This is a genomic window from Candidatus Avedoeria danica, from assembly GCA_016703025.1.
Classification (GTDB): domain Bacteria; phylum Chloroflexota; class Anaerolineae; order Epilineales; family Epilineaceae; genus Avedoeria; species Avedoeria danica.
Genome location: JADJCV010000005.1, coordinates 1 through 115,343 on the forward strand (window position 1 = coordinate 1; position 115,343 = coordinate 115,343).

Annotated in this window: 87 protein-coding genes, 1 tRNA gene and 7 pseudogenes (1 of these 95 running past the window's edge); 59 read left to right on the plus strand and 36 right to left on the minus strand. The window is 69.9% G+C overall.

Features of this window, described 5'->3' with window-relative positions; all coding sequences use genetic code 11:
* Positions 1-587 precede the first annotated feature (587 nt).
* From IPG72_14455 to IPG72_14480, 6 genes are all read left to right on the plus strand, one after another.
* A complete protein-coding gene (locus tag IPG72_14455; GenBank protein ID MBK6770182.1) occupies positions 588-1,055 on the plus strand; it encodes a hypothetical protein in 468 nt (155 codons plus the stop codon).
* Positions 1,056-1,220: 165 nt separating this feature from the next.
* On the plus strand, positions 1,221-1,412 hold the full coding sequence (locus IPG72_14460; protein ID MBK6770183.1) for a hypothetical protein: 192 nt from the start codon (positions 1,221-1,223) through the stop codon (positions 1,410-1,412).
* A gap of 1,083 nt (positions 1,413-2,495) precedes the next feature.
* A complete protein-coding gene (locus tag IPG72_14465; protein ID MBK6770184.1) occupies positions 2,496-2,738 on the plus strand; it encodes an AAA family ATPase in 243 nt (80 codons plus the stop codon).
* Positions 2,648-2,863, plus strand: a complete 216-nt coding sequence (locus IPG72_14470; GenBank protein ID MBK6770185.1) for an AAA family ATPase — start codon at positions 2,648-2,650, stop codon at positions 2,861-2,863. The genes IPG72_14465 and IPG72_14470 overlap by 91 nt, the downstream gene beginning before the upstream one ends.
* A gap of 406 nt (positions 2,864-3,269) precedes the next feature.
* The gene (locus tag IPG72_14475; GenBank protein ID MBK6770186.1) at positions 3,270-3,503 is read left to right on the plus strand and encodes a hypothetical protein; all 234 of its coding nucleotides are present in this window, start codon (positions 3,270-3,272) and stop codon (positions 3,501-3,503) included.
* Positions 3,500-3,871, plus strand: a complete 372-nt coding sequence (locus tag IPG72_14480; GenBank protein MBK6770187.1) for a hypothetical protein — start codon at positions 3,500-3,502, stop codon at positions 3,869-3,871. Before IPG72_14475 ends, IPG72_14480 begins: the two co-directional genes overlap by 4 nt.
* Before the next feature lie 296 nt (positions 3,872-4,167).
* On the opposite strand, the pseudogene IPG72_14485 reads toward IPG72_14480, so the two are convergent.
* The 3 genes and pseudogenes from IPG72_14485 to IPG72_14495 form a co-directional block, all read right to left on the minus strand.
* Positions 4,168-4,846, minus strand: a pseudogene (locus IPG72_14485) (non-canonical purine NTP pyrophosphatase).
* A 224-nt stretch (positions 4,847-5,070) separates the two neighbouring features.
* The gene (locus IPG72_14490; GenBank protein MBK6770188.1) at positions 5,071-5,256 is read right to left on the minus strand and encodes a hypothetical protein; all 186 of its coding nucleotides are present in this window, start codon (positions 5,254-5,256) and stop codon (positions 5,071-5,073) included.
* The gene (locus IPG72_14495) at positions 5,235-5,513 is read right to left on the minus strand and encodes an adenylyltransferase/cytidyltransferase family protein (GenBank protein MBK6770189.1); all 279 of its coding nucleotides are present in this window, start codon (positions 5,511-5,513) and stop codon (positions 5,235-5,237) included. Before IPG72_14495 ends, IPG72_14490 begins: the two co-directional genes overlap by 22 nt.
* A 193-nt stretch (positions 5,514-5,706) precedes the next feature.
* On the opposite strand from IPG72_14495, the gene IPG72_14500 reads away from it, so the two are divergent.
* Positions 5,707-6,639, plus strand: a complete 933-nt coding sequence (locus IPG72_14500; protein MBK6770190.1) for an SUMF1/EgtB/PvdO family nonheme iron enzyme — start codon at positions 5,707-5,709, stop codon at positions 6,637-6,639.
* Between the two features lie 199 nt (positions 6,640-6,838).
* Entirely contained in the window at positions 6,839-7,630 is a 792-nt protein-coding gene (locus IPG72_14505; protein MBK6770191.1) for a tetratricopeptide repeat protein, read from the plus strand.
* A 239-nt stretch (positions 7,631-7,869) separates the two neighbouring features.
* Here the strand turns inward: IPG72_14505 and IPG72_14510 are convergent, their stop codons facing one another.
* From IPG72_14510 to IPG72_14520, 3 genes and pseudogenes are all read right to left on the minus strand, one after another.
* The gene (locus tag IPG72_14510) at positions 7,870-8,811 is read right to left on the minus strand and encodes an insulinase family protein (GenBank protein ID MBK6770192.1); all 942 of its coding nucleotides are present in this window, start codon (positions 8,809-8,811) and stop codon (positions 7,870-7,872) included.
* Between the two features lie 28 nt (positions 8,812-8,839).
* Positions 8,840-9,472: pseudogene (locus IPG72_14515) on the minus strand (hypothetical protein).
* Positions 9,473-9,665: 193 nt separating this feature from the next.
* Positions 9,666-10,577, minus strand: coding sequence for an insulinase family protein (locus tag IPG72_14520; GenBank protein MBK6770193.1), 912 nt, complete (start codon positions 10,575-10,577; stop codon positions 9,666-9,668).
* Positions 10,578-11,154: 577 nt separating this feature from the next.
* Here IPG72_14520 and IPG72_14525 point away from each other — a divergent pair.
* The 3 genes from IPG72_14525 to IPG72_14535 all read left to right on the plus strand — a co-directional run bounded on the left by IPG72_14525 (position 11,155) and on the right by IPG72_14535 (position 14,820).
* Positions 11,155-11,370 (plus strand): hypothetical protein, encoded by a 216-nt coding sequence (locus IPG72_14525; GenBank protein MBK6770194.1) that lies wholly within the window; start codon positions 11,155-11,157, stop codon positions 11,368-11,370.
* Between the two features lie 130 nt (positions 11,371-11,500).
* Complete coding sequence (locus IPG72_14530; protein MBK6770195.1) at positions 11,501-12,589, plus strand: hypothetical protein; 1,089 nt, start codon at positions 11,501-11,503, stop codon at positions 12,587-12,589.
* Positions 12,590-12,870: 281 nt separating this feature from the next.
* On the plus strand, positions 12,871-14,820 hold the full coding sequence (locus IPG72_14535; GenBank protein ID MBK6770196.1) for a zinc ribbon domain-containing protein: 1,950 nt from the start codon (positions 12,871-12,873) through the stop codon (positions 14,818-14,820).
* 175 nt (positions 14,821-14,995) lie between these two features.
* Here IPG72_14535 and IPG72_14540 read toward each other — a convergent pair whose 3' ends face one another.
* On the minus strand, positions 14,996-15,661 hold the full coding sequence (locus tag IPG72_14540; GenBank protein ID MBK6770197.1) for a hypothetical protein: 666 nt from the start codon (positions 15,659-15,661) through the stop codon (positions 14,996-14,998).
* A 169-nt stretch (positions 15,662-15,830) separates the two neighbouring features.
* Here IPG72_14540 and IPG72_14545 point away from each other — a divergent pair, with 169 nt between their 5' ends.
* The 3 genes from IPG72_14545 to IPG72_14555 are packed head-to-tail and all read left to right on the plus strand — an operon-like array spanning position 15,831 to position 18,137.
* Positions 15,831-16,307, plus strand: a complete 477-nt coding sequence (locus IPG72_14545; protein MBK6770198.1) for a DUF559 domain-containing protein — start codon at positions 15,831-15,833, stop codon at positions 16,305-16,307.
* Positions 16,304-17,539 (plus strand): glycoside hydrolase family 44 protein, encoded by a 1,236-nt coding sequence (locus IPG72_14550; GenBank protein ID MBK6770199.1) that lies wholly within the window; start codon positions 16,304-16,306, stop codon positions 17,537-17,539. Before IPG72_14545 ends, IPG72_14550 begins: the two co-directional genes overlap by 4 nt.
* 49 nt (positions 17,540-17,588) lie before the next feature.
* On the plus strand, positions 17,589-18,137 hold the full coding sequence (locus IPG72_14555; protein MBK6770200.1) for a hypothetical protein: 549 nt from the start codon (positions 17,589-17,591) through the stop codon (positions 18,135-18,137).
* A gap of 103 nt (positions 18,138-18,240) precedes the next feature.
* On the opposite strand, the gene IPG72_14560 is transcribed toward IPG72_14555, so the two are convergent.
* Together IPG72_14560 and IPG72_14565 are read right to left on the minus strand one after the other, a co-directional pair.
* The gene (locus IPG72_14560) at positions 18,241-20,280 is read right to left on the minus strand and encodes a hypothetical protein (protein MBK6770201.1); all 2,040 of its coding nucleotides are present in this window, start codon (positions 20,278-20,280) and stop codon (positions 18,241-18,243) included.
* Positions 20,281-20,283: 3 nt separating this feature from the next.
* Positions 20,284-21,531: an FAD-dependent monooxygenase gene (locus IPG72_14565; protein ID MBK6770202.1), complete on the minus strand. Its 1,248-nt coding sequence runs from the start codon at positions 21,529-21,531 to the stop codon at positions 20,284-20,286.
* A 251-nt stretch (positions 21,532-21,782) separates the two neighbouring features.
* Between IPG72_14565 and IPG72_14570 the strand changes: the two genes are divergently transcribed.
* Genes IPG72_14570 through IPG72_14585 form a run of 4 tightly spaced genes read left to right on the plus strand, consistent with a single transcriptional unit; the run spans position 21,783 to position 27,305 of the window.
* Complete coding sequence (locus tag IPG72_14570; GenBank protein MBK6770203.1) at positions 21,783-22,952, plus strand: hypothetical protein; 1,170 nt, start codon at positions 21,783-21,785, stop codon at positions 22,950-22,952.
* Complete coding sequence (locus IPG72_14575) at positions 22,949-24,046, plus strand: VWA domain-containing protein (GenBank protein ID MBK6770204.1); 1,098 nt, start codon at positions 22,949-22,951, stop codon at positions 24,044-24,046. The genes IPG72_14570 and IPG72_14575 overlap by 4 nt, the downstream gene beginning before the upstream one ends.
* On the plus strand, positions 24,043-26,637 hold the full coding sequence (locus tag IPG72_14580; protein ID MBK6770205.1) for a VWA domain-containing protein: 2,595 nt from the start codon (positions 24,043-24,045) through the stop codon (positions 26,635-26,637). Before IPG72_14575 ends, IPG72_14580 begins: the two co-directional genes overlap by 4 nt.
* Complete coding sequence (locus IPG72_14585; GenBank protein ID MBK6770206.1) at positions 26,634-27,305, plus strand: hypothetical protein; 672 nt, start codon at positions 26,634-26,636, stop codon at positions 27,303-27,305. The genes IPG72_14580 and IPG72_14585 overlap by 4 nt, the downstream gene beginning before the upstream one ends.
* Positions 27,306-27,368: 63 nt before the next feature.
* Here IPG72_14585 and IPG72_14590 read toward each other — a convergent pair whose 3' ends face one another.
* Together IPG72_14590 and IPG72_14595 are read right to left on the minus strand one after the other, a co-directional pair.
* Entirely contained in the window at positions 27,369-28,910 is a 1,542-nt protein-coding gene (locus IPG72_14590) for a hypothetical protein (GenBank protein ID MBK6770207.1), read from the minus strand.
* Positions 28,907-29,545, minus strand: a complete 639-nt coding sequence (locus tag IPG72_14595; GenBank protein MBK6770208.1) for a sigma-70 family RNA polymerase sigma factor — start codon at positions 29,543-29,545, stop codon at positions 28,907-28,909. The genes IPG72_14590 and IPG72_14595 overlap by 4 nt, the downstream gene beginning before the upstream one ends.
* Positions 29,546-29,814: 269 nt before the next feature.
* Here IPG72_14595 and IPG72_14600 point away from each other — a divergent pair, with 269 nt between their 5' ends.
* The 5 genes from IPG72_14600 to IPG72_14620 all read left to right on the plus strand — a co-directional run bounded on the left by IPG72_14600 (position 29,815) and on the right by IPG72_14620 (position 36,666).
* Positions 29,815-30,369: a hypothetical protein gene (locus IPG72_14600; GenBank protein MBK6770209.1), complete on the plus strand. Its 555-nt coding sequence runs from the start codon at positions 29,815-29,817 to the stop codon at positions 30,367-30,369.
* A gap of 5 nt (positions 30,370-30,374) precedes the next feature.
* The gene (locus IPG72_14605) at positions 30,375-32,108 is read left to right on the plus strand and encodes a hypothetical protein (protein ID MBK6770210.1); all 1,734 of its coding nucleotides are present in this window, start codon (positions 30,375-30,377) and stop codon (positions 32,106-32,108) included.
* Positions 32,109-32,293: 185 nt separating this feature from the next.
* Positions 32,294-34,525: an ABC transporter permease gene (locus IPG72_14610; GenBank protein MBK6770211.1), complete on the plus strand. Its 2,232-nt coding sequence runs from the start codon at positions 32,294-32,296 to the stop codon at positions 34,523-34,525.
* Positions 34,526-34,582: 57 nt separating this feature from the next.
* Positions 34,583-35,842 (plus strand): efflux RND transporter periplasmic adaptor subunit, encoded by a 1,260-nt coding sequence (locus IPG72_14615; GenBank protein MBK6770212.1) that lies wholly within the window; start codon positions 34,583-34,585, stop codon positions 35,840-35,842.
* A gap of 2 nt (positions 35,843-35,844) precedes the next feature.
* Positions 35,845-36,666 carry an ABC transporter ATP-binding protein gene (locus tag IPG72_14620; protein MBK6770213.1) on the plus strand — a complete coding sequence of 274 codons (822 nt, stop codon included), beginning with the start codon at positions 35,845-35,847 and terminating at the stop codon, positions 36,664-36,666.
* 30 nt (positions 36,667-36,696) lie between these two features.
* Here IPG72_14620 and IPG72_14625 read toward each other — a convergent pair whose 3' ends face one another.
* Complete coding sequence (locus IPG72_14625; GenBank protein MBK6770214.1) at positions 36,697-36,954, minus strand: GlsB/YeaQ/YmgE family stress response membrane protein; 258 nt, start codon at positions 36,952-36,954, stop codon at positions 36,697-36,699.
* 213 nt (positions 36,955-37,167) lie between these two features.
* Here IPG72_14625 and IPG72_14630 point away from each other — a divergent pair, with 213 nt between their 5' ends.
* Positions 37,168-38,487: an Nramp family divalent metal transporter gene (locus tag IPG72_14630; GenBank protein ID MBK6770215.1), complete on the plus strand. Its 1,320-nt coding sequence runs from the start codon at positions 37,168-37,170 to the stop codon at positions 38,485-38,487.
* Positions 38,488-38,616: 129 nt separating this feature from the next.
* Positions 38,617-39,189 carry a Uma2 family endonuclease gene (locus tag IPG72_14635; protein MBK6770216.1) on the plus strand — a complete coding sequence of 191 codons (573 nt, stop codon included), beginning with the start codon at positions 38,617-38,619 and terminating at the stop codon, positions 39,187-39,189.
* A gap of 86 nt (positions 39,190-39,275) precedes the next feature.
* Here IPG72_14635 and IPG72_14640 read toward each other — a convergent pair whose 3' ends face one another.
* The 6 genes from IPG72_14640 to IPG72_14665 form a co-directional block, all read right to left on the minus strand.
* Entirely contained in the window at positions 39,276-41,180 is a 1,905-nt protein-coding gene (locus tag IPG72_14640; protein MBK6770217.1) for a hypothetical protein, read from the minus strand.
* Positions 41,181-41,474: 294 nt separating this feature from the next.
* Positions 41,475-41,783, minus strand: a complete 309-nt coding sequence (locus tag IPG72_14645) for a hypothetical protein (GenBank protein ID MBK6770218.1) — start codon at positions 41,781-41,783, stop codon at positions 41,475-41,477.
* 73 nt (positions 41,784-41,856) lie between these two features.
* Positions 41,857-42,687, minus strand: a complete 831-nt coding sequence (locus IPG72_14650) for an endonuclease/exonuclease/phosphatase family protein (protein MBK6770219.1) — start codon at positions 42,685-42,687, stop codon at positions 41,857-41,859.
* A gap of 40 nt (positions 42,688-42,727) precedes the next feature.
* The gene (locus IPG72_14655) at positions 42,728-43,732 is read right to left on the minus strand and encodes a hypothetical protein (protein MBK6770220.1); all 1,005 of its coding nucleotides are present in this window, start codon (positions 43,730-43,732) and stop codon (positions 42,728-42,730) included.
* Entirely contained in the window at positions 43,719-44,975 is a 1,257-nt protein-coding gene (gene lhgO / locus IPG72_14660) for an L-2-hydroxyglutarate oxidase (GenBank protein ID MBK6770221.1), read from the minus strand. Before lhgO ends, IPG72_14655 begins: the two co-directional genes overlap by 14 nt.
* Positions 44,976-45,013: 38 nt before the next feature.
* A complete protein-coding gene (locus IPG72_14665) occupies positions 45,014-45,754 on the minus strand; it encodes a Uma2 family endonuclease (GenBank protein ID MBK6770222.1) in 741 nt (246 codons plus the stop codon).
* A 204-nt stretch (positions 45,755-45,958) separates the two neighbouring features.
* Between IPG72_14665 and IPG72_14670 the strand changes: the two genes are divergently transcribed.
* The 6 genes from IPG72_14670 (at position 45,959) to IPG72_14695 (ending at position 56,402) form a co-directional block, all read left to right on the plus strand.
* Positions 45,959-49,510, plus strand: coding sequence for a DNA polymerase III subunit alpha (locus IPG72_14670; GenBank protein ID MBK6770223.1), 3,552 nt, complete (start codon positions 45,959-45,961; stop codon positions 49,508-49,510).
* A gap of 434 nt (positions 49,511-49,944) precedes the next feature.
* Positions 49,945-51,666, plus strand: a complete 1,722-nt coding sequence (locus IPG72_14675) for a glycosyltransferase family 39 protein (GenBank protein MBK6770224.1) — start codon at positions 49,945-49,947, stop codon at positions 51,664-51,666.
* Positions 51,663-52,931 (plus strand): homoserine dehydrogenase, encoded by a 1,269-nt coding sequence (locus tag IPG72_14680; GenBank protein MBK6770225.1) that lies wholly within the window; start codon positions 51,663-51,665, stop codon positions 52,929-52,931. The genes IPG72_14675 and IPG72_14680 overlap by 4 nt, the downstream gene beginning before the upstream one ends.
* Positions 52,932-52,985: 54 nt before the next feature.
* Entirely contained in the window at positions 52,986-53,339 is a 354-nt protein-coding gene (locus IPG72_14685) for an MmcQ/YjbR family DNA-binding protein (GenBank protein MBK6770226.1), read from the plus strand.
* 45 nt (positions 53,340-53,384) lie between these two features.
* Positions 53,385-53,975 carry a hypothetical protein gene (locus tag IPG72_14690; GenBank protein ID MBK6770227.1) on the plus strand — a complete coding sequence of 197 codons (591 nt, stop codon included), beginning with the start codon at positions 53,385-53,387 and terminating at the stop codon, positions 53,973-53,975.
* 18 nt (positions 53,976-53,993) lie between these two features.
* On the plus strand, positions 53,994-56,402 hold the full coding sequence (locus IPG72_14695; GenBank protein MBK6770228.1) for a hypothetical protein: 2,409 nt from the start codon (positions 53,994-53,996) through the stop codon (positions 56,400-56,402).
* A gap of 30 nt (positions 56,403-56,432) precedes the next feature.
* On the opposite strand, the gene IPG72_14700 is transcribed toward IPG72_14695, so the two are convergent.
* Complete coding sequence (locus tag IPG72_14700; protein MBK6770229.1) at positions 56,433-56,987, minus strand: Uma2 family endonuclease; 555 nt, start codon at positions 56,985-56,987, stop codon at positions 56,433-56,435.
* 262 nt (positions 56,988-57,249) lie between these two features.
* Here IPG72_14700 and IPG72_14705 point away from each other — a divergent pair, with 262 nt between their 5' ends.
* The 8 genes and pseudogenes from IPG72_14705 (at position 57,250) to IPG72_14740 (ending at position 65,145) form a co-directional block, all read left to right on the plus strand.
* Positions 57,250-58,059: a triose-phosphate isomerase gene (locus IPG72_14705; GenBank protein MBK6770230.1), complete on the plus strand. Its 810-nt coding sequence runs from the start codon at positions 57,250-57,252 to the stop codon at positions 58,057-58,059.
* 77 nt (positions 58,060-58,136) lie between these two features.
* Positions 58,137-59,918, plus strand: coding sequence for a ribonuclease J (locus tag IPG72_14710; protein ID MBK6770231.1), 1,782 nt, complete (start codon positions 58,137-58,139; stop codon positions 59,916-59,918).
* A 181-nt stretch (positions 59,919-60,099) separates the two neighbouring features.
* Positions 60,100-60,540, plus strand: coding sequence for a CsbD family protein (locus IPG72_14715; GenBank protein ID MBK6770232.1), 441 nt, complete (start codon positions 60,100-60,102; stop codon positions 60,538-60,540).
* Between the two features lie 124 nt (positions 60,541-60,664).
* A complete protein-coding gene (locus IPG72_14720; protein ID MBK6770233.1) occupies positions 60,665-61,240 on the plus strand; it encodes a response regulator transcription factor in 576 nt (191 codons plus the stop codon).
* Between the two features lie 24 nt (positions 61,241-61,264).
* Positions 61,265-62,377, plus strand: coding sequence for a HAMP domain-containing protein (locus IPG72_14725; GenBank protein MBK6770234.1), 1,113 nt, complete (start codon positions 61,265-61,267; stop codon positions 62,375-62,377).
* A gap of 69 nt (positions 62,378-62,446) precedes the next feature.
* Positions 62,447-63,295, plus strand: a complete 849-nt coding sequence (locus IPG72_14730; protein ID MBK6770235.1) for a sensor histidine kinase — start codon at positions 62,447-62,449, stop codon at positions 63,293-63,295.
* A pseudogene (locus IPG72_14735) lies at positions 63,273-63,903 on the plus strand (response regulator transcription factor). The gene IPG72_14730 and the pseudogene IPG72_14735 overlap by 23 nt, the downstream one beginning before the upstream one ends.
* 225 nt (positions 63,904-64,128) lie before the next feature.
* On the plus strand, positions 64,129-65,145 hold the full coding sequence (locus tag IPG72_14740; GenBank protein MBK6770236.1) for a polysaccharide deacetylase family protein: 1,017 nt from the start codon (positions 64,129-64,131) through the stop codon (positions 65,143-65,145).
* 134 nt (positions 65,146-65,279) lie between these two features.
* On the opposite strand, the gene IPG72_14745 is transcribed toward IPG72_14740, so the two are convergent.
* From IPG72_14745 to IPG72_14775, 7 genes are all read right to left on the minus strand, one after another.
* The gene (locus tag IPG72_14745) at positions 65,280-66,209 is read right to left on the minus strand and encodes a hypothetical protein (protein MBK6770237.1); all 930 of its coding nucleotides are present in this window, start codon (positions 66,207-66,209) and stop codon (positions 65,280-65,282) included.
* A 21-nt stretch (positions 66,210-66,230) separates the two neighbouring features.
* Entirely contained in the window at positions 66,231-71,816 is a 5,586-nt protein-coding gene (locus tag IPG72_14750) for a VCBS repeat-containing protein (GenBank protein ID MBK6770238.1), read from the minus strand.
* 127 nt (positions 71,817-71,943) lie between these two features.
* On the minus strand, positions 71,944-72,588 hold the full coding sequence (locus tag IPG72_14755) for a hypothetical protein (GenBank protein ID MBK6770239.1): 645 nt from the start codon (positions 72,586-72,588) through the stop codon (positions 71,944-71,946).
* An 18-nt stretch (positions 72,589-72,606) separates the two neighbouring features.
* The gene (locus IPG72_14760; protein ID MBK6770240.1) at positions 72,607-73,602 is read right to left on the minus strand and encodes an alpha/beta hydrolase; all 996 of its coding nucleotides are present in this window, start codon (positions 73,600-73,602) and stop codon (positions 72,607-72,609) included.
* Positions 73,603-73,610: 8 nt separating this feature from the next.
* Positions 73,611-77,015 carry a VWA domain-containing protein gene (locus tag IPG72_14765; protein ID MBK6770241.1) on the minus strand — a complete coding sequence of 1,135 codons (3,405 nt, stop codon included), beginning with the start codon at positions 77,013-77,015 and terminating at the stop codon, positions 73,611-73,613.
* 95 nt (positions 77,016-77,110) lie between these two features.
* Positions 77,111-77,815, minus strand: coding sequence for a response regulator transcription factor (locus tag IPG72_14770; GenBank protein MBK6770242.1), 705 nt, complete (start codon positions 77,813-77,815; stop codon positions 77,111-77,113).
* On the minus strand, positions 77,812-79,482 hold the full coding sequence (locus IPG72_14775; GenBank protein MBK6770243.1) for a PAS domain S-box protein: 1,671 nt from the start codon (positions 79,480-79,482) through the stop codon (positions 77,812-77,814). The genes IPG72_14770 and IPG72_14775 overlap by 4 nt, the downstream gene beginning before the upstream one ends.
* Positions 79,483-79,759: 277 nt before the next feature.
* Between IPG72_14775 and IPG72_14780 the strand changes: the two genes are divergently transcribed.
* Complete coding sequence (locus tag IPG72_14780; GenBank protein ID MBK6770244.1) at positions 79,760-81,520, plus strand: hypothetical protein; 1,761 nt, start codon at positions 79,760-79,762, stop codon at positions 81,518-81,520.
* 349 nt (positions 81,521-81,869) lie between these two features.
* On the opposite strand, the gene IPG72_14785 is transcribed toward IPG72_14780, so the two are convergent.
* The 4 genes from IPG72_14785 to IPG72_14800 all read right to left on the minus strand — a co-directional run bounded on the left by IPG72_14785 (position 81,870) and on the right by IPG72_14800 (position 91,436).
* Positions 81,870-82,901 carry a hypothetical protein gene (locus IPG72_14785; protein MBK6770245.1) on the minus strand — a complete coding sequence of 344 codons (1,032 nt, stop codon included), beginning with the start codon at positions 82,899-82,901 and terminating at the stop codon, positions 81,870-81,872.
* Between the two features lie 136 nt (positions 82,902-83,037).
* Entirely contained in the window at positions 83,038-86,556 is a 3,519-nt protein-coding gene (locus IPG72_14790) for a DUF11 domain-containing protein (GenBank protein ID MBK6770246.1), read from the minus strand.
* A 56-nt stretch (positions 86,557-86,612) separates the two neighbouring features.
* Positions 86,613-87,299, minus strand: a complete 687-nt coding sequence (locus IPG72_14795) for a hypothetical protein (GenBank protein MBK6770247.1) — start codon at positions 87,297-87,299, stop codon at positions 86,613-86,615.
* A 99-nt stretch (positions 87,300-87,398) separates the two neighbouring features.
* Positions 87,399-91,436 carry a right-handed parallel beta-helix repeat-containing protein gene (locus tag IPG72_14800; GenBank protein ID MBK6770248.1) on the minus strand — a complete coding sequence of 1,346 codons (4,038 nt, stop codon included), beginning with the start codon at positions 91,434-91,436 and terminating at the stop codon, positions 87,399-87,401.
* Positions 91,437-91,867: 431 nt separating this feature from the next.
* Here IPG72_14800 and IPG72_14805 point away from each other — a divergent pair.
* A tRNA-Leu gene (locus IPG72_14805) sits at positions 91,868-91,949 on the plus strand.
* A 72-nt stretch (positions 91,950-92,021) separates the two neighbouring features.
* Here the strand turns inward: IPG72_14805 and IPG72_14810 are convergent.
* Positions 92,022-93,152 (minus strand): site-specific integrase, encoded by a 1,131-nt coding sequence (locus IPG72_14810; GenBank protein ID MBK6770249.1) that lies wholly within the window; start codon positions 93,150-93,152, stop codon positions 92,022-92,024.
* A gap of 131 nt (positions 93,153-93,283) precedes the next feature.
* Between IPG72_14810 and IPG72_14815 the strand changes: the two genes are divergently transcribed.
* The 4 genes from IPG72_14815 (at position 93,284) to IPG72_14830 (ending at position 95,355) form a co-directional block, all read left to right on the plus strand.
* Entirely contained in the window at positions 93,284-93,592 is a 309-nt protein-coding gene (locus IPG72_14815) for a hypothetical protein (GenBank protein ID MBK6770250.1), read from the plus strand.
* The gene (locus IPG72_14820) at positions 93,589-93,984 is read left to right on the plus strand and encodes a PIN domain-containing protein (protein MBK6770251.1); all 396 of its coding nucleotides are present in this window, start codon (positions 93,589-93,591) and stop codon (positions 93,982-93,984) included. The genes IPG72_14815 and IPG72_14820 overlap by 4 nt, the downstream gene beginning before the upstream one ends.
* 94 nt (positions 93,985-94,078) lie before the next feature.
* A complete protein-coding gene (locus IPG72_14825) occupies positions 94,079-94,405 on the plus strand; it encodes a type I restriction endonuclease subunit M (GenBank protein MBK6770252.1) in 327 nt (108 codons plus the stop codon).
* 527 nt (positions 94,406-94,932) lie between these two features.
* Positions 94,933-95,355 carry a JAB domain-containing protein gene (locus tag IPG72_14830; GenBank protein MBK6770253.1) on the plus strand — a complete coding sequence of 141 codons (423 nt, stop codon included), beginning with the start codon at positions 94,933-94,935 and terminating at the stop codon, positions 95,353-95,355.
* A gap of 57 nt (positions 95,356-95,412) precedes the next feature.
* Here IPG72_14830 and IPG72_14835 read toward each other — a convergent pair whose 3' ends face one another.
* Positions 95,413-96,753 (minus strand): hypothetical protein, encoded by a 1,341-nt coding sequence (locus tag IPG72_14835; GenBank protein ID MBK6770254.1) that lies wholly within the window; start codon positions 96,751-96,753, stop codon positions 95,413-95,415.
* Between the two features lie 2,017 nt (positions 96,754-98,770).
* On the opposite strand from IPG72_14835, the gene IPG72_14840 reads away from it, so the two are divergent.
* A complete protein-coding gene (locus tag IPG72_14840) occupies positions 98,771-100,183 on the plus strand; it encodes an IS66 family transposase (protein ID MBK6770255.1) in 1,413 nt (470 codons plus the stop codon).
* A 4-nt stretch (positions 100,184-100,187) separates the two neighbouring features.
* Here IPG72_14840 and IPG72_14845 read toward each other — a convergent pair whose 3' ends face one another.
* The gene (locus IPG72_14845) at positions 100,188-100,733 is read right to left on the minus strand and encodes a hypothetical protein (GenBank protein ID MBK6770256.1); all 546 of its coding nucleotides are present in this window, start codon (positions 100,731-100,733) and stop codon (positions 100,188-100,190) included.
* A 1,574-nt stretch (positions 100,734-102,307) separates the two neighbouring features.
* Between IPG72_14845 and IPG72_14850 the strand changes: the two are divergent.
* Together IPG72_14850 and IPG72_14855 are read left to right on the plus strand one after the other, a co-directional pair.
* Positions 102,308-104,025: pseudogene (locus tag IPG72_14850) on the plus strand (A/G-specific adenine glycosylase).
* Between the two features lie 35 nt (positions 104,026-104,060).
* On the plus strand, positions 104,061-104,270 hold the full coding sequence (locus IPG72_14855) for a hypothetical protein (protein ID MBK6770257.1): 210 nt from the start codon (positions 104,061-104,063) through the stop codon (positions 104,268-104,270).
* 190 nt (positions 104,271-104,460) lie between these two features.
* On the opposite strand, the gene IPG72_14860 is transcribed toward IPG72_14855, so the two are convergent.
* Together IPG72_14860 and IPG72_14865 are read right to left on the minus strand one after the other, a co-directional pair.
* Entirely contained in the window at positions 104,461-105,174 is a 714-nt protein-coding gene (locus tag IPG72_14860; protein MBK6770258.1) for a biotin--[acetyl-CoA-carboxylase] ligase, read from the minus strand.
* Positions 105,175-105,702: 528 nt separating this feature from the next.
* Positions 105,703-106,395 carry a VWA domain-containing protein gene (locus IPG72_14865; protein MBK6770259.1) on the minus strand — a complete coding sequence of 231 codons (693 nt, stop codon included), beginning with the start codon at positions 106,393-106,395 and terminating at the stop codon, positions 105,703-105,705.
* Between the two features lie 405 nt (positions 106,396-106,800).
* Here IPG72_14865 and IPG72_14870 point away from each other — a divergent pair.
* From IPG72_14870 to IPG72_14920, 11 genes and pseudogenes are all read left to right on the plus strand, one after another.
* Positions 106,801-107,010, plus strand: a pseudogene (locus IPG72_14870) (ATP-binding cassette domain-containing protein).
* Positions 106,985-107,417: pseudogene (locus tag IPG72_14875) on the plus strand (ATP-binding cassette domain-containing protein). The pseudogenes IPG72_14870 and IPG72_14875 overlap by 26 nt, the downstream one beginning before the upstream one ends.
* 2 nt (positions 107,418-107,419) lie before the next feature.
* Positions 107,420-107,953 carry a hypothetical protein gene (locus IPG72_14880; protein MBK6770260.1) on the plus strand — a complete coding sequence of 178 codons (534 nt, stop codon included), beginning with the start codon at positions 107,420-107,422 and terminating at the stop codon, positions 107,951-107,953.
* Positions 107,869-109,308 carry an FtsX-like permease family protein gene (locus IPG72_14885; protein MBK6770261.1) on the plus strand — a complete coding sequence of 480 codons (1,440 nt, stop codon included), beginning with the start codon at positions 107,869-107,871 and terminating at the stop codon, positions 109,306-109,308. The genes IPG72_14880 and IPG72_14885 overlap by 85 nt, the downstream gene beginning before the upstream one ends.
* The gene (locus IPG72_14890) at positions 109,305-109,547 is read left to right on the plus strand and encodes a hypothetical protein (GenBank protein ID MBK6770262.1); all 243 of its coding nucleotides are present in this window, start codon (positions 109,305-109,307) and stop codon (positions 109,545-109,547) included. The genes IPG72_14885 and IPG72_14890 overlap by 4 nt, the downstream gene beginning before the upstream one ends.
* Positions 109,548-109,630: 83 nt before the next feature.
* Positions 109,631-109,948, plus strand: coding sequence for a hypothetical protein (locus IPG72_14895; GenBank protein ID MBK6770263.1), 318 nt, complete (start codon positions 109,631-109,633; stop codon positions 109,946-109,948).
* On the plus strand, positions 109,945-110,514 hold the full coding sequence (locus IPG72_14900; GenBank protein ID MBK6770264.1) for a hypothetical protein: 570 nt from the start codon (positions 109,945-109,947) through the stop codon (positions 110,512-110,514). Before IPG72_14895 ends, IPG72_14900 begins: the two co-directional genes overlap by 4 nt.
* A pseudogene (locus IPG72_14905) lies at positions 110,469-110,747 on the plus strand (hypothetical protein). The gene IPG72_14900 and the pseudogene IPG72_14905 overlap by 46 nt, the downstream one beginning before the upstream one ends.
* Positions 110,748-110,877: 130 nt before the next feature.
* On the plus strand, positions 110,878-111,663 hold the full coding sequence (locus IPG72_14910) for a hypothetical protein (protein ID MBK6770265.1): 786 nt from the start codon (positions 110,878-110,880) through the stop codon (positions 111,661-111,663).
* 159 nt (positions 111,664-111,822) lie between these two features.
* Positions 111,823-111,948 carry a hypothetical protein gene (locus IPG72_14915; GenBank protein ID MBK6770266.1) on the plus strand — a complete coding sequence of 42 codons (126 nt, stop codon included), beginning with the start codon at positions 111,823-111,825 and terminating at the stop codon, positions 111,946-111,948.
* Positions 111,939-114,908, plus strand: coding sequence for a VWA domain-containing protein (locus tag IPG72_14920; GenBank protein MBK6770267.1), 2,970 nt, complete (start codon positions 111,939-111,941; stop codon positions 114,906-114,908). Before IPG72_14915 ends, IPG72_14920 begins: the two co-directional genes overlap by 10 nt.
* A 30-nt stretch (positions 114,909-114,938) precedes the next feature.
* On the opposite strand, the gene IPG72_14925 is transcribed toward IPG72_14920, so the two are convergent.
* Positions 114,939-115,343: the 3' portion of a hypothetical protein gene (locus IPG72_14925; GenBank protein MBK6770268.1), read on the minus strand. 57 nt of this gene lie beyond the right edge of the window; the window shows 405 of its 462 coding nt (coding positions 58-462); the start codon falls outside the window, past its right edge — the gene reads right to left on this strand; its stop codon occupies positions 114,939-114,941.

The window sequence follows — 115,343 nt, forward strand, 5'->3', positions numbered from 1 at the left end:
CAGGCCGAGCGCGCCGCCACCGAGGCGATGAAGGCCCGGCGCGTACCACCAGCACATTCGAACGAACCGGCAGCGCCGGCAGTTACTCTACGCTTTTCGGCCCGATCCTCGCGGTCATCTTATCCGGCTGGCGTAGGCTACGCCTACTACACGTTTGAGTACGCGCGGCCCCGCGCGCCTGGCCCGTGGCCCGCGTGCCAGGCCAGGCGATCACCGCCTCCGGTGTTCAGCCAGCGGCTGCGGTACTTTCCGGCGGCAGGTGTTGAACAACGTCCGGCGGCTCGTCGGCGCCAGTCCAGACGGACGACAAGTCGTTTATCACGCAGTACGCGAACGGCCAGCGTTCGGGGTCGTGCAGTCGACGCTCGACGGCGCTGATCGACGAAGTGCTCATCCAGAAGGAAGCCGGGGCGCGCGGCGTGACCGTCGCGGACCAGGAGGTCCCGACAGGATCTGCCGCCAGCTGCAGACAAGCCACCAAGATCACGAGCCCGAGCGACGCCACGGCCACCGCCGCGGCCGCCGAATGGAGGCGTGACCGCCACCGATGCGGTGACGACGACCGACGCGATCACGACGACCGACCCGTGAGCGAGACCGTCGCGGGCGCGCCGGCGACACCGACGGTTACGGCGAAGCCCGCGTGCGAGCTGTCCGAAGTCGAGGTTCAATCGTGCGTTCGACGAAAATCTACAAGTGCGTCTGACGAGGCCGGGATGACGCGCGCCGCATGCGACAATCTGGTGCAGGATGAACCTCACCCGAAGCGCTCAGCAAAGACGATCGGCTCCGAGATCGACGATCTCGGAGCAGGTCGGGAGATCGAGTACCTGGTGTTCAACGGTTTCGGCAGCTGCCACCCGAGCACGCCGCGGCGCTCGCGGCCGCCAAATGGGGCACCTCATCAACGCCCTGCTGACCCAGTACGGCCGCGCGCCGTGGACGATGAGACCGCCAGCAGCCCGACCTCCGCGCTGACCGAGACGGTATCGGCGGACGGAGCGACCGCGACGTTCCAGGCCAGACCAGCCTCCGCCGGGAGCCACCGACGGTGACGACCGCCACCAGCGCCACGGCGTCGACGGGTGCGACGGGCGCGCTGAGCGACACCGCTGCAGCGGCACCGCCCACCCCAGCGCCCTTGCCGACGACCGCGCCGGACCCGTATGCGGTTGGCAGCGAAGAGCCCGACGGCAGAGACGTAGTACACGAAGGAGTCGATGAAGACCGAGCTCGGCTTCATCGACGCCGATATCGACAAGATCTTCGCGCTTGCCGCCGGCAAAGGCGGCGGATGCGCTCATCAGGGCAGCCAAGGCAACTATCGACCATCGTCTGAAGGACGCCGAGCGGGAACTCCCGGAGACCGAACCTCCAAGACGAAGCGCGACGGCGCGCTCAGGAATGGCTGAAGAAGACCGGACCGAGAAGTCGGCGGAGATCAGCAAGTTCCGTTGGACGTCCACACGCCGCCGGAGCCGCAGTAGGTACATCCGACGGCTTCACGGAGATCATGGGCACCGCCGACACACAGCCGCCGCTCGACGTCGCCTCGATGTTGGCCCCGCAGCAGCCGGCCAGCGCCGGCTCCGTAGCACACCAAAGCTCCGTAGCGCCAGCTCCGTAGCACGCCAGCTCCGTGGCACGCCGTTCAGACGGCGTTCCGACTGGAGCCAGCATACCCATTCGACAGGCTGGCCGACCGTCAGCCAGGCCTGTGGGACTTTCCAGTCGAGGACATCGACCCGACGCATGCCACCGCTTTGAGGGCAACGTCTGGCCCCGACTATCGCCAGCGGCTGGAGGGAACGGCGGCCGCACTGTCGGCCAGTCGGAATCGGAACGGGTCGGGGACTTCGACCATGTCCCAGACGTTCAAGAACGTGTTCTTCTATATCGCCATCGTGCTGTTCCTGTTCGTCACGTGTTATCAAAGCTGGCGCGCAGCGGCAACACGCCCAAGCCGATCGATCTGACGGCCTGGCCGACACGATCGCCGAGGGCCACGTCAACCGGATCCAGGTCGAGCAGGACCAGCAGCGGATGCTCGTGTTCCTGGACAAGGCCGAGACGCCGGCCTGGATGGTGCGCAAGGAACGCTTGATCGCCGCCCGGCGCTGCTGCTCGACATCGGCGTCGCCCCAATATCTCGACAACGACGGCAGCGACGACGCCAGATCGAGGTGTTGCCGACGCGGGTGTTTGATCGGCTGCTCGGCGTGTTCATCCAGCTCGCGCCGCCCCTGTTGTTCGGCGCACTGCTCTTCTTCCTGTTCCGACAGGCTGGGGGGCGGGACGAACCAGGCGCTGCAGTTCGGCCCGCAGTCGCGCCCGCCTGCTCACGGGCGACACGCCGATGGTCACGTTCGATGACGTGGCGGGCGATGGTTGAGGGCGGCAAGAGGTCTCGAGATCGTCGAGTTCCTGCAGGAGCCCGAGAAGTTCATCACGCCGGGGCGCGGATCCCGCGGGCGTGCTGATGGTGGGCCCGCCGGCTGCGGAACAAGACGCTACTCGCCCGGCGCGATCGCCGGCGAGGCGGGCGTGCCGTTCTTCTCGATCTCGGCTCCGAGTTCGTGGAGATGTTTGTCGGCGTGGGCGCTTCACGCGTGCGCGACCTGTTCGAGCAGGCCAAGAAGCACAGCCCGTGCATCATCTTCATCGACGAGATCGACGCCGTCGGTCGGTCCGCGGCGCCGGGCTTGGCGGCAGCCATGACGAGCGCGAGCAGACGCTGAAACCAGATCCTCGTCGGGAAATGGACGGCTTCGGCACGGACACGAACATCATCGTCATCACGGCCACAAACCGGCCGGACATCCTCGACCCGGCGCTCCCCGGGCCGCTTCGATCGCTCAGGTGATCATCGACCGCCCGGACTGAAGGGCCGCCGGCCATCCTGGCCGTCCACACGCGCGGCAAGCCGATGGCGGCGGATATCGACCTCGACGCCGTCGCGCGCCGACGCCGGGCTTCGCCGGCGCCGACCTCGAGAATCTGATCAACGAGGGCGCGATCCTGGCGCGCCGCAACAGCCGCGCGATCTACATGCCCGACGTCCAGGAAGCGATCGAGAAGATCATCGCCGCCCGAGGCGCCGCCCACGGATCATCTCGGACAAGGAACGGAAGATATCGCCTACCACGAGGCGGGCCACGCGCTCCGTGATGGACAACCTGAAGCACTTGCGACCCGGTCCACAAGATCACGATCGTCCCCCGCGGCATGGCCTTGGGCTATACGATGAACCTCCGACCCACGACCGGACGATGTTCCAGCGTTCGAAGTTCGAGGACGACATCGCCGGTCTTTTCCCGGCGGCCGCGTCGCCGAGGAGTCGGTTCGACGAGGTCGCGACGGGCGCCTCGAACGACCTCGAGCGTGTGACGCGCATCGCCCGCGACATGGTGACGCGCTACGGCATGAGCGAGACGCTCGGTCCGCTGACGTACGGTGAGCGCGAGGAGATGGTTTCCTCGGCCGCGAGATCGGCGAGCACGTGAACTACAGCCAGGACGTCGCCGAGATGATCGACGCCGAGGTCCGCCGGATCGTCACGACGGCCCACAAGCGCGCGACGGACATCAAGACGCACATCGACAAGCTCCACGCCGTCAGCAAGCGGCTGATGGAGAAGGAGACGATCGACGCGGCGGAGTTCCAGGGCCGGTGGCGTAGCGCCAACGGATCGGTGCGGGTCCATTCATCCGTCTCAACCGCTTCCCCATCCCCACCACCTCGTCCACCGCGTACCCACCGCCCGATAGAACGCCATCGCCTCGTCGTTGCCCGTACGAACCTGCAGGTTGATCTTCCGGGCAGCCGACCGCGCGCATCCGCTCCTCGACCGCCGCCAGCATCGCCCGGCTGAATCCGCGGCCGCGGCAATCGGGGCCGACGCCGACGTAGTAGAGCCAGGCGCGGTGGCGCGTCGTAGCCGGTCATGACGGTGGCGACGACGCGGCCGCCATGGGCGCCGACGAGGAACCATTCGGCCCGCACGGCCGCCTTGCGGGCGATGTCTCGACGCGGGGTCGTTCCATGGGCGCGCCAGGTCGCGAGCGCTGCCAGAGCGTGACGACGGCGTCCTCGTCGTGGCGGGAGCGAAGGGGCGGATGACGAGGTTGGCGCGCCGTAGTCCGGACCCTGTCGCCGTCCATCGTCCTTCTACCGGGCGCCTGAGACGTCGTCGTCATTGCCCCTTCGGCCAAGCGGGGCGATCGTTCCCACGATCGCCGGCATCAGCTGCGATACCGCCCGCCCGCGGTGGCTCAGCGCATTCTTCTGAGCCGGTTCGAGCTCGGCCATCGTACGCGTTCCGGCCAGCCCGCCGTCCTCGACGAGGAAGACCGGGTCGTAGCCAAACCCGCCGTCGCCGCGCGGGGCGAAGGCGATGCGTCCCTCGACGGCGCCGGCGGCGGTCGCGATCGCGCCGACCGTAGAGCCGCGGTCCGGCGTCGCCCACGCCGCCACCGACCGGAAGCGCGCCGTTCGCCGCTCCGTCGGCACGCCGTCGAGGCGCGCCAAGAGCGCCGCCACCCGGTCGCCGTCGCTGCCCGGCACCCAGCGCGCCGAGCGCACGCCCGGCTCGCCGCCGAGCGCGTCGACCTCGAGGCCCGAGTCGTCGGCCAGCGCGGGCAGTCCGGTGGCCGCAGCGAACGCGCGCGCCTTGAGGACTCGCGTTCGCCTCGAACGTCGCGCCGTTCTCGACGACATCGAGGGCAAGTCCGACATCCGGGGGCGTCACGACGAGGACGTCCAGTTCGCCCAACAGGGCGCGCAGCTCCACGGACCTTGCCGGATTCGTCGTGGCGATGAGAGCCGAACCGTCATCGCCCGTCGTCAGGGGCGGCCGGGCCGCCGGCTTGACGCTCGCCGACGCCGGGGCGCTGGCCTCACGATAGATGCCGCGCGCCGCGATGTGCGACGCCACCGCTTCCGGCACGCGCCATCGGATGGACCGGCCTGCGGCCACGCGCTGCCGGATGTCGGTGGCCGACAGATCGACGAGCGGCGCGTCGACAAGCGTCCACCGGCCGAGGAGTGACGGCATGGACGCGGTGAGGGCGGTCAACCGCACGTCGCGCTCCTCGGAAGAGGCGGCGTAGCCAGGCGGTCGACGACCGCGAGCTGGGCCAGCGCGGCGATGCCGGACGGAGCGTGCCAGTTCGGAAGGTCGAGGAAGCTGTCGAGGCCGACGACGAAGTGGAGCTCGGCGTCCGGATGGGCTGCGCTCAGCGCGCGCAACGTGTCCACCGTGAAGCTCGGCGGCGGACGGTCGAGGTCGACGTGGTCGACGGCAAGCGATCATCGCCTGCCGTGGCCGCGTCGAGCATCGCCACCCGGTCCGCGTCGGATGCGGACGGATCGTCGGGCTTGCGCGGCGAGCGCTGCGCCGGGACGAACAGCAGCCGATCGAGGTCGAGGGCCTCGACGACGGCATCGGCCGCGATCAGATGGCCGATGTGAATCGGGTCGAACGTTCCACCGAACACGCCTAGGCGGATCTTCATGGGTCGTTTGTCACCCTCCTGTCGCGGTCACAGTTTAGCGCCGGGCGGCGCCGTACGTACATGCCGAACTTGTGAACCGAGGTCCGCCGCACGTCGTTCTCTCTGCGCTCGCGCCTGCGTCGCGCGACACGCGCCGCGATCGTCCGCCCATGGAGCGCCCCGCCATGCCCACTTCTCGCCCCGCCCCGCGTTCGTGGCCGGTGCCCTCCTCGCCGTCCCGCTCATGCTGCTCACCACCGCCTGCCGTCCCGATGTCGATCCGATCGACGATCGGATCGACCATGGCGGTGCTGCCGACGATGACGCCGCTCGGCGCGACGACGCGCACGGCATCGCCCAGGTCCACGTCCCGCCCGGCACGTTTCGGATGGGCACGTCGGCCGAGCAGGCCGGGGCGCTTTCGCCGCCCGGCTGGGCGGCCAAGGAGCTGGAATCCGAGCAGCCGCAGCACGACGTGCGGCTCAGCCGCGGGTTCTGGATCGATACGTTCGAGGTGACGAACGCGGCGTTCCAGGCCTTCGTCGATGCCGGCGGCTACGCGGACGACGCGCTCTGGTCGGCCGACGGTCTGAAGTGGCTGGACACGGTCCATCGCGACGAGCTGCCCGTCGACTGCGTGCCCGATGCGCTGCCGGACCACCCGCGCGTCTGCGTCACATGGCACGAGGCCGAGGCCTACGCCCGCTGGCGCGGCGGCCGGCTGCCGACCGAGGCCGAGTGGGAGCTCGCCGCCCGGGGACCGGAGTCGCGCGTATATCCGTGGGGTGACGCCTGGGATCCGGCGAAGGCGAACGTCGTCGACAGCGACGGCCTGACGGCCGTCGGCTCCTCCTCCCGGCGGGCGCAAGCTGGGTCAGCGCGCACGACATGGCGGGCAACGCCATGGAGTGGGTGGCGGACTGGCTGGATGGCGAATACTATGCGCAGATCATCGCCGCGGCGCAGGGCGGGGAGGTCGTCGATCCGACCGGGCCGGCGACAGGGGCGATCAAGATCGAGAAGGGCGGCTGGTGGGGCAGCGACCCGTTCGTCGCGCGCTGCGTACCGGCACTTCGAGGACGGGCGATCGTACCAGGACCACCACATCGGCTTCCGGGTCGTGACGGACGACGAGCCAGCGGAGTAAGCGGTGACCGAGGAGATCGAGCCGGATCCGCCCGACTTCGACGCGCTGTGGGATCACGCCGACCCGGCTGCGACGGAAGCGCGATTCCGGGCGCTGCTGCCGGAGTTCGAGCGGGTCGCCGCGTCTGGCAGGTGTCCGGCGCGCCGTCCGGCACGCGGTCCGACCCGTCCTCGAATCTCCGTCCGGCGCCCCGTCGCGGGTGCGGCGCTCGGCCCATCTGCAACTGCTCACCCAGCTGGCGCGCACGAAGAGCCTCCAGCGCGCGTTCGACGAGGCCCATCGCATCCTCGACACCGTCGAGCCGCAACTGGACGACGCGGACGACGTGACCCGCGTGCGCTACCTGCTCGAGCGCGGCCGCGCGCTGAACTCGTCCGGCCGTCCCGGCGATGCCCGCCCGCTGTTCGTCGACGCGTTCGACCGCGCGCGCGCCTGCGGCGCCGACGGCTTCGCGGTCGATGCGGCCCACATGGTGGCGATCGTCGAGCCGCCCGACGGCGCGCTGGCGTGGAACGAGCGCGCGCTCGCCCTGGCCGAGACGTCGCCGGACCCGGCGGCGCGGCGGTGGCGCGCCTCGCTCTACAACAACCTCGGCTGGACGTACCACGCCATGGGCAACGACGCGCGCGCCCTCGATGTGTTCGAGCGCGCCGTGCCCCTCCGCGAAGCCGCCGGCAACGCGGCGACGATCCGCATCGCGCGGTGGTCCGTCGCCCGCATCCTGCGCGCCCTCGGCCGCATCGACGAGGCGCTGGCTGCCCAGCGAGCGCTGCTCGCCGACCACGAGGCGGCCGGCAGCGAGGACGGCTTCGTCCACGAGGAGCTGGCGGAGTGCCTGACCGCACGCCAGCAAGCCGACGAAGCCCGGCCGCACTTCGCCCGCGCCCACGAACTTCTATCGGCGGACACGTGGTTCGTCGCCAACGAGGGGGATCGGTTGGCGCGGTTGGTGGAGATGGCGCGCGCCGCGGGAACGTCGTCGGGCGGATAACGGACGGGCGTACCACGCCCATGATGCCGGCACCCCAACGCCGCATCCATCCCCCGCGTAGGGGCGATGCGAACGCGTCGCCCGTGACGACCGGTACGCGAAACACGTGGGTCATTCGGGATGCGGGGTGCATTGGGCGGGGATCGGGCGACGCATGCGTCGCCCCTACGCGGGGGTGGGACGGTGTGCCGTGGTCATCGCATCATGGGCGGGGATCGTTCCGCCCGTTCGGGAGGTTCTTACGCTTCGTCCGGATCGTCCTCGTCCTCATCCCCCATCTCCGCCAACAGCGCCGCGCCCCTCTGGCCGATCGCCTCGCTCTCCCAGCCGAGGCCGGACGTGGTCAGGGCGTCGCGGCTGGTGACGACGGCGGCGGCGGCGCGGTCGGGGTCGAGCCACGTGGCGGCGACGCGACGGATGTCATCGGTCGTCGTGGCCAGGATCCGGCTGCGGTAGGCGTTGATCACCGCGGGGCCGTAGCCGATGAGGTCGGCGACGAATCGGCGGCGCCCCTCGCCGGCCGGGCTCTGCGGGCGGTCGATGTCGGCGATGGCGCGCAGGACGGCCTCGCGGAGGTGGCGTTCGTCGTCCGCGATCGAGGCCAGCCAGCGGAAGCCGTCGCGCATGTCGGCGAACGTATCAGCCAGCCGCGGATCACGGTAGCTCGTCGTCGTGAAGGCGCTGAGGCTGGCGGAGTAGGCGGCCCGGGAGCCGTACGCGCCGCCCTTTTCGCGGATCCGCTGGTGGAGGTACGCGTTGCCGAGGTAACGCGCCGCCACCGAGAGCGGCGCCGCGTCGGGGTGGCTGATCGCGGGGGCGGGCAGGGCGAGCGCACAGTAGTTCACCTGGGTGGCGGTCGTGAAGGCGCGTGGCGCGGCAGGCTCGGCGCCGGGCAGCGGGGTCCGCGTGACATCGGGGCCGAGGAAGGCGGGGCGGTCGAAGTTCGACCATGTCGCCCGCGTCCGGTCCTGAACCGCCGCCTGGTCCGCCGCGTCGCCGATGATCGCGAGGCGCACCGGTCGGGCGGCGAGGCGGGCCATCAGCAGGCTCAGCTCGGCGCCGAGGGACTGGATCGCCCCCTTGTCCTTGCCGCCGCGCTCGGCCACGTCCTCGAGCCAGCGCAGCCGGCCGAGGCCGCTGAAACGGTGGTCGAGGCCGGCGCGGCCGCCGAAGCCGCGCATCGCCGCCTGCTCGGCCAGCGTGTTGCCCGTAGTTGATCCGCTGGAGCATGCCGACGACAGCCTGCTCGATGATCTCCAGCAACCGATCCGTCTCGTCGAATCGCTGCGCCCGCAGCGTCTCGGCGATCAGGCCGGCAAAGTCGGCGTACTTGCGGGCGAGGCCGTAGATCTCGAAGAAGGCGAAGCCGTTGACGACGGTCGGGTCGGCGGCGCTGTTGCGCAAATCCACCCAGGCCGAGAGGTCGCCGCAGACGGCGTGGATCAGTGCCGCCTGGCGGGTGTAATCCCGGTTGCCGACGCCCAGCTTGCCGATGGCGCCGATGAGGAGCGGCAGGAGTTCGAGATCGCGCGGGGAAAGCGGGCCAAGCGGAATCGCGGCCACCTGGTGCAGGATGCCGTTCGTGCCGGCCGTGAAGACCTCGATGCCGTCGCCGTTCGTCGTTCCCTCCGCCCAGCGCAGATCGGCCGGGATGTCGGACAGAAGGAGTTCCGGCAGGACCGAGACGTCGTCGACCTCGGCTTGGCGCTCGGCCAGCGCGGCGTCCGCGGCGCGGATCGCGTCCTGGGCGGCCGCATCCAGCTCGGCGACGCGGGCGTTGATCCGCGTCCGCTCCTCGGCGTCTTGGCGGCGGTTCCACTCGGCGTCCGGCTGGGTGACCATCAAGGCGCGGTGCGGGTTGTCCAGGAAGCGGGCACCCAGGCTGCGCGACAGCCAGCCCGGGCGAGGGCTCGGGCGCGCAGCGCCTCGAGCGCACGGTCCTGGTCCAGGTAGAGGAATGGGTCGAGGCCGAGCTGCCAAGCGTCCGTGGCGGACAGCGCGAGCTCGAGGCAGAACGGGAAGCGGTCCCCGCTGATCAGCCGGCGCTCGAGCTCCAGTTGATGGAGCGCGGCTTCGAGATCCGCCGTCGGGACGCCGTCAGCCACCAGGCGTTCGATCGTGTCCACGACGGCTTCTCGAACCGCGGGCCGTCGGCCGGGTCGAGGCCCTTGATGCCGACGCCGAACGTCCCATTCGCGCCGTAGGCCGAAGCACCGCTCGGCGCCATCGCCCGCCCGATGCCGCTCGACTCGACGGCGAGCCGGAGCGGCGCGCCGGCGTGGCCGAGAAGGAGCTGATCGATCAGCTCGAGCTCGAGGCTTTCGGTGAGGTCGCGCATGTCGCCCGTGACCCAGTTGACGGTGGCGATCGTGACGTCGCGGGCGTCCTGGCCGTCCTGGATGGGCACCGGGAACATGGCCGACGCCGGCTGGCCGTGCGGGCCCTCGGGCGCGGGCAGGACGATGGGCGCGCCGGGGCGGGCGGCCAGGTACGGAGCGAACTTGGCGTGCAGCTCGGCGACGTCGAGGTCACCGTACGTGGCGAAGCACGCGTTGGCGGCGTTGTAGTGCTCAGCGTGGAAGCGGACGAGGTCGTCGTAGTCCAGGGCGGGGATGTCGGCCGGCTCGCCGCCGGAGTTGTGGCGGTAGGGTGTGCTCGGCACGAGGATCTGGCCGGCGTGGCGGTAGAGCTGGGCATCGGCGTTGCCCATCGCACCCTTCATCTCGTTGTAGACGACGCCCTTGTACGCCCAGCCGTCGGGCGAATCGGGCTTCGCCTCCGGCCCATCCGCCGGCTCGAGCCGGAAGCCCTCCTGCGCGAAGTCCAACGGGTTGAGGGTGGGCTTGAAGACGGCATCGAGGTAGATGCTGAGCAGGTTGTCGAAGTCCTTCTTCACCTGCGAGCTGAACGGGTAGTACGTGCCGTCCGGGCCGGTCATGGCGTTCATGAACGTCTGAAGGCTGCGGCGAATCATCAAGAAGAAGGGATCCCGCACCGGGAACCGCTCGCTGCCGCACAGAACGAGGTGCTCGAGGATGTGCGGCAGGCCGGTCGAAGTCGCTCGGGATCGTCCGGAAGCTGACGCAGAACCCGCAGTGCGGGTCGGCGGCGCTCAGGTGGTAGTGGATGGCGCCGGTGGGGTGGTTCCAGGTCTGGAGGACGAGGTTGAGGTGGGGGACGGCTTTCGGCGACTGCAGGGTGAACCCGCTGGCGTCGGTGGCGCCGACCGCGATGGGAGGGGGCGGGACGGCGGGAGCGGGGACGGCGGGGGCCGGGGCGGTCGGCGTTGCGGCGGTCGGCGAGGGGGTCACGGGCGGGCTCCGTATGGGTGGGACGGGCCGGTGGGGCCGGCCCGGGCGTCGCGAGGAAGCGACCGCGGGGGCGGTCGCGGTCTTTGGTGGGCGGGGCGGTGGCGGGGAATCGTAGTGGAGGATGGGGTTGGGTTCAACAACGCTGGGGTGGGGGTGGGGTGTGACGGGGGGGGTCAGGAGGCGCTTCAGGATGTCGCGGTCTCGTCGGGGTCGTTGAAATCATCGTCGCTGAGTTTTGGCAGCGCGCTGAACGTCGCGGCCGACGAGCTGCGGTCCAGCCGCCGTCGCGAGATCGCCCGCCCGGTCGTCGTCCTCCTGTCCGACGGCAGCGCGGACGGGCGCGCGGCGGCGCTGGAGGCGCGGATGGGGCGGTTGACGCGGGGGTGGGAGGGGCTTAGACTGCCAGGGTTCCGGCGGGGGGGCGCTTGAAGTTCCTATTCCCCTTCCTTCAATTCAGTGTCAATGCAGACCGCAGGCCCGCGCGGCCGGTGTCCTTCCTGCCCCAGAGGGGTAATCCATAAACAACCTAACTGAATCATGCCCGCATTGCGGTGCAACGATGAGCGCCGATCGGCAGTTCTGCGAGCAATGCGGTACACGGCTCGCTTCGGTAGGGCGCGGCACGACGACGAAGAGCGATCCCGCGCAGCCCGCTGAACGGGTGGCCGGCAAGACGGAAGAGCCGGAAGACGCGCTGATTTGGCAGTACGACATGCCGCTGATCAACAACCGCTTCGTGATGTGGGACGCGTTCCTGGTGCTGGCGTTCGCCTTGGTCGCGGTGCAGGCCCTGCTGTTCGCAATGGGGTGGATCGTCAACGGCAAACCGATGATTCTACCGACGACAATGTGGGCGGCCATGGCCGGAGTCATCGTGGTGCTATTCCTGCTCACCGCGCTGGTGGTCTTTCAGAACCGCTTTCGATTTGCGTACCAGATTACCTCCGAAGGCGTGACGGTTGAGACCGGCCAGCGTGAGCGGAAGGTCAACCTGCTCGCCAAGGTGGTCGGCATCTTCATGGCGCTCTCCGGTCGTCCAGGTCTCCTTGGCGCTGCGTTGTTATCCGAATCTCGACAGGTAGAGGGCATCTCCTGGCAAGATGTGCGCAAGGTCACGGTTCATCCCAGGGCGCTGATGATCGCCTTGAACAACTCCTGGCGCGTCGCCTTTCGGATCTTCTGCACATCGCAGAACTACGAGACCGTCGTGGAGCGTGTTCAGGCGTACGCAGCTCAGGGAGAACGCTGGCGGATCGCCCATGAGCGGAAGCGCGCGCGCGACTGGAACCGCCTTATCGTGTGGGCTGGCCAGTCGGTCGTCGCGACCATCGCCGCGATGGCATGGCGGGAGGATCTGGTTCCATTTGCCCTGCTTGCCGGTGTCTTGGTCCTGGCGTCGGGTATGGTCGAAGGCCTGCGCCGTCGCGGGCTCGCCCTGCTGGCCACCGGCGCCGCCGGGCTCCTTCTGGGCGTCGTCGTCGTTCAGGCCCTGAGCGTGACCATCATCGTCATCGCGCGCGCTTACGGCTACGAAGACAATACCCCGCTCTTGGTCGTCACGCTGTGCGGGACAGTCTGGCTCCTCGGCATGGCCCTGGTGCGGCTCGTCGTCGCGCGGCCTGCGGCCCCCTCCAAGGGCAGTCGCTGACTGTGGGTCGGCCGTCCCTCCACCGCTGGGTGCCGGCGCTGGGCGTTTGCTTGGCTCTGCTTCTTGGCGCGCCACCGGCTTACGCCGAGGACAGCTGGCCGCGCCTGCCGAGCGACGATGAGATCGTTGCGGCGCGCAATCGCTTGGTAGAGGACCAAACCTACGAATCCCCCGCTTGCGACACCCCCTGTGCCGGCCTCGAAGGGATGGAACGGTTGGTCTGCCGCGGTCGCCAGTGCATGGATGCCTGCCTACTGGGACCCGAAAGGCGCAAGTCGGCGATGACCGAGACGGAGATCATCAAAGCCCATGATCCGAGCCAGCCACAAGTCGCGCGTTCCGCCTGGGTGTTCTTGTTGTCGACGACGACGGCAACGCTGGATGACTGCAACGGCCATCTGACCGAGGTCGTCGGGTACGCGATTTACATGCTCATGTTCGGCGACACCGGCCGCTGGCTCTTCAGCAGCGACCGACTCAACTACGGTAGCCGTCAGCAGGACGACGGTTCGCGGGCGCAGCGCGATGCCGACTTCGCATCGTATTTCGCTCCGGGGCGGCTTGTCCACGGCTTCCCCGGGCAGCCCTCCTCGCCGACGATGACGGCCGACGATTCGTACCGGATGCGCGTGACGGCGCCCGACTCGCGCCGTCCCTTACGCTTCAGCGCGCAACTCGAGCAGCTCGTCAAACCGGACTTCGGCGCCGATCCCGGCGCCGTGTCACAGTATCGCCCGGCCCCCAACACGCGGGTCGAGGTGGCCGCCTTGCGACTAAGCGGCAACGAACAGCGCCTCGCTTCCTACTTTCAGACCGAGCAGTGTCTGAATTGCCAGACCAGCGACGCGCAAGGCCGTAGCGTCCAGACTTTGGCCGATCCTAGCCAACCGATCGTGCTGTCATCCGACATCGATGGGCACGTAGCGATCGAGTTCTTCCTGGATTTCGGGGCGTTGACCCAGGCGGGAGCCCTGCGTCCTGGCGGCAGGATCAGCGTGCCCGTGCTGTTCGCCGCGCGCGCCTCGGTCGGTAGCCTGCCCGAACGTACGGTGGCCCAGGAGCAGGTCAGCGCGAATCTCGATGCTATCGGCGTGGTCGAGGCGATCACCTATGAACCGCCGACGCAAGTCCATCGGCTGACCCTTCGTCCGTTGCCCCGCCCGGCGGAAGCGCCGCTGTCCAGCTACGTCGACGATCCGGGAGCAACCGACGGTCCGCGCACGTTGGTCAAGGAAGAGCGCGTCATACTGCAGCGCCTCGGTTCTGCCGGAATTGGGGCGAGCGGTGCGACCCCCGGCCGCAGCCTCGTCACCGACGATTTCCTGCAGGTCACCGACCGGATCACCGTGAATGCGTGCGGGCTGGTCGCCGACAGGAGCCAGGATGGTCTGCCGGCGGGCGAGCCCGGGCGCATCTGGGTGAAAGTGCGCTTCTTCGACGGCTTGCGAGGCAAATTCGGCGTCAACGGGTCAGTCTGTCGGGCGGCCCTGACGATCGGCAGTTCGGGCGACGCATCCGGTTTTGGCTCTTCCGCCCGCAGATTTGTCTACTGGGCCGCTGAAAATCGGGTCGAGGCCGTGGTGAGCTGGGCGTATGCGCCCTACAAGGTCATCGCAGGTGCCCGCGAAGCGATGGGCTGGATCAGCTGGGGCCTCGGATACGAAGCTGTGTACGTGGTGCTGCAATCTGCCGTGGCGGTGGAATTCGATGCCGATGGCCGCATGCAGCTGACCACTCGCGAGGGGGACCCGGCGGTGGTCACTTCGCAGACCGATCCGGAGGGCGTCAGCGTCCCGGTCCGAATGACGGCATCTATCGGCGAGGACCTCCGACCCGAGCTGATGGAAACCGATGCCGACCGCGCAGCGCAGGCAGATGCGTGGCTGGCGAGCCTCGACGCGCCCCCCGCTGCTGATTCCGTCGACGTCGAGGGCGCGCCGATCGAACCTAGCCAGCCGCTTGAATCGGACCAGCCTTACGAGCTGGCAGGTTCCGACGCGTCGGGCTTGGACGGCGCTTGGCCCGAGTGGACCTCGAGCATCGCCATCGGCCTGGGGGTGCTCTTTATGCTGCTCTGGATGTTGCGCGGGCGCCAACGCAAGCGGACGAAGCAGCCCATCAAACAACCCACCGTGCGCACTTGTCCCGCCTGCGGGAGCGTGCTCGGCCCCAAAGCCCGGTTCTGTGGCGCGTGCGGCGTGCCGCTGCCTGGACGGCCCAAATCGCATTGACGTCAGTGGGGCGGCCACTGAACTGTCGCGGCGGGGAGGGGAGACGGGCGGCCTAAGGCCCTCACCCCCCGACCCCCTCCCGAACCCCCCCGCGCCACAGGCGCGGTGGGGACCCCGTCGACCAGTCTGGGGGAGGGGGAGGATGCTTGGCGGGGGGGGAGGCGCTGGAGGCGACTTAGGACGTCGCGTTCACCTCAGGGTCGTCGAGATCATCGTTGTCGAGGGCGAGGGCGAGCGCGGGCTTGGGTTGCCAGCTCTGAACGATGAACGTCTCGATGCGGTGCGGCCAGCGGATGCAGGCGGCGCCGACGATGACCTTCGACAGCGCAGGGAAGAAGGTGGTCCAGCCCATGGTGAAGGCGCGCGATGCCAGGTCTTGGGATTCGAGGACGATGCCGGTCGCGGCGAGCAGTTCCGCCAGGCCGGGGATGAGCAGGTAGAGGCCGAACAGGAGGACGACGACGCCGACCGTGAGTTGACCATCGCCGGCCAGTGGCGCGACACCGACCGTGCGGTCCTTGGGCCAGAGCTTGCGGGCGACGGCGTCGGTGCGGAAGAGGAAGAGCCAGATGAGGGGGCCGTAGATGATCCAAGGGAGGCCGGCGCCCATGGCCAGGATCGCGATCTCCCGTCCTTGGAACCCTGTGCCCGTCGCTCCTGTCGATTGCATTGTCTTCACTGCATCCCAGATCGATACAGTGACCGGCAACAACTGCCAGACTCCGGCAAGTAGCCAGGCAATGAACGTAAGTCCCATGAACTTCAAGAACAGGTCACGCACGACGGGTGTTCGCATTTCGGTTGGCTCCATGGATTGGGGTGAAAGCGACGGGTGGATCATATCGCACTGTTAGCAGGTGGGGCGTGTCCGTGCGAGGTCACGCGACCGGCGGCCTAAGGCCCTCTCCCCCCGACCCCCTCCCCCAAGTCTGGGGAGGGGGAGGATGCTTGGCGAGGGTGTCGGCATGGAATACGCTTGGGGGCGTTCGAGAGTTCCTTTGGAGGACTTGATGACTGGTCCGTCGAGGAGTCGGATTCGGGGGACGCTGCCCGTTGTGGAGGCGAGCGCGCGCACGATGCGTCGCCAGCCAACGCCCGCCGAGCGCGTGCTTTGGCAGACGCTCCGAACATCGCCGTTCGGCGGTTACGGATGGCGCCGCCAGCACCCGGTCGGTCGCTTCGTTCTGGACTTCTGCTGTCCTCAACTGCGATTGGTCGTCGCGCTCGACGGCGACGTCCACATGCAACAAGCGGGCTATGACGAGGACCGAACAGCCCACTTGGCCATCCACGGCTATCACGTAATCCGCTTCGCCAACCGCGACGTCTTCGATCACCCCGAGGTCGTCATCGCAACCATCGCCTCCGCCTGCAACAAGCGTGCACCTCTCCCCCCCGCCAAGCATCCTCCCACTCCCCCAGACGGTTCTACGGGGTCCCCGCCGCACCAAAGGTGCGGTGGGGTTCGGGAGGGGGTCGGGGGGTGAGGGCCTTAGGCCGCCGGTCGCCCACCCAACCGGCAAGTCCCGTCCCTCGTGCGATTGCCGCAATCGTCCTCTGCGTTCTAGCTGTTCCCACCCACCCGAGCGACGCCGCACCCCTCGCCCCCCCCTCCTTCACCATCGACCCCACCGCCGACCGCCACCCCATCCCCCCCGACATCTACGGCCTGAACTTCGCCGACCCCGCCCTCGCCCGCGAGCTCGGCCTGACCGTCCGCCGCTGGGGCGGCAACGCCACCACGCGCTACAACTGGGAGGCCGACACCGGCAACCGCGGCAGCGACTGGTTCTTCGAGACGCTGCCGGAGGACAACGACGACCGCGCGCGCCTGCCGGACGGCTCGGCCGCCGACCGCTTCGTCGCGGAGGGCCGTGCCGCCGGCATGGACACCGTGCTCACCGTGCCGCTCATCGGCTGGACGGCCAAGGCGGGCGGTCGCTTCTGCTCGTTCAGTGTCGCCAAGCACGGCCCGCAGGAGCGCATCGACCCGTGGTGGCCGGACTGCGGCAACGGGCGCCGCCGGGACGGTACGGCGATCACCGGCAACGATCCGTCGGACGCGAACACGGTTGTCAACCCGGCGTTCGTCCGGCGCTGGGTGACCCACCTCGTCGACACGTTCGGCCCAGCGTCGCAGGGCGGCGTGCGGTACTACAACCTCGACAACGAGCCGATGCTCTGGCACGAGACGCACCGCGACGTCTTCCCGCGCGGCCTGGACTACGACGGCCTGCGCGACCGCTCGCTGGCCTACGCGGCGGCCGTCAAGGACGCCGACCCGTCAGCCAAGACGCTCGGGCCGGCGGAGTGGGGCTGGACGGGCTACTTCTGGTCCGCGCGGGATACCGAAGGCGGCGGCGACTGGTGGAACCGTGCACCCGACCGGCGGGCGCACGGCGACGTGCCGCTCGCCGCGTGGTACCTGGCGCAGCTGCGCGACGCCGAGCGATCGACGGGCCGCCGCCTGCTCGACTACTTCGACCTCCACTTCTACCCGCAAGCCGACGGCGTCGCGCTCGCGCCCGCGGGCGATGCCGCGACGCAGGCGCGGCGCCTCCGGTCGACCCGCACGCTCTGGGACCCGGCGTACCACGACGAGAGCTGGATCGACGAGCCCGTCCGGCTGATCCCGCGGATGCGCGACTGGGTCGCGGCGAACTACCCGGCACGAAGCTGGCGATCGGCGAGTACAACTGGGGGCGCTCGATCACCTTAACGGCGCGCTGGCCCAGGCCGACGTCCTCGGCATCTTCGGCCGCGAGGGCGTGGACCTGGCGACGCTGTGGGATCCGATGAAGGCCGACGAGCCGGGTGCGTTTGCGTTTCGGGCGTACCGGAACTACGACGGGGCTGGGGCGCGGTTCGGCGAAACCGGCTTGCACGTGGCCCCGCTGTCCACTGCGAACGCCGACAGCGTGTCGCTGTATGCCGCCCTGCGCGCCATCGACGACGTGATCACGTTCGTCGCTGTCAACAAGACGTCCGTCGAAGAAGTCATCACGGTCGCGGTCAAGGGTACGGCACGCCGCGGCGGACGACGCTTCGTGTACGACGGCAACGACTTGGCCCGCATCCACCGCTACGACGATGTCTATCCTGGGGGGTACCCCGAGCAGAGCGTCCAGGTGACGCTCCCTCCGATGTCCATCACGACCGTCGAGCTGTGGCCCGGCATTCCCGAGTGGACGGAGACGCCCAGGCCGACGGCAGGTGCAACATCGTCCGCGACGCCGACGCCGTCCTCGCCTGGGCCGACCGCGACGCGTCGTGATGCGACGCAGTCGCACGTCTACCTGCCGTACGGGCGGCGATGATGGCCGCACGTGCCCCGAGTCGCGCGCGGATCGCTTCGCCGACGCTGCTGTTGACCGCGACAGCTGTCGCCCCAGCTACCATCACCGCGGGACGGACGCGCTCTCAGCATCCCCGGGGATCGCACAAGTAGGACCGGCACGCGACCAACCCGACCGTGTACAGCCCCACCGCCACGCCAACCGGCGCCAGGTGCCCGAGGTCGAGGTAGCCGATAGAGACGTGGATGCCGAGCGCGGCGGCGAAGCCCGGCAGCCCGCCGATCAGGATCGTCCACCACACCCACCGCGCACCGCGGCGAAAGCCCCACAGCACCAGTCCCGCCAGCGCCAGCCCGTCGGCGACGAGCGCGCCGCCGAGGCCGGCGCGGTCATGGGCGATGAGCGGGAGGAGGCGCGGGGTGGTTGCCAGGTGCGCGGCGGTGGTGTCCATGAACACCAGATCGGTGGCGACGAAGACGCGCGAGCCCCCCAGGAACGCGATCGTCAGCCCGGCCCCGACGAGGCCGAGGGCCAACATCACGAGCGACAGCTGGCCGGTGACGGCGCGCCGCCACGCCCGGTCGTTGTGCAGATCCGGCAGCGGCACGTCGGCGGGTGACCGCGCCGGCCAGCGCCGGCCGAGGACGTAGAGCACGGCGATCACGCCAGACAGGACGGCATGCAGCGGGTCGAGGTAGCCGTGGCTCAGGAACAGGAAGAAGCTCGCCAGGCCGGCCACGGTGGACGCGCCGAGCGCACGCTCCGCCCAGTGGACGCCGCGGCGGATGCCGAACCACGCCAGCGACGTGTACAGCTGCCCGAGCGAGACCATCGTGCCGGGCAGGGAAACACGGTCGTGGGTCATGAACGCCAGCAGGCGCGGGTTGACCCCCGCCAGTGCTGTCCGGTCGAGTCCGACCCAGCGCAGGTCGTACGGGAGAACCACGGCCGTCACCGCCACCCCGCCGACGGTGATCCCGGCCACGGTCATCACGAGGCCGATGAGCACGTGGGCGATCCACCAGGGCGGGCCGTTGGATCTGCCTTTGGCCACATGGTTGGCCACGTCGTTGGCCGCGGACACTATCGCCGCATCCGATCCGACGAGCAGTGACTCGTTGATCCGCTTGGGCAACCCAGGCCCAGTGAACACCAGCCCGGCATGCAGCCCGACGAGGTCGGCGCCGGCCGCCAGCAGCGCCCGCGCATCCGCCGGCTCGATCGCCCCGTCGCCCGCGACGATCGTCGGCCTGGTGCCGAAGCGCGCGCGCAGTTGCCGCACGGTGCGCAGCGTCGCCGCCAGCGCCGGCGCGCCGATCGTGCGTTCCGGGCTGAACGGCCCGTCGACGTCAGCCGCTCGACGCCCACGTTGTGCCTCGACTTCGATGTCGACGTCCACCGCCCCATCATCCCCCGCCGTCACGCCGCCGGCGACGACGACACCGACCGCACCGGCGTCCAGCCCAAGTCCGACCAGCCGTTCGGCGACGTCCGGGCTCAAGTCCGGCGGGATCGCGATCAGCACAACGGCGTCGCGACCCGCTTCGGCGACGCATCGCGCGACCGCATCGGCCCACGCGTGGATCGTGCCCAGGCGAAAGAACGCCTCAGGCGGTTCGAGGACGAGCGCGTCGGCCAGCGGCGCGAATCGCGCGGCCAAGGCGAGTAGTTCGTCGCAGCCCGCGCGCGCCTCGAGACCCCTCGCGGCGCGCAGTCGCACCGCCAGCCGCACACCAGGCGGCGGGCGGCGGTGTGCTTGTCCAAGGTGCCAGGCAACGATGTCTGCTCCCGCCGCCGGGAGGCCGTCCGGGAAGCAGAGGACGCCGCGCCGCGGGTCGCGCAAGGGTTCCGACCGTGTCTGGGCGATGAGGGCGACCGGCCCGACCTCGATCCAGCCGATGCCGAAGCGGCCGAGTGCGGCGGGCGCGACGGCGTTCAGGTCAAGCCCGGCGCTCACGCCGACCGGGCTGGCGACCGCGCCCCCGAAGGCGATACGTCCGATCCCCTCCGGCGCGCGCAGATGACCGAGGATGTCGATGGCAGCGCGGCCACCGGGCAGCGCGGCCAGGGCGGCGATCGCATCGAGCGTGACGGTGCGCGCCTTCTCGGGCGGCAGGCGAAACAAGAGCGGGCGCAGGAGCGGCTGGTACGACCAATCGGGCATCGCTCACCTCCGAGACGGGTCCGACGGGAAAGGCAGTCCCCACATCGACCGCTGAAATCGGCGCCGCAGCAGCTCGGGCGCGGCGGCGACGGCCGCATCGCGCAGTCGACAGAGAACTGGATTCTCGATCTGGACCAGGCGGTCCATCCGAATCGAGCGCGCCGCGACGACCGCCGCTCGCCGCCGTCGCCGCCGCCCGTACGCCGCCAGCGCCGCGACGACATCGTGCCCGCCAGCCGCGATGACCTCGCCCAGCGCGACGGCATCCTCGAGCGCCTGGCACGCGCCCTGGCCGAGGCTCGGCGTCATGGCGTGCGCCGCGTCGCCCAGGAGCGCGATGCGGCCGACGGACCACGCCGGCGGCGGCGTGCAGTAGACGACGCGGTCCACGCGCACGTCGTCCGGCTGCGTCGCCGCCAGGAGCGTGCCGACCGGTGCGGGCCAGCCCGCAAGGCGCGCCGCGACGTGGGCCAGTCGATCGATCGGGAGCAGCTCGAGCGGCGCGTCGAAGCCCGCGAACCAGTAGGCCGTGTCGGGCGCCACGGCCAGCGCACCGAAACGGGCGCCGCGGCCCCAGATCACGCCGCCCTCCAGCTCGGACGCCCGATCGAGCGACACGATGGCCCGGAACGCGGTGAAGCCGGCGTCGCGCTGCCCGCCGGTTCCGAACAACGAACGACGTACCGATGAGCCGACGCCATCGGCAGCGATGACGAAGTCGGCGGTGAGCACTGTGCCATCGGCCAGCTGGACGGTGGCACGCTCGACCGCGTCGCCCGGTGTGTCGCCCCGAGCGTCGCCCGGCGTGTCGCCCTGGGTCACGCCCACGACGTGGGCGCCGCAGCGGAGGGCACCCGGCGGGAGCCCTTCGGCGAGCGCGGTCAGGAGCGCGGCGCGGCGTATGGAAAGGCTGACGTACGGCTGGCCGTTCGCGTCAGGCACGCGGATGCGTACGAGCGTGCGGCCGCGGGTGTCGCGAACGCGGTTGGACGTCTGGCGGACACCCGCCGCGCGCGCCGAGTCGCCGACGCCGAGGGCGTCTAGGGCGTGCAGGGCATTCGGCCATAGCCAGAGGCCGGCGCCGCCGGAGCGCAACGCCTCGGCCCGCTCGAGCACGGTGACGGATGCCCCGGCCCGGCTGAGGGCGATGCCCGCAGCAATGCCGCCGACGCCGCCTCCGATGACGAGAGCGGTCAGGGGGCGGGACGCTGCGAGCGGGTTGAGGCCAGCGGGGTCGGCGGTGGCGTGCATCCACTACATTGTAATGCAAGGTAGCGGTGCATCGATCGAGGGTTGGCTTGCGGCGTCCCGTCGCCGGTGCGGCTGCACGCATCCTGCAACACCACCCAACTGGCCGCCACCCGACTGGCCACATGGCCGGCGTGCCCTATCGCGCCCCCTCCTAAACTGATCGTTGCCGCGATCAGATCGCCGCACGGCCGGAACGAGCACGTGCCCGTTCCGGCCGTGCCGTGACGCGGTCCGCAACGAGGGAGGCAGTCATGACCCATTCCGTCCGCTTCGCATCCGCCCTGCTCACCGCGCTCGCCGCCACGGCCCTGGCCGTCGGCGCATGGACGGGCGATGCTTCGCGCATCTCGGCCCGACCCGCCGATGCGTTCGCACCGTCCGCACCAGCCGCACCGCTCGTGCGCGAGACCGGCCACGGCATGGGCGAGCGGCAAGTGGCCGCCGTCCATGTGTCCGGCAACACGGCGCCGACCGGAAGCACGGTCCGTCGCCCCGCCGGCGGCGACGTCGCTTCACCTGACGCCGCAGCACCCGACGCCCTTCTCGCGCCCGCCCAGAGCACGGCCCTGATCACCGAGGACTTCGAGAACACGTCCTGGCCCACCGGCACGCTGTGGCGGACGTTCGACAACAACGGCGCCGAGCATGGCGAGTACTACTGGAAGAACCGCTGCACCGGCCACCACACCGCCCGCTCGGCATGGGCGATCGGCGAAGGGGCCAGCGGGCGTTCGCTCGCTTGCGGGGCCACGTACCCCGAGAACCTCGACAGCTACATGATCTACGGTCCGTTCAGCCTCGCCGCCTACAGCAAGGCCACGCTCGAGTTCGCGTTCTGGCTGGACAGCGAGTGCCAGGGGACGAACTGCGCCACCAAGGCGGACCGGATGTGGGCCATGGCCTCGACGGACGGCACGAACTTCTACGGCGAATGGTGGGCCGGGGACTGGGCGCATGACCCCGACGCGCACCCGGGCGGCTGGAACGAGGACAGCATCAGCCTGGACGACTACGCCGGCGAGGCCCAGGTCTGGATCGCCTTCAACTTCGACAGCGACGGCACCACCGGTTTCGCCGGCGGCGCGTTCGTGGACGACGTCGTCGTGCGCGTCGAGGGCGGCTGCAGCCCGACGGCGTCGATCGTCCGCATCACCCCGACCGCACGTGCTATACTCCGGGCAGCACGATCGGCGCGTTCGTCGAGGTCGCGAACAGCGGCGGATCGCGCGAGATCGAGGCCGAGGCGACGCTCTGGAGCGGCGATGTCATCTGGGCGTCCTCCACGCAGCGCTTCACGGCGCCTGGACAGCGCGTCCTGTCGCTGGCCATTCCAGCCGACCTCTTCCCCGGCGACTACGACGTCGTCGTCCGCGTCTACGACCCCGCGGCGCCCGGCTGCACGCACGACACCAAGCGCGTGACGGTCCGCATCGACCCGACGTGCGGCACCGTCACCGCGCCCGTGCCGACGACGCCGACGCCCACGCGTCAACCGACCCCGACGCCGACGATCCAGGCGACGCTCTGCCCGGGCCAGTCCGTGTCCGAGGTGAAGAACATCAGCATCCCCGCCGCGCCCGCACGGGCCGACGTCCTGTTCGCGTTCGACACGACGAGCAGCATGGGACCGGTTCTGTCGTCCGCCAAGGCGAATGCGCTGGCGATCATGAACAGCCTGGCGACGCTGATCCCCGACATCCAGTTCGGCGTCGTCGACCTGCGCGATTACCCCGTGGCGCCCTACGGCGAGACCACCGACTGGCCCTATCGGCTCCGACAGGGGATCACGAGCAACCGCACCGGCGTCGTGAGCGCGATCAACGCCACCGCCGCCGACGGCGGCAAGGACTTCCCCGAAGCCTATTCGCGGGCGCTCTACGAGACCGGCACGGACGGTGCGATCGGCTGGCGCGCCGACACGCGCCACTTCGTGGTGATGTTCGGCGACGACGTCCCGCACGACGACAACCTTAACGCCGACATCGTCGGCCCGCTCGTGAACCCGGGTGGGACGTGGTGCGGCGACACCACGGCCGGCTGCGTCCGCGACCCCGGGCGGGACGGCCAGCCCGGCACGGCCGACGACCTGGACTTCCAGGCCGTCCTCGACCAGATGCGCGGGCACCGGACGACGCTGCTGTACGTCGTCAGCGGCGGCGGCAGCACGTCGCAGGCCAACCTCGTCCAGTACTGGAAGCAGTGGGCCCGCCGCACGAACACGGGCGGCGACGCCCTGCCGCTGGCCGACGCGTCCGCCCTGCCGGCGGCGATCCAGAACCTGATCACCGCCGCCAGCCGCCGGATCTCCCGCCTCGAGCTGCGCACCGTGCCGGCCGGCTACGAAAGCTGGCTGACCGTCACGCCGCCGGCCTACACCGACCTCGACGTCCCGCCGGGCGGCATGTCCGTGCGCTTCGACGTCGTCATCCGCGTGCCGGACGGCACCGCCCCGGCACGTACAGCTTCGCCGTCAAGGCGATCGGCGACGGCGCGGTGTACGGCGGCCAGGGCGTGACGATCCGCGTCCCGACGAACTGCAACCCAACGCCCACCGTCACCGTCACCCCGACGACGACCCGCCACCCGACCGCCACGCCGACGCCGACGACGACCCCGGTCGTCTGCCCGCCGACGCGGCCGGAGGTGACGCTCACCTGCCTGCGCCCGAACGTGATCCGCAACCCGGACTTCGAGAAGGGCCACCGCAGCTGGGGTGAGTACTCGACGCTGGGCCGCACGATCATCGACACGGACAGCGCGCTGGACGGCTTCTGGTCGGCGACGTTCTACGGCCCGCCCGGCGCGAACAGCGACGAGTGGCTCTACCAGTTCGTCGACGTCCCGCCCGACGTCACCGGCATGAGCTTCTGGGTGCAGGACGTCGGGCGCTTCGCGGCGGCCGTCAACCCGCCGCCGATCTCCGGCGGCAACTTCTTCCGTGCCTCGATCTACGACCTGACGATGGGCACCGAGCTCGTTCGTCTCTGGGAGTTCGACCCGCTGCTGCCGCTCGAGTGCGCCATCGACCCGCCTGGCTTCAACCTGGCCCCATCCCATCTCGATCTGCTGCGCGGCCGGACCGTGGCGCTCGTCTTCCGCTTCCACAAGGTCACGCCCGGCTGGCACGTCGGTGCCAAACTCGACCGCGTGAACCTGACGATCTGCCACCCCGGCCCGCCCTGCCGAGTGACGGGCGACAAGACGGCCTCCCCCGGCGAGGTGCCGCCCGGCGGCGAGGCGACCGTCACGCTCAGCCTGAGCGGCCACGACGGCACGTGCCTGCCCGAGCGCAAACCGGCCGACGTCGCGCTCGTCCTGGACGTCTCGGGCAGCATGGACGGCCAGCCGATCGTCGACGCCAAGACGGCCGCCAAAGGCTTCGTCGACCGCCTCGAGCCCGGTATCGATCAGAGCGCGCTCGTGACGTTCGCGGACTCGGGCAGCGTGAAGGCGGTCCTCGGCGCCTACGCCGGCGGCATCCGCGCCGCCATCGACGGCGTGGGCGCGGCGGGCAGCACGAACATGGCGGAAGGCCTGGCCCTCGCCCGCGCCGAGCTGGACGGCCCGCGGCACCGCGCCGCCAACGCCAAGGCGATCATCCTCCTGTCCGACGGCCACCCGAACGTCGGCGGCGACCCGCGCGCCGAGGCGGCGGCGGCCAAGGCGGCCGGCGCGCGCGTCTTCACGATCGGCCTCGGCAACGACGTCGACCCGGCCCTGCTGCGCGATGTGGCGACGTCGCCGAGCGACTACTTCTTCGCGCCGACCAGCGACCAGTTGGCGGCGATCTACCAGCAGATCTCCGGCCTCCTCGGCAGCTCGCCGGCCACCGACGTCACGATCACGGACACGCTGTCGCCGAACGTCACGCTCGTCCCGAACTCGTTCACCGGCGCGCCGCTGCCGACGGTCAGCCCGGACGGCAGGACGCTCACGTGGCGCATCCCGCGCCTCGGCCTCGAGACGATGATCTGGACGTACCGCGTCAAGCTGACGACAACCCCCGGCCTGTGGCCGACGAACGTCTCGGCGACGGCCACCTACACGGACTCGCGCGGCCAGCCGGGCTCGGTCGTCTTCCCGATCCCGCAGGTGCGCGTCCGCCCGGCCGACGTCGGCCAGCCCGAGCTGGTGTGCCGGGACCACGAGGCCGACACCGGCGCGATCCCGTCCAACCCGGGCGGCGAGCCGGTCTGGGACAGCCCGGACATCTGGGTCCGCAACAACGCCGACGGCGTCGCGACGCATCAGAACCCGCGGCTCGGTCAGTCGAACTCGATCTACGTCCGCGTCCGCAACATCGGCACCGCGCCGCTGGAGAACGTCGTCGTCCACGTCTACGACGCCGTCGGCGCCACGAGCCTGCGCTGGCCGGACGACTGGGCGCCCGAGATCGGCCGCGCCACGATCGCCCGCATCCTGCCCGGCGCGTCGGCCGTCGTCGCCGTCCCGTGGGTGCCGACGATGGCGGGCCACACGTGCTTCCTGGCGCGGATCGAGGCCGTCACCGACCCGATCCGGTTCGATGGCTGGGTGCCGTTCGACAACAACATCTGCCAGAAGAACGTGCAGGTCATGGATCCGCCGCCCAGCGGCAGCACGACGTCCGAGGGCACCACGAGCGTCGGCAACCGCAACCGCGGCCACGGCTACGGCGCGGTCCGGGTGCGGTCAGGTGACGTGCCGGCGGGCGCCAGCGGCAAGATCGTCTTCGATTCGCAGGAGCTCTTCGATCGCTGGATGTTGGCCGGCGGCGAGGCCAAGGGCGGCACGATCGACCGCGCGACGAAGTCGGTGCGCATCGGCGCGGGCGGCGGCGGCGGCCTGGCAGCCGACACGCCGATCGACGTGACGCTCGAGCGGCTGCCGTTCGAGGGCGACGAGCTGTCGGGGCTGAAGTTCGAGTTCAGCGGCCTGGGCGGCAACCCGCCCCCGACGCTGTACCTCGAGCAGATCCAGGAAGGCGCGTCCGTCGGCGGCGTGACAATTCGACCGCCGGCGCCGAATGTGCTTTATCTTCCGGTGTCCGTGCGGACGGCCGTCATCGCCGGACCGGCGGCGCAGCAGCGCTCGCCCCAACCCGACGCACCAAGGAGCAACCGATGAGCCCGGCCAAGCAGAACCTCGGCCTGCAGATCATCTTCTCGATCTTCCTCGGGCTGATGGTCATGGCGTTCATCGGCGTCGGCGTCTACACGTTCTATCCGCCGCCCGACCCGGTGGGCCAGGAGGAGCTCCAGGAGCTCTACCGGCAGCAGGAGGACGTCCAGCGGTTCAAGGACCCAACCGCCCTGACCGACGCCGAGCGCGACCGGCTGACGGAAGTCCAGGCGAAGATCCGAACCGTCGAGGATCGGCTGGCGGCCCAACGCGAGGTCTGGGGCCGCAACACGAGCATCATCCTGATCGCGTTCGCCACGCTGACGATGGCGATCTCGCTGATCCGGTCCGAACAGCTGCCCGTGATCAGCAACGGCCTGCTGCTAGGCGGCGTCTTCACGATGATCTACGGCGTCGGCTGGATCGTGGCCACGGGCACGTCGTACGCGCGGTTCTTCGTGATGACGGCGGCGCTGGCCATCACGCTCGTGCTCGCCTACGTCCGGTTCGTCTGGCGGAGACAGCTGAAGGCGGGGCAGGTGGCCGCGGGTGGTGCGGCCACAGGGAGCGGGGCGATCGGTGGCGACGGCGGCGCGATCGAGGAACGGCTCGCGGCGATCGAGCAGCGGCTGGCGGCGGTGGGGGCGGCGTTGATGGGGCCGAAGTCACAGTAGGGGATTGGATTGCGCTGCCTGGCCCGGGGCATACCGAGCGGACGGGCTAGGCAGCGACACCCGTTACCGTACTGCCTGATCGGTCCAGCTCATCTGCCAACGGTGCGTGAAACGCGCGGGGCCAATGCCAGCCCACCCGTCCAAGGACGGGATCACGATTCTTCGCTTCCCGCCCCGTGGCACAGGATCGAAGCAGTAGTTAATGATCGTACCGCCGATCAGCGGGTACGCGCCGTCGTGCCGGCGGATGGACCACACGACGTCGTCGTCGAACGGCGGATCATGCGTCGTCAAGCGCGGCAGGCGCAAGCCGTCGGATGACATGAACTTGGCTCTCCGCATCCAGACGGTCTGGGCCGGGAACGTGCACGGCGGCTCATCGTGGGCGGCGAAGTCACGACCAGTCGTGAGGTCGTTCAACCATGCTGCGGGATACCAGTTCTCTTGAAGTCCTCGATTGAACGTGGGGGCCCAAAGCGACTGCCCGACCGCATCGCCGAGGTATGCGCCCATCGTCAGGGTATACGGCGTGCCGTCTGTCGCTCCCCACGCGACCTCCCGCATGCCCGCGGGTTGTTCCCCGGTCTCCACCGCGGCCGGATCGTATGTAACGAGCACCCGCACAACCGTTCGAAGTGGGCTGTCAGTCACATCGAGCAGTTGCACGATGATTCCCTGACGCTGATCCGTCAGCGGCGGCAGCGTGCGAGGCGAGGGGTAATCCTGTTCCGCCCGCAGTGCGTCGAGTCGGTCGAATGCCAGCGGGAACGACACTTCCATGCTGTGCTCGAACTCGCTCCTACCGTCCGGATGGATCGTCTGCTTCACGCCCCCGCGATGTGTGGAGAGGGTGAAGTGCAGCGTGGCGGCATCGAGGCGGCGCGGCACGTCGGTGAACATCAGGTGCACGAGGTTGTCGGGTGGGGGTTCCCGCTCCGGATCCTGCCAGTGGGGAACCGGAGGATCGCCCTCCTCTTTATGAGTCGTGACACCGTCCGTGCGCGCCTCGACCTTGCCGTTCTCGTTCGTCCACCTCAGCGATCCATGGCGGACGGTGACCTCGTCCATCACGTCGAGTGGTTGTCCAGCTGCGGTATCGAGGGCGATCGCAACGATCAGCCGATCCGCCTCGTGCCACGCCTGGACCAGGCGAGCCCGGGTGCCGTCCGGCATGTCCAGTTCGATCGGCAGCTTCGGGACGCCGAACTGCTCCGGTCGGCTGAGGTCACGGAACCCGACGAACGGAACGTAGCCGACACGAGGCGCCACCGGCTGCAACGGCAACATCGCCCTCACCTTGCCGAACCAGCTCGCGCCGCTCAAGCCGCCCAGCGCGGCGACCGCGAGCCCGACGCCCAGCGTCGCGGTCACCGCCGCCGCCCACGCCAACCCCAGGGCGCGGGTGTGCGTTCCGCGTGTACGGGGTGCGAGGCGTGGAAGGGATCGCGCATCTCCAGCGCCGGCATCGAGGCGCTGCGCGATCTGCGCTTGGATGCGCGCCACCTCGTCCGCCGTCGGGCCGAGCGCCGCGTAGTGCGCTTCGAGCCGGCGCGCCACGCCCGCCCGCGGCTGCGTGTCGGCCAGCGGATCGTCGAATTCGTTCATCGTGAGGTCTCCTGCAGATCCAGTGCGACAGCCAGTCGATCGAGCACCCGCCGCAGCGCCATCTTCGTCGCGGCCTCCGAGCGGCCGGTCAACGCTCCGATCTCCGCAAACGGCAGGCCCGCGCCGAAGCGCATCGAAACGAGGTCCCGCTCGCGCGGGGCGAGGGCGGCGAGCGCGGCTGCCAGACGCCCGGCCTCGACGGCGTCGCGTCCATCGCCCGGGTCGCCGGCCATCCGGTCGGTGGCCTGCTCGGCATCCGGCCGCGCAGCCAGCGGGATGAGTCGGCGATGGTGACGCCAGTGGTCGGCCACCTTGCGGCGCGCGATTCCGACGAGCCACGCGCCGAACGGTCCGTCGCCGCGGAAGCGCGGCAGCGCAACAAGCGCATCGGCGAACGTGTTGGCGGTCGCCTCGGCGGCGGCATCCGGGTCCCGCAGTTGGCCGCGGCAGTAGCGATAGACGGCGTCGACGTGGCGGAGGTAGAGCGGGGCGAAGGCGGTGCGGTCGGCCAGAGCGGCCGCCACGAGGACGTCGTCGCCGCGCGTGTCGGCAACCGCGGCTGCCGGCGGGCCGGCCGGCGCCGGGTGAAGCGGCGCGTCGCGATGGGGTGCGATGAACACGTGGGCGGTGGGCATGGGGCAACTCGGCTTGGGCGGCTCGGCTTGGGTGGCTCGGCTTGGAGATGGGCACGCGCAGACGGTCGGTTTCATGAGGTTGTCGGCGGGCACCGTCGAAAGGTAACACGTTGGACGCCCACGGGTGCCGCGGCCCCCGAGTGCCCGTTCGCACGGCCGCACGCGGGGGAGAGGCGCGTGGCGTCGTCGCGACGCTTCGCCTATGCTACGGCGGACACGTACGCTGGCACCCTGGCTGTTGCCCATCATGGCTCCTTGGAGAAGAAACAATGGCCACGACCCGATCGTCCACGATCCTCGCCGGAACGCTCATCGCGACCGCGCTGGCGGTACTCGCCGTGCTGGCCCCGCCACGCGATCTCGCCACCGCCGGACCCGCCCTCCAAGTCCGCCCGTCGCCCACCGTACCCAACCAGCCGACGCCGACCGCCACGCCGTGGTCGATGCCCGGTGTCGGCGTGTCCGGCCTGCCGGCGTGCGGATCGTCCGGCGGGGTGCGGTCGCCGAAAGAAGCGGTCGAGGACGGCGAGGCGTTCACTGTCACCATCGAGATTCGGATCACCTGCCCGGCCGAGCTGGCCGATCGCACCGTCGTCCTCTTCGTCGGGACGCGCACGGCCCGGCAGCTTGCCGCGCTCCGCGCCGCGCTCGTTCGCACCATCGACCAGCTCTCGGAAGCCGGTGTCGGACGGGTAGCCGTCGTGCGGGCCGAGGGGCCGATGATCGGATCACGTGGCACAGCGATCCCGACGAGCTGGCCGCTCTGCGCGCAGATCTCGCCGTCCTGCCCGCCGCCGGTCCGGCGCCGGCTGTACGCTGGGTGACGCGGATGGAGGTTGCCAGCGCGGCCCTGTTGGCCGACCCCACCCGGCGACCGATGCTCATCTTGTTCGACGGCACTGCGGGCGATACGGCGCCCGACGAGCTCTGGCCGATCACGCACCGCGTGCTGCTCGATCTCCGCGAGGTCGAGGCGGGAACCGCCTTGGTGCTCGATCTGTCGCCGACGGCGTGGCTGCGGACCAAAGTGATCAGTACCATCGGCGGCAGCGCCCACGTCCGGGTGGCTGCCGTCCGTCCCGACCATGCTGCCGACCTGCCGGTCTTCGCCTGGCGCACGCTGGCGAGCCTCGGCGGCCCGGTCACCGGCTGGCAGGTGCAGGCCGGCTTGAGCGGTGATCTCCAGCTGCGCGAGCCCGACGCTCCCTACATCTGGCGCGGCCGCGCCCACAGCACGACCGTCGACATCCGGCTGCCGTTCCCGGTGGTCGCCCGCTACGCGTCCGGACGAGCTCAGTTCAACGCCGGCAGCGTCCTGTTGACGCGCCGCGGACCGCTCAACGAGTCGGTCTACGGCGGGAATCCCGGCATGGTCTGCGTCTACCCGACCGGCCGCCCCGAAGCGTGCGCGCCGCCTACCGAGTTCGTCCCGCCGACGCGGACCGCCACCGCCACGCCCAACGGCACGCCCACCGGCTCGCCGACGCCGCGCCCGACGCGCCCACCGGTGCCCACGCCGTTTCCCGATTGGAACTACGTCGAGCCTGTGCAGTGCGCCGTGACCGGAGCGCACGCGCTGACGGGGCCGGACGTACCGCTCGGCTCGGTCGTGACCGACACGCTGACCGTGCGGTTCACGTGCCCGCAGCTTCTGCGCGACCGTCGGGCGTCGGTCGTCATCGGCGCGCTGGAAGCGAGGTTGATGCCGAACATGCGCACGGCGCTGCGCCAGCTCGGCCTCGTGCTGGCGGGCGCCGGCGAGACCGACATTGCGCTGCACATCGTCGGCGATCCGGCGCGGGCGACGTTCACCGTGCCCCGCGACGCGGCGGCTTACGAAGCGGCGGTCAACGAACTCGCCGGCCGGCCGGCAGGCGATGCGGCGACGTGGCGGACGGCGCTGGCCGGCGCGGTCGACGACGCCCTGACCGCATCGCCCGGCCGCCGGCCGATCGTCGTCCTGCTCGACGGCGGCGCACCGGCCGACGATCCGGCGGCGGCCGTCGCGGCGCTCGGCGAAGCGATCGCCCGCGTTCGGGCCGCAGACGGGATCGTGCTCCTCTTCGACGTCTCGCCCGACGCCTGGCTCCGGTCTCCCGCCGAGGCCGCCGGCATTCACAGCGCGTCGGTCGTCTACTTCCGGCCGTTCGGCGCGCTGGCCGAGCAGCTGTCGAGCAACATCTACCTCTGGGCCGCTTCGGCCAACGAACCGATCCACTACTGGGAAGCCGCGACCCACTTCCCGACGCTCCTCGACGTGGACGATCGCCTCGTCGACCCGCCTGCCCTCGGATCCAACGCGCTCGGCGCGACGTGGAGCGGCGCGGCCGACGGCCATGAGCTGACGCTGCGCCTGTCCGTCGCCGGACGTCCGATGGCGCCGGTCGTCGACACGTCCTTCCTCACGACGCTGCGTATCTATCGCGGTCCGACCTCCTCCTACGAAGAACGCTATTGGTCGGCGCCGCTCTGCGCCCACCCGGCAGCGGATCCGTTGTGGTGCGCGCTGGCACAGGGCACGTTGCGGCAGGTGTTCCTGCCGTGGGCACTGCGCATGCCATAGCCGGACTGGCCACCTGGCCCATCCACCCATCCCCATCGGGCGATAGCGGCGCCCGGCCCGTCGTGCTATCCTCCGCCGCGGCGCAACGTCCCCACCGTTCGTCACGACGATTCGTGCATTCCGTAAGACTCGCGACTGCACGCACGGCCATGAGTGCGGCCGTGGATGCGGACGGATGGGGGCCTATGATCGTTCGCCACCTCACCCAGCGCCGGCTGCGCAGCGCGCTGACCGTGCTGGGCATCGCGCTCGGCATCGCGGCCATCGTCGTGCTCACAGCGGTGGCCGGCGGTTTGGCCAGCGGCTTCGGCGACCTGTTCGGGGGCTCGGATGCGGACCTGACCGTCACGCAGGCCGAGGCGTACGACCCGTTCATCAGCAGCCTGGACGCGCAGGACGGGGAGATCATCCGAGCACAGCCGCAGGTCGCCGATGTGGCCGGCATCCTCTACAGCGCGATCCCGCTCGGCGACATCCCGTTCTTCGTCGTGTTCGGCTACGAGCCGGACCGCTACGCCATCGCCCACTTCAAGGTGACCGAGGGGCGCACGCTGAAGGACGACCGCGAGATCCTGCTGGGCCAGGGCGCGGCGCGGAACCTGAAGCGGGGCGTGGGCGACAGCGTGAGTATCGCCGACAACGCCTATCGCGTCGTCGGGCTCTACGAGACCGGACAGTCGTTCGAGGAGGCGGGCGGCGTGATGACGCTCGCCGACGCGCAGGCCCTGTTCAAGCGGCCGCGGCAGGTAAACCTGTTCCAGGTGAAGCTGCGCACGCCCGACCAGGCCGCGGCGCTCCGCGACCGGCTCGCCCAGCGGCTGCCGCAGGCCCGCGTCACGCTCGGGACCGGGGCTGGGCAGCGGCTCGAGATCTACGCGATGCTCGAGGCGTTCGCCCTGGCGATCGGCCTCATCGCCGCCCTCGTCGGCGGGCTGGGCATGATGAACACGATCTTCATGGGCGTCTTCGAGCGCGTCCGCGACATCGGCGTCCTGCGGGCGCTTGGGTGGCGGCGGCGGCAAGTGGTGTGGATCATCGTCGGCGAGGCGTTGCTCCTCAGCGGCACGGGCGGCGTGTTCGGCGCGGTCATCGGCTGGTTGTCGCTCCTCGCGCTCAACCGCCTGCCGGCGTTCAGCAGCATGGTTGTTGCGTCGATATCGCCCTCTACGTTCGTCCAGGCCGGCATCGTCGCGTTCGGCATGGGCATCGTCGCCGCCTGGGTGCCCGCCGCCTGGGCCTCGCGCCTGCCGCCGATCGAGGCGCTCCGCTATGAGGGCGGCGTCGGCGGCGCGCGGCCGATCGCCTCGTGGGCCACGCGGCTGCCGACGGTGGCGCGCGACCTGATGCGGCGGCGCGGGCGGACGGGGCTGACGGCCGGCGGCATCGCGATCGGCGTCATGATCGTCGTCCTGCTCGACGGGCTGACGCAGGGCGTTTCGGCCCAGTTCAACCAGCTGATGGGCGAGGGCAGCTCCGACCTCGCCGTCGCCCAAGCCGACTTGGCCGACCTCAGCCTGAGCACGCTGGACGCCTCGATCGGCCAGCGCGTGGCGACGATGCCGGACGTCGAGGCCGTGGCCGGGATGGTCATGGGCTTCGTCAGCTCGCCGGAGATCCCGCTCCTCATCGTCTTCGGCCTGGCGCCGGGCGAGTTCGTCGTGGATCAGTTTGCCGTCGTCGAGGGCCGCCGCCCGACGGCGCGCGGCGAGGCGATGCTCGGACGGCCGGCGGCAGACAGCAACCGCAAACGCATCGGTGACGTCGTGCGGATCAGCGGACGTCCCTTCAAGATCGTCGGGCTATACGAGACCGGCGTCGGCTACCAGGACACCGGCGCCGTCATCGACCTGCGCGAGGCGCAGGACCTGTTCGAGAAGCCGCGCCAGGTCAGCTTCTACCAGATCCGCCTGCGCCGGCCCGAGGCGGCCGCGACCGTGATGGCCGAGATCGAGCGCCGTTTTCCGGAGGCGGCCGTGTCGCGCTCGTCCGAACTCGTCGACGATACCGCGGACTTCCAACGCATGGCGACGATCATGAACGCGCTCTCGTCCATCGCCGTCCTCGTCGGCAGCGTCGGCGTCGTGAACACGATCCTGATGAGCGTGCTCGAGCGGACACGTGAGATCGGCGTGCTGCGGGCGGTCGGTTGGCGGCGGCGGCGCGTGATCGGCCAGATCGCCACGGAGTCGCTCCTCCTCGGGGCGGTCGGCGGCGTGATCGGCACGGTGCTCGGGGTGATCCTGCTGGCGCTGATGGCCTTCGTCCCGTCGCTGGGCGCGATGCTCGCCGGGGCGTACACGCCGAGCGTGTTCATCAAGGCGGCCGTCGTCTCGCTCGGGCTCGGCGCTTTGGGGAGCATCTACCCGGCGTGGCGGGCGAGCCGGATCGCGCCGGCGGAGGCGCTGCGGTATGAGTAAGACGAAGCACGACGAGCGATCAAATTCGCTCGATTTTGATCACCAGGAGATCGACTGATGACCGCACTCCTCGACAAGCGCTATCGCCCGTGGTGGATCGCCGCCGCCGTCGTCGCGCTGATCGCCGTGCTCTTCTCGGGCGGCCGCGCCTGGCAGGCCGCCCGCGCCCCGGCGCCGACGCCGACGCCGGACACCGCCGCGGACACCGTCGTCTGGGCGTCGGGCAAGGTCGTGCCGGTGCGGCGGGCCACGCTCTCGTTCGGGACGGCAGGGCGGCTGGTGGGCTTCAGCGTGATGGAGGGCGACACGATCACCGCCGGCGACCCGGTGGCGTTCCTGGACGCACCCGAACTCGAGGCGCAGCTGGCGCAGGCCGAGGCCGGGCTGGCGCTGGCCGAGGCGCAGCGCGACGTGATCCGCGCCGGCGCGGCGCCCGAGGACGTCGCCGTCGCCGACGCCGCCGTGCAGGCGGCGCAGGCGCAGCTGGCGGCGGCGGGCGCGGCGGGCGATCAGGCCGGCGCGGCGCTCCAGCGCGTCTCGTCCGGCGCGGACACCGAGCACGCGCTGGCCCGGATCGCACTCGACCAGGCCAAGGACGAGCTCTACGGCGCGCAGTCCCGGCGCGACACGATCGGCGGCCAGCACGACCGCAAGGAGGTCGGCCAGCCGGAGTTCGACACCGCCAAGGCGGGCGTCCTCGTGGCAGCCGACGGCGTCCGCGCCGCCGAGGCCCGCCTGGCGGCGCTCGACGGCGGCGCGACCGACGCCACGCGCGCCGAGGCACAGGCCGCCGCCCGCCGCGCCCGCGCCGAAGCCGAGGTGGCGCGCGCGGCGCTGCGGCAGGCGGAACTGAAGGCGAACCAGCTCAAGGCGGGCGCGCGCCCCGAGGTGCTCGCCGTGGCCGAGGCCGACGTCGCGCGGGCGCGGGCCGCCCTCGACGCGGCCCGCGCCATCCAGGCCCAGACGTTGTTGCCCGCACCGTTCGACGGCACCGTCGGCGCGCTCCTGTTCCAGCCGGGCGAGCGCGTCCTGCCCGGCCAAGCCGTGGCGGTCATCGGCAGCCTGGATGCGCTGCGGATCGAGACGACGGACCTGCGCGAGACCGACGTGGCGCGCGTGCAGATCGGCCAGCCGGTCGACGTGACGTTCGACAGCCTGCCGGACGTGCGCATTGCGGGCCGCGTCGACTACCTGGCGCCGATGGCCGCGACCGGCCAGGGGGGCACGAGCTACGCCGTCTGGGTGGACCTGGATCGACCCGATCCGCGGGTACGCTGGGGGATGACGGCGTTCGTCAACATCCAGGTCGCGCCGTGACGATGTCGGACGGCGCCCCGCCCTGGGTCGTCGAGGCCGTCGGCCTGACGCGGGTCTTCCCCGACGCCGTGGCCGTGCGCGCGCTGGACGGGGTCGACGTGCGGATCGCCCGCGGCGAGTTCGTGGCGATCATGGGGCCGTCGGGCAGCGGCAAGTCGACGCTGCTGCACCTGGTGGGGGCGCTCGACCGGCCAACGGAGGGTGTGATCCGCGTCGACGGTCAGGACTTGGCCGCGGTGACCGACCTCGACCGCTTCCGAGCGCGCTCGATCGGCTTCATCTTCCAGATGCACAACCTGCTGCCCACGCTCACCGCCGCCGAGAACGTCGGCGTGCCGATGCAGGGCATCGGGGTGCCGGCCGCGATCCGGCGAACGCGGTCGCTCGAGCTGCTCGACTCCCTTGGGCTCGGGCACTTGGCCCACCGGCTGCCGAACCAGCTCTCGGGCGGCCAGCGCCAGCGCGTGGCGGTGGCCCGGGCGCTGGCCAACGACCCGGCGCTCATCCTGGCCGACGAGCCGACCGGCAATCTGGACTCGACATCCGGCGGCGAGGTCGTGAAGCGGTTCCAATCCCTGGCCCACGAGCACGGCAAGACGATCGTCCTGGTGACGCACGACCCCGTGGTGGCGCTGGCGGCGGGTCGGATCATCACGCTGCGTGACGGGCGGATCGACCAAGACGAGCAGGTCGACGAGGCGTACGTCAACCAGTTGAACGCGCTGCGCCCGACGCCGCTGGGCCGGCTGCTGTTCGGCGAGCGGCCGGTGGCCGGTTCGTCGTTGGCCGATGCATCGCAGCCGCCGGCCCAGCGTTTGGGATGATGTCGAAGCCCCTCCCGAGGAGGGGCCCGGCTATCTGGCCCGGCGGATCAGACGCAAGACAATGAGCAGCAGGATCGCGCCGACGGTGGCGACGATGATCTGGCCGAACAGCCCCGCGGGCAGCCCAAGGTTCAGCTGCGGGAGCAACCAGCCGCCGATGAACGCGCCGACGATCCCGATGATGATCGTCTCGAGCAGCCCGCCGGCGTAGCCGCCGACGACGGCCTGGCCGAGCCAGCCGGCGATCGCGCCGATGACGATCCAGATGAGCACGGTCTGCAGATCCATGGCCTACCTCCAAGTGTGCGTTTGCCTCGACGGCCAGCTGCGGCGGGCCGTCGTCGGGCACGATACCACCGGCGGATGCGGCGCGCCAGCGTCGCGGCAGCGCTGGGCCGCGCTGCAGCTGGCCATTCGTACCGGGACGACTATCCTGGGAGCCGCCGCAAACGGTCGATCCGCCGATCCCCACCGTCGATGCCGGAAAGGCACGCCTGAACGATGACGTCCCCACCGACGGCGCCGGCATCGATCCCGCCGACCGCCCCACGCGAGCGCCTGCCCGATCGCATCCGCCACTTCTTCCGCGACCTCGGCCCCGGCATCGTCACCGGCGCCGCGGACGACGACCCGTCCGGCATCTCGACGTACTCCGTCACCGGTGCGGCGTATGGCCTGAGCATGCTCTGGACGGTGCTCCTCACGTTCCCGCTCATGGCCGCCGTCCAGCTGATGTGCGCCCGCCTTGCGCTCGTCCGCGGCGAGGGCCTGGCCGGCGTGATCCGGCGCCGTTACCCGCGCGGCGTCCTGTGGGGGGCGTGCGCGCTGCTCGTGACGGCCAACGTCGTGAACATCGGCGCCGACCTCGCGGGCATGGCCGAGTCGCTCGAGATGGTCACGGGCATCCACCACGACGTCTGGCTGCCGCTCGTCGCGGGCGCCATCATCGCGGCGCTGATCTGGTGGAGCTACCACCGCCTGGCCCGCGTCTTCAAGTGGCTGACGCTGGTGTTGATCGCCTATGTGCTCACCGCACTGTTGACCCACCCCGACGTCGGCGACGTGCTGCGGGCCACGTTCGTGCCGCACATCGAGTGGACGCCGGCCTTCCTGGCGACGCTGCTCGGCATCCTGGGGACCACGATCACGCCCTACATGTTCTTCTGGCAGGCAGCCCAAGAGGTCGAGGAGGAGCGGGCACTCGGTCGCGTCACGGTGGCCTCGCGCCGCGGAGCGACGGACGCCGAGCTGGCCATCGCGCGCACGGACGTGCTCACCGGGATGGGCTGGGCGGGTGCGGCGATGTACTTCATCATCCTGACCGCCGCCACGACGCTCCACACGGCGGGCGCGACCGACATCCAAACCGCCAAGCAGGCCGCCGAAGCGCTCCGCCCGCTGGCCGGCGACGCGGCCTACCTACTGTTCACGCTCGGCATCGTCGGCACGGGCATGCTCGGCGTGCCCGTCCTGGCCGGTTCGGCGGCCTACGCGATCAGCGAGGCGATGCACTGGCGCGGCTCGCTGAACGACCGGCCGCGCGTCGGGGCCAAGTTCTACGGCGTCATCGTCGCCGCGGTCCTCCTCGGGCTGGCGCTCGATTACGTCGGCATCAGCGCGGTGCGGGCGCTGTTCTACGCGGCGGTCGTCAACGGCTTGCTCGCCCCGCCGCTCGTCGTGCTGATCACGCTGTTGTCGGGCGACCGCAGCGTCATGGGCGACCGGGTGAGTGGGCGCTGGGTGCGAGGGCTGGGGTGGGCGACGGCGGCGGTGATGGGGGCGGCGGGGGTGGGGATGGTGGTGACGTGGCTGGGGCAGTAGGAGCGGTGGAACGGGTGGGAACGAGGCAGTGCTGCGGGTTGTTGCTCCCCTGACTTGGTCGTACCATCGTTGGGTCCGACCTCTGCTCCGACAGCTCTGCCGCAGACAGACTTGGAGTGCACGATGGCCATGCCGGCCACGCTCACCTACACCCCGGACGAGTACCTTGCGATCGAGCGCGCGGCCGCGCACCGGAGCGAGTTTCTCGACGGGCGGATCGTGGCGATGTCCGGAGGCAGCCGGAACCACAGCCTGATCACCGCCCAGCTGATCCGCCTGCTCGGCAACCAACTCGACGGGCGACCGTGCGAAGTGCACGGCAGCGACATGCGGGTTAAGGTCGCCGACCAGGGACTGTACACCTATCCGGACGTCACGGCGGTCTGCGGCGAACCGCAGTTCGAGGACGCGCACGGCGACACGTTGCTCAACCCGACCGTGATCTTCGAGGTGCTCTCGCCAACCACCGAAGCCTACGACCGCGGCGAGAAGTTCGCGCGCTACCGCCGGCTGTCATCGCTCTTGGAGTTCGTGCTCGTGGCGCAGGACCTCCCGCGCATCGAACGGTTCACGCGCGACGGTGACGACTGGGTGCTGACGGCGTTCGACGGGCTGGAGGCGACGGTTGCGCTCGCGTCCGTCGGCTGCGGGGTGCGGTTGGGCGATGTGTATGCGAAGGTGGGTTGGGGAGCGGACAACTGACTCGCGGCGCGCGGTCGCTCATGCCGACGCCGCCAGGTGGCAGCGTCGGCTGAGCGCGTGGTCCATCGTTCCGCGGTCCGCGGCGGTCAGTTCGGTTGGATCAGGTTGCCTCCGCGCCATGCGTTGGTTTGGCCCGCGGTGGTGCTCCGGTTCGCACCGCCGCCGACGGTCGAGCGCACGCCGTTCGCCGTGTTCCGATCGCCGCCACCGACCGTCGATGCTTCGGCGGCGGCGGTGTTGCTCGAGCCGCCCGTGACCGACGCGTATCGTCCGGATGCGGTGTTGACGATGCCACCGCACACGGATGCGGCGCTTCCGGTGGCCGTGTTGCTCGTGCCTCCGCTTACGGATGCATAGGAGGTGCCGGCGGCCGTGTTGTATGAGCCGCCGCTCACGGACGCGAAGCTGCCGCTCGCCGTGTTGTTCTGACCACCGCTGACGGATGCGTAGTTGCCGCTGGCCGTGTTGTTCCGACCGCCGCTTGCGGACGCATAGCTGCGGGTGGCCGTGTTGCTCTGTCCGCCGCTCACGGACGCGGCATAGGCACCCGAGATATTGCCCTGCCCACCGCTCACGGACGAATAGTCACCGCTTGCCAAATTGCCGTTCCCCCCGCCCACCGTCGCGAACCGCCCGCGCGCCGTGTTGTTCTCGCCCGCCACGATGCCGCCGAACGCAGAATACGAATTCCCGCGCCCCACCACCACCATGTGCGACCCCGTCCTGGGATCCCCGCCGCCCGGCCGCGCCTCGTTGTACCCCACGATCACGTTTCCCAGTGCGTTCGGCCCACCGTCCGTCGCCCCGGTGCCGTTCACTACATGCAGGTTGGCACCGCTGATCGTCAGGTCGTTGCCAGCGCGCGACACATGCTGCAGCTTGTCCTCGAGGGCCGCCAGGCGTGCTTCGACGCCGCCGAGCGCGGCCACCTTGGCTTCGAGCGCGCTCACTTGGCCCTGCAGGGTGGCCACCTGCGCCTGGAGGATCGGCACTGTCGCCTCGGCCGCTTGGAGGCGGACATCGAGCGCGCACGCCGACGGACAAGACTCGAGGGCGATCACACGGGCATCGAGCTCGCAGATGTCGACGCAAGGGGGTGTCGACGGCAGGCAGTGACCCGCTGCGCCGGCAGCGTAGAGCGCAGTCACGTCGTCGTCCGAGAGGGCGACGTTGTACAGCTCGACTTCGTCGAGCAGGCCCGTGAACGGCTGGGCAAAGCCGCCGCCGAACATGAGGGGAGCGGTGTTGTTCAAGTCATACGGCGGCAGAAGGCTCGTCAGGGGGTCGAGGGCGTCGTTGACGCTGTTCACGCTGACCAGGTTGCCATCGATGTAGAACTTCACGCCCGCGTCGGGGGCGGTGCGGCGCACGGCGATGGCGACATGCTGCCAGGCACCTTTGACGACCACCGGGCTGACCGGTTTGAAGTAATTGTGGCCGCCGCCGGTGCGGACAATTTGCAGCTCGTATCGATCGTGGCGCACGACCACCGAGAACCAGCCGTCACCGGCATTGCCCGCGGGACCGGCGGTCCAGCCTCGCTTTTGCAGTAGCCCGACGAGCGCGAAGTTCGTCTCGGTTCCGGTCGGTATCTTGATCCAGAAGTCGATGCTGAAGTCGCCTGTCCCGAACCGCAGCTCCGGCGCATCGGCCACGGTCAGCGCGGTGAAGTCACCGGCGGAGGAGCCGCCGAACTCGAGCGCGCCGCGCACGTTGCCCGGTTCGACGCTTCCGCTCGGGTGCCAGACCTCGCCCGTGCCCAGCGTGAGGTCGTGCTGGCCGCCGGCGATGTCGCTCGCTACAGTGCCACCGGCTTCGTCGAACGGCCACCAGGCCACCAGGCCGTCGGGTGTCGGGGCGCAGGTCGGCAGAGTTGCCGTGGCAGCCGGCGCCGCCGTGGCGGGAGCCGCTTGCACGGAAACGGCGGCCACGGCGACGGCGGTGACAATCGCGGCGAACACGAGCCGCGGGCGGGCGGACAGGCTGCGCATGGCATTCCTCCTGCACGGTCGATGGTGAGGCCGACGGTCGGGTGTGCGGACGCGTGGGGGAACGCCGTTCAAGCGATGTCGGCACGAAGCCGTTGTCGGCCAATGAGTATCCGTATGCCGTTGGCGGGTCAAATGTTCCGTGGGACACCCACGGCTCGACAATCCACCCGCCTGAGCTGCTGGCCGCCGGATTCGGATCGTGAACATGGCGGCCTCCACCTACGGATAGCCGATGGGAACACCGCGGGATGATCGGCCGTCAACAGTCCATTCGGTGGCGACGACGCCACATCGCTACCCGCTCAGGGCTATGATCCACGCCAGGAACCCCACGATCAGCGCGACGACGGCTGCACCCCCCCAAGCCGTCACCCGGTCGCCGGCTCGCACGCCCATGAGCGCCATCGCCCCGCCTGCGATCAAGAGCACGACCATCACCAGCCCGCCGGGCCCGGCGATGAACAGGTAGGCGCAGAGCGGCAGGCCAAGGCCGACACCGACGGCGGCGAGCCGCACGTTCATGCGCCATACGCCGGCGGCGAGTAGCGAGACGGCCACGATCGTTACCGGCCAAAGCCCAAAGCGGATGAACTCATTGAACACGGTCCGGTGCCCCTAGTACTCCACCACTGTGGATTCTAGGGGTTCCCTACTCTGGTGGCCGCCACGAGCATGTTCAGTGGTGGAGTACTAGTTGAAGCGAACTCACCACGAAGGCATGGTCGCTACCGGCGACCTTTGCCCGCTCGTATTCATAGGTCATGTGCGTGACGGAGAATTCCGGCGAAGCGAGGATGTAGTCGAAGCGGTCCGGAGTCGGGTTCTTGGAAGACCCCCTTGTGTACGAAATCGCGGATGGACCCTCGGGTCGCTCGACGCGTAAGGTGGCGACCAGTTCCGGGCGGTCTTGCAGATACTCGAACCACATGTCGCGCAGGTCGTGGTCGGGTTGTGCCCAGAACCTGTTCTCATCCAACCAGTCGTCCTCCTTGATCGCCTGGAACGGCTCGCCTGGAAAGTCCAGCGTGCGCGTCCAGCGCGCGCCGTGGTTGGCGTCGGCGCCGATCACTAGCGGATCTTGTCGCCCACGCACCCAGTGGTTGACGCTCCTGTACGCGGCCGCCTTGGCGGCCCGATTCTCAGCCTTGGCCGCGTTCGGGGCGTGCCAGCTGGCGGCGGTGAAAGCGACATCGTCGAACTTGATGCGGGCGACGACACCCCAGTTCGGGTTGGGTAGCTCTGCCAACAGACAATGTTGTTCGATGACGGCACCGTTCCGCGCCAGCAGCGCCGACCCGAACCCCCAGTCTGGTGCGACGTCGGCAGAATACGCCACGTGCTCGGCGATTCCGGACTGCAGGACCAATCCAACCATCGATGCGGTCACCTCCTGCAATGCGATGACATCCCACGGTTGCTGGTAAAGGAACGCCAGCTTGGACTCGGCCCAAGCTGGACTTCGCTTGAACCAGTTCAGATTCCAAGTGGCAAATCCAACGGTTGTCATCCGTCGGCTCCCCTGTTCGTTGCCGGACCTCCGAGCTCGCTCACAGGCCTACCGGCCCAGCCTGCCAATGGCATGCGGCGCCCACAACCCCCGCCGCCCCCCGCAACGCCCCCCACTCCCCCTCGTCCAACCCCCCGAACGCGTCCGGCCCGATCACATCGTATCCCCCCTGCCGCAACCACACCGGCAGCCCGAGGAACGCATCCGCGACGCCCACGCCCAAGTTCAACGACTCGGCCCACTTGCCCCCGACGCGCACGCCGATCGGACACCGCCGCTCGCCCTCGCCGATCAGGCAGCGGAAGATCACGTCCGCGCAGTCCGTCACCGCCCACCACGTGCTCGGTTGCGTCTGTCGCACCTGCCAAGCCGCCGTCCGCGTCAGCTCGGCGCACCGCGCCAGGATCGCCGGGTCGCGCACGACCGCATCGACTTCGCGCACCGGCTGGCCCGCGACGGTCGTGCAGCTGAACACCGGCACCTGCGCGTCGCCGTGCTCGCCGAGGACCCAGGCGTCGACGGCGGCGGGGGCGACGCCGAGCGCTTCGCCCAGGTAGTAGGCGAGCCGCGCCGCCTCGAGCAGCGTGCCCGTGCTGATGACCCGCGCAGCGTCGATGCCGCTGGCCTGCCAGGCGTGCCAGGCGATGACGTCGACCGGGTTCGTGATGACGATGACGAACGGCTCGTGGCTGAACCGGGCGGCGCCGAAGATCGTCCGCGTGAGCGCGGCGTTCGCGTCGGCGACGACGTGGCGGCTGACGCCGACTGGGTTGCTGGCGCCGGCGGCATGGAAGACGACGCGCGCGGCGCGGAACGCAGCGGCGTCGTTCCAGCGCAGGCGGTGGGCGGGGTGGAAGTTGGCGGTGTGCGCCAGGTCGAGGAACGCGCCGCGGTGGGCTTCGCTCGGGACGACGACGTTGATGTCCAGCCGCCGGGTCGTGTTCGCCAGCAGCCGGCCGACGACCGCCGCGCCGACCCGGCCGAGGCCGAGGACGCTGACCGGCAGCCGACCGTCCGGCGCGAGCGCGTCGTCAGGCCAGGCCAAAGTGCGCCGTCGCCTGCTCGGCGATGTGCCGCCCGATGCTGATCGACGCCGTCGCGGCCGGCGACGGGGCGTTGAGGACGTGGATCATCCGCTCGCCCTCGACGATCCGGAAGTCGTCGACGAGCGCCCCGGAGGGATCGAGCGCCTGCGCCCGGACGCCGGCGCCGGCCGGCGCGAGGTCGGCAGTGCGGACGGCCGGCACGATCGCGCGCAGCGCACGGGCGAGCGCGGGGCGCGACCACGAGCGGACGATCTCGCCCAGCCCGAGCCGCCAGTAACGCGCCGACAGTCGCCAGACGGCTGGGCTGCCGGCGATGGCCGCCGCGTCGCGCACATCGAACGCGCCGCGCGCGTAGCCATGCCGCGCCAGCGCCAGGATCGCGTTCGGCCCGACGTGGACGGTGCCGTCGATGCCGCGGGTGAAGTGCACCCCCAGGAACGGGAAGCGCGGATCGGGCACGGGGTAGATGAGGTGGCGCACGAGGTCGGCGCTCGGTCCGACGAGGCGGTGGTACTCGCCGCGGAACGGGACGATCTGCACGCCGGGCGCGATGCCGCACAGCGTGGCGACGCGATCGGCGTGCAGGCCGGCGCACGCGACGACGTGGCGGGCGCGCACCGGCCCGCCCGTCGTGTCGAGCGTGAAGCCATCCGTCTCGCGCCGCACGGCGGTGAGGCGGCTGTCGAGCCGCACCTCGCCGCCGCGCTCGGCGACGATCCGGGCGAACGCCTCAGTGACGAGGCGGTAGTCGACGATGCCGGTCTCGGGGACCCAGAGCGCCGCCAGCCCGACGGCTTGCGGTTCGACGTCGGCGATCTCGCGCGGGCCGAGGCGCACGATGTCGACGAGGCCGTTCGCCCGCCCGCGCACCTCGAGGTCCTCCAGTCGCGGCAGCTCGTTCGGGCGGACGGCGACGACGAGCTTGCCGCAGCGCGCGTGCGGGATGCCGTGGGCGGCGCAGAAGGCGAACATCGCCTCGCGGCCGTCGGTGCAGAGCGTCGCCTTGAGCGAGCCCGGCGCGTAGTACAGCCCGGAGTGGATCACGCCGCTGTTGTGGCCTGTCTGGTGGGCGGCGACGCGGTCCTCGGCCTCGACGACGACGACGCGGAGCGGCGCGTGGCCGCGACCGTCGGCATCGCGGCCGTCGGCGGCGGCACGCTCGGTGAGCGCCATCGCCGTCGCAAGGCCGACGATGCCGGCGCCGACGAGGGCGATGTCGTAGGGTGCGGGGTCATCGGGCATTGGCGACGAACCTTGGCTGGGTCGGCGGCCCGCTCGGGTCACGGGGTGACGGTAGGCAGGTCACCTGCGGGTAATTGAGCGGAGGCCAACACCTTCAGCACCAACTCCAGATCGCCTTCCAGCATCGCCACGACGTCCAGGCGCAGGCCCGGGAATACCGCGCTATCGATGATCCCGTCGTCGTCCATCTCGCGCAAGACGTACGCACCATCATCAAGCACGAACCAGTGGATCTCGCCGGCATCGAGATCCCAGACGATGTACTCACACACGCCCGCCGCTTGATAGACGGGCTTCTTCAAGTTCAAGTCGCGCGAAACACTCGAATAGGCCACCTCAACCACAAGTTCAGGGGCTCCGGACACGAACTCGTCCTTGTCGACGTGAGACTGCCCGCCGGCTTCGGGCTTCAGGCGAAGAAACACATCGGGTTGGACTTCGGTATCGTGGGAAAGTCGAACTGTGCCGCTGTCGCTGATGCTGGTGTTCGGATGGTGTGCCGCATAGGTGCCAAGCCAAATGATCACACAGCTGGTCGCAGTACCATGAAGGTCGCGGATCGGCGATGACAAGTAGACCACCCCCTCGACCAGCTCCGCCTTCTTCAGATCAGGCCGCAGCCAATACCGCTTCTCGAACTCAGCCCGCGTCATGCTGTCGCCGCTCTCGAGCATCGGCGGCACCTCGGGGCGCGGACGGAGCACTCGCGACGCGTTGGGTTGGCGGGTGCGGCGTTCGGTCTGGATCACGGAGGGTCTCCTAGGCGTGGGTGACCGCATCGGGACAGGGCGCAGCATAGCCGAGCGGCGGGCGCCGGGCAAGCCGATCCGAACACACGTTCGGCATTGACGTCCGAGCGCATCCCGACGCGCCTGGTCCGGACAACCTGTGGATAACGCATCCAACCACCGTCCCCGCCCCACACTGTCGACCCGCCGCCGACAGCGTGGCCCCGAACGCCCGTTCGATGATATCCTCACCCCATGCCGTCGTTCACCCACCTCCACGTCCACTCGGACTACAGCCTCCTCGACGGCCTCGCCCGCATCCCGGACCTGGTCAAGACGGCCGCGGAGCGGAACTTCGACGCCTTGGCGCTGACGGACCACGGCGTGATGTTCGGCGCGGTGCAGTTCGTGCAGTACGCCAAGAAGGCCGGCATCAAGCCGATCATCGGCTGCGAGCTCTACGTCGCCAACCGAACGCGGTCGGATCGCGACAGCCAGATCGACCGCAAGCCCTACCACCTGACGGCGCTGGCCGAGAACGAGGTCGGCTACCGCAACCTCCTCTCCCTCGTCAGCCGCGCCCAGCTCGAGGGCTTCTACTACAAGCCCCGCGTCGACCGCGAGCTCCTCACCGCGCACGCCGAGGGCGTTATCGTCTTCTCGGGCTGCCCGGCCGCCGAGGTGGCGCGCTGGCTCATGGAGGGCCAGTACGACAAGGCGCGCGAGGCGGCCGCCTGGTACGCCGATACGTTCCCCGGCCGCTACTACATCGAGCTCCAGGTCCACGACATCCACTTCATCCCGCAGCTGAACAAAGACCTGCTGCGCCTCGCGGACGACCTCGGCCTGCCGACGGTGGCGACGAACGACGTCCACTACTGCCGCGAGACGGACGTCCGGGCGCACGAGGTCCTGCTGTGCGTCCAGACGCAGACGACGATGAACGACCCGAAGCGCATGAAGATCGGCGACACGTTCTACCTGCGCACGGCCGAGGAGATGGCCCACCTCTTCCGCGAGATGCCGCAGGCCCTGACGACAACCGCCGAGATCGCCGAGCGCTGCAACGTCACGCTCGACTTCGACGGCTACAAGCTGCCGCAGTTCGACGTCCCCGCCGGCCACACCCCCGCCACGTACCTGCGCGCGCTATGCGACGAGGGCGTCGCGGCGCGCTACCCGGCGGTGACGGACGAGGTCAGGCAGCGGCTGGACTACGAGCTCTCCGTCATCGGCCAGATGGGCTTCGACAGCTACTTCCTCATTGTCTGGGACCTCTGCCGCTTCGCCGCCGACGAGGGCGTCTGGTGGAACGTCCGCGGCTCGGGCGCCGGCAGCATCGTCAGCTACGCCCTGCGGATCACGAACCTCGACCCGCTCCACCACCAGCTGTTCTTCGAGCGCTTCCTGAACCCGTCCCGCATCAGCATGCCGGACATCGACCTGGACTTCCCCGACGACCAGCGGGACCTGCTCATCCAGTACACCTTCCGCAAGTACGGCCACGACCGCGTCGCCCAGATCATCACGTTCGGGACGATGGGCGCCCGCGCCGCCATCCGCGACGCCGGCCGCGCCCTCGACTACCCGCTGGCCGACGTCGACCGCGTCGCCCGCCTCGTGCCGGCGATCCCGGGCAAGGCGTGCGGGATCGCGGACGCGATGCGGCCCGGGACGGGCGAGGAGCCGAACGAGTTCTACACCGCCGACCTCGTCCAGATCTACAAAGCCGAGCCGGACGTCAAGATCCTGCTCGACACCGCCCAGACGCTGGAGGGCGTCGCCCGCCACGCCTCCACCCACGCCGCGGGCGTCGTGATCTGCGACCGGCCGCTCGTCGAGGTCCTCCCGCTCCACCGGCCGACGCGCGGCAGCGACGACGCAGCGGCGGTGGCGGACCTGCTGGCCGTCACGCAGTACAACATGAAGGACGTCGAGACGCTCGGCCTCCTGAAGGTGGACTTCCTCGGCCTCTCGACGCTGACCGTCTTGCGCCGCGCCGCCGAGCTCGTCGAGCGCTACCACGGCACGCGCTACACGCTGGACAACATCCCGCTGGACGACCCCGCGATCTACGCGCTCCTCTCGGCCGGCAACGTCACCGGCGTGTTCCAGGTGGAAGGCGCCGGCATGCGCAAGATGCTGCGCGAGATGCGCCCGAACCGCTTCGAGCACGTCGTCGCCGCCATCGCCCTCTACCGCCCGGGGCCGATGGAGTACATCCCGACGTACATCAAGCGCCTGCACGGCGAGGAGCCGGTGCGCTTCCGCCACCCCGCGCTCGAGCCGATCCTGTCCGAGACGTACGGGATCATCGTCTACCAGGAGCAGATCATCCAGATCGCGCGCGACCTGGCGGGCTACGACGCCGGCGAGGCCGACACGATCCGCAAGGCCGTCGGCAAGAAGATCAAGGCCGAGCTCGTCAAACACCGCACGACGTTCGTCGAGGGCGCGGCGGCGAACGGGATCGCCCGGCCGATCGCCGAAGGGATCTTCGACGACATCGAGACGTTCGCCCGCTACGGCTTCAACAAAGCGCACGCCGCCGACTACGCCGTCATCGTCTGCCAGACCGCCTTCCTCAAGGCGCACCATCCGGTGGAATACGCCACGGCGCTGCTGTCCGTCGATCGCGACGACACCGCCAAGATCGCCGTCGTGGCGGCCGACAGCCGCCGTCAGGGGATCGCGCTCCTGCCCCCCAGCGTCGACGCGAGCGACCTCGACTTCGTCATCGAAGGGTTCGATGTCGAAGCGACGGACGACGAGTCGGGTACCCGCCGCAGCATCCGCTTCGGCCTGGCCGCCATCAAGAACGTCGGCGAGGGCCAGTCGCGGGCGATCATGGCGGCGCGCGCGGATGGGCCGTTCGACGACCTCGACGACCTCTGTCGGCGCGTCGACCTGCGCCAAGTCGGCAAGCGGTCCCTCGAATCGCTCATCAAGGTGGGCGCGTTCGACCGCTACGGCACCCGCACAGCGCTGCTCGCCACGCTCGACCGGATGATGTCGACGAGCACGGCCCACCACCAGGCCAAGGACGTCGGCCAGCTCTCCCTCTTCGGCGGCATGATCGACGCATCGCAGCCGGCCATGGTCACGCCGCTCCCGGACCTGCCGCGCGACGTGAAGACCGAACTCGCGTGGGAGAAGGAGCTGATCGGCCTCTACCTGTCCGACCACCCGCTCCACCGCCACGCCGCCGCGCTCGTCGAGACGATCACCGTCCTGTCCGGCGACATCGACGAGACGAAGGCCGGCCTGCCGGTGACGATGGCCGGCCTCGTGACGAGCGTCCGAACGCTCGTCACGAAGAAGGGCGCCACGATGGCGTTCATCAAGATCGAGGATCTGCAGGGCGACGTCGAGCTGACACTCTTCCCGCGCACGTACGAGGCCACGCGCGACCTCTGGAAGGCGGACCGCGTCGTCCTCGTCCAGGGCAAGGTCGAGTACCGCGGCGACCGGCCGCAGATCCTCGTCGACACCGCATGGTCGTACGATCCCGACGGGACGGGCGATGGAGACGGCGCGGGCACCACGGTCGATGCAATGCCCGCCGCCGCCGTCTGGCGCGTACCCGCGGCGGCGGCTGTCCCCGCGCCGCTGGTGAACGGGACGATCGACATGGCGTGGACGGCGCCGGTGATCGCAGAGGCCGAGGGGGCGTCGCTCGTGCCAGCGCAGGCCCTCACCCCCCGACCCCCTCCCCCAAGTCTGGGGGAGGGGGAGGATCAGGGATCGGTGGAAGGGACACACCTTGATTCGCAGGTGGTGATTCGCAGGTGGCTACTGTGGCCGTAACCGAAGTCGCGACGCTTGAGCTGGCCTCCCCCCGCCGAGCATCCTCCCCCTCCCCCAGACTTGGGGGAGGGGGTCGGGGGGTGAGGGCCTGCCGAACGACAGCCCAAGCCCCCCCGCGCCAACGACATCCGCCCCCACCCGTCCCGACGGCCCGACCTACCATGTCGAAGTCCGCATCCCCCCCGGCCCCGACCAGGAGACCACGATCGGCCTGCTCAGCGAGGTCTTCAACCTCCTCATCGGCTTCAGCGGCCCGGATCGCTTCTCGGTGATCCTGCCCAACGGCCAAGACCTGGTGGAGCTCGAGTTCCCGAACAACACCACCCGCTACTGCGTCGACCTGTTGCGCAAGCTCTCGACGATGGTCGGCGACGAACGGCGGATCAAGGTGGCGGCACGGTGATGCGCTCTTCCGGGCACTCGATCCACGCGACGTGATCGAGCGCTTGCGGCAGCTGCCGCGTGGCCTGATCGCCGTGCTGGCGCTGTCGCTGACACTGAACAGCATCGGCGCCGGCTGGGGGCTTCCGAACGACCGCTCGTGGTCGAACGACGATCCGACGCCGAAGGTGCCGCTGCGGATCGGGCAGATCTGGTGCTGCGGCGACAACAAGTACCCCTACCTCCAGCCGCTGATCACCCGCGCCGTGTACGCTCCGTCCGTGGCTTGGTGGCGGCACAACGGCGACATCGTCGAGCCGTGCGACGACCTCGGCGACGCGGACTGCTTCCGCCGGCCGTACGACCAGCTCGGCTGGCTGATGCGCCTGTCGCGCCTGCTCGCGGCTGCCATGGGTGCCGGCGTCGTGGCGGCCGTCTACGCGATGACGCGCCGCTTGTACGCCGACCGCCGCGCCGCGTTCTTCGCCGCCCTCGCCGCCGCCGTCGTCCACGAGCTCGTCCTGTTCAGCCACTGGGGCAACGTCGACGTCCCGTATCTCTTCTGGTTCGCATGGTCCATCGTGGCGTTCATCGACGTCGTCGATCGCGGCCGGGTGCGGGACTACGCCGCGTTCGGCCTGCTGTCGTCGGCGGCGCTGTCGACGAAGGAGAGCATCGTCGGCGCGTATGTCCTCGTCGGTGTGGCGATCCTCGTCGTCCACGCACGGCGGGCGTTGGCGGCCCGGCCGCCCGGCCAAGCCGCGACCTACGCACTGGAGCGCTCTCTCACCGCCGATCCGCGGCTGACCGTTCTCCTCCTGTGCCTGTTCGGCCTGTACGGGATCGTGAACAATGTCGTCTTCAACTGGGCCGGCTTCCAGGCCCACGTCGGCCATTGGATCGGCGGCACCGGCATCGACCCGTGGAACGACCGCTTCACCGGCCACGCCGCGCTCCTGGCGACGTTCGCCGCCCGGTTGCGCGACGCCGCCGGCTGGCCGTGGCTCGCCGCGGCGGGCGTCGGCGCGGCGTGGGCGACGTGGCGGGACCGGCGGACGGCGTGGGTGCTGTTGCCGGCGGTGTCGTACTACCTCTTCACGATCGCACCGATCCGGTACACGTACACGCGCTTCACGCTGCCGGTGGCGATCCTGTTGGCGGTGCCGGTGGGGTGGCTGGCGGCGCGGGTGTTCGCGGACCGCCGTGTCTGGGTCCGTGACGCCGTCGACGGCGGTGGCGGTGGAAGTGGCCGGGACATCGTCGATACCGACCCGCCTGGTCGCCGGTCCGGCATCGCAGCCAACGTCGCGCGTTCCGTCCTGGCCCTCACCTTCCTCCACGCCCTCCTCTACAGCATCCACGCCGACGTCATGCTCCTCACCGACGGCCGCTTCGCCGCCGAACGCTGGCTGGTGGCCGAGGTGCCGCGCGAAGCCCGCGTCGTCGTGATCGGCTCATCGAGCTACCTGCCGCGCCTGGACTGGTTGGGCTACGAACCCGAACGTCTGGACGATGACGACGCCTCGCTGGCCGCCGTGCAGGCCGAGGACGCCGACGTCGTCGTCACGACGCGCCGCGCCCGCGCGCCCGGCATCGGCGCCGACCCGACGCTCGTCGACCAGCTCGTGGCGGCCGGCTACGCCGTTCGTTACGATGCGGCGAGTCCTGCGCCGCTCGCGCCGCTGCTCGGCACGGCGTACATCGAATCGCGCGTGAACCCGCGGACCGTCATCTTGGTGCGCGGGGACGTCGCGGTGCCGGCGTCGTCGCCGTGAGCGCGTCCGAACCGCGACCGCCGCGTGCCGCTGCGATCATCGTCCCAGGCCTCGGCGGCGTCGGACGGGCGCTCGTGCGCCAGATCGTCGCGGCCCGCCCGGCGCATGCGCGTCGCTTCGGCTTGGCGCTCGACATCGTGGCGCTGGCCGACAGCGGCGCGACGATCATCGCATCCCCGTTGGCGGGGGCACGGCATGCCGTGCCCCTACACGACGATCTGTTGCTGGCGCTCGTCGACGCGAAGGCGGCAGGGCGCGGCCTGGTCGACGCGGCCAACGACCGAGCCACGGCCATCCATTCCCCGTCGGTAGGGGCACGGCATGCCGTGCCCTCTTCGAGCACCGATGGCGATCCGGCCGCCTGGCGCCACATCCCCACCCCCCACGCCATCGTCGTCGACTGCACCGCCACCGACGTCACCACCCCCCACCTCCGCGCCGCCCTCGAACGCGGCTGGGACATCGTCCTGGCGAACAAGCTGCCGCTCGCCGGAACATGCGACGACTTCACCTTCCTCACCGGCAACGGCGTCGACGCAGGCGAGGACGTCGTGCCGGGACGGCGCGGGCGGGCGCGGTGGGAGGCCACCGTCGGCGCCGGCGTGCCGCTGATCGCCACGCTGTCGCGCCTCGTCGCGGCGGACGACGCGGTGGCGCGGATCGAGGGCACGTTCAGCGGGACGTTGAACTACGTGGCGAGCGAGCTGCGCGCCGGCCGGCCGCTGTCGGGAATCGTCCGCGAGGCGATGGCGCGCGGCTTCACCGAGCCGGATCCGCGCACGGACCTCGGCGGGCACGACATGGCGCGCAAGGCGCTGATCCTGGCGCGGATGCTCGGCTGGGAGATCGGCTTGGACGATGTCGACGTCCGCGGCCTGTACCCGCCCGAGTGGGATGACCCGGCGCACCCGGATCACGTCGCCGACGTCGAGATGTTCCTGCGCCGCGTGCCCACGCTGGATGCGCCGACGGCGGAACGTGTCGCGGCGGCCCAAGCCTCCGGCGGCGTGTACCGGTTGATCGCGACGATCGCCGACGGCCGCGCCGCCGTTGCGCCGGCCGTCGTGCCCGCCGACAGCCCGCTCGGCCGCCTCACCGGAACGGACAACCTCGTCGCGTTCCACAGCCGGTGGTATGACCCGTCGCCGCTCGTGCTGCAGGGGCGCGGGGCGGGGGTGGAGGCGACGGCGTCGGGGGTGCTGGCGGACGTCGTCGATCTGGCGATGCGACGGGGTGGAACGACCGCACCTGTCGCGAAAGCATGAACCTGCTCGATCGTATCAACCAAGGAGGACACCTTGGCCACCGGTTTCGACGAGATGCGAGTGCTGCTCCTGGCGAAGCCGGGCGCGGCCGAGGACTTCCCGTTCGGCCCCGAGACGCACGTCTTCAAGGTGGCCGGCAAGGTCTTCGCGATCATGGGCGCGGACGACGACCGCCCGGCGAACGTCAGCCTCAAGTGCGATCCGGATCTGGCGCCGCTCCTGCGCGAGCAGTATGACGCGGTGGTGCCGGGGTATCACCTGAACAAGGCGCACTGGAACACCGTTGTGCTCGACGGGAGCGTACCGGACGAGGAACTTCGTGACTGGGTTGCGATGTCCTATGACCTGGTGGTCGCGGGGTTGTCGAGAGCAGTGCGGGCGGGGTTGGCGGAACCGCCGAGCGGATAGGTCGTTGGCCAGGAGGTGCGGGATGCCCAGCACGGATGTGCATCGATGGCGCGTCCCGCCTCTGCGGCGCAGGAACAGCATGTGCCGCGTGCGCTGAACGTGTGGAAGCCGGCGAACGATCCGATGATCCTCTCGGCTGCCGACAGCGGCGTCGGCGCGTTCGGCCCGTTCGTGGCCGCGGGACGCGTGTACGCCACGCTGTCGGCCGGTCTGATCGACCTCGATGCCGAGCGCCTGAGCGACCGCGCCCGCCGCCTGTTTCGCGACCCGGAGTGCGGGCACGGCACCGTCGTGAAGGACGGGGTCAGCGGCTGTCGCGGCGCCGGCGCCGCCGTGGACGGGGATCGCGCCTTCGTCGCGCGGTCGTGGGAGGGCGTGCAGGTGTTCGACCTGTCGATGGCCGGACGTTGCCGGCCCAGCGGCGCTACCTGCCGTGCGTCGTCGCGAGCCGCTGAGCCATCGGCGTCCGGCGCATCCAGACGATGCGCGCGGTCCGCATGTCAGAGGCTGTGGGATCGTCGACGGTTCGCATCGGCGGGGCGTCCGGCGAGCCCGTCGCTGGCGGCCCTTGCGCCCCGCCCCTCCGTTCGACATACTGGCCTTGCGCCGGCCCCGTCCCAATCCGCGACGTCCTGACCGGCCGGGAGGTTACCGATGCACCTCTGGCCCCCGTCGCCGTCCGCCGACCGCCGCCCCACGCGCGACCGTAGCTTCCGGAGCGCCGTCGCCAGCGCCGGCGCAACGGCACTTGCGTTCGCCCTCGCTCTCGCCGCGCACCCCGCCACGCCCCCCGGCCCCATCGCCGCCCAAGCCCCCCGCGTCGTCCGCACGCTCGACGCCCAGCCGGCCGGCACGTTCGGCCACGGCTTCGCGCGCATCGCCGCTGACGGCGCACGCGTCTTCGCGATCGAAGGCGATCGGATCGCCGCGTTCGACCTCACCGACCCGACCGCGCCGCGCCCCCTCGGCCACACCGACCCGCTCGCCGACCCGACGCTCATCGCCGCCGGCCGCGGCCTCATCGCCGTCGTCGTCCATCCCACCGGCGATGCCGGCCCGCCCTCGCTGGCCCTCTTCGACAGCCGCGCCAATCCGCCGACCGCCGCCGGCACCGTGCCGCTCGGCGCGTGCGACGCGGCGAACGTGGCCATCGCCGGCGCATGGTTCGCCGTGGCGTGCGGGGCGGAGGGCGTGCGGATCGTCGATGCGTCCGCGCCGGACCGGCCGGTCGTCGCCACGACGCTGCTCGACGCCGGAATGGCGTGGGCGGTGGCGATGGACGGCCGGCGGCTGCTCGTCGGCGGTGCGACGGGCGCGGATGACGCCGGCTTTGCGGCGTTGTACGACGTCACCGATCCGGCACGGCCGGCGCCATCGAGCCACACGCGCTGGCCCACGCCCGTTATGGCCGTCGGCCTCGGCCCCGGGCACGCGTTGGTCGGTTCTCGCGACAAGCACTTCAACACGCAGCTCGCCGTCGTCGACCTCGATACCGACGGCGCGGGCGGACGTACGACCCCATGGACCATCCGGTCAGTGCGCACCTTCGACAGCTCGTACGGCAGCCCGCGGATCGCGTCCGACGGCGCCCACGCCTTCGCGACGTTCCCGGTCTGGATTCGCGGCGAATCCAAGGTGCTGGACGTCGACCTGAGGCAGCCGGACGCGCCGTGGGCGCAGGAGCTGCACTTCCCGTGGCACGCCGTCGACGTTGCGCCCCTCCCCGACGGCCTCGTGATCGACGACGGTTACCGCGGCCTCGTGCGCTACGGCCGCGACGGCAATGCGCAGCTGGCCGAGCGGGCCATCGTGCCGACGATCTCGGCGCCGTACGGCGCCATCACGGACGGTACGCACCTGTTCGTTGCCGATGACGACGACGAGCTATGGGCGCTCGACGTCATCGATCCTGCCGCGCCGCGCGTCGTCGGCCGGTCGACGCTCGGCCCGCCGCGTGGCGGCTGGGTGTTCCCGACGTGGGGTGGTGGCTTGGCGCTCGGCGCGGGGCGCGCCGTCGCCGTCCGCGGGCCAGCGTTCAGCTCGATCGGCGACGTCGGCCTCGTCGACCTCGCCGACCCGCTCCGGCCCCGTCCGCTCGGACGATGGGTGGCGGAGTCGGATTCGGGCATATCCCGCGCACCGAAGGACACCTACTCCTTCGCCACGACCTCGCGCTACGACCCGATCGACCTCGGCGATCTCGTCCTCGTCCCGTCTCTCGATGCCGGCGTGACCGTGCTCGACGTCCGCGACCCGGCGGCGCCGACATTCGCGTCCATCCTCGCCCGCCAGGGCGGCTGCGGGACCTGGCGCGGGCGCACCTGGGTCATGGGCGACTGCGACGTTCGCGGCATCGCCGCCGCTGGCCGCACGGTCTATGTCGCCAGCAGCGAAGCCGGCGTCCTGATATACACCCTCCGGGACGACGGGACGGCGACGGCGGCCGGGACGATCGACGTGCCCGGCGAGGCGTATGACGTCGCGGTCGTCGGCGACGCGCTCCTCGTGGCCGTGTCGTTTGCCGGCGAGCGGAGCGGCATGCGCGTCATCGACCGGCGGACGCTCCAGGCGGTGCGGTCGGTCGAGGGCTTCGCGGCGCTGCGGCTGCGCGTCGCCGGCGACACGGCGTTCGTCGTCGGCGTGGACCAGGGCGCCGACGTGGTGGGGAGCCGGGATGCCGTCTGGGCAATCGACGTCGCCGACCCGTTCGCTCCCGTCGTGCGCGCCCGCATCCCGCTCCCGGCGAACCTGGATGCCCACCTCCGCCCGGCGCACGTCGCGCGGATCGGCGACGTCCTTGCCGTCGTCGCCGCGGTCGAGGACGGTGACGGCCCGACGATCCTGCTGTACCGCCTGACGGACGGTGAACCGCTGCCGGCCGTCGCGCCCGGCGCCACACTCACGGCGTGGCCGACGCGTGCGCCGTCCGCGTCGCCGGAGCCGGAGGAGCCGACGGTTGTGGGGGTGCCGGGCGCGACGGCGACGCCGCGGCCGCCGACGGTTGCGCCGCCCGATGGGCCCATGCGGCGGGCGTTTCTGCCGATGGCGATGGTGCGGCGTTAGTCGGGCGGAGAGGGCTTTAGGCCGCCGGCATCACGCAAACAACCGCCCGACCTCCACCTCAAACCCTGGCAGCACATCTCCTCCGTCCAGCACCTCGCCCTCGCCCAGCACCCGTACGTCGCCGCTCGCATCGTGAACTGTCACCGTGCGCTTCCGCGGTCGCACCACCCAGACAAGTGGCGTGCCGGCGCCGAGGTAGTCGGCGACCTTCTCAGCCACGTACCGCTCAGTGTCGTTCGGCGAGACGACCTCGACGGCCAAGTCGGGTGGTCCTTCAATGAAGCCGGCTTGGTCTAGCGGGTGGTCTGCGCGGGGGAAGGAGAGGAACGATGCATCTGGGCCGCGCACCGTGTCCGGATTGCGGAATAGGACAAAGCCGGTCTCGGCTGCGTACACCCTGCCAAGGTGTGAGTGGTCCTCGATGAATGCGGCGATGCGGAACGCTACTCTTGCGGCCACGAACCCGTGACCGCCGCTGCCAGGCGACATCTCGATGTACTCCCCTCGGACGAGCTCGGACCGCCCGGGAAGATCCGGAATCGCCGCCAGCTCTTCCGCGGTCATCAGCTTGGTCCGGGTGATCATGGGGCGTGGTCCTTGGTGCGATTGCGACGAATTGGTCATGAGCGCTGGGGGTATCGAGTCACGAGCGAAAGCTAGCCGAGCGCGCTCAACTGCGCAAGGGCGCCAGCGACAAGTCTGCGACATCATTGACCCACCCACCCCCTCTACGCTATCGTACCTTCCCATCGCGCCGCCCCGCGGCGCCCGCCGCGCTCCGTGCGCGGTCCGCCCACCCCTCCCCGCCCGCCCCCGCCGTCCACGCACGGCGCCGGAGCCGAGGCCATTGCGCAGACCCCTGATCGCCGGTAACTGGAAGATGCACAAGACCGTCGCCGAAGCGCGCGCGCTCGCCGGCGCGGTCGTCGACGGCGTCGCTGCCTCGTCGATGGCGGATCGAGACGATCGATTGGGCTGCGACGTCGTCCTCTGCCCTCCGTTCACCGCGCTGGCCGCCGTCGCCGACGTCGTGCGCGGCAGTGACGCGAGTGGCGACGACGCCCGCGGCAGCGGCGTGTACGTCGGCGCCCAGGACGCCTTCTGGGGCGACGCGGGCGCGTTCACCGGCGCGGTGGCGATGCCGATGGTGGCCGAACTCGCCTCGCACGTCATCGTCGGCCACTCCGAACGCCGCACGCTGTTCGGCGAGACGGACGACGGCGTGAACCGCAAGGTCCATGCGGCGTTCGCGCACAACCTCGTGCCGATCGTGTGCGTCGGCGAGACGGCCGCGGCGCGGGACGAGGGGCGGGCGGACGCCGTCGTCCTCGGCCAGTTGGACGCGGCGACAGACGGTATCGCGCCGGATGAAGCCGAGCGGCTGGTCGTGGCGTACGAGCCCGTCTGGGCGATCGGCACCGGGCGGGCGTGCGATGCCGGTGAGGCGGCGCGCATCGCGGCGTTGGTGCGGGCGCGGCTGGCCGAGGCGTTCGGCGACCGCGTCGGACGAAGCGTGCGCGCGTTGTACGGGGGCTCGGTCAATCCCGGCAACATCGCCGCCTACCTGGCCGCCGAAGACGTCGATGGCGCGCTCGTCGGCGGCGCCTCGCTCGACGCAGCGAGCTTCCTCGCGCTGGTGAACGCCGCGCGAAATTGACTTCACATCACCCCAATGCGACGCGTTCGCGAACGCGCGACGCCGTCGCAACAACCTGAACCTAAGGACAGACACACTTGAGCGCCAAACTGCGCATCATCCCCCTCGGGGGCTTCGGCGAGGTCGGCCGCAACCTGACGGCCATCGAGTACGACGAACAGATCATCATCATCGACTGCGGGCTCATGTTCCCTGAAAGCGACATGCCCGGGGTCGACCTCATCCTCCCCAACTTCACCTACCTCCAGGACCACGTCGACAAGGTCCTGGCCTACTTCATCACCCATGGCCACGAGGATCACCACGGCGCGCTGCCGTTCGTCCTGCCCCACGTCCCGGCGCCCATCTACGCCACCGCCCTGACGCGCGGCCTCATCGAGGTCAAGCTGAAAGAGCACGGCCTGCTGGCCATGGCCGAGATCCACACGATCACGACCGAGGACGTCATCGACATCGGCCCGTTCCATGTCGAGCCGTTCCGCGTCAGCCACAGCATCCCCGACACCGTCGGCTTCGCCGTCGACACGCCACTCGGGCTGATCGTCCACACGGCCGAGTACAAGTTCGACCTCACGCCCGTCAACGGCGAGACGACGGACATCCACCGCTTGGCCGAATACGGCCAGCGCGGCGTGCTGGCGCTCCTCAGCGACAGCACGAACGCCGAGCGGCCCGGCCATACGCCCTCCGAGGCGATCGTCCGCGAGACGCTCGAGCGCGTGTTCGAGCGCGCGCCGGGGCGGATCATCATCAGCACGTTCGCCAGCAACATCAGCCGCGTCCAGGAGACGCTGAACGTGGCCGCCGAGTTCGGGCGCAAGGTGGCGCTTGTCGGCCGGTCGATGGAGAACAACTGCCGGATGGCCCTCGAGCTCGGCTACCTGAAGGCCGAGCCGGGCCTGATCGTCTCCTTGCGGGATCTCGAAAAGCTGCCGCTGGACGAGGTCGCGATCGTCTGCACGGGCACGCAGGGCGAGCCGACGAGCGCGCTCGTGCGGATGGCCAACGACAATCACCGCGACGTCAGCCTGATCAAGGGCGACACCGTCGTCCTCTCCGCCACCCCCATCCCGGGCAACGAGGAACTCGTCCACCGCACGCTGAACGAGCTCTTCCGTCACGGCGCCGACGTCCTGTACTCGGCCCTGTCACCGGTGCACGTCTCCGGCCACGCAAACCGCGAAGAGCAGAAGCTCATGCTGAAGATCGTCGCGCCGCGCTACTTCATCCCGAACGGCGGGGAGCACCGCATGCTCTGCCTGCACGGCCGGATGGCCAAGGACCTCGGGATGGCGGACGAGGACATCTTCATCCTCGAGAGCGGCGACGCCGTCGAGTTTGACGGCAAAGGTGCGCGCAAGGTTACCCGGGTGGCGAACGGCGAGTACATCTATGTGGACGGCAAGAGCGTCGGCACCGTCACCGAAGCGATCCTGCGGGATCGCCGCCAGCTGGCGAGCAGCGGCTTCGTGACCCCGATCATCGTCGTCGACCGGACGACGCGCCGCTTGGTCGCCGATCCCGAGATCGTGACCCGCGGCTTCGTCATCTACAAGAACTCGGCGGAGCTGATCGAGGAACTCGTCAAGCACGTCGCCGGCGTCGTCGACCGCGCCGCGGACGGTGTGCCGGCCCAGAGCACGTCGTCCGGCGGACGTCGTGACAGGGGCCGCGACTTCGACCGTGGCCGTGACGGGGACCAAGACCGCGAAGCGGCCGATGAGGGCGGCGGTGCCGGCGCGACGCGCGGCGGGGCGACGGCGGAGCTGGCGGAGCGGGTGAAGAACTCGCTGTCCGGGTTCGTCCAGGACCGGACCGGGCGGCGGCCGATCGTGCTGCCGATCGTCATCGAGGTCTGAGGCGTTGTCGGCCTAGTCCTACACGAACCCGCGCGGCCGGCCGCTTCCGGCCGGCCGCGCCCTCCCTTATGCTCGTTGAGACGCGCGGCCCCCCATGGCATCCCCCCCGTTCATGGCACCGACGCCGTCACGGCCCCCGCAATGGCTGGGGGCTCCCGTCGAGCACCAAGGGAGATGAACGATGAACTCAGACATGATCAAGGGCGACTGGAAGCAGATGCGCGGCCAGGTCAAGGAAGCGTTCGGCAAGCTGACCGACGATGACCTGCTTGTCGCCGAAGGCAACGTGGAGCAGTTGACCGGCGCCATCCAGAAGCGCTACGGCTACACGCGCGAACAGGCCGCCCAGGAGTGGACAGCGTTCACCGAGCGCACCGCCAACGGAACGGCGAACACCGCCGACGTCGTTCGCGGCCGAGCGGCAAACGCTGCGGAGCACGTGCGCGGTGCCGCGGCGAGCACCGTTGACGCCGTGCGCGGCGCTGCCGGCAACGCCGCCGATGCCGTACGCGGCGCGGCAGCCACCGGTGCTGCCGCGGCAAGCGAGGCGGCGGCGAAGGCGGCGCGCGTCATCGACCCGACCACCAACAAGGACGCCCGCCCCGAGCTTCGAGACCGCTAGTCACGCGGCGGCCGTCGATGCAACGCGTTTCGACACATGCCATTTGCCTCGTATTTGTCCCGTCCGGCCTCGGTGCGCGAGGTCCGTTGAACACAGGTTCTGTGCGCTCAATGGCCTCCCAACCGTGTCCGACGTCGGTATTTGCAGCGTGCGGAGCCAGGGCGATCAGCCCTGGCTCCGCACCGTTGTGCGCATGACGTCGCACGCACAGCCAAGTGCCTCCTCACCGTGGCCGTCCATCCATCGTGCGGTCGCCACCCCCGGGCTTGTCACCATGTCTGTCGCGACCGAACCCATCGTCGTGTTGATCCTCGAGGACGGGCTGCTCCTGCGGCAGCGTCTGGTCGAGTTGATCCGCACGGTCGACGGAATCGACGTCGTTCTCGAAGCCGGCGATGCACCGACCGCCGTGGCGTTGGCCCGGCAGCACAAGCCCCAGGTCGTCGTGCTCGACATCCGCGTGCCGGGCGATGCGACGATGCGCAACGGGCTCGACGTGCTCAGGGAGATCAAGCGGTTCGCGCCGCTCACGGGCGCCATCGTCCTGACGAACCTGTCGTCGGCACCGTATGCCCATCAGGCCAACCATCTCGGTGCGGACGCCTTCCTCGACAAGTCAACCGAATTGGACGAGCTGCTCCCTACCATCGAAAGCCTGGTCGCCCAATGGCGCGACCGGGGCTCGTCGATCGTTGGCTAGCCCAAGCATGTCGAGGCGGTCGGAATGATGTATGGCAGTCTGCGCGCACGCGTTCTAGCGGTCGTCTTCCTGGCGCTCCTGTCGTTCTTCGTGATGGTCGTCGCCGTCGCGCCGACGAGTATCGGGCGCGGTCCGTCGAGCGTCCTCGGACTGGTGGGTGGGGGCATAGTGGCCCTCGCCCTCGCCTGGGTCAGCACGGGCTCGATCATCTCGCAACCGGCCGAGCGCGTCGTGTCGGCCGCGCGGCGGCTGCGCGAAGGCGATTCGACGGCGCGCGCTGCGCTCCGGGATCGCAGCGAGATCGGGGAGATGGCGCGCTCGTTCGACGAGCTGGCTGAGGCTCTCCGGACGCGTGAGCGTGAACTCGAGGCGCTTAACGCCGATCTCGAGGAGCGCGTTGCGCATCGGTCCGCGGCGCTCGAGCGTGCGAACGGCGAGCTGAGCGCGTCGCAGGCCGAGCTGCGGCGCTTGTCGCACGAGCTGCTCGAGGTAGTGGAGCTGGAGCGGCTGCGATTGTCCCGCGAGGTACACGACCAGATCGGTCAGGCGCTGACGGGCATCAAGATGGATGTCGCCGCGGCGCGTCGTCGCCTGGCTGCGGACGACGTGGCCGGGGCGAACAAGCGTCTGGCAGCGGCGATCGAGACCGTCGACGACACGGTGCAATTGGCGCGCCGGATCGCGCTGAACCTCCGCCCGAGCCTGCTCGACGACTGCGGCCTGATGCCGGCGGCCGAGTGGCAGATGGAGGAGTTCGGGCGCCGCACCGGGATCCCCTATCAGCTGACGGCCAAAGTGGACGAGAGCGTCATCCGACCCCAGCTCGGAACGGCGGCCTATCGCATTCTGGAAGAGGCGCTGACGAACATCACCCGGCATGCGAATGCGTCGAAGGTCGACGTCCAATTGGCGACGACGACGACGGACTTCACGCTGACGGTCCGCGACGACGGCCGCGGCATCACCGACCAGGATCGGGCTGCACAGCGTTCGCTCGGCCTGGTCGGGATGCGCGAGCGGACGCTGCAACTGGGGGGAACGCTCGCGATCGTGGGACGGAGCGGCGGCGATCACGGGACGACGCTGACGCTCACCCTGCCGATCGAGCATCCGACCAGTCGAGGCGCAGCACCGTGACGAGCGATCGTTGGGTCGACGATCAACCCGGCGGTCTATAATGCGGAGCATGATGCAGAAGCCAGCCTGATGCCGATCCCCCCCGACGAAGTGGCGGACACAGCTCAGGCGCACGAGCGCGACCTCGAGTCGATGAACGCCGAGCTCGAGTACCGCGTGGCACGCCGATCGGCGGCCCTCGAGCTCACGAACGAGCGGCTGCGCGCCTCGCGCACGGAGTTGCGACGGCTGTCGCGCGAGCTGCTGGAGATCGCCGAGCGGGAGCGAAAGCGGTTGTCCCGCGAGGTGCACGATCAGATCGGCCAGGCGTTGACCGGCCTGAAGATGGACCTCACGACCACGCGCCGCCGGCTGGAGCGGTCCGATGTCGAGGGCGCCCAGGCCAGCCTGTCGTCGGCCATCGAACTCGTCGACGACACCGTCCGCATGGCCCGGCGCATCGCCCTCGACCTCCGCCCGAGCCTGCTGGACGACTTCGGCCTGGCCGCTGCGGTCGAGTGGCAGCTCGAGGACTTCGGGCAGCGATCCGGCATCCGCCATCAGCTCGCCACGGACGTCGACGAGAGCGCGATCTCGCCGGCGGTCGCCACGGCGGCATATCGGATCCTCAACGAAGCGCTGACGAACATCGCCCGCCACGCGGCGGCGAGCGCGGTGGACGTGCGGTTGGCGACGGACGGATCGCACCTCACCCTCGTCGTCCGCGACGACGGGCGCGGGATCACAAGCGAGGAGCAGTCGGGCCCGCACGCGCTGGGCCTGCTCGGCATCCGCGAGCGGGCGCGCCAGCTCGGCGGGCGCGTGACCGTCGTCGGCGAACACGGCCGCGGCACCGTATTGACGCTCGTCCTGCCGCTCGAAACCCCGGACACCTTGGAGACGGAGGAGGACCCGCATGACGAGGGTGCTGATCGCTGACGACCACGCGATCTTCCGGCGCGGTCTCGAACGGACGATTCGCGGACGAGGCCGGCGGCTGGGAGATCGGTGAGGCGGCCACGGCCGACGAGGCGATGCGGCAGGTCAGGGAGGCGGTCTGGGACGTGATGGTCCTCGACATCTCGCTGCCCGACCGCAGCGGGCTCGACCTGCTCCCCGAGATCAAGGCGCTGCGCCCGGCAATGCCCGTCCTGATCCTCAGCATGCACGCCGAGTCCCAGTACGCGATGCGGGCCCTCAAGAGCGGCGCCTCCGGCTACGTCAGCAAGGACAGCGCCTCCACCGAGCTTGTCGACGCGCTGAAACGGGTGCTGGGCGGCGGCAAGTACGTCAGCGCCGCCGTCGCCGAGTCGCTGGCCGACGTGGCACTCGGCAACGCCAGCTCCACGCCGCACGAATCACTGTCCAACCGCGAGTTCACCGTGCTCGTCGGGCTCGGCCAGGGCAAGGCGGTCGGGGAGCTGGCGGCGGAGCTCGGGCTGAGCGTGAAGACGGTGAGCACGTACCGCAGCCGGATGCTGGAGAAGATGGGCCTGCGGACGAACGCGGATGTCGTGCGGTATGTGATCGATCACGGGCTGGGGTAGTCGACGCCGGTCGGCGACGGTTCCGCCTGCCAGGCGACGGTTTCGCGCGCCGTGCGACGGTTTCGACCGCTGCGCGACGGTTGCGCGGCGGTGGCGCGGCGGTGAATCGGCCCCACGGCCCTGCAGATTGCGGTTAGGCTGACACCGCGCTTCGGTCAAGCCCCGCACCCCACCACATCGCGCCCGGGGTGACGAACCACAGGCCGTGGCGGCGGAGGCCTGACGATGTCCCCGACCCACCCCCGCTCCGGTGCCGTCCCACTGCGCACCGCGGCGCTCGCCACCACCGTACTCATGCTCGTGACGATCGCCCACCGGCCGATCCCGTCCCCGCCGCCTTCGCCGGTGCCGGACGTGGCGACATCGGCATCGACCGAGCCCGAATGGCGGCCGCGATCCACATCCGACGTACCGACCGCGGCCCTCGCGGTCCACAGCGGCGCCGTGCGGTCCGGGCGTTCGCTTGCGAAGATCGTCCTTCCGCCCGACCCGAACGGCATCCGCCGCGCGCCGGTGCCGATCCTGCTCTACCACCACGTCACCGCCGACGTTCCGGCAACGTCGGCCCTGCGGGAGACGACGGTTTCGCCGGCCGCGCTCGAGCTGCACCTCACCGCCCTCGAGCGCGACGGCTGGACGGTCGTCGCCCTCGACGCCGTCGTCGATGCCCTCGCTCTCGGCACGCCGCTGCCGCCGAAGGCCGTCGTGCTGACGTTCGACGACGGTTGGCGCGACCAGTTCGACATCGCGCTGCCGATCCTGCAGCGGCACGGCGTGACGGCGACGTTCTTCATCACGACCGAGCCCGTGGAGGCCGGCTGGATCGGCTCGCTGACCTGGGGTCACGTCAAGGCGCTGGCGGAGGGCGGCATGACGATCGGGGCCCACACCCGCACGCACCGCGATCTGCTCGGCCTGTCCGACGCCGCCCTGGCGGACGAGCTGACGGCCTCGGCCGACGTCATCGCCGCCCGCACCGGCACGCGCCCGCGCCTTCTTGCCTACCCGTACGGCAACTTCGACGGCCGCGTGCTGGCGGCGGCGGCGGCGGCCGGGTATACGGCGGCGGTCACGGCGAACCCCGACGGATATGCGGCCGGCGAGTCGCTGCTGGCGCTGCCGCGCATCGCGGTGCGCGGGGGATGCGACACGAAGGCGGCGTTCGAAGGGTGCGTGGGGGCTTGGCTGGGGGAGGCCGAGGGGTGGTGGGAGGCGGTTGCGCCGGGGAGGGGGTCACGCTAGGCTCGCATCGTGGCGCAGTTCGCTGCCGATTCAGGCACAGACCGCACGACACTGCCGCATGATCCTACCTATGACTCCGCGCCATCCCTGCCTATTGCCAGCCGCTGGACATACCCAGGACCGGCCGCCACCCCTCACGCCGCCCCGCCCGCCGCCACCGGCGCCGCCCCACCGGCCGCCCCCGCCCCGCCCCTTCGCCCCAGCCACACCATCTGCGTCACCAGCGCGATCGGCCCCACTGTGAACAGCGCGAAGTACGGCGCGTGGACGCTCACCAGCTGCACCCACTGCCCCACCGCGCCCCAGGCCACGTCCAGGCCGCCGATCGTCCGCAGGACGAACTCCATGGCGGCGACGAGGAACGCGACGAACATCTGCGGGACCTTGCCCTTCACGGTCGTCGGCGGGTCGGTGATCATGAAGAACGTGAAGAGCTGGTACATCGGGCCGGTGATCGGCGCGATCTCGGCCAGGTAGGGGTCGCCGGTGATCAGGTGGCGGAGGAAGGCGAACGCCAGGAAGGACAGGACGTACGTCAGGCAGATGTGGAAGCGCTTCAGGCGGCCGATGATGATCGCGCCCGCGGTCCAGATGACGAGCATCACGTAGAGCTTGTTGTCCCACTGGATCGAGAGCGTCGCCACGGCGTTGTGGGCCAGGATGACCATCATCGCGATGCCGAAGTTCGACGGGTTCCAGATGTGGCGGCCGCGGTACCGGATGACGTACTTCGAGCCGATCGTGATCAGCGCGCACAGGATGTACGGCCAGTAGTACGGCGAGCGCAGCAGCATGCCGATGCTGATCCCGCTGATGTAAGCGCTGGCGGCGTGCGGCCACTGCTTGCGGATCAACTTGGACAGCACGACCTCGGCGCCGATGCACGTGGCGATCGAGAGCAGCGTCTTGTCCATGCCCTCGAGGCCGCGGAACAGCGCGTTGCCGGCGATCAGGATCAGCGTGATCAGCAGCGGCGGCAGGTAGCGCTTGTCGATCGGCATCGCCAGCCAGTGGCTCTGCGGCACGGCCGGCGGCGCCGGCAGGGTCTGCGGCGTGGTCGACATCTCGTCACTCCTGATCGGTGATCATGGCCCGTTTCCGGCCGTCACGTCGTGCACCGTGTCCACGGCCGGCGCGGCGAGAGTCTGCTCCGTCCCGTCCGGCCACTCGATGATCGCCTCGTCGACCTGGGCCGCGCTGCCGAGGCCGAAGTGTAGCTGGCGGGCGTTCTGGGCGCAGAACCCGGACGCGCTCAGCACGCTCTGCACCTGCTCCTGTCCGCCCCAGCGCAGCCGCACCCGGGCGCCGACGGCGTCGCGGTTCACCTTGCCCGCCCCGGTCAGCGCAAAGCCGATCCAGTGCCGATCGGGTGCGACCTCGTTCTTGTAGACGAGCAGCGGCCCGCGCTGGTGCGCCACGACGACATCTTGAACGCCGCGGTTCCAGAGATCGGCGACGGCGACGGCCCGCCCGTCGTACGTCTCCGTCACGCCGACGACCTGCGCCACCTCCACGAACCCGCCCGCGCCGTCGTTCAGCCAGACGCGCTTGGGCTGGGCGCCGGCGAGGCTCTTGTCGGACATCGGCGGCCAGTTGGCGGCGTCGGAGATGATCGTCGTGTTGCCGCCGGCGATCTTGGAGTAGTCGTACCAGTAGCTCTTGCTCGGGTTCAGGCTGACGAAGCCGTTCGTCAGGAACAGGTCCTGGTGGCCGTCGTTGTTCAGGTCGGCGAACTGCGCCCCGAAGCTCCAGCCGCCGAGCTCGACGCCGAGCGAGCTGGCCAGGTTCTCGAACCTGGGGGAGTCGGTGGGCGCGTCGGCCTCGGGCACCCAGAGGTTGTTGCCCTGCAGCAGCACGCCTTCCTCGGAGATGTTCGAGATGTAGATGCTCTGCCGGCCGTCGTTGAAGACGTCGCCGAAGGCCACGTTCATCCCGCTCTTGGGCCGGAAGCCGATGCCGCTCTCCTTGCCGATGTTCGTGAAGTGCCCGTTGCCCTCGTTCAGCCAGTACTCGCTGACGCCGTAGTCGTTGGCGATGACGATGTCCTGCCGCCCGACCCCGCGCAGGTCGGCCGCGGCGACGGCCAGCGACCAGCGGCGGCTGTCGATGCCCGCCGCGGCCGTGACGTCCTCGAATCGCCCGCCGCCCAGGTTGCGGTAGAGGTAGCGCCGCCCGCCGTTCTCGGCGTACTCGAAGCTCTCGGGCATCATCTTCGTCGACTGCAGGTGCCAGAGGTCGACATCCTCGGCATAGTAGCCGGCGAAGAACAGGTCGAGCACGCCGTCGTTGTCGTAGTCCAGCCACGTGGCGCTGTTGATGTTCGCCCACGCGGGCAGCGCCGCCGCTTCGCCGACGGGCTGGAAGCGGACGCCGGCCCCTTCCGTCACGTTCTCGAACAGCTCGGAGCGCCCCCACTTGTAGAGGAAGACGTCCCGGTCGCCGTCGTTGTCGTAGTCCCCCCACACCGCGCCGGCCGAGACGCCGGTGCCGTCCCGGTTCACGTCGGCCAGGCCCGCCGCCGCCGCGATGTCCTCGAACGTGCCGTCGCCCTTGTTGCGGTAGAGCGCGTTCCGGCTGCCCTCGCCGCTGTTCGTGACGTACAGGTCCTGCCAGCCGTCGTCGTCGACGTCGACGATGCTGACCGCGGCGCCCATGGCCGCCATCTGCGGCATGATGTGGTCGAGCTGGGCATCGAACCTGGGCGCGGTGTGTGTGAACGAGATGCCGGCCGCGCCCGAGACCTCGGCCAGATGGAAGCCGTGGCGCTCCAGCGCCGCCGACCGGTCGCCGCCGGCCGGGCCGCCGTCGCCGCCCGCGCCGCCGCCGTCGGAGCGGTTCGCGAGAAAGGCGGTGAGGGCGAGCAGGCCGATGAAGCCGGCGCCGAGCGCGATGCGGCCGATCAAGTCCCCCCGGCTCTTGCCCCCGGCACCGGCGACCTTGGATCCCGATGCGTTCATCGATCCTCCCCCCACAACGCCCGCTGCACCGGCAGCGGCGAGACGTAGCGCGTGTGGTACGTCGCCCAGTCGTTCGCGTTCGCGCGATAGACGGGGTCGTCGGCCAGCGCCCCGGTGGCGCCGTACACCTGCTGATCGACGTACTTCGGGTTGTCGTGCGACGGCAGCGGGTGGACGGTGGCGGAGTAGGCCGTGTTGAAGTCGCCGTCCTTGTTCCAGCCGTCGCTCTGGAAGACGTAGTCGCGCACCATTGCCGCACCAGCGGCGGACGGCGCGACGTCGTCGAACACCAGGCGAACCTCGTCGCCGGCGTTGACGATGACGTAGCGGTCGTCGACCGCGGAGAGCAGGGGCTCGACGGGGCCGTAGCGGGTGTACCAGCCGGCCAGGTCGAGCCAGATCGGGACGGTCGAGGCGATCCGGTTGTAGTCCGGCGTGTCGGGCTGGCTGCGGGGCGAGGCGCCGGGGCCTTGGACGCCGCGGGCGTACTGGTTCGTCATCGAGAAGCCGTGGTGGCCCATGACGGCCGAGCGGAGCGTCGCGGTCGTCACGGTCGCGACGTCGGCCGGAAGCCGCCGGGCGACGCCGAGGCGGTCCCAGTAGATCTCCATGCTGTTGCGGAGCCGCAGCCGGACGAACCCGTCCGCGTCGCGCGGCGCCTCGGCGAGCTTGCCGAGGTCGATCAGCATCGTCTTGCCCTTGCCGGCCGGGAAGCCGATGAACGGCTCGACGACGGTCCAGCCGCCCTGGCCGTCGAGGGTCTCGAGCGACAGAGCCTGCGGCTTCGGCCCCGTGCCCTGCCCGAGCGCGACGTTGATCGAGCTGTCCGTGGGGTAGAGCCAGCCTTGGGCGATGACGACGGCGTTCGCGAGGTCGCCGCCGACGGATGCCGGGTCGATCGCGAGCTCGACCCAGTGGTCTTCCGCCAGCCCCTGGTACCTGCCGAGGGCGAACGTGTCGAGGTAGAGGTTGTCGCGGTCGGCGACGAGGTCCGTCACGTCGCGACCGCGGTGATCGACGGCGGCCGCGACGGCCTGCACCGGGCCGGTCGGCTGCACGGTCAGCGGCGCGGGCGGAACGACGAACCGCTCGTCGACCCAGACCTCGACATCGGGCGCGTGGTCGACGGCGATGAGGCCGAACCAGTCCCAGTAGTGCGTCTCCCAGAGCTCGCCGGTTACGCGCAGGTCGAGCATGCCATCCTTGGCCGCGGCTGATCCCGCGCACTTTCACCCAGTCCTGCGTCGTCACGACGCCGGCCGTGTCCTGCGCGTTCAGCCGGAGGCCCAGCGGCGACTTCCAGAGGACGTCCGTGACGAACGCCATCGCCGTCCCGTCCCAGGCATACAGCCAAGGGCACGACCCCTTCAGCCGCTGCTCGACGACGATCGGCGTGTCCACCGCAACGTCGAACTCCGGCTGGATCGTCCCGTTCGGCCACGTGAACCGCACAAGCTCCGCCGTCGTCCGATCCCCAAGGCCGATGTGGATGAACGGCCCGTCGATCGGCACCTTCTGCGTCAACCGCCCGCTCCGCGCCTCGACCGCCCCGCCAACGGCGAAGCTGTTGATCCGCTGGTCGGCGGCCTCCACGGCGCGCGCCTGGAGCGTCACGGCGTGGTAGGCCTTCTGACCGCCCTGGTTCATCAGGACGACGGGCCGGCCGGCGACGTTCACGCCGAGGAGGTCGATGCGGTGGTCGTTGTCGATGTCGGCGACGTCCGTAAGTCGGAAGCCCGCAGGGAGCGCAACCGGAGTCCAATCGGCCGGCGTTGCGCCGCCAAGCCAAGCCTGGCTCGTCGCACTCGTCGATGCCAGAAGGTCGATGGCGCCGTTGTTGTCGAGATCGGCACTGAACACGTCGATTACGGGCCAACCCGGACTTGGCGTCGGAATGTTCGCTGTACCGGTGATCCTCGCCACAGCCCAGGTGGCTTCGCTCGTCGATGGCGCCGAGAGCAGCACCAACCCCTGGCTATCCGCCGCAACGACGTCGATGCGTCCGTCCCGATCCATGTCCGCCACAGCCACCTGCCCCACTTCGAGATCACTGTCGTGCCCGGCGCCGAGGCGCTCGAAACGACCGCCCCGAAGATTGCGGAACACCCCGAGGTTGCCGGCTGTCACACTGCCGAGCGACGTCCTCGTTCCCACGATGTCGTTCACGCCATCCTGGTCGATGTCTAACCAAGCGACGGGGATCAGCCCGTCGAACTGCCCGTCGGCAACGGCGTTCCAGGTCCCTTCGCCGTTGTTCTGAAGGACCACGTTGCGAAGCGGGTCAGGACCAATGTCCGACGCACGGGACAGCGTCAGCACGAGATCTAGATCTCCGTCCAACTCGACATCGATCGGAAGCAGCGACGAATATGCATCTCCGGTAACCGCATCGCTCAATCCGGTGGACGCCGTGACGTCCTCGAACCGCCCCGGCGCTGCCTGTCGCCAGAGCCGGAGTCCGGTCAGGCCGATTACGGCCAGGTCTGGCAGGCGATCGTTGTCAAAGTCCAACAGCTCGGCATCAATGACGAGAATGTCGTCGTCCACGGGCAGTTCGATCAGATCGGCGGCTTTGAGCACGATCGGAGCGTACGGCATGACCGTCCACACGGCCCATGGTGCATCCGCCTCCGCCGTGACGGCCATGGCCCGAACACGCGCCAAGCGTGCCGCCGTGGACGTCGAGGGCGCGGTAGCGGAGATTGCGCCCGTCGCGGTAATGGCACCACCCGCATCCACATCCTCCAACACCCTTTCCTCGAACGTCACCGTCCCATCCGCCTCCGCCGCCGTCGCGCTCGGCACCGGCAGCACCATGAACGCCGTGATCGGCTCGCCGATCACCTGATCGCTCGACGTCAGCTTGGCCAGGTCGACGCGGAAGACCTCGGTGGCGCGGGAGAGGTTGTCGAGCATCGCCAGCTGCGAGGCGAGCGCCTTCGGGTCGCCCTTGGCGGCGGCCTGCAGCTCGGCGATGAGCGCCGGCAGGTCGGCGGCCACCTGGCGCTGGTCGGCGCTGACGCTGGCGACGAGTTCGTCCGTGCGCGCGGCGATCGCATCGACGGCCGAGGCGAGGGCGGGGGCGTCGCCGGCGCGGGCGGCGGCGCGGGCGGTGTCGAGGAGGGCCTTGAGGTTGGCGGGGTCGGCGGCCAGGATCGCGGCCAGGTGGGTGCGGATCTCGGCCTCGGCCTCGGGGCTCGCCTGGCGGGCGAGCTCCTGGATCAGCGCGTACTGTGCCCGCAGGTTGCCCGGGTCGTTCTCGATCGCCGCCCGCCAGAGCGTCAGCGCCTCTTCCGCGTTGCCGGTGCGGCTGGCGATCAGCCCGCCGAGGAACGTGATCCGGCTGTCGTCGACGTCCTTGTCCGCCTCGGCCAGCGCCGTGGCCGCCGCGTCGTTGTCGCCCATCCGCAGCCGCGCCACCGCCAGGTTCGCCCACCCGGCCGGCTCGGCCGGCGCCAGCTGCGTCATCGTCGTGAACATCGCCGCCGCCAGGTCGTTCTGCACGCCGGAGTCGAGCGCGCCGAGGCCGCTGTAGAACAGGCCGACGACACGGTCGTACGTGGCGGGGTCCAGCGGCGCGGGCTCGGCCTTGCGCTTCGTGCAGCCGACGAGGCCGATGGCGACGAGCGCCACGGCGGCCAGGGCGGCGGCATGCGAGGCGCGGCGGCGGGGCCGCGGCGGAGCGGCTTGGAGATCGTCGTGGGATCGGGACATGGCGTGCAACGTCCGGGGGTCGTGGGCGAAGGCGACATCATATATCGTCAGCGGCCGTCGCGACGCCTGCGGCGGACGGCCCAGGATGCCGCAGATATCGCCGGCGCCGGCGCCGGCGCGGACACCCTCAGCCCGCCAGCCGCTTCCCGATGACGTTGCTGCCGAACAGCACGGCGGCGCACCCCGCCGGGAACAGCACCTCGTTGACGGCCCACGTCATCAGTGCCGCCGAGGCAGGCTTGATCGCCGCGGCGGGCGAGACCGCCCAGATCGCGCTGCCGAACACGAGGCCGATGCACAGCCCGATGCCGAGATACGCCGCCAGCCCGCCCCAGCGCTGCCGCTCGACCCACCCGACGGCCAGCCCGAGGCAGCCGTACTCCACCGCCTTGATCGCCGCGATCACGGCCAGCGTCGCCACCGCCACGTTGCCCGCCGCACCGACGCCCAGCATCGTGCCCACGCTCTGCTGGACGCCCTTGGCCGTCCCGAACGCGATCGGCGCCGCCACGAGCCCCGCCAGCCCCGACGCCGCCGGCGCGCCGCCCGAGGCCGTCATCCCCGCCGCCACCCCGACGCACACCAGCGTGGCCCACGAGACGCGGCTCAGCGCGTCGGCCACGGCCTTGTCCGGCACGAGTGCGTTCCCGTGGCCGAGCGCCACGACCATGGAGAGCGCCTGGACGCCCAGGCCAAGCAGGATCGACAGCCACGCCACCTTCAGGAGCGTCGCACGAAAGCCGGGTGCGCCGGCGTCGCCGGACTGTGCCATTGCCCTATCTCCTCGGCTTCAGTGAAGTCGTATCTCGTCGTCGAATGCGCGAATCGCGTCCGCCACCGCCCCCGGCGCCTCGAACGGCAGCAGGTGCCCGACGCCCGGGAGCTCGACGAACGTCGCCGCCGGCTGGAGCGCCTGCCAGCGCTGCCACGCCGCGGGCGACAGTGTATCGCTCAGCGCGCCGCGGATCGCCAGCGTCGGGACGGTGAGGCGCGGGAGGACGTCCCAGACGTCGGTCGGTGGGGTGCGGTAGATCTGGGCTTCCCATTCGCGCGGGATCGACAGCGTGCGCGATGCGTCCGACGCGCCGCTCATGGCGCCGCGCTGACGCCCAGTACCCATCGTCGACCCGTGGACGTACGCCCGCAGAGCGGCATCGTCGAAGCGCGCGAAGACCGGCTTCGTGCGGAAGTGATCGAACGCATCCTCGACGCTGTCCCACGTCGTTCTTCGCCCGACCGCCCCTCGCACCAACGCCGCGCGCGGGCTCGGGCCGTCGTCGCCCTCGTCCGCCTCGTCGGCCGCACCCTCGACGTCGCTCGGCATCAGGAAGACCGGGTCGATCAGGACGACGGACGCGAACAGGTCCGGCCGCGCCACCGCCGCGTACAGCGTCAGCACGCCGCCGAGGGAGTGGCCGAGGCCGACGATCGGACCCGTCTGCTCCGCCGCCGCCAGCACATCGAGCGCCGCGACGAGGTCGTCGGCCATCGGATGCCAGTTCGCCAGCGCGGCGGCGGCGGCGATGCCGGCCGTCATCGGACGCGTGCGGAGGCCGACGACGCGGCAGCTGTCTGCCAGGGCCTCGGCCAGCGAGCGATAGCACTGCGGCGGGTAGCCGTTGGCGTGGGCGATGTGCAGCCACGGTGGATCCGTCTCGTCCGCCGCGCCCGCCGAGACGGCCACGCCTTCGTCGTCGCCGATCGCTTCGTCGAACGACGGCGTCGGCTCGCCTGCGAGCGAATCGAACGACCAATCGCCGGCCCGAACGCCGTCGCCAATGCTCATGACAGCCATCATCGGCCTCCCCAGAATGCGGACGGCGGACACGGCACTTCGCCAGCCACCTGTCGATAGATCGCCGCCAACTCCGTGGTCGAAGGCGCCTGGCGTGCCCGCGACGGGTCGCCGGTGATCCGAACGAGGAACGGCAGGTCGACGTCCGTGCCGAGGCCGATCGCGTACAGGACGACGTCCTGGGCGCGCAGTTCGGCCGCCAGCTCGATCGTCCGCGACTCGTCCGGCTGGCGGCCGTCCGTCAGGAGGACGACGACGCGCGTGTTGCCGGCCTTGTGGCGCGGGCCGAACAGCTCGGCCTGCGCCACTTCGAGGCCGCGGTCGATCCGCGTGCCGCTGCCGGTGGCCAGGCCATCGAGCGTGCGGTTCAGCTGATCGACGGTGCTGCCGAGCGGTGCCGCAAGGCGGGCGTTCTCATCGAAGGCGACCAGCGCCACTTGGTCGTGCGGCAGATCGAGCAGGCTGACGAACAGCCGCGCCGCCTGCCGCGCTGCGGCGATCTTGGCGCCGACCATGGACGACGAGGCGTCGACGGCCAGCGCGACGTCGGCATGGCGCTCGCCGGGGATGCAGCGCTCGCGCATGCCGATCGGCAGGTAGATCGGCTCGGGCCGGCGCGTCGCGGTGGGCGTCGGCGTCGTCGACGGCGTCGCGGTGACGGTCGACGTGGGCGACGGGGTGGCGGTCGAGGTCGGCTGGACGGTCGGCGGGCCGCAGTTCACCGTGACGCGCGGTACCGGGAAGTCCAGCCGGCCCGCGCGGCCGTAGCCGTCCGTGTACTCGGCGAACGCCGCGATGTTCGTCGGGGCCTCGCCGCACTCCAGCGGTTCGACGCGGTAGCGCAGGCCGAGGCCGGCGATCGGGACGTCGGTCAACGTCCAGCGCAGCGTATCGCCCTGGACGGTCGCCGGCGGCACGATCGAGCCGGCGACGAGGCGCATGTCGGGCGGGAGGCGGTCGGTCACGGTGATCGTCTTGAACAGGACGGCGGTCGTGACGCGGCCGGCGATGGCCTCGAAGATGGCGTACAGGAAGCGCGCGTCGTCCGCGACGAAGGCGTGGGCGGCGTCCGTGGCGGCGGAGCGCATGAGCGTGCTCGCGCCGCCGATCGCCACCGTGAAGATCTCGACACCGAACGTGCGCTTGAGCTGATCGGCCTCCTGCAGCGTCCGATTCCCTTCCTCCCGGTCCTCGATCCCGTCGGAGAACAGGACGATCACCTTGCGTGCATCCGCGCGGCCGCGCTGCTGGAATTCCTGCCGCGCGCGCGCCAGCCCGACGCTGATCAGCGTGTTGCCGGTCGCCTGCAGGTTCCGCACGGCGTCGCGCGGCGGGCCGGCCTGCGCCGACAGCGGCGCGTCGAGTGCGGCCGTGTCGTTGAAGCTCACGACCCCGACCCGACCGGTCGTGTAGTCGACCTCGGCGATGAACGACGCTGCGGCCTCTTTCAGGAGCCGCAATCGCTCGCCCTCCATCGATCCGGAGCGGTCGAGCACGAGCAGGATGTCCAGCGGCGTTGGCGCGGCGCGCGAGCCGCACCCCCCGCGCACCGTCAACCGCACGTCGACGGCGTCGCCCAACCGCACCGCGGCCGGATCGGCCGTCTTGCCCGGCACCGCCCGGCACTCCGCCCCGCCATCGGGCGGCGACTGCGGCGTCGCCGCGGCGTCCACGCGCCAGACCGAGACGACATCGGCCGCTTGATCCGTCACGAAGATCCGCCCCGCCCCGTCGACCGCCACGTCCGAGGGCAGCGACGCCGGCGCGATGTCGAACCGCGCGGCGTCGAACGAGCCCGTGCGCGCGCCGGCCGTGTCGAAACGGTGGACCCAGCCGTCGCGGTCGAGGGCGTACAGCGCCTGGCCGTCGGGTGTCACCGCCAAGCGGCGCGTACGCGGCGGCAAGGCGACGGTGCGGGCCGCCCCGCCGGCGGCACCGAGCGGGAGTACGGCGACGGTCCCGTTCACGCGGTCGAGCGCGTACGCGTTGCCGGCCGCGTCCATGTCGAGGTCACCCCACAGCGCGCGCTCGACCGCCGCCGGCGGCAGCGGGCGCGTGTTCACGACGCGGCCCGTCGCCCGATCGAACAGCTCGACGGCGTCGTTCAGCGTGTCGAGCGCGACGACGTCGTGGCGCGGCGCGGGCCCGATCGCAAGCGCGACGGCGTGCCCGGCGCCGCCGCCGACCTGCGCCTGCCACACGAGGCCCGTCGCCGGATCGTAGGCGGCCAGCGTGCCGCCGCTGCTGACGAACAGCATCCCGGCGTCGTCCGCGGTGACCGCGACGGGCGCGTGCATCAACCATGGTTTGCTCTTCTGATCGACCACGGCGCCGTCCGGCGCGAAACGCTGGATGCGCCACTGCCGGTCGAGGATCACGAGCCGTCCGTCCGCGCCGACTCCTACCTGCATCGGACCCTCGAACGTGCCCGGGCGGGCTGCGAGCTCGCCCCACGTGCGCTCGGGCGAGGCCGGCCGGTCCGCGCCCGGCAGCCAGCGATAGAGATAGGAGCCCTCGCCGTTCCGGCCCGGCTGCGTGGCCACGATGCCGCGCGCAGCGTCGAACGCGATGCCGAACAGGTCGCCGCGCGGGATGATGTTCCACTGGCTGCCGACGGACAGCAGGACGATGCCGACGGACGTGGCGGCCAGGAACCGCTGGTCGCTCGTCGCCCCGCCGTAGCCGGCGAACACGACGTCGTTGGCCTCCACGCCCGGCGGCAGCCGGAGGTCGACGCTGTCCTGGCGAACGCCGGTCAGCGTGAACGTCCGGACGTCGCCGTTCCGCCCGTCGAGGACGTGGACCCGCGATCCCGCATCCACGTCGATTCCGCGCAGCACGTCGCCGCGCTCCGTCGTCGCCTGGCTCGGCCAGGCAGCGCGCTGCGTCCCGTCGGCGTTCAGGATCCGCACCGTCCCGTCCTCGCTCGACCCGACGGCGATGCCCGTCCCGTCGGGCAGCGTCGCCACGCCGGCGGCAGACGGCACGGGCCACAGTGCCTGCTTCACGCCGGCCGGATCGAGGACGACGATGCCGCCCGCGCCCGCGTCGCTGACGTAGATCCGCCCGCGCACGCTGTCCACCGCGATGTACGTCGGCGCCACGAGGCCGGCGCCGGCCGCGTCGCCCAAGGCCTGCGGCTGATCCGCCGTGTCGATGACCGACACCGTCCGCTCGGCCGCATCGACGACGTACACCCGCCCGTCGGCGCCGTAGTCCACGCCGTGTGCGCGGCGCCAGACGCCGGGGGGGAGGGGGATGGCGGCGCTTCGCCAGGTGGCGGCGAGGGTGAAGGCGGTGGGTTGGGGTTGGGCTTGGGCGGGGGCGGGGCGATCGGCGTCCGCGCACAGGAGAAGCGCCGAGAGTGCCAGGATCGAGGTCGTGAGGCGATTGGTGGTTGGCATGGCTTCGACGTCCTCACATGTCGCGCGGGGGGTCCGTTCCGAACGCCAAGGATAGCGGATCGTCAGCCGCCGCTGTCCGCCGTTCCTCGAAATCCTTATCCCTCCTTCGCCAGCCGATACCCAAACCCCCGCACCGTCTCCACGTACCGCGGCGCCGCCGGATCGTCCTCGATCTTCTGCCGCAGGTACCAGACGTAGCGCTTCACGTAGCTCGGCTCGTCGGCGTACTCCGGACCCCAGACTGCGGTGAGGAGCTGGTTGTGGGACAGCGTCCGGCCGGCGTGCTCGGCCAGGATGGCGAGCAGGCGGTACTCGGTGGGCGTCAGCGGCACGGATTCGCCGCGGCGCAGGACGGAGCGGCCGGCGAAGTCGATGACGAGGTCGCCCACCGCCACCGGCGGCAACGCGTCGCCGGCGAGCGCGCGGGCGCGGGCGGCGCGGGCGAGGACGGCGCGCAGTCGGGCGTTCATCTCGGCCAGGCTGAACGGCTTCGTCACGTAGTCGTCGGCGCCCAGGTCGAAGCCGCGCAGCCGCTCGGGCTCGTCGTCCCGCGCCGTCAGGACGATGACCGGCACGTCCGACATCTCGCGGATCCGCTTGAGCGTCTCCCAGCCGTCCATCTTGGGCATCATCACGTCCAGCACCACGATGTCCGGCCGTCCGCCGTACAGCTCGCGCAGCCCGTCGAGGCCGTTTGGAGCCGTCAGGACGCGGTAGCCGGCGCCCTCGAACGACTCCGCCAGCAGCCGCCTCAGGTTCGCATCGTCATCGATCAGGAGAACGGTCGGGACGTTGCTCATCCGCCGGCTCCGCCAACGGCCGCGTCGCCCGCCCCGTGCCGCCGTTCATCGCATGCGTATGCGCGCCCGTCGTCGCGCCCGTCATCGCCCCAAGCGATGTCTCGATCCGCGTTCCCGGCGGCTGCCGGCAGCCGCAGCACGAACGTCGACCCCTCGCCCGGCCGGCTCGTCACGTCGATCCCGCCGCCGTGCGCTTCGGCCACAGCGCGCGCGATGTGCAGCCCGAGGCCGTGGCCGTACGTCTCGCGCGCGTCATCGCGCTCGACGCGGTGGAAGCGGTCGAAGATCCGCGCCTGCTCGCCTGGCGGGATGCCGGCGCCGCGGTCGGTGACGGCGAACGCGATGCTCGCCCCGCCCCCGGCGACGTCGATCCCGCGCACGTCGACCTCGATCGCCGACCCCGGCGCGGAGTACTTGGCCGCGTTCTCGATCACGTTGCCCAGCGCCTCGGCGGCGCGGTCCGGGTCGGCCAGCAGCGGCGGCACGTCGGGGGCGATGGCGACGCGGACGCGCACCCGGTCCGCGGCCGGCAGCCGGCGGAGGGCGGCAGCGACGAGATCGTCGGCGCCGGTCGGGGCGACGTGCAGCGTGAAACGACCGGCCTGGATCCGGCTGACGTCCAGCACGCCCTTCACGAGCCGCGTCAACCGCGACGCCTCGTGCCCGACGATCGCCAGCTTGGCCCGCACCCGATCGTCGATCGCGCCCGCCTCCATCAACTCGACCGAGGCGTTGATGTTCGTCAGCGGCGCACGCAGCTCGTGGCTGACGAGCGCGACGAAATCGTCCTTCAGCTGGTCGAGCCGCGACAGGTCGGCGTTCGCCTCCTGCAGGGCGATGTTCTTGGCCGCCAGCTCACCGGTCGCCGCTGCGAGCTGCTCGGTGCGGTCCTTCACGCGCGCCTCGAGGACGCGGTTCAACTCGAGGATCGCCCGCTCGGCCGCGATCCGCGTCGTCATGTCGCGCAGCACGAGCGACGTGCCGGCCGGCCGGCCGGCGTCATCCCACAGCCGCGTCTGCGTCATGTCCACCGGCACGGTGTGGCCGTCCTTGTGGCGGCACCGCGCCTGCACGCCGCGCACGAACCCGGCCTGCTCGAGCCGGTCGCGGACGCGCCCGAGCCCGCCGCCCGGCTGCAGCCGCTCGGGCACGATGCGGACGACCGGCTGACCGACGATCTCATCGGCCGTGAAGCCGAGCATCTCGGCCGCCCCGCGGTTCCAGCTGCGGACGATGCCGCCAAGATCGAGGCTCAGGATCGCGTCCGCCGAACCGCTCGTGATCGAGGCAAGGTGCCGCTCGCCGAGCCGAACGCGCGCCTCTGTTTCGGCTTGGCGGGCGAGGGCGCGCGCGATCCAGTCCAGCGTCCAGAACGTGACGAGCGGCCCGGCCAGCCCGTAGACGACCAGCGCGGACGCCATCCGCACCGAAGCGCCGGCCCCGGCCAACGCGCGCTCCTCCCAGATCTGGTGCGCCGCCACGAACGCCAGGATCGCCAACGGCAGCGCCCACCGCAGCCGCCGCACGACGACGAGCGCGCGCCGCTGGGCGGCGGTCGCCACGGCGGACGGCGCGGCCGACGCCGGCGCCGGGGTGGGCGCGGCGGGCGGGGGCGTTGGCGGCGCGGGGGACGCGGGAAGCGCTTCGCGCGAGGTGGAGGTGATCACGGGTGGTGGGCGACAGTATAGCGGTTGGGGATCGGCGGTCGGTGCGGGCCGGGTCCGTCATGCGGACAACGGCAAGGGCTCGACGACGTGCGGGCGATGGCGGGCGCTGCACTTCGGACCACCGATGACCCTAGTTGCGCTGCTTCAGTCGACGTGGCGCTCGGTTCCGAAGCTGGCCAGGAAGGGCAGGTACACGGTTGCGCTCGATTTCGCGGGGACCTCGGTCGGCGGCAGAGCGGTCGGGGCCGGTGGGGTGGGCGTCGGATCCGGCCCGGGTGTGCCGGACGTGGCCGCGGGCGTGCGGGCCGTGGCCACGGGCGTGCCGGCGGTAGACGACGATGTCAGCGTGGCCGAGGGCGTCCCGGCGGCCGTCGGGTCGGCGGTTGGCACGCTGGTGACCTCGGGTGTCGGCGCGGCCGAGGGCACGGCGGTTGCCGACGGCGCCTGGGTGGCCGTTCCGCCGGCGGGCATCGTCGCACTCGGTGTCGATGTGCCTGCACCCGGCGCGGTCGAGGTTGACGTCGGCGCCGGCGTGGCCGTGCTTGCCGTTGGCGTGGGCGCGGCCGTCGCCTCGGCGGTGGCCGTTCCGGTTGCCGGGGCCGACGGCCCTGGCGACGGCGTGCTCGTGAACAGGGGTGTGCCGCTGGCGGCGGCGGTCATCGTCGAGATCGGCGTGTCCGATGCGGGGACCGTCACGGTCGGCATCGCGGTGACCGTGGCGGTTGGTGTCGTCGCAGTCGCCGTGGGCGTGGCCGGGTCGGCCGGGGTGGATGTCGCGGTGCTGGTTGGCGTGGCGGTTTGGACGGGCGTCCCGGTTTGGGTGGTCGTGGGCGTCGACGTGAAGGCCGCGGTCGGTGTCGGCGTCGGCGTGGCTGTCCGTGTCGGCGTTGGCGTGGCTGTGCGCGTGGCGGTCGCAGTCGCGGATGGCGTGGCGGATGGCGTCGACGTCGCGGACGCGGCGGCGCTGCCCGTCGCGGTCGGGGTGGGTGTCGCCGTCGTCGTTCGTGTGACGGTTGGCGTCGCCGTTCCGGTCGACGTGGTCGTGGTTGTTGCGGTGGGCGTCGCGGTCGTCGTGCGGGGGGGGGGGGGGGGGGGCGTCGCGGTTGGCGTCGCGGTCGAAGTCGCCGTCGGCGTGGATGACGCAGTCGGCGTGCGCGTCGTGGTGGGCGTCGCAGTCGACGTCATGGTGGGCGTTGTCGTCGACGTACGCGTGGCGGTTGGCGTGGCCGTTCCGGTCGACGTGGTCGTGGTTGTTGCAGTGGACGTCGCGGTTGTCGTGCGCGTGGCGGTTGCCGTCGCGGTCGACGTCGACGTCGTCGTGGTTGACACAGTCGGCGTGCGCGTAGCGGTTGAGGTCGCCGTTCCAGTGGACGTGGCGGTGGGCGTGGCGGTGGCCGTCGCGGTGGGCGAAGCAGTCAACGTCGTGGTCGGTGTTGCCGTCGACGTACGCGTCGCGGTGGGCGTTGCGGTTCCGGTCGCTGTCGCGGTCGCGGTGGTTGTCGGAGTAGGCGTTGCGGTGGGCGTTGCGGTGGGCGTTGCCGTCGAGGTGGACGTCGCCGTTGGCGTTGAGGTCGATGTGGCGGTGGAGGTGGAAGTCGACGTGGGGGTGGACGTCACCGTCGGCGTGCGCGTTGCCGTGGACGTCGGCGTCGAGCTCGATGTGGACGTCGATGTGCGGGTCGACGTGGATGTGGATGTTGGCGTCGCGGTCGATGTCGACGTGCGCGTGGCGGTGGGAGTCGCCGTTCCGGTCGGCGTGGCGGAGGGGGTGGGAGCGATGACGACGATCTCACCGGCGAGGACCGTGGCTTCGATGGGCGTGCCGTCGGGTCGCGCCAGCCGCTGGTACGTGATCTGGATCGGGCTGCTGCCCACGATCTTGCCGCGGAACGTGATGCGGGCAAGGCCGCCCGTGCCGGTCACGGGCGGCGACGGGTTGAGCTGCGTCACGGCGTACATCGTCGTGCCGACGGTGTTGTCCGCCGTGTTGAACAGCACGAGGTCCGGTGAGATCAGATCGTCCAGAGGCTCCATCTGAATACCCGGCACCGACCCGTTGACGTCCACGACCTCGACCACGACCGGGTCGAACGAAAGCCGAACGTCGGCCGCGTTCAGCATCGCCACGTCGGCCACGTGGATTGTGACGAGCGCCGTCTGGCCAACGAGCGCAATGGCCGACGGTGGCGCGATGCTGACGACGGTCCCGTCCTGGGTAACCGTCGGCCCGCTCGATCGGATGCCGCGCAGGTGATCGAGGGCGACGACGGTGGCCAGGATGGCGACGAATGATGGCAGGACCCGGCGGCTGGCACGGGCCGTCACACGAGCAATGCGGCTGTCCGGCCTCGCTCGCACCGGGTTGCCTGGGAACGAATGGCGCGGGGTCACGATCGGCGGGTCATTGCGACAACAGCGGCGAACGTGAGCACTGCGGCCAGCGCCAGCCAGGGCCAGGGTGGGCGTTGCGCTGGGCGCGTGGCCTCGGCCGGCGATTCCGCGGCACGGCGATCCGCAACCGACGCATCAGGCGCATCCGGCGATGCGCGTGGCGCACTGATGGCGCGCTCGGGCGTGGCCCCATCGTCCGGCGACGCATTGTCCTCGACGCCATCCGACGGCATCGACCCGTACGGCGTCGACGCCGCCGGCAGGGCGTCGGCAGCACCGCCCGGCAGCACACCGCGCGTCGGCTCGATCCTGTCGGTGAAGGGCGGGGCATCGACCGCCGGCGCACCGGCCGCGCCGCCGACCACGCCGGCGCCTGCTGTCGGGCCGCTCGACGACTTGGCGCCCGCACCGGTGGACGGCACTGTCGCGGCGGCGGGCCGTTCGGATGCGCGGGGTTGCGTCGCACGGGCGGACGTTTCATTGGACGAACGGGGCGTCGGCCCGATCGCTGTCGGCGGGAGGACCAGTGTCGGCTCGCGCATCGGGACGGGCGTCGGAGTGGAAGGAGCTTGCGCGGCGGAGACGAGCGTGACGCGGCCGGCCGATGTTCCTGCAGGGATCTCGATCCCGTCGCGGCTCGACAACATCGACGCCGAGACGCCGACGTCCGTCGTGCCGCTGCTGACGAGCGCCCGGAAGGTGACGCTGAACAGATCGCCCGAACCGCTCGCCGGAGCTGCGGGGCTCAGCTGGGTGAAGGCGACATGAACCGTGCCTGCGGCGTTGTCGGCGAGGTTGCGGACGACGAGGTCGGCGGACAGCAGGCGCCCGAGTTGAACCTGCACACCCGGCTTGGCCGGGTTGGCGTCCTCGGCTTGCAGGACCTTCGGGTCAAACGACAGCTGCACGTCGGCCCCGTACAGATCGCGCACATCGCGGACGTGCACGACGACGGCGCCCGTCTGACCTGCACCGATCCTGGCGTCCCCGACGGCGATCGCGGCCCGCGACTGGGCGGAAGCCGGCACTGGAACCCACATGCAGCTGCACACGATGATCCACATCGCCCAGCGCCACGCCCGAATCACCCGGCGCCGGCGATGGTCCTGCTGTCGCTGCCGCGCAACACCCCGGCTCATCACACACCGACCAGCGCGCGGACGATCATCGTTGCCTGAACCCCGGGCACAGCGGCAGCGGGCCCATGAAGCAGTACTCGAACAGCGGGTTCCCGTCCTCGTCGTACGTGCTCTCGAACGGAATCCCGCGCTCGCCCGCCGCCTCGTCGCCCGGCACGTCCTCGCCCAGCCGCGCGCCGCGCCGCTCGATCGCCATCGCCCCGAGGCCCACGAGGTTGCGCAGGAAGAAGCCCGTCCCGTCGAACACGTCGTGCTCCCAGAACCACGCGCTGATCACCGCGCTGCCCTTGAACCCGTTGTTGATCCAGCCCCACGTCTGCAGGTCGATGTACTCCACCTGCTTCTCGTTCAGCTTCTGGCAGATGTAGTCGATCAAGCCGTTCTGGTCGTACACGTAGATCACCAAGTCCGTGAAGCCCGGCTTCGGCACCACGTTCGCGATCGCGATCTCACTGGTCATCTGCGAGCTGCCAAGGTCCTTCAGCAGGCTCGGGATCGCGATCAGGCCCACGCCCGCCTCGAAGTTCCCGCCCGAACGCTCGCCGATCTGCCAGTCGAAGATCTTGTGCTCCGGCAGCAGGTTGTACGCGATGCCTTGGGTGGCCGCCGTCCGCGCCGCGTCCGAGTACTCGATCAGCGTCGCCACTGCCACCACGTTCGGCGCCAGCACGTTCGGGTTCCCCGGCGAGATCCACTCCTGGCTCTCCACCCGCGCCGATCCCACCCAGTTCCCCGGCAGCGCCGCCACCAGCGGCAGGAAGAACGTCTGGCTCCCGCGCGGGCAGACCCAGTCGATGAGCGTCGTGATGATGTCCCCGCCGCGGTCCAGGAAGTACACCTTCACCTTGGCCGCCACCACCGGGCTCAGGTTCTGCACCTGGATCGCGCTGTCCCAGCCCTGGTACTCGCTGTACACCAGCGGCGCGAAGCCCACCTGGTTGCCGCCCGTGTACACGGCCTTGCGCGGGTCGAACGTGTAGTTGATCTCCGCCGGCTCGCCCGCGTACGTCATCAGCAGGTCGTGCCCGATGATGTCCACGACGATGCCCATCCGCTGCGTCGAGCGGATCCACGCGCTGCCCTGGAAGTCCGGGCCCACGCAGTCGTTCGCGTCCAGCTGGTACGTCTCGCCCGGCGCCAGCGTCGCGATGTCGCAGATCACCGCCCGCAGGCAGTCCTCCTGCTGCTGGAACCAGATCTCGATCGACGAGCACATCAGCCCGCCGTTCTGGATGTAGATCATCGAGTTGTAGCCGGCCTTGCTGGCGTACACCAGCGGCACGTAGAACCCGTACCCGCCGTACACGGCGTCGTACACGCCAAGGTGCGTGCCCGCGATCCCGTTGTACTTGCTCGTCACGTCCACACCCGGCGTCACGTCGCCCGGGCACGTCCGGTGCACGTCCACCGCCAGCGCCCCGTCCTGCGGTGCCGCGCGCGACATGTCGATCCCGTCGAAGATCAGCCCCTCGTCGTACGCCTTCTTGAAGCGGCGATAATCGTCCGCGTCGCCCACGACGTTGAAGAACAGGACCTCGCAGACGTAGTCGCCCGTGATGTCGTCCTCCGGGATCACGTCGATCCCGTCCTCGGACAGCTGCCGCGCCGAGAGCTTGAACAGGATGCCGGACTTCGAGCCCGTCGGCACCTGGGCGCCGTACAGGTTCCAGCTGCTGCCCGGCTTCAAGAGGCCCGTGCACTCCACCTTCAACGGCCCCGCCGCCTGCGGCGGGCAGAAGCCCGGCTCGCCCCAGGTCACCAGCGCCGCCTTGGCGATCTGGCAGCCCAGGTTCTGGACCTCGATCCAGCTCTCGCACACGTCGTCCTGGCCGAGGAAGTTCAGGATCGGCAGGTGGACCTGGTTGCTCAGCTGCGTGTTCGGGTCGATGACGGACGGGCAGTCCATCAGCACCTCGACCGCACCGCTCGAGCGGCTGAACGTGTTCACGCCGATGTTGAAGCCGTCGTAGTGCACCGTGCCGACGATCGGGATGATCGTCCCGGTCGGGATCGCGCCCTTGATGCGCAGAGAGAACTGGACCGTCACGCTCGCGCCGACGGCGATCGTGCCGTCCCACGTCATCTGCGTGCTCGTGGATGTGCACGTCCCGCCGCCGTCGAGCACGCGGCAGTCGAGGCCGACGACGCTGCCCGGCAGGATCGCCTCCCACTCCGGTCCGCCGTTGTCCCGCTGCGGCGTGAACGCCAGCGGGCCGGTGTTGCTGAAGCTCTGCGTCACGATGAGGAAGTCACCGACGCCGACGCAGTCCTCTTCGCTCGGATCGACGGTCGCGTCGGCGATCTGCACGTCCGCGCCGGCGCGCACGTTCGTCGAGGACGTGGCCGAGTTGTTGCCCAAGCTCGGATCCGTCGTGGCGGACGTCGTCGAGGCGGTGTTCGAGATCGGTGCGCCGGGGCTGCCCGGGCAGAGCGCTGGCGAGCATGGCGTCGTGATCGGCACGCTGACGATGATCGTGACGGTGCGCGCGTTTGCGGCACCCGTCACGGTCGTGCCGGCCCAGGTGCACGTCACGGTGCCGGTGCCGCCCACGACCGGCGTCACGCACGACCCGCCCGCGCTCGGCGCCGCCGACACGAACGTGACGGCCGTCGGCAGCGGATCGGCGATGACGACGTTGTTCGCCGAGCTGGGACCGTTGTTCGTCGACGTCAGGACGAAGGTGAGGTTGTTGCCAGCCGTCACCGGGTCCGGCGCGTCCGTCTTGGTCAGCGCCAGGTCCGCTGAGGGCGTAGGCGTGGCCGTCGCGGTCGACGTCGGCGTGGGGGTCGGCGTTCGGGTCGCGGTGTTCGAGGGCGTTGCGGTCGCCGTCGGCGTTGCGGTCGATGTTGACGTCGCGGTCGCCGTCGGCGTTGCGGTCGATGTCGGCGTGCTCGTCCGGGTAGGGGTGCTAGATGGCGTTGTTGTCGCCGTGGCCGTAGCGGTCGGCGTGGGGGTGGAGGTGTTCGTCGGTGTGGCTGTCCAAGTCGCGGTGGAGGTGGCCGTGGCGGTAGGGTTCTCGACGGTGATCGAGCCGTCTTCGACGGTGGACGGGATCTCGACACCGTCGATGTCGGAGAGCCGTACGTCGTCCGTCTCGAACGTCAGCGCCGAGACGCCGGCACCGACAGACGCGAACTCGATCGTGAACAGCACGCCGCTCCCGCTCACGGGCGAACACGCGAGCTGCGTGGCGACGAATGACAGCGTACCGAGCGCGTTGTCCGCCGTGTTGTAGAGGACGAGCTGGCTGCCGCACAGGAACGACCCGGCCGTCATCTGGACACCGGGGCCCGGAACGGCATCGACGACCGTGACGATGGCCGGGTCGAACGTGAGCCCGACATCGAACGCATTGAGGTCCGTGACGTCCTCGACGCGCACGTCGACCGTCAGTGAGCCGGGGTGGACGATCGAGCCGTTCTGCGGGTCGAGGACGATCCGCGCCGCGCCCTGCGCCGGCGCCGCGCCCGTGCGCCAGAGCGCTGGGCGCGGCGCACCCGCCACGGCGACGATCGCGGCGGCGGCCAGGAGACCGCGCGCCATCGCAGCGCCCGACGCCTGGCCGGGCCGGCGAACGCTTCGAGCCACGCGGGCGGATGTCACTTGCGGTACTTGTACGAGAATGGGCAATAGATCGCGTGTCTTTCGGGGCCTGGCGTAGCATCAAAGGTGGCTTCGGCCGTTACCGTTGCGGTGGGGGGCGGCGTTCCGGGCGGCGAGGGCGTGGGCGGCGGCGTCTCTGTCGCCGTCGGTGGCGGCGTGCGCGTTGGACCGCCCACGCCGATGATCAGGACGATCGAGCGCACCTCCATCGCGATGGGATCGCCGCTCGGGTGGACAAGTTTCTGCGTTTGGATCGAAAGGCTGCTCGTGCCGGATCTGAGCGCACGCAGTGTGATCCGCGCGAGCGCCCCGCTCCCGGTGGCCGGCGGCGACGGGTTGAGCTGCGTCGCCGCGTGCCGGACGACTCCGGTCTCGTTGTCCGCCGAGTTGGCCAGGACGAAGTCGGGCTTCAGGAAGCCGTCCAGGAGTTCGACCTGGATCCCGTCCGTGCCCGGGTCCGCGTCGACGACCGCGAGCAGCGTCGGATCGAACGCCACGCGCACGTCCGCCGCATTCAGGTCCACCACGTCGTGCACGACGACGTCGACGCGCACCGTAGCACCGACCTCAACCTGCGGCGCTTCAGTCTCCGGGCCGATCGTCGGGGCGGACTGCACAGGACGAGCGGCGGCGGCGCCGACGGAGGGTAGCGACGCCGAGCCGGGAGCGATGGCAACGAGCACCAGCGTGATCACCGCGCGGCCGACGGGCGTCCACCAGTCGCGCGGAAGGGCCCGGCGCTCTAGCGCCGGGCCCTTCCGTAGCAACGCAAACCGCAGCACCTACGGCGCCCAAGTGCTCGACGTGATGCCGTAGTTCCCGCCCATGAGCGACAGGTCGAGGATGTTCACGATTCCGTCCTCGTTCACGTCGGGGCTCGACCCGACCGGCGATCCGCCACCGCACGCCGACGTCATCGTCCCGTAGAACGCGCCGATGCACGAAGCGTCGCTGATGTCGATCGTGTTGTCGTTGTACGCATCCCCGCCGCGCAGCACCAGCGTGACCAGCGTCGTGAACGGTCGCACGCTCATCAGCTTGCTGTGGCTGTACGTCGTCGACACCTCCGCCGTTGTCGCCACGAACAGGTTGCGATCGGCCAGCAGGTGGTATGTCGTCCCCACTAGCAGCTCGTAGCCCACGTTGTGCGCCGTCGCGTAGCTGCCCGACGCCGCGCTCGTGCCCTGCGCGTACTCCACCGAGCCCGACTTCGTGGCGATGTCGAACACCCGCAGCTTACCGCCACTGTCGTTCGTCCGCCCCTGGAGGTCGATGAACCCGTTGTAGTTCGCCTTGCCGATGATGTTCACCGTGCCGTCGTTCGTGTCCGTGATGTCCCGGCTGGCGACCGAGGGCGCGTTGTAGCCGGCGTTGTTCAGGAAGATCTTCGCCCCGCCCAGCGCCGACGCCGCCGAGTCCGCCTCGAGGTGCGCGATGTCCAGGTTCGTCGGCCACGGGCCCGGGCCAGGCGGCGGGTTGGCGGCCGTGAAGTTCAGCTTCGCCAGCGTCCCGCCGTCCCATTCGCTGATGAACAGGGTGCAGAAGTACTTCACGATGCCCGGCCCCGACCCGTTGTTCGTGCATTGGCCCAGCCACGGCGCGATGAACGTCGTGCTGCTGAGCGTCAGGTACGCCGTGTCATAGGTTACCTCGAACTGGATCGAGTTCAGCTTCTGCGCGTCGACCTTTAGGTCCGCGACGAAAGCCGCGCCCTCGCTGATGTTTACGCTCGTCTGGTCGCCGACCGCCACCGGGTCCATGTCCAGGTGCAGCTCGGCGAACGTGTGCGGGGTGTAGTCCACCCCGGCGCTCGCCCCGTCGCCGCTCGGGCCGGTCGGCCCGGCCACATCGCCCCAGCTGTTGCGCTCCGCCGCCAGCGGGCTCGTCGTGCCGTCGTTCTGGATCCCGTTGCCGCCGTTGACCTTGAACAGGTTGCCCTCGATCGTCACGACCCCGCCGAACGCGACGCCGCTGTTCACCTGCAGCCCGGCGCCGGTGTTGCTGTGGATCCAGTTGCCGAACATCTTGAACGACGTCACGCTCACCGCTACCTCGACGCCGTCCGCCCAGTTCTTCACCTCGCTGTCGCTCAGCGTGAAGTTATCGCCGCCCGTCGTCACCAGGACCGCCGGGTCCCCGCTTCCGCCGCCGTCCAGCACCGCGTTCGTCAGCGTGACGTCCGCCGCCGCCACCGTCAAGAACGGCGATCCCGGGCCACCCGTCCGGCCCTCAAGGTCGAGCGTAATGCCTGGCGTCGTGATGACGATGCCGCCGGTCAGGGGCTCGCCACCGACAACCACGATCGTATCGCCATATTGCGCCGAGGCGAGCAGGGCGGCAAGCGTGCCGTACTCGCCCGTGCGTTCGTTGCGATACGTGTCGGGCTGGGAGCAGCCGGCGCTCGTCCACGGCGTGAAGTCGATGTTGGCGCTTGCCGAGTCACCGGTGCCGCTCGGGTTGGAGGTGGCGTTGTACGGACCGCTGGCGTCGCCCCACCAGTTGTTCTCGGCGTTGACCGTCGGTGAGGTGACGTTCGAGGTCATGCCCTCGTCGTTGTCCGTGAAACAGTTGCCGCTGGCCGACATGGCCGTGAACACGCCGGCCCCGCACGTGCTCTCACACTTCCACCACACGACCCCAACATCGAAGCCGTTGATGATGTTGTTGTCGATGTTCACCGCCATGTCGTCGGGGCCGTAGCCGGCATCCGCCTCGATCCCATACGTCGAGGTGTTGTCCGCGCCGACGAAGGCGATCGTGTTGCCCGTCACCGCGACGGTGAGCAGGGCCTGCGGCGCGAGCGCCGACAGCGCCGACTGCAGGCCATCGCCCGCTGCACCGGCCGCGGCAATCGCGCCGCCACCGCCACCGCCGAGGTACGCGCCGTCGACGGGCTGCGGCACGGCGTGGGGCGGGTCGCTGGCGATGATGCCCCAGCTGTAGTCGCCCACCTCCACGACGGTGATGTCGTTGTCCGTCAGGTTCGCGCCGCCGTCGTAGTTGTAGATTCCGGTCTGGGCCCCGGTGATCACATTGTCGTCGATCGTGAGTTCCGTGTAGTAGTTGAGAATCGACGAGGCAACGGTGCCTGAGCCGCTGTAGGCGATGCCGCTGATCGTGTTGTCCTCGATCGTGCCTGAGCCGAGGTCCGACCAGACCTGGATCCCGTTCTGGGCGGTGGACGGCGTGTTGCCGGCGCCCGTGACCGTGTTGTTGGCGATGCTCACGACGACCGCCGTGCTGGCGCTCGTGTTCACCGTGATGCCGTTCTTCTGGAACCCGCTGATCGTGTTGCCCGTCACGTTGATCGTGCGCGTCGTGGCGTCATCGTTGTAGGTATAGAACGCGTTGCCGTGCTGCGTCCCGTCGAGCGGCGCGTTGCGCACATCGACGATGTGCGTGTTCTGCACCGTTCCGCCGGCGTTGTTGAAGCCGACGCCGACGAACCGATAGTTCGCGTTGCCCCGGCCGGCGCCGTCCACCTTGAGGTCCTTGATGACGACGTCGTTCGTGCCGTGCGCGTAGAGGACCGGGCGGTTCGCGTTGGCGCCCGTCAAGAAGAACAACGTCAGCGCCGTCGGCGCCTTGATGATCGACGTCGTCCCGACGCCCTGCAGCGTGCGCGCCGCGGTGATCTCGACCTGCTCCTCGTACGTGCCGGCGGCGATGCGGACCGTCCCGGCGGCGAGGGCCGAGTTGACACCCTCCTGCACCCGCCCGGTCGCGCCGGTCTGCGCGCCGTTGTCGTCCACCCACAGCGTGCTGAAGTCACCCTGGAAGCCCATCGTGCCGCTCGTGTCGGTGCCGACGGCCAGCCACGGCGTGAAGTCCACGTTCGCCGAGGCCGTTCCCGCCACGTCCGGCGCGCCGCCGGGGTTCGTCGCGGAACCGCCGTACGCCACCGGGATCTGCGCGGCGTAGCCCGGCTCGGCGCTGTTGGCCGTCGTGACGACGGGCGTGATCGTGCCGAGCCAGTTGCCGCTGAAGTTCTTGAGGTTCGTCGTGCCGGGCGCCGGCAGCGCGCCGCCGGTCTGGCGGTCGACGATGCCGCCGTACCAGTTGCCGGAGATGTCGTTGTTCTTGATGGTGGCGTTCAGCGCCGTCTGGAGCGGCACGTTGGAGCCGACGCTCGCGTCGAGGAAGAGGATCCCGACGGTCCAGTTGTCGGTGATCTCGTTTTCCTGGATGTTGAGGTTGTCGGTGACGTTGCGCATGATGAGGCCGGTGCGGTTGAAGTCGATGACGTTGTTGTGGATGTTGGCGCCGCTATTGTCGTTGATGTCGATCCCGGTGCGGTTGCCGGTCAGGACGCAGTTGCGGACCTCCATGCTCTTAGCTGTGCCCTGGATGGCGATCCCGGCGCTGTTGATCCCCGGGTCGTTCCACGTAGCGGGGGCGTTCCCTTCCCGCGTGATCGTGAAGCCGTCGATGACGACGTTCAGCGCGTTGACGGTCAGCGTCGTTCCGGCGGGAGCGGCCAACGGCCCCTTGATCGTCGTCGACCCGCTGCCGGCGCCCAAGAGCGTGACCGGCTTGTTCGCGTCCACGTCCCCGATGTACGTCCCGGCCCCTACATGCACCGTCCCGCCGCTGTCCACAAGATCGATGCCCTTCTGGATCGTCTTGACCGCGCAGTTCGGCATGGCGGTGGCGTCGGCATCTGCGGTGCCGTTGCAATCCGTGTCATGGCCGTCCGTTCGGACGTAGATGGGCGTGGCGGCCAAGACTGTGCTTGCCGCTGTGGCGGCCAGGGCCAGTCCAAGAGCCGCAGCGGCCAGAGCCTTGTGGGTGTCGGTGAACAGGCAGTGAAGCCGAGCCATGTGGATCTCCTTGCGAGTCGATGAAGTGGAGCGAGTCGTGGACGGCAAACTCAGAGTTCAGCCAACCATCATTCCATCCCGGTAATCAACTGAACCGTCGACAACTACTGACAACCGAGCGAGACCATACCATAACCAACCACAAGAGAGATCACCTGCTAGGGAGACTCGAATCATGATCGGGCGACGCACGGGTGTCAGCAAGGAGTTAACGAGGGGAAGGGTCGAAAGATACGTGCCGCTTACGTTTGGCTGCCAAGGCCCGCAACGGCCCCTCAATCGGGTGCTGTGACTCTCCCCCGCAACCGCTTGCGCCAGGTGCGACGACAATCGCGTGGCTCGGCAGGCATCGGCATGAGGTCGACGCGTTCGCCGCGCGCGCGGTCGCTCGCTATCATCCGCCCGCCGCGGCCGTTCGAAGTCGGTCGTGGGGGGCGGTGGCGGAACTGGCATACGCGGCGGACTTAAACTCCGTTGGGGAAACCCATGTGGGTTCGACTCCCACCCGCCCCACTACAGAGTAATACAAGCCTCCGATGGCCCGATTGTAGCACAGCCCATACTCGCTTGACCCTAATTCTGACCCTAGTTTGTCTTGTCTTCGCCGCGGAGCACCGAATCCATCCGTCGAGCAGCATCGCGCTGAGTCTCGGGCAAGACGTGTGCGTAAGTGTTCATGGTCACGGTGATGCCCGAGTGACCGAGGATGGCCATGATGTCGCGGTGGCTGACGCCCTGGGCCAGGAGGAAGGTGGCGCAGCTGTGGCGCAAGTCGTGGAAGCGCTTCCTCGGGAGACCGGCTGACACGAGGAGCTTCTGAAAGCCCCTCGTCACTTCGGGGCCATCAAGTGGTGTCCCGATGCCGGTCGTGAAGACGTATGGCGTTTCCTGCCACCGCTCGCCGGCCTTGAGACGATTCCGGTTTTGCTGGGCGCGTTGACCCCGCAGCGCCAAGACAGCTGTCTCAGCAAGGACGATCGTCCGCTTTGACTGGGCCGTCTTCGGACTGACGAGTTGGAGCGTGCCGTCCAGCCGTTGCAGAGCGTTGCGAACAGTGAGGTGTCCGGCATCCAGGTCGATGTCCTGCCACGTAAGGCCGAGCAGCTCTCCCTGTCGCAGGCCAGTCGCCAGCGCCACGACGAAGAGCGCCTCCCATGAATGCCCACGTATGTGCTCAAGGAACACGCGAGCCTGTTGGGGAGTGAGCGGTTCGATCTCTGAGTGTTCTTCCTTCGGCAGGTCGACGAGCGTTGCGACATTGCGCGTCACCTCGCTCCACTTGCACGCTTGGTTCAGAGCCGCCCGAAGCGTTGATCGTATCCTGTTGATGGACGCGGGAGAGAGACCGCTCTTGCGCTTCTCGTTCAGGAGCTTCTGAACGTGACCGGGCTGGAGCTTGGCGAGGGGGATCTTGCCGATCGCCGGCACCAGGTGCTGACGAACATGCATGGCGTAAGACGTGTAGGTTCGGGGGGCGACGCGGGGCTGTACGCTGTCCCGCAACCACCGCTCCAAGAACTGTTCAACCGTCTGGCGCTCGTCGGGTAGGGGAATGCCCTGGTCGACCTGGCCCTGAGCAGTACGCATCTTGCGGGCGACCTCATCGCGGGTCTTGCCGTATACCGAGCGCTGGCGGCCAGCGACAGTCAGTCGGGCTTCCCAGCGTCCGTCTGGGCGCTTGCGGATTGTTCCTTCGTTGTTGCCGCGACGGGTCACAGGGCTGCGCCTTTCTCTCGTGCAGGCGCCTCAGGCACCAGCGTGGAGTAGTCTAGCCACGCGACCTAGAGCTTGCAAATCCCCAATGCATATGATACAGTGGGACATATGAGACACTGTGGAGTGACACTATGAATCCTGAGACGGACATTCGGACACACGTCATCTTGCCCAAGGACATCCTGGCGAAGATCGACCTGCGCGTCGGTCAGCGCCGACGGAGTAAGTTCTTGGCCGATGCCGCCCGTCGCGAGCTTGAGCATCTTGAACTTGTTGAGATCGCCCGAGCAGCAGCCGGAAGCGGCAAGGGCCAGCCTCGGCCCTGGGGGGACACATCGGAGTCGATCGCACAGTGGGTGCATGACGACCGCCAGGCCGGTGGCGAGAGCGACGATGAGTTGGATGCGCTTCGCGCACGCGTCGCCGAAGATCGGCCATGAGCGGCTTTGTTCTCGATACCACCGTGCTCATCGAGTACGCGCAGGGGGTCGAGCCCACAACGGCGCGCGTACTTGAACTGATTGAGGCCAAGGCAGAACTGCTCATCTGCGCCGTTCAGTTGGCCGAGTATTACGCTGGCGAGACGCCGGGCACGAATCCGGCGATGGACGCCTTCATTGCGCGTCTCACACTCATGCCGCTGACTCGACCGGTGGCGTTGCTTGCCGCTAACTATCGATACGAACTGGCATTGCAGGACCGCCGGTTGCGAACGCCTGACGCCCTTATTGCCGCGCTCGCCCGAACGACATCGGCCACGCTTGTGACCAACAATGTGCGCGACTTCCCAATTCCCAACATCACGATTGAGAGACTGGGCGGAAATCCATAGCTACAGATCCTGTTGACATTGTCTAGCATCGCTTGATACAATCGAGCGTGCCCGAGCGTAATGTTATTGAATAGTTCGCTCGCGCTCCCAATCAATGCCAACAACCGAATATTCCCAGCCAGAGCCACGGCCCGAAGAACGGCGTCGCCTACCGTTGTTCTCTTTGGGGGAGGTCGTGGCAACGCCTGGGGCGCTCACCGCGTGCGAGGAGGCGCTTGCCGATCCGCGCGTCTATCTTCGTCGCCACGTCACGGGGGACTGGGGAGACCTTGAGCGTGATGACAAGGCCGCCAACGACGAGGCACTCACCACCGGCGCCCGGATACTCTCCGCCTACTCCCTTCCCACCGACGAGCGACTCTGGATCATTACCGAGGCAGACCGAGCGTACACGACGCTCCTCACGCCACTGGAGTATTGACCTCGTCCCGTTTTCCTATGGAGCGTACACCACATGACCATCGACTGCTGAGGGCTGCTCGCAGCCTGCACAACAACCGAGCACGGGAGGCTGTCCTGCGGGATCGCATCGAGGCTGCTGAAGGATCTCTAACCGAGTGGCTGATCGCCTCCGGGGCCACCTACGCACTCCTCGGCCTGTTTGATCTGCACCTAGAGGCAGGAGAGCTTCATGTAACCAAGCGCGCCGTCCCCAACTCCGATCAATTACCACCCCCACACCTTGTCCCGCCTCACGAGGCGTCACGCGCTCAACTCGGGATTGGACTTGAGCTTGGGGATGCTGGCGCCCGACGCGTTGCCGAGCCCGATGGATACACACGCCGGCTCGACAGACTCACTGGTCTCTCTGAGGGCGAACTGGCGAGCCTAGCGCGCGTCGTCCTGGCCTCGCTGTCGACCGCTGAGGTGGCGCCACTCCTGGCTCGACACGAGGCGAGCGTTGTTCTCTCCCACCCTCGTCAGGTCTTTGAACTGCTGGCTCCTGAGATGAGCGGTCTCTCCCAGGAGCAGCTGCGAGTTCTGACCCTAAACACCCGCCACGGCCTGCTCGGGGCACATCTGGTGTACCAGGGCACCGTGCGAGAATCGCCGGTGCGCCCAGCCGAGGTCTTCCGCCCAGCGGTAGTGCAGCAAGCACCTGGCGTCATCGTCGCTCACAATCACCCCTCGGGCGATCCGACGCCCTCGCCCGACGACTTTGCCTTGACCCGCCAGCTTTCACAGGCGGGTAACCTGCCAGGTATCCGGATCGTTGACCATGTCATCATCGCCGGCTCATCGTTCTACAGTTTCCGCGAAGGCGGGCACATTCCAACAGATACTGCTGACAGGATTGCTGCCTCAGACCTCATGGGGTGCCCACTGGCGAACTATTGCTGGGATGACGCTCTTGTGTCCAACCAAAAGTGACGTACCAAACTCCAAGAGCCTCGATAGACACCTGCATCAGGGCCGTTTTATAATAGCCTATCGCGAAATATGCGTGATATTAAGCGGCAAGTAAGCCCGACCTGAAGCGACCGACGTCGGAGTTGGGCGCACACTTCCATCTCGCACTAACATGGCAGAGTTCACTCGCCCCCATCCAACAAAAAGAATTTGGTCACTGGTGAGCATTTGAGCATGCGAGATGCCATCCATAGCTGGAGGAGGATCCAACTTCAACCACCTTCCAGTCTCAGGCACAAGCCACTCTGCGTGCCTCCACAGCATGCCTTGACTATTGTCCCATCCTCCAGTCACGATCGCGCCGCCGGAAGGCGTGATCGCGATTGAACCAGTATAGGCATCATGCCGCGTAGCCTCAATTTCCGTCCATTCATCGGCTAGAGGATCGTAAAGTTCGGCAGGTTTCCAAGGAGTTCCGCCAACAACTAGCACACGCCCGTCACTAAGGGTGGTAGCAGAATGAAATAGTCTCGGGTTATGCATGCTCGATGCCTTGGAATAGTGGTTTCCACTCTTGAAGTTAACTACTGCAACACTGGCCGTAGGATCAGGGGCTTCATCAAATGGAAGTCCAAGGTATTCATCCGTCCGCCCGCCGGTCAGTAGTATTCTACCGTCAGCCAGACGTGTCATGGCACCACAGCATCGAGGCTCAGCAAGAGGTGCCACTTGCGACCATTTCTTCGAATCGATGTTGAAGGAAAATACAGATGTTGAGGTTCGGTATCCCGAACCAGCTACACTCCTATGGACATCCATAGCGACGACAACTGTATGATCATCTAGGGCCGACGCAGCAGTCAAGTCGTAGTAATAGCCTGGCATTTGCTCACGAGCAGGCCCGGGCAAATCCTCCCATCTGTTACTTGTCCCGTCATAGAGATGAAATGCTGCGCCAGAAGGATCTACGTCCTTTGGCGCACTAACTTCCATGAAGAAAGCCCTCTCGTTGGAAAGTGCGATCAGAATACAATTGCAGCCGTACGCCCTCGTTCCAGTGATGCTTTGACCCGCATTGCGCCATTGACCTGACGCCGGATCGTAAATCACTGCATGGGACGAATAGCCACCAATGCGTTCAGGAATTTGGCCAGTCTCGACAAGCTTTCCTCCCACGAGCATGGAAGAGCCGTCACTCAACAGAGTCATATGGCCCGTTGCACGCCCAATAGGCATTTGCACGGTGGGCTCCCAATGCCATTGAGGTATTGCGTCGGCCTGCGCTTCCCTCGCCTGAGAGGCGAGGTCAGAGACTGCAGCGTGCCCTGAGCCACCTTGCAGCTGCGCAAGCGGATCACCGAGTAGCCCAGCTACCATGACCATCGCTATGGTAACCGGAAGGAAGTTGCGATACATCATTTTGCTACTCCTTTCGCAGGGTCGTGTGGGCGACAGTCAGACCTAGCTCTGATTCCAAGAGTGCCTCCTCACAGTCGCAGCAATATTCGATGTTGTACCAGCTAAGGCCCTCGTCATGTCCCGAGCCATTCGTCACCTCGAATTCAAAGCTGGACGGCTTGTGGTCCAAGCACTTCGACATTTCCCAAGCCGCATCAGCTGGTACATAGGTCAGGCCGTAGCGATCACCATCGAATTCCACGGTGACATTGCCCCCCGTGTCGCACGTAGATCCCACCTTGATCGTGATCGTGTATGGACCTTCAGGATCGCAACTTAGTACCGGTGGGGTTACCACCACCTCATATCGGCAGCCAGGATCTGCCGGCGGGCCCGATTGACATTCGACACATTCACGGTCCCCTTCAACGGTAGCGCACGCAGGAGCTGATGGAGTCGCAGTCGGTGTCGGAGTTAGTGTATCGGTTGGCGTGGATGTATTGGACGGGGTCGCCGTTACAGTCGGAGTCAACGTATCAGTTGGAGTGGACGTGGGCGTTCGAGTAGGAGTAGACGTCTTCGTCGGCGTAGGAGTGCGCGTCGAAGTAGATGTCGGTGTCGCACTTGGTGCACACGTAGCAATGGATGAGGTTGCATATGCAGCAAGGGTAGGCGTCAACTTTGGTGCCACGGTCGGAGTGTTGCCCGGCCAAGGGGTTTGTGCTGGTGGCCACAAGCTAACAGTATCACTTGTCGCAGCACAGAAGTTCTGTAGGCCTTTGCTGTCATTGGGTTCTATAATCGCTGTCGCCAAGGGAACTAGCGTCGGACACCAAGGTGGATCAGAGGGTGTCGGGGTCAAGCACGGGCCATGAGGACACCGTGTGTGCCAGTTCGGGTCCTCTAGCGGCAGGGGCGTCGGAGTTTCTGTCGCTAGTCCACCCGGCGTTGGAGTAGGAGTCTCAGGATTGGTAAACGGACCGGCTCCACCGATTGGATCCATGTACCAATTTGCGCACGTGTCATTAAAGCACATCCCATTGTCAATGCGGAGACCCATGAATCCATTTTGGGCATGATATGCTCCGTTGGTCATGGGTGCCGTATCAATAGGTACTTCACGCGTAAAGTAGATCTCAAAGTGATCGAGACAAAACTGGAAGTCGCAGTTGGCGCAGGGCTCTGGATCGCCCGGTGAGCTCCCTGGGATCAACGAATCTGGAGATGAGTCGAAGCCAAGTAGATCAGGACTGAAAGTGAACTTCTTGGCTCGCCGACCAATCCCCGATGGATTTAACTCACATCGTGGATCGGTCGCGCCGGCCGCGCACAGCGCATCGATAGCGCCGCACATCGTTGTAAAGTACTCATTCTTGATTTCCGCGATGTTGCATTGCTGACCGAGATCCGCCCAAAAGTTCAGGAGAGTGACGCGCGTGAAAAATAGCCCGACGGCTCCGCCTCCGTGAGTGCTGCCGAGGAACTTTTCGTCGCGTCCCGACCACTGCTGACCGGTTCCGTCAATACCGTCTACGAAGCGCGCCGCACAAACGACTGGACCATATGCCACCTCCCCGACCTCGCAGGGGGTTAGCATTGTCAACGGTCGCCGCAACTCTCGCCTATGTGCTTCCTGGGTCGCATCTGGCGATGGAGGATACAACGCCTGAATGTTCTCCTCAGTACAGCCACAATCCTCTCCTTCGCTCAACGCTGCGGCATCATAAAATACGTTCCAGTTGGACGATTCGCCAAACCCCCAGTGATCAAGATAGATCGTATCACCGTTAGAGTTAGTTCTCTCAGCCATGATCTCCATTTCCTTCCGGTAATCATTACAGTCCGGGTCGCTAGGATTGGAACATGGCCAGTTGTAATAGAAGTCGATGCACTGTCCACCGAATGAAGCTGGTAGTCCAATAGGAATACCAGCAACATTATATGTCGATTGACCAAAATTGCACTCGGCGCCCCACCAGTTGATCGGTAAGCGTTCAGCCGGTTGCCCGATCGGCGAAGGCCTGATAGCCTGGGCGGCATGACAGCAGAGGCGCTTGCGGCCCTGACGCGGGAGGATCTGATCCGCTTGGTGTTGAGCCAGGCAGAGACGATCGTGCGTTTGGAGGCGAAGGTCAGCGCGCTCGAGGAACGGCTGGGCCAGAACTCGGGCAACACGTCGAAGCCGCCGTCGAGCGACGGGCCAGGAGCCGGCGGAGGGGAGAAGCGAGGCCGAGGTCGGCCGCGAAAGATTGGTCGAGGCGGCCAGCCTGGTCACAAGGGTCACAGTCGATCGCTGGTGCCGACGGCCGAGGTCGATCGCGTGATCCCTTGCCGTGAAGTGGAATGCGAACGGTGCAAGGCACCGTTGTCGGGTGAGGATCCTCACCCGTTGCGATACCAAGTCCACGAGATCCCGCCGCAGCGGCTTGAGGTGGTGGAGTATCAGGTCCACCGACTTCGCTGCCTGGCATGCGGGCATACGACGACCGGCAAGCCGCCGCCGGGAGTGACGAGCAGCCGGTTCGGACCGCGGGTCCATGCCTTGGTGGCATTGCTGACGGGTCGGCTGCTGCTCTCCAAACGAGAGGTCGTGGAGTACTTCCAGATGCTCTACGGCGACGGGCCATCGGCCGGGACCATCAGCGCAATCGAGCGGCGTATGAGCATGATGCTCAGGGCGCCGGTGCTGGCGGTGGTCCATGCGGTCCGAGCGGCAGGCATCGTTTACGCCGACGAAACGAGTTGGCGGCAGGGGAAGAAGGGCGCCTGGCTGTGGGAGGCGGGCGCTGGCAAGGGGCTGGTGTTCTTCCGTGTCCAGCTGGGTCGAGGACGCATGGAAGCCAAGCGCCTGCTGGGTAAGAACTTTGGCGGCTTGGCCGTCGTCGACATGCTGGGTGCCTACAACTGGATCGCCCTGCGCCAGCTGTGCTGGGCTCATGTGCTGCGGGTCTTCCGCGCCATCGCGGAGCGTAAGGGCTCCGAGTGGCATGGTCGCCGGCTTGAGATGGCCGGTTACAGAGTGCTCGCTGACTGGCGGGCTTGGCGGGACGGCAAGATCTCTCGCGACGAGATGACCAAGCGCATCACCGTCCATCGCGCCACGATTCACGCGCTCCTGGAGCGCGTTGCCGACGCCGGACTCGCCGAGCGCAGCTGCAGGCAATCCGCCTGGCTGCTCAAACGCGAACCTCTGCTGTGGACGTTCCTCAACCACGAGGATGTCGAGCCCACCAACAACCTTGCCGAGCGCCGCGTTCGCCGCGGGGTGCTCATGCGCAAGAAGACCTTCGGCACCGATTCGGTCCACGGTAGCCGCTTCGTCGAACGCATCCTGACCGCCACCGGTTGTCTTCGTGAGCAAGAGCGCGACGTCCTCGCTTTCCTGACAGATGGCTACGCGGCCCACTTGGCTGGACGGCCCCTGCCGTCTCTGCTGCCGCTACCCAGCTGAACGCTTACTCTGGAAGAGGAGTGACAGGGCTGGGAGTGCTTGATGGGGCCATGTCGGCGACTTTGTCGACTTCGTCGACGCCAGTTGAGGACGTACCTGTCGACCCCTCTGTCGCCAGCTCCCGCAGCGACTCGATGACCAGGAGTACCATTAGGGGAATGGCTCCTCCTAGCAACGCACCCTTGGCGAGCGTCCAGGCATCCAGCGTCCGAATCGCCTCCCACGTGATCGCCTTGCCTGTGAGGGATTGCAGGCTGGCGTCGTAGTTAGCGAAGATGGAGGCTGACACGAACAGCAGGATCCCGGCGTAGAGCCGTCGGTTCCGGTGGCCCGTGCGGGCTCGCACGGCTATCGTCAGGCCGATGGCAACCACGCCAAGTTCGATGGCGACCGCCCCGCCCCAGTGCAGGAGGGGAGACGTGCCGGTCTGGACATCGGCGAAGCCATGAGCGACATTGTGCAGGCCCGAGGCCAGCAGAGTGACGAGGGACACGAGGAGCGTGGCGGCGGCAAAGTCTCGACTGTAGATGCGGTGGTACAGGGAGTTCACGGTAGCCTCCGACGTGTGTGTGCTCTGCCTGTTGGACCTGACCCTGGTTTGACCCTAATTCTGACCCTAACCCAGACGAACATCGGCGATTAACGGCGGCGCTGGATGGACGGGTTAGGGCCAGTTTTACAGACAGAAACGGGGTTTCGCGATCGGAGGCGAACATTGGCGAAAGGCCCGAAAGAGGGACTTAAACTCCGTTGGGGAAACCCATGTGGGTTCGACTCCCACCCGCCCCACTGACTGCCGTACCGTGACGATCGGGAAACACATGCCGCGCACCGCCCTTTGCTGCGCCTTCGCCCTCCTGCTCTGGCTGGCGACGGCCTACTCTGCCGCGCACCCCACTCGGGTGACGGCGATCTCCGCGTCCGTCGCTATCGCCGCACCCGCCGCCCAGGCACCCGCTGCCACCCTCTCCCTCACCGGCCAGCTCGGCGGCCTCACCCGCGCCGTCGCGCTCGACGCCGACCGCACCTACCTCGGCGTCGGCGCGCGGCTGCGCGTGTACGGCGGGTGCATCGACCCGCTGACGCACCTCCTCGGCGAGACCGAGGCGCTACCCGGTGTCGTGGAGGACGTCGCGCTCTCGCCCGACACCGGCACGGTTTGGCTGGCGCTGGGCGCAGCCGGCGTCTGGGCGGTCGATGTTGGCCAGCCGGCGCGCCCGGCGCTCGGCGAACGGGACGCCGTGCCGGACGCGGTGGACGGTGTGCCGGTCGAGTCGCACCGCGTTGCCGTCGACCGCATGGGGCGGCGCTGGGTGTCGACGAACGTCGGCCTCTTCGTCGTCGGCCCGGGCGGGACGACCCATCTCCGCGCACCGGCCGACGACGCCCCGCCCGGCCCCGTGCACGATGTCGCGTTCGTCGGCGCGTACGCGCTGGCGGCGTGGGGCACCAACGGAATCGCCCTGCTCCATGCCGACGCGTTCGATCATGTGCGGACGATCGGCGTCATCGCGCTCGCCAATGCCCAGGCCGTGGCGATGACCGGCGGCGCCGGCATCGCCGCCACCGCCTGGGTCGCCGACGGCCCGACGCTGCGCGCGATCGACGTCCGCGACCCGGTCAACCCGATCGCTCTTGGCGAGCTGGCGCTGGATGCGGCGGGCGGGGACGGACGCGCGATCGCCGTGCGCGGCACGACGGTCTTGGTCGCCTTCGCCCGCGCCCCGGCCGCCACGGCCGCGCTGGCCGCCGTTGACGGTTCGGATCCGAAGAACCCACGCCTTGTCCAGACCGAGCGCTGGCCGGCCGTCCTCGCCCAGCTGGACGACGGCACGCTCGGCGGCCTCGGCCTCGACGTCGCCGCGGCGGGCGCATGGGCGATCGTCGGCGGCGACGCGCTCGGGCACCGCGCCGTCGAGATCGACCGCTGGCTGGAGGGCGATCGGACGGCGTTCACGGCGCAGACGACGGAGTCGATCGTGCCGAGCGCCCTGCAGTTGCGCGCCGACACGCCGTCGGCCTGGCTGGCCTGCGGGCGCGGCGGCGTCGTGCCCACGGCGCTTCTCGGCGAGGATGCCGCCGGCGCCCGCGCCTACTTGGTGCGCGCCCCCGGCCTCGTGCTCGATGCGCCCGTCGCCGACGCCGCGCCGTTGGCGCCGCCGGGCCGGCCGTTCGGCCGCTACGCGCTCCTGGCCGCCGTGCGGCCGCGGCTCGTCGGGCTCGAGCACGTGCCGGGCGTCGGCGAGCAGCTGCTCCTGCGCGGCGCGATCACCGGGCTCGACACGTCGAGCGCGTCGGCGTGGTGGGCGATGTGGGCGTCACCGTCGATACGCCGCTCGGCTTTGCGGTTATCGACATCGCCGATCCGCTGGCACCGGTGCTCTCTGCCACGCTGCGCGTCACGGATGCCGCCGGGCTGCCGGTCGTCCGAGCCCGCGACATCGCCGTCGACCCGGGCGGCAAGCGTCTGGCAGCCGTCGCCGCCGGTGCCTCGCTGGCGATGTTCGACTTCAGCCGGCGCGATCAGCCACGGCTCGTCGGCATCGCATCGTCTGTCGGCAGCGCCGCCGTCGCTTGGGATATCGACCGTCTCTGGATCGCGACGGACGGCGGCGACCTCGTGGCGTACGCGCTGGACGCCGTCGGCGCACCGCAACCGGCCGCTACGACGCTGCCGCTGCCGGCGCCGGCAGAGGACTTGGCGATCCGGGGCGGCACGCTGTACGCCGCCCTCGGTCCTTCCGGCGTGGCCGTGGTCGACGTCTCCGGCGCACTGCCGGCGCTCAAGGGCATCGTCGAAACGCCCGGCTGGGCGAGCGGAATCGGGATCGACATCGACGGCCGTGTCTGGGTGGCGGACCGGGCTGCCGGCGTGATCGTCCTCGACGTGCCGCCGGCCGGCCCGCCGCCGACCACGGCCGCGCCGACGGCGGTGCCGCTCCCGACCGCCTGCCCGCGCGCGGTCGTCCCGCTCCTCTGGCTGCCCGCGGCCGAGCGGCCGTGAGCGACGGCGGCATCGGCCCATCCGCCGCTGTCGGACGGGCCGCGCTGCCGCTCGACACCGCTGCGCTGCGCGCCGCGCTCCGCGCGTGGTACGCCGTCCACCGCCGCGCGCTGCCATGGCGGGATGCGGCCGATCCATACGCGGTCTGGGTGAGCGAGGTCATGCTGCAGCAAACGCGCGCCGCCACCATCGAGCCGTATTTCCGGCGCTGGATGGCGCGCTTCCCGACCATCGCCGCCCTCGCCGCGGCACACGAGGACGACGTCCTGTCGGCATGGCAGGGCCTCGGCTACTACAGCCGCGCCCGCAACCTGCGGCACGCCGCCCGGACCATCGTCGCCGTTCACGGCGGGACGTTGCCGCGGACGTACGACGATCTGGCGGCGCTGCCCGGCATCGGGCCGTACACCGCCGGCGCCGTCGCCTCGATCGCGTTTGGGGCACGGGTGCCGGCCATCGACGGCAACGTCCGCCGCGTCGTCGGCCGCCTGCTCGCCGCCCGGACCGACGTCGCCCGTGGCGAAGGAGCGCGCGCCGTCGAAGCCGTCGCGGCGGCCCTGGCGGACGACGACACGCCCGGTGACGTCAACCAGGCGCTGATGGAACTCGGCGCCACCGTCTGCGCCCCCGCCAACCCGCCTGCCCGCGCTGCCCGGCCGCCCCATGGTGCGCCGCCCGCGCCGCCGGCGAACCGACGCACTTCCCGCCCGCCGGCCGCGCGCCCGCCCGCGGGCCATGGCCGCCGTCGCGTGGCTCGTCACCGACCCCGACGGCCGCATCCTCGTCGCTCGGCGCTCGCCGAGCGGGCTGCTGGGGGGCCTTTGGGAGTTCCCGCTGACGCCGCCCGATGAGACCCTCGTCGACGTCGACACCTTGCCGACCGGACCGGCGCTGACGCACGTCTTCACGCACATCGCCCTGACCGTGACGCCCGTCCGCGCACAGGTCGCCGTCGCCGTCGCGCCCACGCGGACCGTCGAGCCCTACGTCGAGTGGCGCTGGCTGGACCGCGCGATGATCGACGGCCTGCCGGTTTCGACGCTCATGCGGAAGTTGCTGGGTCGCTTCGACGCCTTCGGCTAGGCAGACGCGCTGATCAATGCAATGAAATCCCTTCCGGCCCTTCCCCAACCCGTGATCCTCCCCTCCCCAGACTTGGGGGAGGGGTCGGAGGGCCGTAGGCCGGACGTTTGCGCGATGTTCGCCGGTTCTGCTCAGCCCCCCGCCAGCGTCACATCCCCGCCCGCACCGCAACCACCCCCGTCCGCCCCCGTCACCTCCAACGCCCCGTCTGCCCCGACCCCGTCGCTTGCCCCTCGGCCACCACCGCCCCGCTCACCGCGTCGCGCACCATGACGCAACGACCGAGCGTCGAAAGGCGCGCCGACCAGCGCGGCACGAGGTCGACACCGGCGAGCACGTCGGCGTAGTGGCGGTCGGCGGCGCGGAGGACGTCGATGGCGAGGGCGGTGCGGGCGAGATCGCGCGCGCCTGCCAGCCGCAGGCTCACCGCACCGTCAGGCAGTGCCGCACGCGCCTGGGAGACGTTGAGGCCAAGGCCGACGATCACGACCGGTCTGTCGCTCCCCCGCCACGTCGTTTCCGCCAGGAGCCCGGCGATCTTCCGGTCGCCGACGACGATGTCGTTCGGCCACTTGAGACCAAGCGGCGCGTCGGCCGGCAGACGGCCGGCGATCGCTTCGAGGGCGCCGAGGGCGACGGCCATCAGGGCCTGCGGGAGCCGATCGGGCGGGACGGGCGGGCGCAGGACGATCGAGAGCATCAAGGCCGTGCCGGGCGGGGCCAGCCAGGCGCGCCCGTGCCGGCCGCGGCCCGCCGTCTGGACGTCGGCCAGCACGACGGCGCCGTCAGGCGTGCCGGCCGCGGCGAGGGCAGCCGCGGCATCCATCGTCGAGGCGACGGACGGGCAGGCAACGACGGTGTCCCGAGCCGGGCGCGCGCAGCGCGTGGGCGATGGTCGCGGCATCGAGCGGACGACGAACCAGTACCCCGCCGCTGGACATGCCTGGGGTTGCCGCCAGAGTATGGAACCCGGAGACTCTGCAGCGGTGGTGTACTAGCGCACCGGCCACGTGTGGAAGGACACCGGCAGGTAGACGCCGCTTCTGGGCGTGTCCGTCGGCGGCTCCGTCGGGACGTCGGTCGGCGTTCCGTCGGCACCGGCGTGTCCTGGACTTCGGGCGTCGCCGAGGGCGGATCCGTCGGGCGCGTCGTGCTCGTCGGCCGGGCGCCGCCGCGAGGGCGATCGTCGGGCAATCGATCTGGACGGTGCCCGTGCCGGCCCGATTGTCGATGAACGTCGCGGTGAACGCGGTGCACAGTGCGGCGGCCGGGTTGGCCCGCACGCCGCGCACCTTCAGGCGAATGCGCTCGGATTCACGCGTGCGGAGGAGCTTCCACGCCACGCGGCTGCCGTCGGGAGCGGCCTCGGCGGGCGGCGGGCTGCCGCTCTCGGCCACGTATTCGAGGTCCGTACCGATCGTGGCCGTCACGGCTAGTTGGGCCAGCGGGCTGACCCCATCGCGTTGGCCAGTTGGTCATAGTAGTTGTAGAGCCGGTCCGGGTTCGCAAGGTCGCCGATGAACTGCTGGGCGGAGGCGATGCGACGGATGCACGCCAGCTCGCACTCACGCACACCGCCGACCAGATGACGTCGGGGTTCTCGAGCTTGAGGGCATCGCCCTCTTGATGACGAGTCGCATCCGGCCGTCGGCTGCTGCGCCGGGTTGAGCGCCGCCAGCGCCTCGGCGACCTCCAGCGGCTGGGATGTGCGCGGGTCGGTGTAGTCGTTGGCGCCGTCACTGTAGAGGAGGACGAACTCGCGCAGCCCGGAGCCGGCACCCGGCCGGCCGCGCTTCAGGACGTTGATGGCCTCCTTGAGCGCCGTGTCGAGCCGCGTCTCGCCCTCGGCCGACAGGCCGTCGACGCAGTCGATGATCTCTTCCTTGTCGTTCGTGAGGTCGCGCAGCCGCTGCGAGCGGTCGTTGTACTGGACGAGGCCGATCCCTGATCCATGGGTTGTTCGGCAGATCGAGCCGCTCGATAAGGCTCTTGATCGAGGTCTGGACGTCGCCGCGCAGGTGCTCCCCGGTGTCGGGGGTTCCGCGCAAACGCTTCGGACGCCTCCACCAGCAATGCGATGCAGCGGACCGTACGCACCCGCCGGGCAGCCCGCCTTGAGCGTCAACGTCAGCGGTACGTCCTCACCGACGGCCGCGCCGGCGGGGTGCTCGGAACGTCGGCGTCAGCGTGCACGGGCTTGGCGCGAGCAGCCGGCGGGCCGCGGTCGGGCCGGCGGCGAGGCCGGCCCACAGCAGCAGCGCCGATCGCGGCGGCGGTGACCGCGGCCGCGAGAGGGAAGGGTGAGAGGGACGTCAGACGGCGCATGCGCGCTTCCTCCTGCAACACATCTGCAGATCAAGGGACACCTGCAGCTCAAGGGACACCTGCAGCTCAGTGGACACCCGTATGATCACGGGACACCCGCAGATCGGGGGGCCAGCCGGCGAGCGGCCCATTGTAGCAGCGCCGGATGCTATCGTTCCTCCCGTGACCGCCCAGACGCCCCCCTCACCGCCCTCGATGCCCACGCATGGGCGCCGGCAATGCGCCGTTCGACACACCGCCGGCCGTCGTGCTCGACGGCGTCGCAGGTCTTCTCCGAGGCGATACGTCGCACACCGTCCTCGAGGACATCACGCTGACGTTGCCCGCCGGTCGGTTCATCGTCATCCTCGGTCGCAGCGGCTCAGGCAAGAGCACGCTGCTCAACCTGATTGCCGGCATCGACAACCCGGAGCCGCGGACACATCACCGTGGCCGGCGTGCCGATCACCCGCTTGGCCGAGCGCGAGCGCACGATCTTCCGGCGCGACCACATCGGGTTCGTCTACCAGTTCTTCAACCTCATTCCGACCCTCTCGGTGCGCGACAACGTCGCACTGCCGCTCGAGCTTGCCGGCCGCACCTCCACCGCCCGCACCGCCGCGGACGCCCTCCTGGCCGAGGTCGACCTGCTCGACCGCGCCCGACAATATCCGGATCGCCTCCAGCGGCGGAGAGCAGCAGCGGGTCGCGATCGCCCGCGCCTTGGCGGCCGCCCCGCCGATCGTCCTGGCGGATGAGCCGACCGGCAACCTTGACCTCGAGACCGGTACGCGGGTCTGGCCCTGCTGCGCCGGCTGGTGGGCGACCGTGGCCGGACGCTGATCATGGCCACCCACAGCCGCGCCGTCGCCGCCGCCGCGGACGTCGTGCTCCGCGTCGAGGGCACCGGCCTCGTGCCGGTCCAGCCGGGTCGCCTGACCGACGCAGCGGGTGAAGCGATCCGCGCCGCGCGACGTGGCGCGCCGCCGTGCGCTGGCCGACCGATTCGCCTCCGCCCGTCCCCTCCTCCGCTGCCGTCGCCAACCTGCGCCGCCGCAAGGCGCAGAGCGCCTCCCCTCGTCGCCGGCATCGCGCTCGGCGTAGCCGTCGTCGTGGCCATCGACCTGGCGAACGCGAGCGCGCTGGCCGCCTTCCGCCGCTCGGCCGCCGCCGTCACCGGCCGCGCAACGCACCGCGTCGTCGGCAGGCCGACGGGCATCGACGCGCGACTACGTTCGCATCGCCACCGATCCATCGCTGACCGCCGGCCGCGGCACCGGTGGTCGAGGGTCTCGTGGAAGTACCGGCCCTTGGCGACCGCACGCTCACGCTGCTCGGCATCGACCCACTGGCCGACGCGCCGTTCCGTGACCTTCTGACCGGCACCGCAGGCGATCAGGCCAGCGTCGTCGCCCTCTCCCCCACCGGCGGCAGCCAGCGCGGCGCGGACCCCGTCGTCGGTCCGGGCATGCTGCTCTCACGCAGCGACGGTGTTCTCCTCGGCCGAGCCCTCGCCGATGCCACCGGCACCGATGTCGGCGCGTCGCTCATCATCGACACCGGCGGCGGACCGATCACGGCAACGCTCATCGGCATTCTCGACGCATCCGATGCGCTCGGCCGCCGCGCCCTCGAGGGCCTCGTCCTGGCCGACATCGGCGCCGCGCAGGCATTCCTCGGCCGCGGCGGTCGCCTCGACCGGATCGATCTCCGCCTGCCCGAAGCGCCCGCCGCACGCGACGCCGCCCTCGCCGCACTGGCCGCCCTGCTCCCGCCGAGCGCGGTGATCGAGCCCGCCGGCGCGGCCGCCGACACCGTGGCCTCGATGACGGACGCGTTCCGGCTCAACCTGACCGCGCTCAGTTTGCTCGCGCTGCTGGTGGGGATGTTCCTCATCTTCAACACCGTCCGCTTCAACGTCGTCCAACGCCGTCCGGTGCTGGCCTGCCTGCGCGCGCTCGGCGTCACCCGCGGCCAGATCTGCGCCCTCGTGCTGGCCGAAGCTGCCGCGCTCGGGGTCGTCGGCGCCGTGCTCGGCGTCGGCCTCGGCCTGTTGATGGGTCGCGGCGCCGTCGCCCTCGTCAGTCGGACGATCAACGACCTCTACTTCGCCGTCGACGTCCAGAACGTCGACGCGAGCCCGGCCTCCCTCGTACGCGCCCTCGCCGGCCTGGCTGCTGCGCTGCTGGCCGCCGCGCTGCCGGCCCTCGAAGCCGCCCGCGTGCCGCCGGTGACCGCGCCCGCCGCTCGACCGCCGAGGAAGGCGCCCGTCGCGGCGTCCGGCGCGGCGCCATGGCTGCGCTTGCCTGCGCCCTGGGCCGGCGCCGCGCTCCTGTTGCTGCCCAGCCGCAGCGTCGCCCTCGGCTTCGTCGCCCTCCGGCCTGATCGTGTTCGCCTTCGCCCTGCTCGCACCGGCTGCAACGGTCGGGATGATGGCCGTCCTGCGCCCCGTCCTCGCCCGCGTCCTCGGCCTGCCGGGCCGGATGGCGCCGCGCGATGTCGTGCGCTCCCTCTCGCGCACGGGCGTGGCGGTCGGGGCGCTGATGGTGGCGCTGTCCGTCAGCATCGGCGTCGGGATCATGGTCGGGAGCTTCCGACAGACGGTTCAGGACTGGCTGGCGCAGACACCCGCAGGCCGACATCTTCATCTCGCCCGCCGCGGCCGGCCCGGGCCGTGGCGGCCGGACGCTGTCGCCCGAGGTCGCCGAGCTGTTCCGCGCCCTGCCGGAAGTGACCGACGTCGCCACGGCCCACCCCGTGACGCTGCGCACCGCCGCCACGGATACGGACGCCGCGGCCGATGCCGAGCCCATCGACGTTCTCGTCGTCGGCCGCGACATCGCCGGCGCCGGCCGCCGCTACCTGTCGGCAGCCGGCGACGCGGCTGCCGTCCAGCGCGCCCTCGACGCCGGCGCCGTGACGATCTCGGAACCCTCGCCCGCCGCCTCGGCCTCGCCACGGGCGACGTCCTGACGCTGCGTTCCGACCACGGGCCGCGCGCCTTCCCGATCGCCGGCGTCTTCAACGATTACGGAGCCGACCGCGGCATCGCGCTGATGCTGGATGTCGTCTATCGCGCCGCGTGGGACGATCCGCGGATCACGAACATGGCCGTGACGCTCCGCCCCGGTGTCGATGCCGACGCCTTCACCGACGAGTTGGCACGCCGCTTCGGCCGCGTCGACGGCTCCCGCCTCGACTTCCGGTCGAACCGCAGCCTGCGCGCCGAGGTCTTCCAGGTCTTCGACCGCGTTCTCGATCACGACGGCCCTCCAGGTGCTGGCCGTCGTCGTCGCGTTCATCGGCGTGCTGGCCGCGCTCGGCCGTCCAACCGAGCGCGCGCGAGAACGCCACGCTCAGGGCGACCGGCATGACGGTCGGCCAGGTCATTCGCCTGGCGCTCACCCAGACCGGCCTGCTCGGCCTCGTCGCCGGCGTGCTCAGCTGGCCGGCCGGACTCACGCTGGCGCTGATCCTGATCTACGTCATCAACCGCCGCTCCTTCGGCTGGACGATCCAGACCCACATCGATCCGATGATCTTCGCCCGCGCCCTCGTCCTCGCCGTCTCTGCCGCTCTCCTCGCCGGTCTCGCCCCGCCTGGCGCCTCGTCCGCATGCCGATCGCCGCCAGCCTGCGCGAGGAGTGAGGACGATGCCGGTCCCGACGACGCGTCGTGCCGCGGGCGCTCTCTTCGCCGCGATGATCTTTGCCCCGGCCGTGACCGGCTGCCGCCCCAGCGCCCCTCCACCGGTCAGCGCCGACATCGTCGCCATGATGTCCGGCCCGACCGAGGGCTTCGCCCGCGCCATCGGCCCCCCGCCCGCTCCGCTTCCCGGACGACGAGGGCGCCCACCCGGAGTACCAGACGGAGTGGTGGTACTACACCGGCCACCTGTTCGCGCGGGCGGGCGAATCAGGTGCATCCGCGGTCCCAGTGAACCCGAACACCGTGCCGAGCTGGCTCCTCGAACGAGACGCGGGAGACCGCCGCCGCTTCGGCTTCCAGCTGACCTTCTTTCGCAGCAGCGTGGCCCCTCCAATGGCGGCGTCGACGTCGCCACCCACCACGGCCTGGACGACCACGCAAGCCCACCTCGCCCACTTCACCGTCACGGACGTCGCCGCTGACCGCTTCCATTCCGCCGAGCGGCTCGCCCGCGGCGCGGTCGGCTGGCCGGCGCGCTGGCCGAGCCGTACCGCGTCTGGCTCGGGCCGTGGTCGGCAGCAGGCGCGGCCGGGCGGTGTCGGCAGCGGCCACGAGGCGGCGGCGGGCGTGCGGCTGCGGGCCCAGGGACGGGCCGGTGGCCGTCGACGTGACCGTCCGAGCCGTCAAGCCGCCGGCACTGCACGGCCAGGAAGGGTGGAGCCGGAAGGGTCCCGAGCCCGGCAACGCATCCTATTACTACTCCTTCACCCGGCTGGCCGCGACGGGCGTCGTGACGACCGCGGCGGGCGTCTGGCCGGTCGACGGCGGCGTCTGGATGGACCACGAGTGGTCGACGAGCGCGCTGGCGGACGGCCGCCAGGGTTGGGACTGGCTCAGCCTGCAGTTGGACGATGGGCGGGACATCATGGCCTTCCAGATCCGCGATGCGGCCGGCGCCGCGGCGCCCGGAGTCCAGCGGCAGCCTCGTCGACGACACGGGCAGCGTCCGGTCGTTCGGGGCGAGCGACTTCGACTTGGTGCCGACGGGCTCGTGGCGGAGCCCGCGCACCGGCGCACGCTACCCATCGGGCTGGCGCTTTGCAGCTGCCGGGCGAGGACATCGACCTGCGCTGAAGCCCCTCACGGCCGATCAGGAGCTGGCCACGGGCTTCCGCTACTGGGAGGGCGCGGTCACCGTCGACGGCACTTCCGGCGGGCGCATGATCAAGGGGCGCGGCTACGTCGAGCTGACCGGCTACGCGGCGGCGCCGGCGCCCTGACGTACGACGTGCTCTGTCACTATCCCCACGACAGTGGGGCGTGTTACGCTTTCACGGGTCCGGGCCATCTATCCTATGCTCGCTGCGCGGGACCGTTCGCATCCGAACGGCTTGACGCGCCGGCGAGCGGTGCGACCGGGCGAAGGGGGATCATCTCATGACGGGTTCGCGAAGCGGCCGGAGCGGCCGCATTGCCATCGCCGCGGCGGTGGCGCTGACGGTGTTCGGTTGGGTGCGCGCCAGCGGGGCGCAGCCCGTCCGCGCCGCCCTCCCACAGGCCTACACGCGTCGCAAGCTGGCCGTCACAGCCAATGCCGCCGATGCCCGGCCGCTTCCTGGCAGCCGCCGGCATCGACGTGGCGGACGACGGACAGGTGTACGTCGCCGACGCCGGTGCCGGCCGGGTGCACGTCCTTGCCCCCCCGATGGGACGGGGTTGCGCCTGATCGGCCGCCCCGGGAGTGCGCCGGGCGAGCTCGCGTCACCGAGCGACGTGGCCGTCGACGGCGGGCGTTTGTACGTCACGGACACCGGCAACCAGCGGGTGCAGGTCTTCGATGCTGCCAACGGCACCTTCCTGGCCGCTTGGGCGAACTTCGGCAACCCGCACGGCATCGCCGTCGGCGAGGGCAAGGTTTTCGTCAGCGACCCCATCGCGCGCCGGATCATCGTCCGCGACCTCACCGGCGCCGACGTCAGCACGTGGGGCGCGGGCGCGGCCGTCGCGCTCGATCTCGAGGGCCCGCGCGGTCTCGACTTCAAGGACGGTCGCGTCTTCATCGCCGACACGCCGGCGACGCGCGTCGTGATCTGCGACACGAACGGCCTGCAGGTCGACGCCCTCGATCGGCCCGGCAACAACATCGAGTACGACGGCCCGGTCGATGTGGCGGCGGAGGATGGGCGGTTCTACTTCACGACGGTGCGCCGCCTGTTCGTCGTCCGACCGGACGCCACGGGCCGGCTCGTGGAGCAGAACCAAGGCGGCTACATCTACGGCGGGTTCGGGATCGCCATCGGCCCGGGCGCCGGGCTTGCGGTCACGGTACAGGATGCACGTTCCGCGATGTCGGGTGTGTACCACTACGCGGACCGGGACGACCTCAGCGTCACCCTGCCCGTCCTGTGGGGCGATGTCGCGGTGCCGGTCGGAGAGCTCGACGGACCGCGGCGGATCACCGCCGCCGGCGACGGCACGGTGTTCATGCTCGACAACTGGCCGCGCGTGCAGGTCTGGCGCGGTGACGGCACGCCGCTGCGCCACATCGGCATACCAGGCCCGACCGACGTCGCCGGCGACGTTAACAGCGGTGACGCACACGTGGCCACCGGTGGCGACATCCGCCGGATCAAGCCCGACGGGACCCAGGTCTGGAAGTGGACGCCGCCCGGCCAGGGTGCTTGGCTGCTGGCAGCCGCAGCCACGGACGGACTCGTGGCGATCGACGCCGGCGGCAGCCTGATCGCCCACATCGACGCGGCCGGCAACGCCACGACGTCGCCGCTCACCGGCGTGATCGTCGACATCGCCACCGGCGGCGGGCGCGTCGTCGTGGCCGATCGGACCGCGGCGGCGATCCGGATGATCGCGCCGGACGGCAGCGAGCTGGAACGCTGGCCGGTGCCGACGCGCCTCATGCGCGTCGCCGGCGCGGCGGACGGCAGCCGTTGGTTCGCGCTGACCGCGGACGGCTGGGTTTGGGCATACGACAACACGGGCACGCCGCTGGCCGCTTTCGACGCGTCCGCGGACGGTGCGGCGGTGGACCTGGCCGTCGATCCGACGGGCCGCGTGCTCGTCGTCGACGACACGAACGAGCGCGTCGATGTCTGGCAGCTCGACCCGACCGCCACACCGCCCGAGCCGCCCGCACCCGACGATCGCTGCCAGCTGCGAACGACGAAGGTCGCCGGCCCGTCGCCGGTGCGCGTCGACGCGCTCGTCACGGTCGAGCTCGGCCTGAGCGGCAGCTGCCCGTCGCAGAGCGTCGATCTCGACCTCGTCATGGTCATCGACCGCTCGGGCTCGATGGAGGGGCCGAAGCTCTCGGCCGCGCAGCAGGCGGCGATCGACTTCACCGCCGAGCTCGACTTTGCCCGCGTGCGAACGGCCGTCGTCGCGTTCAGCGACGCAGCCCGCGTCGCGCAGGGCCTGACGAACCGCCGCCCGAGCCTCGTGCAGGCGATCGCCGGCATCCTGCCGGGCGGCAACACGGACATCGCCGAGGCGATCAGCGAAGCCCAGAGCGAGCTCGCCGGACCGCGCGGCCGCTCGGGTGCCCCGGACGTCGTCGTGCTGATGACGGACGGCAAGCCGAACAGCGACGTCGAGGCGAACGCCGCCCGCCGCGCGGCGACGTCCGCACGCCAGGCGGGCATCTCGCTCTACACGATCGGCCTGGGCGGCGACGTCGATGCAGCGCTCCTGATCGAGCTGGCCGGCTCCCCGGACCGCAGCTTCACCGTGCCGTCGCAGGCCGAGCTGACCCGCATCTACACCCAGATCGCCCGGCGGCTCTCGACGAGCGTGCTGCTCGAGCGGATCGAGGTCGTCGACGAGCTGCCGTCCGACATGCGCTATGAGACGGGCTCGGCGGTGCCGCCGGCCGTTGTCGCCGGAACGGACCTGCGCTGGTCCCTGTCGGCCGTGCCGGCGTCCGGCTTCAGCCTGCGCTACCAGGTGCGCCCGCAGCGCTGGGGCATCCGCCCGACGAACGTGCGCGCCACCGGCACCTACACGGACGGCATGGGCTTCGGTGGACAGGTCGTGTTCCCGGTGCCGCAGATCGAGGTCATCGGCGACCATCGCGCCTACCTGCCGATCCTCTACCGCACGCAATGCCCGACGCAGCGCACGGATGTCGTGCTGGCGATCGACACGTCGTCCAGCATGCAGGATCTCGATGGGACGGGCGCGACGCTCCTGGCGGGGGCCAAGCACGCCGCGCGCGCGTTCATCGAGCTGCTGGCGCTGCCGATGGACCAGGCAGCGATCGTCTCGTTCAACGAGCACGGCGCCATCGCCCAGCCGCTGACCGGTGACCGGCCCACGCTCCTGGCGCGGATCGACGGCCTGTCGAGCGCACAGGGCACCCGTATCGACCGCGGCCTCGCGCTCGCGCTGGCCGAACTGACGAGTCGGCGCCGGAAGGCCGAAAACCTGCCGGTCGTCATCCTGCTCACGGACGGACGGCCGCAGGGCGGCTCAGAGGCCGCCACCGTCGCGATCGCCAAGCAGCTGCGCGACGCCGGGATCGTCGTCTACACGATCGGCCTCGGCGCCGACGTCGACAGCGGCTTCATGGCCAACCTGGCTGGCTCGCCCGAGCGCTACCGATTCGCGCCGACGCCGCAACAGCTTTCGGAGATCTATCGGGCGATCGCGTTGAGCTTGCCCTGCAGGTAGGACGTCGATCCGAAGCCGTCCGGCTTTGCCCTACCAGTACGCCCCGAGCGGCGTCGGCATCGGCTGCGGCGTTGGGGTCGGACCAGCACCCGGCATTCCGGTGGCGCTCGGCGTCGGGGATGCCGTCGGCGTCGGAGACGCGGTCATCGTGGCGGTCATCGTCGGGGTCGCGCTCGGCGACGGGGACGCCGATGGTGTCGGCGGCGGGTCATCCGGCGTCATGACGCGCGGCGGGCCGCCGGGTGTCTCGGGGACGGGCGGCGTCCCGGGGAGGGCGCCGGGCGGAGAGTCCGGCGGCGTCGATGGCGTGGCCTCCGGCGTGGCGCCGCCCCCCCTGCCGCCTTCCGGCGTCGTAGGGGTGGCCGGCGCGGCGGCGTCCGTTGCCTCGGGCGAGCCCGGCGCAGGGGGTGTCGGGTCGAAGGGCTGGCCCTTTTC

Bases quoted from the DNA above. Each gene is read 5' to 3' on its own strand.
- IPG72_14460 (MBK6770183.1), top strand. From the start codon at position 1,221: ATGAAGACCGAGCTCGGCTTCATCGACGCCGATATCGACAAGATCTTC.
- IPG72_14475 (MBK6770186.1), top strand. From the start codon at position 3,270: ATGTTCCAGCGTTCGAAGTTCGAGGACGACATCGCCGGTCTTTTCCCG.
- IPG72_14495 (MBK6770189.1), bottom strand. From the start codon at position 5,513: ATGAAGATCCGCCTAGGCGTGTTCGGTGGAACGTTCGACCCGATTCAC.
- IPG72_14510 (MBK6770192.1), bottom strand. From the start codon at position 8,811: ATGCGCGGCTTCGGCGGCCGCGCCGGCCTCGACCACCGTTTCAGCGGC.
- IPG72_14520 (MBK6770193.1), bottom strand. From the start codon at position 10,577: ATGAACGCCATGACCGGCCCGGACGGCACGTACTACCCGTTCAGCTCG.
- IPG72_14530 (MBK6770195.1), top strand. From the start codon at position 11,501: ATGAGCGCCGATCGGCAGTTCTGCGAGCAATGCGGTACACGGCTCGCT.
- IPG72_14535 (MBK6770196.1), top strand. From the start codon at position 12,871: ATGACCGAGACGGAGATCATCAAAGCCCATGATCCGAGCCAGCCACAA.
- IPG72_14540 (MBK6770197.1), bottom strand. From the start codon at position 15,661: ATGATCCACCCGTCGCTTTCACCCCAATCCATGGAGCCAACCGAAATG.
- IPG72_14545 (MBK6770198.1), top strand. From the start codon at position 15,831: ATGACTGGTCCGTCGAGGAGTCGGATTCGGGGGACGCTGCCCGTTGTG.
- IPG72_14560 (MBK6770201.1), bottom strand. From the start codon at position 20,280: ATGCCCGATTGGTCGTACCAGCCGCTCCTGCGCCCGCTCTTGTTTCGC.
- IPG72_14565 (MBK6770202.1), bottom strand. From the start codon at position 21,531: ATGCACGCCACCGCCGACCCCGCTGGCCTCAACCCGCTCGCAGCGTCC.
- IPG72_14570 (MBK6770203.1), top strand. From the start codon at position 21,783: ATGACCCATTCCGTCCGCTTCGCATCCGCCCTGCTCACCGCGCTCGCC.
- IPG72_14585 (MBK6770206.1), top strand. From the start codon at position 26,634: ATGAGCCCGGCCAAGCAGAACCTCGGCCTGCAGATCATCTTCTCGATC.
- IPG72_14590 (MBK6770207.1), bottom strand. From the start codon at position 28,910: ATGAACGAATTCGACGATCCGCTGGCCGACACGCAGCCGCGGGCGGGC.
- IPG72_14595 (MBK6770208.1), bottom strand. From the start codon at position 29,545: ATGCCCACCGCCCACGTGTTCATCGCACCCCATCGCGACGCGCCGCTT.
- IPG72_14600 (MBK6770209.1), top strand. From the start codon at position 29,815: ATGGCCACGACCCGATCGTCCACGATCCTCGCCGGAACGCTCATCGCG.
- IPG72_14605 (MBK6770210.1), top strand. From the start codon at position 30,375: ATGGAGGTTGCCAGCGCGGCCCTGTTGGCCGACCCCACCCGGCGACCG.
- IPG72_14610 (MBK6770211.1), top strand. From the start codon at position 32,294: ATGATCGTTCGCCACCTCACCCAGCGCCGGCTGCGCAGCGCGCTGACC.
- IPG72_14615 (MBK6770212.1), top strand. From the start codon at position 34,583: ATGACCGCACTCCTCGACAAGCGCTATCGCCCGTGGTGGATCGCCGCC.
- IPG72_14620 (MBK6770213.1), top strand. From the start codon at position 35,845: ATGTCGGACGGCGCCCCGCCCTGGGTCGTCGAGGCCGTCGGCCTGACG.
- IPG72_14625 (MBK6770214.1), bottom strand. From the start codon at position 36,954: ATGGATCTGCAGACCGTGCTCATCTGGATCGTCATCGGCGCGATCGCC.
- IPG72_14630 (MBK6770215.1), top strand. From the start codon at position 37,168: ATGACGTCCCCACCGACGGCGCCGGCATCGATCCCGCCGACCGCCCCA.
- IPG72_14635 (MBK6770216.1), top strand. From the start codon at position 38,617: ATGCCGGCCACGCTCACCTACACCCCGGACGAGTACCTTGCGATCGAG.
- IPG72_14640 (MBK6770217.1), bottom strand. From the start codon at position 41,180: ATGCGCAGCCTGTCCGCCCGCCCGCGGCTCGTGTTCGCCGCGATTGTC.
- IPG72_14650 (MBK6770219.1), bottom strand. From the start codon at position 42,687: ATGACAACCGTTGGATTTGCCACTTGGAATCTGAACTGGTTCAAGCGA.
- lhgO (MBK6770221.1), bottom strand. From the start codon at position 44,975: ATGCCCGATGACCCCGCACCCTACGACATCGCCCTCGTCGGCGCCGGC.
- IPG72_14665 (MBK6770222.1), bottom strand. From the start codon at position 45,754: ATGCGGTCACCCACGCCTAGGAGACCCTCCGTGATCCAGACCGAACGC.
- IPG72_14670 (MBK6770223.1), top strand. From the start codon at position 45,959: ATGCCGTCGTTCACCCACCTCCACGTCCACTCGGACTACAGCCTCCTC.
- IPG72_14685 (MBK6770226.1), top strand. From the start codon at position 52,986: ATGCGAGTGCTGCTCCTGGCGAAGCCGGGCGCGGCCGAGGACTTCCCG.
- IPG72_14690 (MBK6770227.1), top strand. From the start codon at position 53,385: ATGGCGCGTCCCGCCTCTGCGGCGCAGGAACAGCATGTGCCGCGTGCG.
- IPG72_14695 (MBK6770228.1), top strand. From the start codon at position 53,994: ATGCACCTCTGGCCCCCGTCGCCGTCCGCCGACCGCCGCCCCACGCGC.
- IPG72_14700 (MBK6770229.1), bottom strand. From the start codon at position 56,987: ATGATCACCCGGACCAAGCTGATGACCGCGGAAGAGCTGGCGGCGATT.
- IPG72_14715 (MBK6770232.1), top strand. From the start codon at position 60,100: ATGAACTCAGACATGATCAAGGGCGACTGGAAGCAGATGCGCGGCCAG.
- IPG72_14725 (MBK6770234.1), top strand. From the start codon at position 61,265: ATGATGTATGGCAGTCTGCGCGCACGCGTTCTAGCGGTCGTCTTCCTG.
- IPG72_14730 (MBK6770235.1), top strand. From the start codon at position 62,447: ATGCCGATCCCCCCCGACGAAGTGGCGGACACAGCTCAGGCGCACGAG.
- IPG72_14740 (MBK6770236.1), top strand. From the start codon at position 64,129: ATGTCCCCGACCCACCCCCGCTCCGGTGCCGTCCCACTGCGCACCGCG.
- IPG72_14745 (MBK6770237.1), bottom strand. From the start codon at position 66,209: ATGTCGACCACGCCGCAGACCCTGCCGGCGCCGCCGGCCGTGCCGCAG.
- IPG72_14750 (MBK6770238.1), bottom strand. From the start codon at position 71,816: ATGTCCCGATCCCACGACGATCTCCAAGCCGCTCCGCCGCGGCCCCGC.
- IPG72_14755 (MBK6770239.1), bottom strand. From the start codon at position 72,588: ATGGCACAGTCCGGCGACGCCGGCGCACCCGGCTTTCGTGCGACGCTC.
- IPG72_14760 (MBK6770240.1), bottom strand. From the start codon at position 73,602: ATGAGCATTGGCGACGGCGTTCGGGCCGGCGATTGGTCGTTCGATTCG.
- IPG72_14765 (MBK6770241.1), bottom strand. From the start codon at position 77,015: ATGCCAACCACCAATCGCCTCACGACCTCGATCCTGGCACTCTCGGCG.
- IPG72_14770 (MBK6770242.1), bottom strand. From the start codon at position 77,815: ATGAGCAACGTCCCGACCGTTCTCCTGATCGATGACGATGCGAACCTG.
- IPG72_14790 (MBK6770246.1), bottom strand. From the start codon at position 86,556: ATGGCGCGCGGTCTCCTGGCCGCCGCCGCGATCGTCGCCGTGGCGGGT.
- IPG72_14800 (MBK6770248.1), bottom strand. From the start codon at position 91,436: ATGGCTCGGCTTCACTGCCTGTTCACCGACACCCACAAGGCTCTGGCC.
- IPG72_14815 (MBK6770250.1), top strand. From the start codon at position 93,284: ATGAATCCTGAGACGGACATTCGGACACACGTCATCTTGCCCAAGGAC.
- IPG72_14820 (MBK6770251.1), top strand. From the start codon at position 93,589: ATGAGCGGCTTTGTTCTCGATACCACCGTGCTCATCGAGTACGCGCAG.
- IPG72_14825 (MBK6770252.1), top strand. From the start codon at position 94,079: ATGCCAACAACCGAATATTCCCAGCCAGAGCCACGGCCCGAAGAACGG.
- IPG72_14830 (MBK6770253.1), top strand. From the start codon at position 94,933: ATGAGCGGTCTCTCCCAGGAGCAGCTGCGAGTTCTGACCCTAAACACC.
- IPG72_14835 (MBK6770254.1), bottom strand. From the start codon at position 96,753: ATGATGTATCGCAACTTCCTTCCGGTTACCATAGCGATGGTCATGGTA.
- IPG72_14840 (MBK6770255.1), top strand. From the start codon at position 98,771: ATGACAGCAGAGGCGCTTGCGGCCCTGACGCGGGAGGATCTGATCCGC.
- IPG72_14860 (MBK6770258.1), bottom strand. From the start codon at position 105,174: ATGCCGCGACCATCGCCCACGCGCTGCGCGCGCCCGGCTCGGGACACC.
- IPG72_14880 (MBK6770260.1), top strand. From the start codon at position 107,420: ATGGCCACCCACAGCCGCGCCGTCGCCGCCGCCGCGGACGTCGTGCTC.
- IPG72_14895 (MBK6770263.1), top strand. From the start codon at position 109,631: ATGCTGGATGTCGTCTATCGCGCCGCGTGGGACGATCCGCGGATCACG.
- IPG72_14900 (MBK6770264.1), top strand. From the start codon at position 109,945: ATGACGGTCGGCCAGGTCATTCGCCTGGCGCTCACCCAGACCGGCCTG.
- IPG72_14915 (MBK6770266.1), top strand. From the start codon at position 111,823: ATGCCCGGCCGCTTCCTGGCAGCCGCCGGCATCGACGTGGCGGACGAC.